Source organism: Salinisphaera aquimarina (assembly GCF_042643355.1).
GTDB classification, from domain to species: domain Bacteria; phylum Pseudomonadota; class Gammaproteobacteria; order Nevskiales; family Salinisphaeraceae; genus Salinisphaera; species Salinisphaera aquimarina.
In genome coordinates, this window is sequence record NZ_JBHRSS010000001.1 from 227,216 (window position 1) to 342,558 (window position 115,343).

General features: G+C 63.8%; 102 protein-coding genes, 2 tRNA genes and 2 pseudogenes (2 of these 106 running past the window's edge). 52 read left to right on the forward strand and 54 right to left on the reverse strand.

What is annotated here, in order from left to right:
- Positions 1-523, forward strand: the 3' portion of a protein-coding gene (gene pgeF / locus ACFOSU_RS01050; protein WP_380685575.1) for a peptidoglycan editing factor PgeF. It extends 221 nt beyond the left edge of the window; only the last 523 of its 744 coding nucleotides appear in the window; its start codon lies beyond the left edge, outside the window; it ends in the stop codon at positions 521-523.
- A 137-nt stretch (positions 524-660) separates the two neighbouring features.
- Positions 661-2,040 carry a PKD domain-containing protein gene (locus ACFOSU_RS01055; RefSeq protein ID WP_380685577.1) on the forward strand — a complete coding sequence of 460 codons (1,380 nt, stop codon included), beginning with the start codon at positions 661-663 and terminating at the stop codon, positions 2,038-2,040.
- A gap of 51 nt (positions 2,041-2,091) precedes the next feature.
- On the opposite strand, the gene uvrA is transcribed toward ACFOSU_RS01055, so the two are convergent.
- Positions 2,092-5,037: an excinuclease ABC subunit UvrA gene (uvrA, locus tag ACFOSU_RS01060; protein ID WP_380685579.1), complete on the reverse strand. Its 2,946-nt coding sequence runs from the start codon at positions 5,035-5,037 to the stop codon at positions 2,092-2,094.
- A gap of 209 nt (positions 5,038-5,246) precedes the next feature.
- Here uvrA and ACFOSU_RS01065 point away from each other — a divergent pair, with 209 nt between their 5' ends.
- The 3 genes from ACFOSU_RS01065 to ACFOSU_RS01075 all read left to right on the forward strand — a co-directional run bounded on the left by ACFOSU_RS01065 (position 5,247) and on the right by ACFOSU_RS01075 (position 8,244).
- Entirely contained in the window at positions 5,247-6,611 is a 1,365-nt protein-coding gene (locus tag ACFOSU_RS01065; RefSeq protein ID WP_380685581.1) for an MFS transporter, read from the forward strand.
- A 39-nt stretch (positions 6,612-6,650) separates the two neighbouring features.
- Positions 6,651-7,196: a single-stranded DNA-binding protein gene (gene ssb / locus ACFOSU_RS01070; protein ID WP_380685583.1), complete on the forward strand. Its 546-nt coding sequence runs from the start codon at positions 6,651-6,653 to the stop codon at positions 7,194-7,196.
- Positions 7,197-7,302: 106 nt separating this feature from the next.
- Positions 7,303-8,244 (forward strand): 2-dehydro-3-deoxygluconokinase, encoded by a 942-nt coding sequence (locus tag ACFOSU_RS01075; RefSeq protein WP_380685585.1) that lies wholly within the window; start codon positions 7,303-7,305, stop codon positions 8,242-8,244.
- Between the two features lie 71 nt (positions 8,245-8,315).
- Here the strand turns inward: ACFOSU_RS01075 and ACFOSU_RS01080 are convergent, their stop codons facing one another.
- Complete coding sequence (locus ACFOSU_RS01080; RefSeq protein ID WP_380685587.1) at positions 8,316-9,083, reverse strand: FCD domain-containing protein; 768 nt, start codon at positions 9,081-9,083, stop codon at positions 8,316-8,318.
- Positions 9,084-9,306: 223 nt separating this feature from the next.
- Here ACFOSU_RS01080 and manD point away from each other — a divergent pair, with 223 nt between their 5' ends.
- The 7 genes from manD to uxuA all read left to right on the forward strand — a co-directional run bounded on the left by manD (position 9,307) and on the right by uxuA (position 17,304).
- Positions 9,307-10,518 (forward strand): D-mannonate dehydratase ManD, encoded by a 1,212-nt coding sequence (gene manD, locus ACFOSU_RS01085; RefSeq protein WP_380685589.1) that lies wholly within the window; start codon positions 9,307-9,309, stop codon positions 10,516-10,518.
- A 37-nt stretch (positions 10,519-10,555) separates the two neighbouring features.
- Positions 10,556-11,587 (forward strand): Zn-dependent oxidoreductase, encoded by a 1,032-nt coding sequence (locus ACFOSU_RS01090; protein ID WP_380685591.1) that lies wholly within the window; start codon positions 10,556-10,558, stop codon positions 11,585-11,587.
- A gap of 33 nt (positions 11,588-11,620) precedes the next feature.
- Positions 11,621-12,619 (forward strand): TRAP transporter substrate-binding protein, encoded by a 999-nt coding sequence (locus tag ACFOSU_RS01095; RefSeq protein ID WP_380685593.1) that lies wholly within the window; start codon positions 11,621-11,623, stop codon positions 12,617-12,619.
- A gap of 66 nt (positions 12,620-12,685) precedes the next feature.
- Entirely contained in the window at positions 12,686-13,249 is a 564-nt protein-coding gene (locus ACFOSU_RS01100; protein WP_380685595.1) for a TRAP transporter small permease, read from the forward strand.
- A 4-nt stretch (positions 13,250-13,253) separates the two neighbouring features.
- Complete coding sequence (locus tag ACFOSU_RS01105; RefSeq protein WP_380685597.1) at positions 13,254-14,537, forward strand: TRAP transporter large permease; 1,284 nt, start codon at positions 13,254-13,256, stop codon at positions 14,535-14,537.
- A gap of 55 nt (positions 14,538-14,592) precedes the next feature.
- A complete protein-coding gene (locus ACFOSU_RS01110; RefSeq protein ID WP_380685599.1) occupies positions 14,593-16,098 on the forward strand; it encodes a mannitol dehydrogenase family protein in 1,506 nt (501 codons plus the stop codon).
- A 3-nt stretch (positions 16,099-16,101) separates the two neighbouring features.
- A complete protein-coding gene (uxuA, locus tag ACFOSU_RS01115) occupies positions 16,102-17,304 on the forward strand; it encodes a mannonate dehydratase (protein ID WP_380685601.1) in 1,203 nt (400 codons plus the stop codon).
- Between the two features lie 150 nt (positions 17,305-17,454).
- Here the strand turns inward: uxuA and catC are convergent, their stop codons facing one another.
- The 4 genes from catC to ACFOSU_RS01135 form a co-directional block, all read right to left on the reverse strand.
- The gene (catC, locus tag ACFOSU_RS01120) at positions 17,455-17,745 is read right to left on the reverse strand and encodes a muconolactone Delta-isomerase (protein ID WP_380685603.1); all 291 of its coding nucleotides are present in this window, start codon (positions 17,743-17,745) and stop codon (positions 17,455-17,457) included.
- Between the two features lie 24 nt (positions 17,746-17,769).
- Positions 17,770-18,066 (reverse strand): YciI family protein, encoded by a 297-nt coding sequence (locus ACFOSU_RS01125; RefSeq protein WP_380685605.1) that lies wholly within the window; start codon positions 18,064-18,066, stop codon positions 17,770-17,772.
- 34 nt (positions 18,067-18,100) lie between these two features.
- Positions 18,101-19,435 carry a short-chain fatty acid transporter gene (locus ACFOSU_RS01130; protein WP_380685608.1) on the reverse strand — a complete coding sequence of 445 codons (1,335 nt, stop codon included), beginning with the start codon at positions 19,433-19,435 and terminating at the stop codon, positions 18,101-18,103.
- A 67-nt stretch (positions 19,436-19,502) separates the two neighbouring features.
- Positions 19,503-19,775, reverse strand: a complete 273-nt coding sequence (locus tag ACFOSU_RS01135; protein WP_380685610.1) for a hypothetical protein — start codon at positions 19,773-19,775, stop codon at positions 19,503-19,505.
- On the opposite strand from ACFOSU_RS01135, the gene miaB reads away from it, so the two are divergent.
- The 18 genes and pseudogenes from miaB (at position 19,774) to ACFOSU_RS01225 (ending at position 42,688) form a co-directional block, all read left to right on the forward strand.
- Entirely contained in the window at positions 19,774-21,141 is a 1,368-nt protein-coding gene (gene miaB, locus ACFOSU_RS01140) for a tRNA (N6-isopentenyl adenosine(37)-C2)-methylthiotransferase MiaB (protein ID WP_380685612.1), read from the forward strand. The genes ACFOSU_RS01135 and miaB overlap by 2 nt on opposite strands.
- Before the next feature lie 251 nt (positions 21,142-21,392).
- Complete coding sequence (locus tag ACFOSU_RS01145; RefSeq protein WP_380686430.1) at positions 21,393-22,364, forward strand: PhoH family protein; 972 nt, start codon at positions 21,393-21,395, stop codon at positions 22,362-22,364.
- A gap of 11 nt (positions 22,365-22,375) precedes the next feature.
- Positions 22,376-22,852, forward strand: a complete 477-nt coding sequence (gene ybeY, locus ACFOSU_RS01150) for an rRNA maturation RNase YbeY (protein ID WP_380685614.1) — start codon at positions 22,376-22,378, stop codon at positions 22,850-22,852.
- Between the two features lie 74 nt (positions 22,853-22,926).
- The gene (locus ACFOSU_RS01155) at positions 22,927-23,787 is read left to right on the forward strand and encodes an HlyC/CorC family transporter (protein ID WP_380685616.1); all 861 of its coding nucleotides are present in this window, start codon (positions 22,927-22,929) and stop codon (positions 23,785-23,787) included.
- Between the two features lie 235 nt (positions 23,788-24,022).
- Positions 24,023-25,531 carry an apolipoprotein N-acyltransferase gene (gene lnt / locus ACFOSU_RS01160; RefSeq protein ID WP_380685618.1) on the forward strand — a complete coding sequence of 503 codons (1,509 nt, stop codon included), beginning with the start codon at positions 24,023-24,025 and terminating at the stop codon, positions 25,529-25,531.
- A gap of 62 nt (positions 25,532-25,593) precedes the next feature.
- Complete coding sequence (gene leuS, locus ACFOSU_RS01165; protein ID WP_380685620.1) at positions 25,594-28,032, forward strand: leucine--tRNA ligase; 2,439 nt, start codon at positions 25,594-25,596, stop codon at positions 28,030-28,032.
- A 31-nt stretch (positions 28,033-28,063) separates the two neighbouring features.
- Positions 28,064-28,633, forward strand: a complete 570-nt coding sequence (locus ACFOSU_RS01170; protein ID WP_380685622.1) for an LPS-assembly lipoprotein LptE — start codon at positions 28,064-28,066, stop codon at positions 28,631-28,633.
- Positions 28,634-28,644: 11 nt separating this feature from the next.
- Positions 28,645-29,232 (forward strand): nitroreductase family protein, encoded by a 588-nt coding sequence (locus ACFOSU_RS01175; RefSeq protein WP_380685624.1) that lies wholly within the window; start codon positions 28,645-28,647, stop codon positions 29,230-29,232.
- A gap of 102 nt (positions 29,233-29,334) precedes the next feature.
- The gene (rplM, locus tag ACFOSU_RS01180; RefSeq protein WP_380685626.1) at positions 29,335-29,763 is read left to right on the forward strand and encodes a 50S ribosomal protein L13; all 429 of its coding nucleotides are present in this window, start codon (positions 29,335-29,337) and stop codon (positions 29,761-29,763) included.
- Between the two features lie 6 nt (positions 29,764-29,769).
- Positions 29,770-30,162 carry a 30S ribosomal protein S9 gene (gene rpsI, locus ACFOSU_RS01185; protein ID WP_380685628.1) on the forward strand — a complete coding sequence of 131 codons (393 nt, stop codon included), beginning with the start codon at positions 29,770-29,772 and terminating at the stop codon, positions 30,160-30,162.
- A 53-nt stretch (positions 30,163-30,215) separates the two neighbouring features.
- Positions 30,216-30,289: transfer RNA gene (locus ACFOSU_RS01190), tRNA-Gln, on the forward strand.
- 716 nt (positions 30,290-31,005) lie between these two features.
- Positions 31,006-31,572, forward strand: coding sequence for an ANTAR domain-containing response regulator (locus ACFOSU_RS01195; RefSeq protein WP_380686432.1), 567 nt, complete (start codon positions 31,006-31,008; stop codon positions 31,570-31,572).
- A 366-nt stretch (positions 31,573-31,938) separates the two neighbouring features.
- The gene (locus tag ACFOSU_RS01200; protein ID WP_380685630.1) at positions 31,939-33,297 is read left to right on the forward strand and encodes a CmpA/NrtA family ABC transporter substrate-binding protein; all 1,359 of its coding nucleotides are present in this window, start codon (positions 31,939-31,941) and stop codon (positions 33,295-33,297) included.
- Positions 33,298-33,315: 18 nt separating this feature from the next.
- The gene (locus ACFOSU_RS01205) at positions 33,316-34,689 is read left to right on the forward strand and encodes an MFS transporter (protein WP_380685632.1); all 1,374 of its coding nucleotides are present in this window, start codon (positions 33,316-33,318) and stop codon (positions 34,687-34,689) included.
- Positions 34,690-34,725: 36 nt separating this feature from the next.
- Positions 34,726-35,988: pseudogene (locus ACFOSU_RS01210) on the forward strand (NAD(P)/FAD-dependent oxidoreductase); the annotation flags it as partial.
- A 2-nt stretch (positions 35,989-35,990) separates the two neighbouring features.
- On the forward strand, positions 35,991-38,666 hold the full coding sequence (locus tag ACFOSU_RS01215) for a molybdopterin-dependent oxidoreductase (RefSeq protein ID WP_380685634.1): 2,676 nt from the start codon (positions 35,991-35,993) through the stop codon (positions 38,664-38,666).
- Positions 38,667-39,004: 338 nt separating this feature from the next.
- Entirely contained in the window at positions 39,005-40,879 is a 1,875-nt protein-coding gene (locus ACFOSU_RS01220) for a NirA family protein (RefSeq protein WP_380685636.1), read from the forward strand.
- 243 nt (positions 40,880-41,122) lie between these two features.
- On the forward strand, positions 41,123-42,688 hold the full coding sequence (locus tag ACFOSU_RS01225; protein WP_380685638.1) for a sulfite reductase subunit alpha: 1,566 nt from the start codon (positions 41,123-41,125) through the stop codon (positions 42,686-42,688).
- Positions 42,689-42,695: 7 nt separating this feature from the next.
- Here ACFOSU_RS01225 and ACFOSU_RS01230 read toward each other — a convergent pair whose 3' ends face one another.
- Positions 42,696-43,547, reverse strand: coding sequence for a PHP domain-containing protein (locus ACFOSU_RS01230; RefSeq protein ID WP_380685640.1), 852 nt, complete (start codon positions 43,545-43,547; stop codon positions 42,696-42,698).
- Positions 43,544-44,497, reverse strand: a complete 954-nt coding sequence (locus ACFOSU_RS01235) for a LysR family transcriptional regulator (protein ID WP_380685642.1) — start codon at positions 44,495-44,497, stop codon at positions 43,544-43,546. Before ACFOSU_RS01235 ends, ACFOSU_RS01230 begins: the two co-directional genes overlap by 4 nt.
- A 211-nt stretch (positions 44,498-44,708) precedes the next feature.
- Between ACFOSU_RS01235 and ACFOSU_RS01240 the strand changes: the two genes are divergently transcribed.
- Complete coding sequence (locus ACFOSU_RS01240; RefSeq protein ID WP_380686434.1) at positions 44,709-46,004, forward strand: aspartate aminotransferase family protein; 1,296 nt, start codon at positions 44,709-44,711, stop codon at positions 46,002-46,004.
- Between the two features lie 21 nt (positions 46,005-46,025).
- Here ACFOSU_RS01240 and ACFOSU_RS01245 read toward each other — a convergent pair whose 3' ends face one another.
- Positions 46,026-47,471 (reverse strand): sodium:solute symporter family protein, encoded by a 1,446-nt coding sequence (locus tag ACFOSU_RS01245; protein WP_380685645.1) that lies wholly within the window; start codon positions 47,469-47,471, stop codon positions 46,026-46,028.
- Between the two features lie 144 nt (positions 47,472-47,615).
- On the opposite strand from ACFOSU_RS01245, the gene ACFOSU_RS01250 reads away from it, so the two are divergent.
- The 5 genes from ACFOSU_RS01250 (at position 47,616) to ACFOSU_RS01270 (ending at position 53,542) form a co-directional block, all read left to right on the forward strand.
- A complete protein-coding gene (locus ACFOSU_RS01250; RefSeq protein WP_380685647.1) occupies positions 47,616-48,518 on the forward strand; it encodes a LysR family transcriptional regulator in 903 nt (300 codons plus the stop codon).
- 329 nt (positions 48,519-48,847) lie between these two features.
- Entirely contained in the window at positions 48,848-50,494 is a 1,647-nt protein-coding gene (locus ACFOSU_RS01255) for a thiamine pyrophosphate-dependent enzyme (RefSeq protein ID WP_380685649.1), read from the forward strand.
- A gap of 118 nt (positions 50,495-50,612) precedes the next feature.
- Positions 50,613-51,794 (forward strand): amidohydrolase, encoded by a 1,182-nt coding sequence (locus ACFOSU_RS01260; protein WP_380685651.1) that lies wholly within the window; start codon positions 50,613-50,615, stop codon positions 51,792-51,794.
- 63 nt (positions 51,795-51,857) lie between these two features.
- Positions 51,858-52,082, forward strand: a complete 225-nt coding sequence (locus ACFOSU_RS01265) for a hypothetical protein (RefSeq protein WP_380685653.1) — start codon at positions 51,858-51,860, stop codon at positions 52,080-52,082.
- Entirely contained in the window at positions 52,079-53,542 is a 1,464-nt protein-coding gene (locus ACFOSU_RS01270) for a sodium:solute symporter family protein (protein ID WP_380685655.1), read from the forward strand. The genes ACFOSU_RS01265 and ACFOSU_RS01270 overlap by 4 nt, the downstream gene beginning before the upstream one ends.
- Before the next feature lie 16 nt (positions 53,543-53,558).
- Here ACFOSU_RS01270 and ACFOSU_RS01275 read toward each other — a convergent pair whose 3' ends face one another.
- The 4 genes from ACFOSU_RS01275 to ACFOSU_RS01290 all read right to left on the reverse strand — a co-directional run bounded on the left by ACFOSU_RS01275 (position 53,559) and on the right by ACFOSU_RS01290 (position 58,206).
- Entirely contained in the window at positions 53,559-54,434 is an 876-nt protein-coding gene (locus tag ACFOSU_RS01275) for a CobW family GTP-binding protein (protein WP_380685657.1), read from the reverse strand.
- 13 nt (positions 54,435-54,447) lie between these two features.
- Entirely contained in the window at positions 54,448-56,070 is a 1,623-nt protein-coding gene (locus ACFOSU_RS01280; protein ID WP_380685659.1) for an amidohydrolase, read from the reverse strand.
- Between the two features lie 106 nt (positions 56,071-56,176).
- Positions 56,177-57,232: an aldo/keto reductase gene (locus ACFOSU_RS01285; protein ID WP_380685662.1), complete on the reverse strand. Its 1,056-nt coding sequence runs from the start codon at positions 57,230-57,232 to the stop codon at positions 56,177-56,179.
- 80 nt (positions 57,233-57,312) lie between these two features.
- Complete coding sequence (locus ACFOSU_RS01290) at positions 57,313-58,206, reverse strand: LysR substrate-binding domain-containing protein (protein ID WP_380685664.1); 894 nt, start codon at positions 58,204-58,206, stop codon at positions 57,313-57,315.
- Positions 58,207-58,322: 116 nt separating this feature from the next.
- Here ACFOSU_RS01290 and ACFOSU_RS01295 point away from each other — a divergent pair, with 116 nt between their 5' ends.
- Positions 58,323-58,931 (forward strand): NAD(P)H-dependent oxidoreductase, encoded by a 609-nt coding sequence (locus tag ACFOSU_RS01295; protein ID WP_380685666.1) that lies wholly within the window; start codon positions 58,323-58,325, stop codon positions 58,929-58,931.
- Between the two features lie 303 nt (positions 58,932-59,234).
- Here the strand turns inward: ACFOSU_RS01295 and ACFOSU_RS01300 are convergent, their stop codons facing one another.
- The 7 genes from ACFOSU_RS01300 to ACFOSU_RS01330 form a co-directional block, all read right to left on the reverse strand.
- A complete protein-coding gene (locus tag ACFOSU_RS01300; protein ID WP_380685668.1) occupies positions 59,235-60,017 on the reverse strand; it encodes a transporter substrate-binding domain-containing protein in 783 nt (260 codons plus the stop codon).
- 164 nt (positions 60,018-60,181) lie between these two features.
- Positions 60,182-60,910, reverse strand: a complete 729-nt coding sequence (locus tag ACFOSU_RS01305; protein WP_380685670.1) for an ABC transporter permease — start codon at positions 60,908-60,910, stop codon at positions 60,182-60,184.
- Positions 60,910-61,623, reverse strand: coding sequence for an ABC transporter permease (locus ACFOSU_RS01310; protein WP_380686436.1), 714 nt, complete (start codon positions 61,621-61,623; stop codon positions 60,910-60,912). The genes ACFOSU_RS01305 and ACFOSU_RS01310 overlap by 1 nt, the downstream gene beginning before the upstream one ends.
- A gap of 21 nt (positions 61,624-61,644) precedes the next feature.
- Entirely contained in the window at positions 61,645-62,415 is a 771-nt protein-coding gene (locus ACFOSU_RS01315; protein ID WP_380685672.1) for an ABC transporter ATP-binding protein, read from the reverse strand.
- Positions 62,416-62,592: 177 nt separating this feature from the next.
- A complete protein-coding gene (locus tag ACFOSU_RS01320; protein ID WP_380685674.1) occupies positions 62,593-63,330 on the reverse strand; it encodes an IclR family transcriptional regulator in 738 nt (245 codons plus the stop codon).
- Complete coding sequence (locus ACFOSU_RS01325; protein WP_380685676.1) at positions 63,314-64,237, reverse strand: NAD(P)-dependent oxidoreductase; 924 nt, start codon at positions 64,235-64,237, stop codon at positions 63,314-63,316. The genes ACFOSU_RS01320 and ACFOSU_RS01325 overlap by 17 nt, the downstream gene beginning before the upstream one ends.
- A 44-nt stretch (positions 64,238-64,281) precedes the next feature.
- On the reverse strand, positions 64,282-65,751 hold the full coding sequence (locus ACFOSU_RS01330) for an aldehyde dehydrogenase (RefSeq protein WP_380685678.1): 1,470 nt from the start codon (positions 65,749-65,751) through the stop codon (positions 64,282-64,284).
- A 210-nt stretch (positions 65,752-65,961) separates the two neighbouring features.
- On the opposite strand from ACFOSU_RS01330, the gene ACFOSU_RS01335 reads away from it, so the two are divergent.
- The 3 genes from ACFOSU_RS01335 (at position 65,962) to ACFOSU_RS01345 (ending at position 69,425) form a co-directional block, all read left to right on the forward strand.
- Complete coding sequence (locus ACFOSU_RS01335; RefSeq protein ID WP_380685680.1) at positions 65,962-66,768, forward strand: N-acyl homoserine lactonase family protein; 807 nt, start codon at positions 65,962-65,964, stop codon at positions 66,766-66,768.
- Positions 66,769-66,842: 74 nt separating this feature from the next.
- On the forward strand, positions 66,843-68,159 hold the full coding sequence (locus tag ACFOSU_RS01340) for an MFS transporter (protein ID WP_380685683.1): 1,317 nt from the start codon (positions 66,843-66,845) through the stop codon (positions 68,157-68,159).
- Positions 68,160-68,180: 21 nt separating this feature from the next.
- On the forward strand, positions 68,181-69,425 hold the full coding sequence (locus ACFOSU_RS01345) for an alpha/beta fold hydrolase (protein ID WP_380685685.1): 1,245 nt from the start codon (positions 68,181-68,183) through the stop codon (positions 69,423-69,425).
- A gap of 257 nt (positions 69,426-69,682) precedes the next feature.
- Here ACFOSU_RS01345 and ACFOSU_RS01350 read toward each other — a convergent pair whose 3' ends face one another.
- The 12 genes and pseudogenes from ACFOSU_RS01350 to rpsU form a co-directional block, all read right to left on the reverse strand.
- Entirely contained in the window at positions 69,683-70,354 is a 672-nt protein-coding gene (locus ACFOSU_RS01350) for a GntR family transcriptional regulator (protein WP_380685687.1), read from the reverse strand.
- Between the two features lie 171 nt (positions 70,355-70,525).
- Positions 70,526-71,644 carry a tricarballylate utilization 4Fe-4S protein TcuB gene (gene tcuB, locus ACFOSU_RS01355; protein ID WP_380685689.1) on the reverse strand — a complete coding sequence of 373 codons (1,119 nt, stop codon included), beginning with the start codon at positions 71,642-71,644 and terminating at the stop codon, positions 70,526-70,528.
- Positions 71,631-73,046 carry an FAD-dependent tricarballylate dehydrogenase TcuA gene (gene tcuA, locus ACFOSU_RS01360; RefSeq protein WP_380685691.1) on the reverse strand — a complete coding sequence of 472 codons (1,416 nt, stop codon included), beginning with the start codon at positions 73,044-73,046 and terminating at the stop codon, positions 71,631-71,633. The genes tcuB and tcuA overlap by 14 nt, the downstream gene beginning before the upstream one ends.
- Before the next feature lie 456 nt (positions 73,047-73,502).
- Positions 73,503-73,579 (reverse strand) — tRNA-Ile (locus ACFOSU_RS01365).
- Between the two features lie 81 nt (positions 73,580-73,660).
- Positions 73,661-74,110: pseudogene (locus tag ACFOSU_RS01370) on the reverse strand (group I truncated hemoglobin); the annotation flags it as partial.
- Between the two features lie 3 nt (positions 74,111-74,113).
- Complete coding sequence (locus tag ACFOSU_RS01375; protein WP_380685693.1) at positions 74,114-74,995, reverse strand: DUF3034 family protein; 882 nt, start codon at positions 74,993-74,995, stop codon at positions 74,114-74,116.
- Entirely contained in the window at positions 74,992-77,250 is a 2,259-nt protein-coding gene (locus ACFOSU_RS01380) for a putative bifunctional diguanylate cyclase/phosphodiesterase (RefSeq protein ID WP_380685695.1), read from the reverse strand. The genes ACFOSU_RS01375 and ACFOSU_RS01380 overlap by 4 nt, the downstream gene beginning before the upstream one ends.
- Positions 77,251-77,324: 74 nt before the next feature.
- Complete coding sequence (locus ACFOSU_RS01385; RefSeq protein ID WP_380685697.1) at positions 77,325-78,017, reverse strand: methylamine utilization protein; 693 nt, start codon at positions 78,015-78,017, stop codon at positions 77,325-77,327.
- A gap of 307 nt (positions 78,018-78,324) precedes the next feature.
- Positions 78,325-80,127 carry an RNA polymerase sigma factor RpoD gene (gene rpoD / locus ACFOSU_RS01390; RefSeq protein WP_380685699.1) on the reverse strand — a complete coding sequence of 601 codons (1,803 nt, stop codon included), beginning with the start codon at positions 80,125-80,127 and terminating at the stop codon, positions 78,325-78,327.
- 112 nt (positions 80,128-80,239) lie between these two features.
- A complete protein-coding gene (dnaG, locus tag ACFOSU_RS01395; RefSeq protein WP_380685701.1) occupies positions 80,240-82,015 on the reverse strand; it encodes a DNA primase in 1,776 nt (591 codons plus the stop codon).
- An 84-nt stretch (positions 82,016-82,099) separates the two neighbouring features.
- Positions 82,100-82,546 (reverse strand): GatB/YqeY domain-containing protein, encoded by a 447-nt coding sequence (locus tag ACFOSU_RS01400; protein WP_380685703.1) that lies wholly within the window; start codon positions 82,544-82,546, stop codon positions 82,100-82,102.
- Positions 82,547-82,633: 87 nt separating this feature from the next.
- Positions 82,634-82,849 carry a 30S ribosomal protein S21 gene (rpsU, locus tag ACFOSU_RS01405; protein ID WP_380685705.1) on the reverse strand — a complete coding sequence of 72 codons (216 nt, stop codon included), beginning with the start codon at positions 82,847-82,849 and terminating at the stop codon, positions 82,634-82,636.
- A 110-nt stretch (positions 82,850-82,959) separates the two neighbouring features.
- Here rpsU and tsaD point away from each other — a divergent pair, with 110 nt between their 5' ends.
- Positions 82,960-83,994 carry a tRNA (adenosine(37)-N6)-threonylcarbamoyltransferase complex transferase subunit TsaD gene (gene tsaD, locus ACFOSU_RS01410; RefSeq protein ID WP_380685707.1) on the forward strand — a complete coding sequence of 345 codons (1,035 nt, stop codon included), beginning with the start codon at positions 82,960-82,962 and terminating at the stop codon, positions 83,992-83,994.
- Positions 83,995-84,007: 13 nt separating this feature from the next.
- On the opposite strand, the gene ACFOSU_RS01415 is transcribed toward tsaD, so the two are convergent.
- Together ACFOSU_RS01415 and ACFOSU_RS01420 are read right to left on the reverse strand one after the other, a co-directional pair.
- Complete coding sequence (locus ACFOSU_RS01415) at positions 84,008-85,639, reverse strand: carboxylesterase/lipase family protein (RefSeq protein WP_380685709.1); 1,632 nt, start codon at positions 85,637-85,639, stop codon at positions 84,008-84,010.
- Between the two features lie 193 nt (positions 85,640-85,832).
- Positions 85,833-86,747: an AEC family transporter gene (locus ACFOSU_RS01420; RefSeq protein ID WP_380685711.1), complete on the reverse strand. Its 915-nt coding sequence runs from the start codon at positions 86,745-86,747 to the stop codon at positions 85,833-85,835.
- Between the two features lie 175 nt (positions 86,748-86,922).
- Here ACFOSU_RS01420 and folB point away from each other — a divergent pair, with 175 nt between their 5' ends.
- Both folB and folK read left to right on the forward strand, forming a co-directional pair.
- Positions 86,923-87,279 (forward strand): dihydroneopterin aldolase, encoded by a 357-nt coding sequence (gene folB, locus ACFOSU_RS01425; protein WP_380685713.1) that lies wholly within the window; start codon positions 86,923-86,925, stop codon positions 87,277-87,279.
- Positions 87,276-87,794 (forward strand): 2-amino-4-hydroxy-6-hydroxymethyldihydropteridine diphosphokinase, encoded by a 519-nt coding sequence (folK, locus tag ACFOSU_RS01430; RefSeq protein ID WP_380685715.1) that lies wholly within the window; start codon positions 87,276-87,278, stop codon positions 87,792-87,794. Before folB ends, folK begins: the two co-directional genes overlap by 4 nt.
- Before the next feature lie 9 nt (positions 87,795-87,803).
- Here folK and ACFOSU_RS01435 read toward each other — a convergent pair whose 3' ends face one another.
- The gene (locus ACFOSU_RS01435) at positions 87,804-88,547 is read right to left on the reverse strand and encodes an SDR family oxidoreductase (RefSeq protein ID WP_380685717.1); all 744 of its coding nucleotides are present in this window, start codon (positions 88,545-88,547) and stop codon (positions 87,804-87,806) included.
- 84 nt (positions 88,548-88,631) lie between these two features.
- On the opposite strand from ACFOSU_RS01435, the gene ACFOSU_RS01440 reads away from it, so the two are divergent.
- Entirely contained in the window at positions 88,632-89,438 is an 807-nt protein-coding gene (locus ACFOSU_RS01440; protein ID WP_380685719.1) for an undecaprenyl-diphosphate phosphatase, read from the forward strand.
- Positions 89,439-89,456: 18 nt separating this feature from the next.
- Here ACFOSU_RS01440 and ACFOSU_RS01445 read toward each other — a convergent pair whose 3' ends face one another.
- The 9 genes from ACFOSU_RS01445 to ACFOSU_RS01485 all read right to left on the reverse strand — a co-directional run bounded on the left by ACFOSU_RS01445 (position 89,457) and on the right by ACFOSU_RS01485 (position 100,681).
- The gene (locus ACFOSU_RS01445) at positions 89,457-90,710 is read right to left on the reverse strand and encodes a multifunctional CCA addition/repair protein (RefSeq protein WP_380685721.1); all 1,254 of its coding nucleotides are present in this window, start codon (positions 90,708-90,710) and stop codon (positions 89,457-89,459) included.
- A gap of 2 nt (positions 90,711-90,712) precedes the next feature.
- The gene (locus ACFOSU_RS01450) at positions 90,713-92,632 is read right to left on the reverse strand and encodes a transglycosylase SLT domain-containing protein (RefSeq protein WP_380685723.1); all 1,920 of its coding nucleotides are present in this window, start codon (positions 92,630-92,632) and stop codon (positions 90,713-90,715) included.
- 58 nt (positions 92,633-92,690) lie between these two features.
- On the reverse strand, positions 92,691-93,656 hold the full coding sequence (locus ACFOSU_RS01455; RefSeq protein WP_380686438.1) for a hydrogen peroxide-inducible genes activator: 966 nt from the start codon (positions 93,654-93,656) through the stop codon (positions 92,691-92,693).
- Between the two features lie 15 nt (positions 93,657-93,671).
- Positions 93,672-94,595, reverse strand: coding sequence for an oxygen-dependent coproporphyrinogen oxidase (hemF, locus tag ACFOSU_RS01460; RefSeq protein WP_380685725.1), 924 nt, complete (start codon positions 94,593-94,595; stop codon positions 93,672-93,674).
- A 4-nt stretch (positions 94,596-94,599) separates the two neighbouring features.
- Positions 94,600-95,184 carry an L-threonylcarbamoyladenylate synthase gene (locus tag ACFOSU_RS01465; protein WP_380685727.1) on the reverse strand — a complete coding sequence of 195 codons (585 nt, stop codon included), beginning with the start codon at positions 95,182-95,184 and terminating at the stop codon, positions 94,600-94,602.
- 45 nt (positions 95,185-95,229) lie between these two features.
- Positions 95,230-97,746, reverse strand: a complete 2,517-nt coding sequence (locus ACFOSU_RS01470) for a DNA topoisomerase I (protein ID WP_380685729.1) — start codon at positions 97,744-97,746, stop codon at positions 95,230-95,232.
- Positions 97,747-97,902: 156 nt separating this feature from the next.
- Complete coding sequence (locus ACFOSU_RS01475) at positions 97,903-98,373, reverse strand: DUF494 family protein (protein WP_380685731.1); 471 nt, start codon at positions 98,371-98,373, stop codon at positions 97,903-97,905.
- 59 nt (positions 98,374-98,432) lie between these two features.
- Positions 98,433-99,548 (reverse strand): DNA-processing protein DprA, encoded by a 1,116-nt coding sequence (gene dprA, locus ACFOSU_RS01480; RefSeq protein WP_380685733.1) that lies wholly within the window; start codon positions 99,546-99,548, stop codon positions 98,433-98,435.
- Between the two features lie 44 nt (positions 99,549-99,592).
- Complete coding sequence (locus ACFOSU_RS01485) at positions 99,593-100,681, reverse strand: LysM peptidoglycan-binding domain-containing protein (RefSeq protein WP_380685736.1); 1,089 nt, start codon at positions 100,679-100,681, stop codon at positions 99,593-99,595.
- Between the two features lie 182 nt (positions 100,682-100,863).
- On the opposite strand from ACFOSU_RS01485, the gene def reads away from it, so the two are divergent.
- From def to ACFOSU_RS01505, 4 genes are all read left to right on the forward strand, one after another.
- A complete protein-coding gene (gene def, locus ACFOSU_RS01490; protein ID WP_380685738.1) occupies positions 100,864-101,382 on the forward strand; it encodes a peptide deformylase in 519 nt (172 codons plus the stop codon).
- On the forward strand, positions 101,379-102,302 hold the full coding sequence (fmt, locus tag ACFOSU_RS01495) for a methionyl-tRNA formyltransferase (protein ID WP_380685741.1): 924 nt from the start codon (positions 101,379-101,381) through the stop codon (positions 102,300-102,302). Before def ends, fmt begins: the two co-directional genes overlap by 4 nt.
- Before the next feature lie 87 nt (positions 102,303-102,389).
- Positions 102,390-103,712 (forward strand): 16S rRNA (cytosine(967)-C(5))-methyltransferase RsmB, encoded by a 1,323-nt coding sequence (gene rsmB / locus ACFOSU_RS01500; protein WP_380685744.1) that lies wholly within the window; start codon positions 102,390-102,392, stop codon positions 103,710-103,712.
- Positions 103,713-103,814: 102 nt separating this feature from the next.
- Positions 103,815-104,381: a type 1 glutamine amidotransferase domain-containing protein gene (locus ACFOSU_RS01505; RefSeq protein ID WP_380685746.1), complete on the forward strand. Its 567-nt coding sequence runs from the start codon at positions 103,815-103,817 to the stop codon at positions 104,379-104,381.
- 689 nt (positions 104,382-105,070) lie between these two features.
- On the opposite strand, the gene ACFOSU_RS01510 is transcribed toward ACFOSU_RS01505, so the two are convergent.
- The 10 genes from ACFOSU_RS01510 to trkA form a co-directional block, all read right to left on the reverse strand.
- A complete protein-coding gene (locus ACFOSU_RS01510; protein WP_380685748.1) occupies positions 105,071-105,781 on the reverse strand; it encodes an SIMPL domain-containing protein in 711 nt (236 codons plus the stop codon).
- Positions 105,782-105,816: 35 nt separating this feature from the next.
- The gene (gene hisF / locus ACFOSU_RS01515) at positions 105,817-106,602 is read right to left on the reverse strand and encodes an imidazole glycerol phosphate synthase subunit HisF (protein ID WP_380685750.1); all 786 of its coding nucleotides are present in this window, start codon (positions 106,600-106,602) and stop codon (positions 105,817-105,819) included.
- Positions 106,603-107,346, reverse strand: coding sequence for a 1-(5-phosphoribosyl)-5-[(5-phosphoribosylamino)methylideneamino]imidazole-4-carboxamide isomerase (gene hisA, locus ACFOSU_RS01520; protein WP_380685752.1), 744 nt, complete (start codon positions 107,344-107,346; stop codon positions 106,603-106,605).
- Between the two features lie 70 nt (positions 107,347-107,416).
- Positions 107,417-108,061, reverse strand: coding sequence for an imidazole glycerol phosphate synthase subunit HisH (hisH, locus tag ACFOSU_RS01525; protein ID WP_380685754.1), 645 nt, complete (start codon positions 108,059-108,061; stop codon positions 107,417-107,419).
- A gap of 189 nt (positions 108,062-108,250) precedes the next feature.
- Entirely contained in the window at positions 108,251-108,844 is a 594-nt protein-coding gene (gene hisB / locus ACFOSU_RS01530) for an imidazoleglycerol-phosphate dehydratase HisB (RefSeq protein ID WP_380685756.1), read from the reverse strand.
- Between the two features lie 106 nt (positions 108,845-108,950).
- Complete coding sequence (dtd, locus tag ACFOSU_RS01535) at positions 108,951-109,388, reverse strand: D-aminoacyl-tRNA deacylase (protein ID WP_380685758.1); 438 nt, start codon at positions 109,386-109,388, stop codon at positions 108,951-108,953.
- A 12-nt stretch (positions 109,389-109,400) separates the two neighbouring features.
- The gene (locus ACFOSU_RS01540; RefSeq protein WP_380685760.1) at positions 109,401-110,357 is read right to left on the reverse strand and encodes a homoserine kinase; all 957 of its coding nucleotides are present in this window, start codon (positions 110,355-110,357) and stop codon (positions 109,401-109,403) included.
- Positions 110,357-110,701, reverse strand: a complete 345-nt coding sequence (locus tag ACFOSU_RS01545) for a tetratricopeptide repeat protein (protein WP_380685763.1) — start codon at positions 110,699-110,701, stop codon at positions 110,357-110,359. The genes ACFOSU_RS01540 and ACFOSU_RS01545 overlap by 1 nt, the downstream gene beginning before the upstream one ends.
- A gap of 28 nt (positions 110,702-110,729) precedes the next feature.
- Entirely contained in the window at positions 110,730-112,199 is a 1,470-nt protein-coding gene (locus tag ACFOSU_RS01550; RefSeq protein WP_380685765.1) for a TrkH family potassium uptake protein, read from the reverse strand.
- A 36-nt stretch (positions 112,200-112,235) separates the two neighbouring features.
- The gene (gene trkA / locus ACFOSU_RS01555; RefSeq protein ID WP_380685768.1) at positions 112,236-113,615 is read right to left on the reverse strand and encodes a Trk system potassium transporter TrkA; all 1,380 of its coding nucleotides are present in this window, start codon (positions 113,613-113,615) and stop codon (positions 112,236-112,238) included.
- A 224-nt stretch (positions 113,616-113,839) separates the two neighbouring features.
- Between trkA and hisI the strand changes: the two genes are divergently transcribed.
- The 4 genes in view from hisI to tatB are tightly spaced (at most 52 nt apart) and all read left to right on the forward strand, a layout consistent with a single transcriptional unit that may run on beyond the window.
- Positions 113,840-114,271 carry a phosphoribosyl-AMP cyclohydrolase gene (gene hisI / locus ACFOSU_RS01560; protein WP_380685770.1) on the forward strand — a complete coding sequence of 144 codons (432 nt, stop codon included), beginning with the start codon at positions 113,840-113,842 and terminating at the stop codon, positions 114,269-114,271.
- The gene (locus ACFOSU_RS01565) at positions 114,264-114,587 is read left to right on the forward strand and encodes a phosphoribosyl-ATP diphosphatase (RefSeq protein ID WP_380685772.1); all 324 of its coding nucleotides are present in this window, start codon (positions 114,264-114,266) and stop codon (positions 114,585-114,587) included. The genes hisI and ACFOSU_RS01565 overlap by 8 nt, the downstream gene beginning before the upstream one ends.
- A 52-nt stretch (positions 114,588-114,639) precedes the next feature.
- Positions 114,640-114,945 carry a Sec-independent protein translocase subunit TatA gene (gene tatA / locus ACFOSU_RS01570; RefSeq protein ID WP_380686440.1) on the forward strand — a complete coding sequence of 102 codons (306 nt, stop codon included), beginning with the start codon at positions 114,640-114,642 and terminating at the stop codon, positions 114,943-114,945.
- 52 nt (positions 114,946-114,997) lie between these two features.
- Positions 114,998-115,343, forward strand: partial view of a Sec-independent protein translocase protein TatB gene (tatB, locus tag ACFOSU_RS01575; protein ID WP_380685774.1) — the 5' portion only. 59 nt of this gene lie beyond the right edge of the window; 346 of the gene's 405 nt are visible here — the first part of the coding sequence; the start codon lies at positions 114,998-115,000; the stop codon falls past the right edge of the window.

Genomic DNA, 115,343 nt, shown 5'->3' on the forward strand with positions numbered 1-115,343 from the left:
TGGCATCACCGTCGCTGATGCCGATCGACCCATCGCGGGCCCGGCGGACGCCAGCGTGGCTCGTCACCCGAACACAGTGTGCGCGGTGCTCACCGCCGACTGTCTGCCCGTCGTGTTCTGCGATCGGGCGGGAACCTGCTGGGGCGCCGCCCACGCGGGCTGGCGGGGGCTGGCCGCGGGAGTTCTGGAAGCCACGATCGCGCAGATGCCGGCGCCGCCGGATGCATTGATGGCCTGGCTGGGCCCGTCCATCGGCGCGCATAACTTCGAAGTAGGCGAGGACGTGAAATCGGCATTCAGCGCTGCGCATGCTGCCGATGCATCCTGGTTTGTCGATGGACGCAGCGTCGGAAAGTATCTGGTGGATATCTATGCGTTGGCGCGCGCGCGGCTGGCACGAGCGGGTGTCACAGCCGTCTACGGCGGTGGGCTGTGCACAATAGACGACGCGACACGATTCTATTCGTACCGACGCGCGCCGCAGACCGGTCGGATGGCTACGCTGACCTGGTCCCTGCGCTGATTCCGCGGTTTGATCTGCAGGGCGTCTGCCGCGCAGCTGGCGCAGCAATGGATGGCGGACGCCGCGTTGTAAGCGGCTGAGAAATATCGTCTACTAACGACTTGTTCGGGGACTGCATTGCCGCTGGGGGCCATATCTTGACGCGTTCGAATCGATTCTTCCGTACGGTTTTTCCCGTGCTGTTGCTGTTCATGCTGGCCGGCTGTGGCGGCGGCAGTGGTGGCAGTGACTCCAATTCCGGCTCGAACGCCGGTGGCGACTCGAATAACGGCGGGTCGAGCCAAATGCTGCGCGCCAACGCGGGTAACGACCGCGACGTGGTAACCGGAACGACGGTCACACTCGATGGCTCCCAGAGCAGTACCACTGGCGACGGCCAGCTCAGCTACGACTGGCGCCTCGTTTCCAAGCCTTCGGGCAGCGATGCTGTGCTGACGCGTGCGCAGGCGGCCACGCCCAGCTTCACGGCGGACGCCGATGGCGCCTACGTGGCACAGCTCGTGCTCGGCTCGGGCGCGCAGGAAAGCCCGGCGGATCAGGTCACGATCACGGCCACGCGAGGCAACACCAGGCCCTCTGCCGACGCCGGTGCCGACCAGAACGTCAAGACCGGCGCGCTGGTTACACTCGACGGCGGCGCCAGCGCCGATGCCGACGGCAATACGCTGACTTATCGCTGGTCGGTCACATCGCGGCCGGCGGCAAGCAAGGCGCCGCTGAGCAATTCGACTACACGCACTCCGTCATTTACCGCCGGCGTGGCGGGACGCTATGTCGTCTCGTTGGTCGTCAGCGACGGCACGGTGTCGAGCCGCGCCGACAGCGTGGTCGTTATCGCGTCTCAGGGGAACAGCGTCCCGGTGGCTGAGGCAGGCGCCAATCAAGAGATCGCTACCGGCGCGACGGTGCAACTCGATGGCAGGGCCAGTAGCGACGCCGATGGCGATACCCTCAGCTACAGCTGGCGTATCGTCTCCCAGCCGCAGGGCAGCGCCGCTGGGCTGGCGAACCCGAATAGCGCGCGGCCATCTCTGACGACCGACGCGCTGGGGGACTATGTCATCGAGTTGGTGGCCAGTGATGGGCAGGCCAGTAGCGTGGCCGACCGGTTGGTGGTCAGTGCCGGGCCGGTGCTTGCGTTGTTTCTTTACGACAATGAGCAGCAGGCAATCATCCGTGCGCCCAATCAGGTCACCACCGCGGCCGATGTGGAGGAAGGGACCGGAGATCGGACGATCGTCAACGTTCCGCTTAGCCGCTTCGTCTTCCGGGCTGTGGGACGCGACTACACGATCCAGGACGTGTCGACGGAGATCATTGCGACGCCCAGCGGACGCACGCTGGACCCGAATTTCCAGAATTTCGACAACGGCGTGATACCGATGGGCACGACGGTTGAGTTCACGACCAACGCTTCATCGGTGACGGGTAGCGGCATATACGATTTCGTTTTCACGTTCACGATAGTCGAAACCGGCGAAAAATACCGGTTCGCCTATCGTCTGACGGTCAACTGATCGCGATACGCTCTCGATCGGCCCCAGGCTAAGTACCTCAGTCCGGCGCGTTCACGCGCCGGACTTGGAGGGGCGTTTGCGGGTTGGGCTTTTCGTCTTGCTCGATTTGTCTTTCTTCGGCGGCAGGCCGGTGGGTTTCTCGTCACCGCTGGTGTTGTGGCCCGTACCCGGCGCGCTCGAACCGAGCATCGCCTTGAGGAAGTGCCCGGTATGCGAGGCCTCGACCGTGGCTATGTCCTCGGGCGTGCCGGTGGCGATGATCTCGCCGCCGCCGTCGCCGCCTTCCGGACCCAGATCGATCAGCCAGTCGGCAGTCTTGATGACGTCCAGGTTGTGCTCGATGACGACCACGGCATTGCCGGCGTCGCGCAGGCGCAGGAGCACGGTCAGAAGCTGCTTGATGTCGTGGAAATGCAGCCCGGTGGTGGGCTCGTCCAGCAGATAGAGTGTGCGCCCGGTGTCGCGTTTGGACAGCTCGCGGGCGAGCTTGATGCGCTGGGCCTCGCCGCCGGACAGCGTGGTCGCGTTCTGGCCGAGCTTGACATAGGACAGGCCCACGTCCATCAGCGTTTCCAGTTTGCGTCTGAGGCTTGGCACGGGGGCAAAGAACTCGAGCGCGGCTTCCACGCGCATGTCGAGTACATCGGCGATGGTCTTGCCCTTGTAGTGCACCTGCAGGGTCTCGCGGTTGTAGCGCGCCCCCTTGCAGGTGTCGCAGGTGACATAGATATCCGGCAGGAAATGCATCTCCACCTTGATCACGCCGTCGCCCTGACAGGCCTCGCAGCGTCCGCCTTTTACGTTGAAGGAGAAACGACCCGGCTGATAGCCGCGCGCGCGGGCTTCCGGGGTATTCGAGAACAGCTCGCGAATGGTGCCGAACAGGCCCGTGTAGGTCGCCGGATTCGAGCGCGGCGTGCGCCCGATCGGTGCCTGGTTGATATCGATGACCTTGTCCAGATGCTCGAGGCCTTCGATCGATGTCACCGGCGCGGCACGCGCCACCGCCCGGTTGACCTGGCGGGCCGCGGCCGGGAACAGGGTTTCGTTGATGAGCGTCGACTTGCCCGAGCCGGATACGCCGGTGATACAGGTCAGCTGGCCCATCGAGATGCTGGCACTGGCGTTCTTGAGATTGTTGCCGCGCGCGCCCTTGATCTTGATCTGGCGTTTCTTGTCGAAGGCGATGCGCTTGTCGGGCAGTGCGATCGACAGTCGGCCGGACAGATACTGGCCGGTGAGAGAATCTTCACTGGCGGCTATGTCCTCGGCGCTGCCCTGAGCGATGACATGGCCACCGTGGTCGCCGGCGCCCACACCCATGTCGACCACATACTCGGCCTCGCGGATGGCATCCTCGTCGTGCTCGACCACGATCACGGTATTGCCGAGATCGCGTAGCCGTTCGAGCGTGTTGAGCAGGCGTCGGTTGTCACGCTGATGCAGTCCGATGGACGGCTCGTCGAGCACATACAGCACGCCCACGAGGCCCGCGCCGATCTGACTGGCCAGGCGAATGCGCTGGGCTTCGCCGCCGGAGAGTGTTTCCGCGCTGCGCGACAGGGTCAGATAGTCCAGGCCGACGTCGAGCAGAAAGCTCAGACGCTGGCGGATTTCCTTGAGGATCGGCGCCGCGATCTGGGCGCGATGCCCGGAAATATCCAGGCCGTCGATGATCTCCTGCGCGCCGGCGATGCTCGCTGCGTTGATGGTCGGCAGCGTCGTGTTGGCCACCTGCACATGCCGGGCGGCGGTGTTCAGACGTGCGCCGCCGCAGGTGGGGCAGGGCTTGTTGGACAGATACTTGGCCAGTTCCTCGCGTACCGCCAGCGAATCGGTCTCGGCGTAGCGGCGCTGCATGTTGTTGAGTACGCCTTCGAAGGCATGCTTGCGGACCCGGGTACGCCCGCGCGCGTTCACGTAGCGGAATTCGATGCGTTCGCCGTCGGAACCATCGAGAACGATATTGCGGGCACGGTCCGGCAAGTCGCGCCAGGGCGTATCCACATCGAAATCGTAGCGATCGGCCAGCGACTGAATCAGGCCGAAGAAATACGGATTGCGCCGGTCCCAGCCGCGCACCGCGCCGCCGGCCAGGCTCAGGCTGTCGTCGGTGATCACCCGGTCCACGTCGAACACCGACTGCGAGCCCAGGCCGTCGCAGCCCGAGCAGGCGCCGTGCGGCGAGTTGAAGGAGAACAGCCGCGGTTCCATGTCGTTGATCGAATAACCGCAGACCGGGCAGGCGAACTGGGCCGAGAAGACTTCCGGCTCGCCTTCGCCGCGCCAGGGCATGATCCAGGCAATGCCTTCGGACAGGCGCAGGGCGGTCTCGAAGGATTCGGCCAGCCGCTGCTGGATGCCGTCGCGGATCTTGAAGCGGTCGACGACCACTTCGATATCGTGTTTTTTCTTGGGATCGAGCGTGGGCACCTCGTCGATTTCCACGATCTCGCCGTCCACGCGTGTGCGCACGAAGCCCTGGCCGCGCATCTGCTCGAACACGTCGCGGTGCTCGCCCTTGCGGCTGCGGATCACCGGCGCCAGCAGCATCCACGCGGATTCGGCTTCCTTTTCGAGCGTCTGGTCGACCATCTGCGAGACGGTCTGCGCGGTCAGCGGCTCGCCGTGGTCGGGGCAGTAGGGCGTGCCGGCGCGTGCATACAGCAGGCGCAGATAATCGTGGATCTCGGTCACCGTGCCCACGGTCGAGCGCGGATTGTGTGAGGTGGATTTCTGCTCGATCGAGATCGCCGGCGACAGCCCTTCGATGGAATCCAGATCCGGCTTTTCCATCATCGACAGGAACTGGCGCGCATAGGCCGACAGCGACTCGACGTAGCGGCGCTGGCCTTCGGCATAGATGGTGTCGAAGGCCAGGCTCGACTTGCCCGAGCCGGACAAGCCGGTGATCACGATCAGCTTGTTGCGCGGCAGATCGAGATCGACGTTCTTGAGATTGTGCGTGCGTGCACCGCGGATGCGGATACTGTCCATGCGAAAGCCGTGGCCATACGAGGGAATAACCGACAAGTATACGTGGCTCGGCAAGCGGGTCACGAAGCGGGCATGGCGGCGAGGCGCGGACTTGGCTGTGCTAGAATCCGCGGCCTGTCGGCAGCGCCGATAACCGGTGCGACGGCGGCCTGATCGCGCGTTCGCGCGCAGCCCGCCACGGCCTTTTGCACACCCCAGGCAGGCGGCTTATGACCAAATTCGAGACTCGCGCAGCGTTTTCTCTCGCAGGCATCTTTTCCCTGCGAATGCTCGGCCTGTTCATGATTTATCCGGTCTTCACCTTCTACGCCAATCGGTTGGATGGCTCCACGCCGGTCACGGTGGGGCTGGCGCTGGGTGCCTACGGTCTCACCCAGGCCATGCTGCAGATTCCCTTCGGTATGTTGTCCGATCGTTTCGGGCGCAAGCCGATGATTACCATCGGCCTTGTCATTTTTGCCTTCGGCAGCGTGGTGGCGGCGATGTCGGGCACGATCTACGGCGTGATACTCGGGCGTGTCCTGCAGGGCGCCGGCGCGGTCGGCTCTGTGATTCTGGCGCTGGGCGCGGATCTGACCCGTGAAGAGGTCCGGACCAAGACGATGGCGGTCATCGGCATGACCATCGGGCTGTCTTTCGCCGTGGCGCTGGTGGTCGGGCCGTTGCTCAATGCGGTGGTCGGGGTGTCCGGCATCTTCTGGCTGACCGCAGTGCTCGCATTGCTGGGTATCGGCGTGCTGTATGGGGTCACGCCGCAGCCGACCGCGCTCAGAAGTCATCGCGATACCGGCGCAGTGCCAGCGCTGTTCGCGCGCGTGCTCGGCGACGGCCAGCTGCTGCGCCTGGATTTCGGCATTTTTTCGCTGCACGCAATTCTCACCGCCAGCTTCATCGCGCTGCCAAACGTGCTGCACGACGTCCTCGGTATCGATCAGGCCCATCAATGGATGGTCTACCTGCCGGTATTGCTGGCCTCGGTGGCGTTGATGGTGCCGATGATCATCATCGCCGAGGCCAAGCGCAAGATGAAGCCGGTTTTCATCGGCGCCATCGTGGTGCTCGGCATGAGCCAGGTCGCACTGCTCATGTGGCACGCCAGCCTGGTGGAACTGGTGATCGTGCTCACGCTGTTCTTCGCCGCCTTCAATACCATGGAGGCGAGCCTGCCGTCACTGATCTCCAAGGTGGCGCCCGCCGAGGCCAAGGGCACGGCGATGGGCGTCTATTCCAGTTCGCAGTTCTTCGGCATCTTCATCGGTGGCACGGTGGGTGGCTGGGCCTACGGCATCGACGGGCCGTCCGGCGTATTCATTTTTTCGGCGATCGCCGCGCTGCTATGGTTTGCGGTGGCGGTGACCATGAAGGCACCGCGTTTCACCCAGAGCCGGATGCTCAAGGTCGATGTGGCCGACAAGGCCGAGGCCGACCGACTGACCGCCGAACTGCTGGGTCAGCCCGGTGTGGTGGAGGCCGTGGTCGTGCCCGAGGACGGCGTGGCGTATCTTAAGATAGACAGCGAGCGCGCAGACGACGTGGATCTCGACAAATTTTCCGGGCGCCCGGTCGAAGCCTGAGGGCGAACCGGACGACTCACATATGGATGGAGTGTGGCAATGGCAAGTAGGGGCGTGAACAAGGCGATTCTGATCGGCAATCTGGGCGCCGATCCGGAAACCCGTTATACGGCCGGCGGCACGGCGGTGACCAACGTCAACGTGGCGACCTCCGACACCTGGCGCGACAAGACCTCCGGCGAGATGCAGGAGCGCACCGAATGGCACCGCGTGGTGTTCTTCGCGCGGTTGGCGGAAGTGGCCGGCGAGTATCTGCGCAAGGGCAGCAAGATCTATGTCGAAGGCCGTATTCAGACGCGTAAATGGCAGAACAAGGACGGCGTCGACCAGTACACCACCGAAATCGTCGGCAACGAGATGCAGATGCTCGACTCCAAGGGCGGCAGCGGCGGTGGCAGCGCGCCCTTTGGCGGCGGTGGTGGCGGTCAGCAGCAGCGCCCGCAGCAGCCGAGCGCAGGCCAGCAGGGCGGCGGTGGCGGTCAGCAGAGTCGTGGCCAGGGCCAGCCGCAATATCAGCAGCCCCAGCGCGAACCGGCCGGCGATCCGGGCTTCGACGACGATCTGGATGACGATATTCCGTTCTAGAACAACAGAATAACCATCCTGCCGAGATAGGGCAGGAAGACGTCGGAGGCCCTCGTTATGAGGGCCTTTCCGTATCGCCCGAAGGTGATTGTTCAAGGAGTTCCCCGTGCCCCAATCCATAGCCCTGATCGGCGAATGCATGATCGAGCTGCATGGCCAGCCGGGCGCCACTCTGCAACAGAACTTTGGCGGTGACACCTTCAATACCGCGGCCTATCTGGCGCGGTTGATTGCTGACCGGGGCTGGCGGGTCGAATATGTATCCGCTCTCGGTCGCGATACCTTCAGCGATGCCATGCTCGCCCGTTGGGCACAGGAACAGGTGCATCATCGGCTCACCGCCCGGCTGGACGCGCATCTGCCGGGGCTGTATATCATCGAAACCGATACGGCCGGCGAGCGCCGCTTTCATTACTGGCGCAGCGAGTCGGCGGCGCGGCTGATGTTCGACGATATCGCGGACGGCTCTTCACGCCTCGAGCAGCTGTGCGCCATGGATGTCATCTACCTCAGCGGTATTTCGCTCGCGATTCTGACCGTCACCGGCCGCGCGCGCCTGTTCGAAACCCTGGCCAAGGCCCGTCAAGGCGGCACCCGGGTAGTATTCGACAACAACTACCGGCCCCGGCTATGGCCGGATCGGGAGACCGCGGAGCGTAGCTATCGGCAATTGCTGAACTACGTGGATACCGCAATCGTGACCGAGGACGACGATAGGGCACTGTATGGACATCAGTCGCTGTCGGTATTGATCGACTGGTATGCCGATAAGGGCGTCTCCGAGCTGGTCATCAAGCGGGGCGCGGGATCCTGTGTGATCGTGTCCTCGGCAGGGCGCGAAGAAGTGGTCGCCGAGCAGGTCGCGCAGGTTGTCGATACCACGGCGGCCGGCGATGCCTTCAGTGCCGGCTATCTGGCCTGCCGTCTGCAGGGCGGTAGCCGCCAGACAGCGGCTTCGTGGGGGCACCGGCTGGCCGCGACCGTGATCCAGCATCGCGGTGCGGTGATCGAGCGGGCCTTGATGCCCGAGATGCCGGCACTGGGCTAGCGCGATCCGTCCCTGCGGGCTTCGGACGACGCCGTCCCCGAAGCCGGGCAAAGCGACATCCCGGTTGGTCCTCAGCGCGCCCGCGCCTGCTGGTACAGATAGCCGTCGAAGCGCGGGTCGTCGGTATCCGATAGCGCGAACAGGGTCGTCTTGACGTTTTCCAGATGTATCCACATGGCCTGCTGCGCGGCCTGGCTGTCGCGTTTTCGCAGCTGTCGGAGGATCGCGTCATGATCGGCAAGCCAGTCATTGCGATAGGAGAAATCCAGAATGCGTGCATGCAGGTGTTGCCACATCGGGCTGCGCCGGCGCTGATCCCACAGGCGCGTCGCCATCTCGTAGAGCAGGGTGTTCTGGGTGGCTTCGGCAATCCCCAGGTGGAAAGCCCGATCCGCGGCATCGGCCTCGACATGCTGTGACCGACCGCGCGCGACGTCGGTCAGGCCACGACGCTCGTCATCCAGCAGCTGCTGCAAGCGGCGTATCTCCGGTTTGGTGATCAGTTCGGCGGCGCAGGCGGCGATCGCGCTTTCCACCACCTGGCGAGCGTTGAGCAATTCAAACGGACCGATATCCTCGCTGTCCGGGGCATCGCCAGCGGGGGCGGGATTCGTTAGCGCGGCCGAGTTGGGGTCGCAGACGTAGGTGCCCGAGCCCTTGCGCACATTCACGCGGCCGGCCAACTCCAGCATGATGAAGGCTTCGCGCACCACCGTGCGGCTCACCCCGAAACGTTCGGCGTATTCGCGCTCGGTGGGCAGGCGATCGCCGGTGGTCAGATCGCCCTGAGCGATTTCGGCGCTGATACGTTCGCCGATGCGTTGATATTGGCGGCTCATGCCGGACTCCGAAATTTGGTATGCCAATTAGGCGGATAGGCCAGCGCTGGTTCTGGTTCAGGGCTGGCGCCACGCTCGCTGTCGGTCGCGTCTCCGCCCAGCGCAGCCTATAGCGTAAAGCAATAAGATGTCTTTTTCTGTTTGGTAGACCAAAGTCTATTTGGTATGCCAGTTATTGGCGCGTATCTTACCTGCCGTTCGACGCAGTCCCAGGTATACGCATATGCTCATCACCCGCGCGCGGGTCATCGTCTGTTGCCCAGGCCGCAACCTGGTCACGCTCAAGATCGAAACCGCCGACGGCTGTCACGGTATTGGCGATGCGACCCTGAATGGGCGTGAGCAGGCAGTGGTGGCCTATCTCGAAGCGCATGTGATTCCGGCGTTGGTCGGCCGCGACGCCCAGGCGATAGAGGATATCTGGCAGTTCCTGTACCGCGGTGCCTACTGGCGGCGGGGCCCGGTGACCATGGCTGCGATTGCGGCGGTCGACGTGGCGCTGTGGGACATCAAGGCCAAGACCGCCGGCATGCCGCTCTATCAACTGCTCGGCGGCAGGAGCCGTGACCGGGTGATGGTCTATGGCCATGCTACCGGGCGCGATATCGAGAGTTGCCTGGACGAAGTGGCGCGGCATGTGGAACTCGGCTATCGCGCGGTACGGGTGCAGTGCGGCATTCCCGGCATCGCCACCACCTACGGCGTAGCCAAGCGCGACGGCGAGCGCTATGAGCCGGCCGATGCGGAGCTGCCGGCCGAACATGTCTGGGATACGGCAAAATACCTCAACCATGTGCCGAAACTGTTCGCGGCGGTGCGCGAACGCTTCGGCGACGATTTGCATGTGCTGCACGACGCGCACCATCGTCTGACGCCGATCGAGGCGGCGCGGCTGGGCAAGGCGGTCGAGCCCTATCATCTGTTCTGGCTGGAGGACTGCGTACCGGCCGAGAACCCGTCGGCGTTCGCGCTGATCCGCCAGCACACGACCACGCCGCTAGCCGTCGGCGAAGTGTTCAACTCGATCCACGACTGCCGCGAACTGATCGAATCGCAATCGATCGACTATATCCGCGCTTCGCTGACCCACGCCGGTGGTATCACCCACATGCGCCGGATCGCCGATCTCGCCGCGCTGCATCACGTGCGCACCGGCTGTCACGGGGCTACCGATCTGTCGCCGGTGTGCATGGGCGCGGCCCTGCATTTCGATACCTGGGTGCCGAATTTCGGCATCCAGGAACACATGCCCCATGACGAGGCGACCGAAGCGGTCTTCCCGCACGCCTACCGGTTCGATGACGGCCATTTCATGGCGGGGGAGAACCCGGGGCATGGTGTGGATATCGACGAGGCGCTGGCCGAGCAATACCCCTATCGGCCGGCGAGTCTGCCGGTCAACCGGCTGGAGGACGGCACGCTATGGCACTGGTAGCGGTGAACACGATGCTATCCACGAGCAGGAGCGCGGCATGAAAGGCTTCCAGGTTAGCGCGCCACATGCCTACGCGGTGGTCGACACCGCCGAGGCCATCCCGGATGTGGACGAGGTGCGGGTCACGGTTGCCCATGCCGGCATCTGTGGTTCGGACATGCATATCATCCACGGCGACAATGCTTTCGTGCGCTACCCGCGGATAACCGGGCACGAATTTGCCGGCACCGTGACGGCGGTAGGCGCGAACGTCGACAGCGCACGGGTCGGCCAGCGCGTATGTGTAGATCCCGTGATCAGTTGTGGTAGCTGTTATCCCTGCCGTATCGGGCGGCCGAATGTCTGTACCCATCTCGAAGTGATCGGCGTCCACCGCGACGGCGGTTTTCAGACCCAGGTGGCAGTGCCGGCAGCCAATGCCCATGTGCTGCCCGAGTCGTTGTCGCCGGAAGCCGGTGCCCTGGTCGAGCCTTATTCGATCGCCGCCAACGTGCTGGCGCGCATGGCGCCGCAGCCCGGCGATCGTCTGCTGATCTTCGGCGCCGGCGTAATCGGGTTGACCGTGTTGCAGATGGCCCGCGCCCTGGGTATCGAGGAGGTCGCGGTGACCGACATCATCGATGCCCGCCTGGAGGCGGCACGCGCGCTCGGCGCGGCCCGGGTCGTCAACGGCGGGCAACAGGATATCGAGGCATTCGCCTCGCAATGGACCGACGGTGAAGGCGTGCCGCTGGTGGCTGATGCGGCCTGCGTGCCGGCGCTGCTGGCGTCGATGGTGCGGCTGGCTTCGCCGGCCGCGCGTATCGGCCTGCTCGGTTTTTCTGCGACCGCCAGCGATCTGGTCCAACTCGAGGTTATTCGCAAGGAACTGACCCTGGTGGGCTCGCGACTGAACAACCGGCGTTTCCCGCAGGTGCTGGAGTTGATTGCGTCGGGTCGGCTGGATCCCGCCGCACTGGTGAGCCATCGCCTGCCCCTTACCGACATGGTCGAGGCCATCGATCTGATCGAGCGCACCCCGGAGCAGACTCGCAAGGTGCTGATCGATGTCGCCTCGTCAGTGAGCTGAGTAATACACAAAACCAAGATCGGGAGATCAGACATGTTCAGAACAATCACCATATCGAGAAATTTCGTCGCCGCGGCGCTGGTGGCGGCCAGTCTCATGGGCGCCGGTGCAGCGCAGGCGGCCGACTACACGCTGAAATTCGGTCACCTTGCGAACACCGACAACATCTGGAACAAGGCCGCGCTCAAGTTCAAGACGCTGGTAGAGAAGAATTCGGACGGCCGCATCGCGGTCAAGGTCTATCCGAACGAGCAACTGGGCAGCGAGATGGAGGTGATCAATTCCATCCAGCTGGGCACCGCAGACATGACCATCACCGGCGAGAGCCTGGAGAACTGGGCACCGCTGGCCGCACTGATGGCCGTGCCGTATCTGTTCGATTCCAGCGAGCAGATGAAACAGACCATCGAGGGCCCGATCGGCGAGAAGATCAAGCAGCAGGTCATCGAAAAGACCGGATTGCTGCCGATCGCCTGGTTCGAGCGCGGCCCGCGCGAGCTGACCTCCAATCGGCCGATCCGCAAGCCCGAGGATCTCAACGGGCTGCGCCTGCGCGTGCCCAACGTGCCGCTGTTCGTGAAGAGCTGGCAGGCGCTGGGCGCGAAACCGACACCGATGGCCTTCAGCGAAGTGTTCACCTCGTTGCAGCAGGGCACTGTCGACGCCCAGGAGAATCCGCTGTCGCTGATCCAGAGCGCCAGTTTCAACGAAGTGCAGAAGTATGTGGATGTCACCGATCACGTGCGCAGCTGGATCTATGTGGTGATCGGCAAGCAGAAGTTCGACAGCATGCCCCAGGATCTGCAGAAGGTGGTGATGGACGCCGCTCAGCAGATGCAGACCTACGAGCAAAAGCTGTTTGTCCAGGACCAGAAGCGGCTGGAAAAAGAACTCAAGGACAAGGGCATGGAGTTCGTCAAGGTCGACAAGCAGGCGTTTGCCGAGAAGGCGCGGGCCGCGGTAAGCAGCGCGCTGACCGGCGAGCAGAAAACACTCTACAACCAGATTCTGCAGCAGCAGGACGGCAAGTAGGGCCCAGGCTCAAGGAGACGTCGGCCGCTGGCGCGCGGCCGGCGCCACCCCGACGGAACAGCACCTATGGCTACACCCGAGCAGGAAGTACTGGAAACCCTCGATCCCGCACCGCAGGTGCCGCCGCTGGGTGGCCTGCCGGGGCGGCTGATTGCCGTGCTGGATACGATCTTTTCCACGCTGGCCGTGCTCAGCCTGCTGGGCATCGCGGTCGTCGTGCTGCTGCAGATCATCTGCCGCCTGCTGCTGCCTTTCTCCCCGCCGTGGACCGAGGAGCTGTCGCGTTATCTGTTCATCTACATGGTGTCGCTGTCGTCCGGCGTGATTCTTCGGCGACGGCGTCATATCAGCCTGGAGCTGTTCCAGCACCGGTTGGCGCTGCGCGGACAGGCGCTCCATCAGATGCTGGTCTGTATCGCACTGGGGGGCTTTTCACTGATCGTCATCGAGCCGGCCTGGCGCTTTGCCAGCATCGGTACCTTTCAGACCTCGCCGGCGCTCGGCATGCCAATGATCTACGTGTTCTCGTCGATGGCTGTGCTGCTGGGGCTGGTGGCCTTCTACAGCCTGCTTGGCTTTATCGAAGCTGCGCTGGCGTTATGGCGCCCGCCGACACCGGGAGCATGGTGAACTGATGGATATCTTCGCGCTTTTCGGGGTCTTTGCGGTTCTGCTGGTCATCGGCATCCCGATTGCCTTTTCGCTCGGGCTGGCCTCGCTGACCTATCTGCTGCTGGCGGGTATCCCGCTGACCATCGTGCCGCAGAAACTCTACGGCGGTATCGATTCCTTCGTGCTGTTGTGTATTCCCGGCTTCGTGCTCGCCGGCAACCTGATGAATGCCGGCAACATCACCGAGCAGATCGTGCGTTTCTCGAATGCACTGCTCGGTCATATCCGAGGCGGGCTGGGCTTTGCCAACGTCGGCGGTTCGATGATCTTTGGTGGTATATCGGGTACGGCGGTCGCCGATGCCGCCAGTATCGGTTCGGTGATGATCCCCGGCATGGAAAAGGCCGGTTACGACAAGCCGTTTGCGGCCGCGGTCACCGCCGCCTCGTCGACCGTCGCCCCGATCATTCCGCCCAGCGTGCCGATGATCATCGTCGGATCGCTGTCGAGCATTTCCGTGGGCCGGATGTTTCTGGCCGGTGCGGTGCCGGGCATCCTGCTGGGCCTGGCCATGATGATCACGGTCTATATCCTCGCCGTGCGCCGCGGCTATCCGAAGGAAGAGCGGGCCTCGATCAAGACCGTTCTTCGCACCGGGCGCAGCGCGTTCTGGGCGCTGATGATGATGTTCATCATCCTCTACGGCATCATCGGCGGCCTGTTCACGCCCACCGAAGCGGCGATCGTCGCGAGCGTCTATGCGCTGGTGGTCGGCATGTTCGTCTACAAGGGCCTGACCCTGCGCAAGCTGCCCGCCCTGCTGGTCGATACCGTACTGACCTCGGGTTCGCTGCTGTTGCTGGTGGGCCTGGCCAATCTGTTCGGCTGGATTCTCACCAGCGAACAGATTCCGCAGATGATCGCCGGCGGCATCCTCAATATCAGCGATACGCCCTGGGTGGTGATCCTGATCCTCAATCTGATCCTGCTGGTGGTCGGCACCTTCATGGAGACCATCGCGGCGCTGATCATCCTGTTCCCGGCGCTGCTGGCGGTGGCGACCGGTGTCGGCATGGATCCGGTGCATTTCGGCATCATGGCGGTGCTCAATCTGATGATCGGTCTGAGTACGCCGCCGGTCGGAGTCTGTTTGTTCGTGGTGGCCGGCATCGGCAACCTGCAGGTCAGCCAGGTGGCGCGCGCGATCGTGCCGTTTCTGATCTGCAATATCCTGGTGCTGGGGCTGGTGTCCTATGTACCGGCTATTTCGCTATGGCTGCCCAACTGGCTGATGGGGGCTGCGTGATCGACGCTGAGGGCGCGGCTTCGGCGGCAATGCGGCCGCAACTGACCCCTGCGCCATGACCCGCGTCGAACGCATCGACGCGAGGCGCACGCCCGCGACCAGCGGTATCGTCCATCTGGGGCTGGGCGCCTTTCATCGCGCCCACCAGGCAGTCTATGTGCAGCAGTGCATCGATGCCGGCGCAGTGGATTGGGGTATCACCAGCGTCAATCTTCGCGGCAATCATGCGCTGGTCGAGCAGCTACGCCGCCAGGGGCATCGTTATCACGTCGCCGAATATCGCGATCGCGGGCAGGCGGCGCTGCGCGAGATCAGCGCCATCCGCGAAACCCTGTTCACCGGTCGTGGCGCCGGCACGGGCGATATCACCGACGATCTGGAGGTATTGCTGGCCCGGCTGGCCGCGCCCGAGACACGGATTGTCACCCTGACCGTGACCGAGAAGGGCTATTGCCTGAACCCGGCCGCGGGCACGCTGAATGCCGACGACCCGGCTGTTCAGGCCGATCTGGCCAGCCCGCAGGCCCCGCGCAGCGTCCCGGGGCTGCTGGTCGAGGCCCTGTGGCGACGACGCGTGGCCGGCATCGCGCCGTTCGCCGTGCTGTCTTGCGACAACATGCCCGACAACGGCCGTCGGACCCGCGCGGCGGTGATCGAGTTGGCGCGCGAACTGCAAGCACGAGGCGCCGAACCGATGGCCGGCTGGATCGCCGACGCGGTCGCCTTCCCTTCGAGCATGGTCGATCGCATCGTGCCGGCAATGGATGCGAAAGCCCGTGAAAAGCTGGCGGCGCTGAACCGTGACGACCCGGCTGCCGTGATCTGCGAGGCGTTCTCGCAGTGGGTGGTCGAGGATGATTTCCCGCTCGGCCGGCCGGACTGGGCACCCCACGGCGTGACGATGGTGGCGGATGTCACCCCGTTCGAGACCATGAAGCTGCGCATGCTCAACGGCAGCCATTCGCTGCTGGCCTATGTTGGTGTGCTTGCAGGTTTTACTACCGTCGCCGAGGCGATCCGTGAACCGGCCATGGCGACTCTGATCGGCCATTACATGCGCCGAGAGGCCGCGCCCACGCTGGCCACGCCCGAAGGCGTTGATCTGGCGCAATACGAAGCCCGGCTGCTTGCGCGCTTTGGCAACGACAGCCTGGATCACCGTCTGCAGCAGATTGCCATGGACGGCTCGCAGAAACTGCCGCAGCGCTGGCTGAGCGTTGCTGGCTGCCAGCTGTTCGAGACCCCGGCGGATACGCCGGCGGTCGATGTCGTCGCCTTCGGTGTCGCGGCCTGGATCCGCTATACCGCGGGTCGGGATTGCCATGGCAACCGGTTCACCGTCGACGACCCCTCGGCCGCCCGTCTGGCCGATTTGCATACCCGACATCCACAAGCGCAAGCGCGGGTCGACGCCGTGCTTGCACTCGACGATATCTTTTCCCCGGCACTGGCGGCCCACGCGGGCTTTCGTGATCGCGTGGTCGCAGCGCTCACAGCGATCGAAGACCACGGCATGACCGCTGCGCTCAACCGCTTTGCCGCAACCTTAGACAGGACCTGATCCATGGAACACACCTGGCGCTGGTTCGGACCTGATGATCCGATCACGCTCGAAGATATCCGTCAAACCGGTGCGACCGGTGTCGTGACCGCGCTCCACGATTTCCCTGCCGGCCAGGCCTGGCCGCTCGAGGCGATCCGCCAGCGTCGCGCCATGATCGAAGCCGCCGGGCTGCGCTGGGCGGTGGTGGAGAGCATTCCGGTCCATGAGGCGATCAAGCAGGGTCGAGACGAGGGCGCCGCGCGATCACGCTGTCTCGCGGCCTGGTGCGAGACGCTGGAAAACCTGGCCGCCTGCGGTATTCGCACGGTCTGCTACAACTTCATGCCGGTTCTCGACTGGACCCGCACCGAGTTGGCCGCGCCGGTCGCCTCGGGCGGCCGCGCGCTGCGTTTCGACCATACTGCCTTTGCGGCCTTCGAGCTTTTCGTGCTGCAACGTCCGGGCGCCGCAGCCGATTACAGTGCCGAAGACATCGCGGCCGCGCGCGCCCATGCGCAGAGACTGGACGAGGCCGGTCGTCAGCGGCTGGTGGACACCGTGATCGCCGGCTTGCCCGGCACCATGGAGCATTACACCCCGGAAGGATTTCTCGAGGCCCTGTCGGCCTACCGCAGCATCGACGAGACCCGCTTGCGGGAGCACCTGATTCATTTTCTGCAGACCGTGGTGCCGGTCGCCGAGCGTCTGGGCATGCGCTTGGCGATCCATCCCGACGATCCGCCACGTGCGCTGCTCGGGTTGCCCCGAATCGTGTCCACGCTCGCGGATATGCAGGCTGCGATCCAGGCCGTGCCCAGCCCTGCCAACGGCGTTGCGTTCTGTACCGGTTCGCTGGGCGTGCGCGCGGACAACGAACTGGTGACGATGGCGCGCACGCTTGCCCCGCATATCCACTTCGCCCATCTGCGCGCCACCCGACGGGATCAGGAAGACCCGCGCAGTTTCGAGGAGGCGCCGCATCTGGAGGGCGATGTCGACATGGTCGGTGTGATCGGCGAGCTGTTGCACGAAGAAAGACGGCGTCGCTCGGCGAACGCTGGCGAGCTGATTCCGATGCGTCCGGATCATGGTCACCAGCTGCTCGATGACCTCAAGCGCGACAGCCAGCCCGGCTACCCGTTGATCGGACGGCTGCGCGGGTTGGCCGAGTTGCGCGGTGTCGAGTGTGCACTGGCTCAGGTGGTGCAGAACTGCCCCGGCTAGTGCCTCGCGGCACAAAAAATATCGGGCCGGCTATCCTGCACGGGGCTTCAATATGCGGCGCGTCGCACACGATGGGCAGGCTGCCGTGCCGACTCTGTGTTGCCCGCGGGGCAGCGGATATGCCGCCCCGCAGAGCAGTGCGGGGCAGGCTCAGCGGTCGTCGTCGTGAATCGATGACGGATGCCGGCACAGCGGCTTCACCGTGATATCCATGTACGGGAACAGCGGCAGGGCGCTGACGATGTCCTGCAACGCGGCGTTGTCTTGCACGTCGAAAATGCTCACATTGGAATAGCTGCCGGCCACGCGCCACAGGTGGCGCCATATGCCGTCGCGCTGCAGCTGCTGCGAATAGGCTTTTTCACGGGCCTTGATCTCGGCCGCCTGTTCGCTGTGCAGATCGTGCGGCAGTTTCACCGTCATTTCGACTTGAAAGAGCATGGAATATATTCCTTGTGGGCTGAATCAGAGCAGGTTCTTGCCGTCGACATAGGCCTTGCGCCAGCGACAGATATCGACGCGCTCGAACAACTCGGCCTGATGAAACGGATCCGCTTCGATGAAATTTTGGGCTTCGTCGCGGCTTTCCACGTCGAGCAGATAGAGGCCGCCGGTGGCGCTTTCACCGTCGTCCACGAGCTTGGCGCCGCAAGCGATCAACAGGTGTGCATGGGCATCGAGATAGGCCAGATGCACGTCGCGTGACTGCAGGCGCAGGTCGTGGTGTCCGGGTTTGTCGAAGGTTTCGATCATGTAAGGCATGTCAGATCCTTTGCGGGATGGCTGGGGCCGGCGCTCAGGCGCCGATATAACCCCATATGAGAATGGCCGAGGCGAAGACGATGCCGAGATAGCCAAGAATCAGCACCATATAGCCCATGATATCGCGCAGCTTGAGCCCGGATATGGCCAGCACCGGGATGATCCAGAACGGCTGCACCATGTTGGTCCATTGATCGCCGATCTGAACCGCGAGCGCGGTGGCGGCATCGGAGGCGCCGAGCGTGGCCGCGGCCTTGACCATGACCGGTCCCTGAACTGCCCATTGGCCACCGCCCGAGGGGGCGAGCAGATTGATCAGGCCGCCGCTGATGAACGACCAGATCGGCAGCGTCTGGGCGCTGGATATGTTCACGAACATATTGGCGAACGTCACCACCAGTCCTGACCCGACCAGAATACTCATGATGCCGGCATAGAACGGGTACTGGACGATGATGCCGGAGACGATGCGTACACCGTCGTTGAGTGCGGCCAGATATTTAGCTGGCGAGGCGAACAGCAGAATACCCAGAAACAGGAACAGGAAGTTGACCGTGTTGAGGTTCAGCGAGCCGCCGTCGAAGAAGTGCAGTCCGATATAGAGCATCCCCAGCAGGCCGATGCCGATGCCGACGCTGCGGCTGTGATTGAGGCGATCGGCAATCGTGGGTTGGTCGGCGGCGGTCAGGGCCGGAACGGTTGGCTTGGCAACGCTGGCCGGATCGATCTCGACGATATCGTTCGCATTTTTCGGGTGTAGCAGAGCGTTGAAAATGGGCAGGGTGATGATGACGATCGCGCTTGTGATCAGCAGCACCGGGGAAAAGATGGTGTCGCTCAGCGGGATCAGCCCGATCTGTGACTCGAGAAAATGCCCTTCGGTGGCGATCAGCAGCGGCACGCTGCCCGACAAGCCGATGCCGTAGAGCGCAAATCCGGAGTAGGCGGCAGCGATCACCAGCGGGTAATGCAGCCCCTTGACGTTCATCGCCAGCTTCTGGGCCACGATGCTGCCTATAACCAGACCAAAGCCCCAGTTCAGCCAGCTGCCGATGGCGCCGACAAGCGTGGCTACGACGATGGCCATGAAGGGTGTGGCCACGCGCGCTGCGATTCGGTCGAGCGCGCCATCCACCAGCGGTGTCTTGGCGAGGATATAGCCGGCCAGCAGGATCACGGTCATCTGCATGCTGAAGGCGAGCAGATCCCAGAAGCCATCGCCCCAGTAGCGCACCGCATCGATCGGGCTGCTGCCCTCGACGACGAAGGCGAGCACGACGGTGAGCGCGGTAAGAATGATCGCGATTACCAGTGGATCCGGCATGTAACGGCTGATCAGCCGGGTGAAAAAATTCGCCAAGGCTTGCATGTATATCCCCCAAATGAATGATTAAGAATCGCCCGGCAACGCTGTGCGCATTGCGAACAAACGTTCATTATAATGCAGGCGAGATGCCCGACAACCTCGTGCCTTGCGCGAACATCTCGTCGAGGCTATCGCTCATCGCGCGACCTGCGGGCAAGTGCGGGCAGGCAACAACGTCTGGACGCTTGGTCGGCTTCAAGCCCGAGATGGGAAAGTCGGTGCGGTTTATATGTGGCAGATGAAGCATGGAGCGCAGGGCTGCGTTTGCGTGCCGCGCACTTGCCTTATCGGTTACACTAAAAGGCTTGTTTGTATCCGCCCGAACACGGGCCTGATCGGCCATGAGCAGCGCCTCCAATCAACCTCGGGTTTTCGTTCAGACCTGGGGCTGCCAGATGAATGAATACGACTCGGCCAAGATGGTCGACGTGCTGGTAAAAAACCGTGGCGCCACGCGGGTCGACAACGCGGAAGGCGCGGACATTATCCTGCTCAATACCTGCTCCGTGCGCGAGAAGGCGCAGGAGAAGGTGTTCTCGCAACTCGGCCGCTGGCGCGAGCTGAAGGAAGCGCGGCCCGAGATCGTGATCGGTGTTGGCGGTTGTGTGGCATCACAGGAAGGCCACGCGATTCGCGAGCGCGCACCCTACGTAGACATGGTATTCGGCCCGCAGACGCTGCATCGGCTGCCGGAGATGCTCGACGCGGTGGTCGACAACGGCGCCGGCGTGGTCGATATCGCTTTTCCCGAGATCGACAAGTTCGATCATCTGCCGGCGCCGCGCGCCGAAGGCCCGACTGCGTTCGTGTCGATCATGGAAGGCTGCTCCAAGTACTGCAGCTTCTGCGTGGTGCCCTATACGCGTGGTGAAGAGATCAGCCGCCCGTTCGACGATGTGATCCTTGAGATCGCGGAGCTTGCCGAGCAGGGCGTCAAGGAAATAACGCTGCTGGGCCAGAACGTCAACGGCTACTACGGCCCGATGGCCGATGGCTCGATCTGCGATCTGGCGATGCTGGTCGAGTTCGTGGCCGAGATCGAGGGCATCGAGCGTATCCGCTATACCACCTCGCATCCGCTGGAGTTCTCGGACGCGCTCATCGATGCCTATGCACGCGTGCCCAAGCTCGCCAATCATCTGCACCTGCCGGTGCAGTCGGGCTCGGACAGCGTGCTGGCGCGGATGAAACGTGGCTATACCGCCGATCATTTTCGTGAGCGCATCGCGAAACTGCGCGAGGTTCGCCCGGACATCAGCCTGTCCACGGATATTATCGTCGGCCATCCGGGCGAGGGCGAGGCCGAATTCGACGACACCATGCGGCTGGTGGACGACATGGGTTTCGACCAGGCGTTCTCGTTCGTCTACAGCAAGCGCCCCGGTACGCCGGCGGCGGACATGGACGACGACACCCCGCGCGAACTCAAGAAGCAGCGGCTCGCCCATCTGCAGTCGCGTATCGGCGAATACAACCAGCGTTATATGCAGGCAATGGTCGGCACCACGCAGCGGGTACTGGTCGAGCGTGAGTCCAAGCGCGGGAATGGCCAGCTGGCCGGGCGCACGGACTCCAATCGCTGGGTCAATTTCGACGGCCACCCGCGCATGGTCGGGTACTTCATCGATGTCGAGATCACTGAAGCGCTGGACAACTCCCTGCGTGGCCGCGTGGTGACCACCGAACCCGATCTGGCCGCGACCGGCTAGTGTCCTGTAACGTTAAGTTTGCAGAATAAAGTTCGAGTCCATTCAAAAGAACGACGCTTTTATGTCAGGCAAGGCGCTGCAACGATCCACGGCCATGGCCGTGGCGAAGCGCGGCAACGCCGCATGGGACAGAAAAGCGCCGAAATCGTGAAGCGTATTCGTGTTGCAGGACACCGGGCCGTCACGCCGAGGAACAGACAGCTATCTTGAACGAATCCATCCGCAAGACCCTCGAGCTGGCGCCGCTCGACATGGAACGGCTCGCACATCTGTGCGGCGCTCAGGACGGCCACCTGCGCCTGATAGAAACCACGCTCGACGTGGATGTGCACAATCGCGGTCATCGCTTCCAGGTTGAAGGCACCGAACAGGCCGCGAGCGCCGCGATCGACGTGCTCAACGAGCTCTATGCCGCCACCGCCGGCGGTCAGCTGTCGCCCGAGCGCGTGCATGTGGCGGCCCGCACCGCCGAGCGCGAACGCGAGGAAGCCGCGGCGAACAACGGCGAAAAGCCGCTCGATGACGTGGTCATCAAGACCCGGCTCGGGCTGGTGCGCGGACGCGGCCCCAGCCAGCGCCGTTATCTGGCGAATCTGCGCGACCACGATCTGAATTTCGGTATCGGCCCGGCCGGCACCGGCAAGACCTACCTCGCCGTGGCCGCCGCGGTCGATGCGCTGGAGACCGAGCGCGTGCGCCGGTTGCTGCTGGTGCGCCCGGCGGTCGAGGCGGGTGAGCGGCTGGGTTTCCTGCCCGGTGATCTGGCCCAGAAAATCGACCCCTACCTGCGTCCGCTCTACGACGCCCTCTATGAAATGCTCGGTTTTGACCGCGTGGGGCGCTTGATCGAGCGCAATGTGATCGAAATAGCGCCATTGGCCTATATGCGCGGGCGTACGCTCAACGAGGCCTTCATTATCCTCGACGAGGCCCAGAACACCACCGTCGAACAGATGAAGATGTTCCTCACCCGTATCGGCTTCGGTTCGACCGCGGTGGTCACGGGCGACATGACCCAGATCGATCTGCCGGTGTCCAAGCGCTCCGGCCTGCGCCATGCGGTCGGGCTGCTGCACGATATCGAGGGCATTAGCGTGACCCGGTTCTCGGCGCGCGACGTGGTCCGGCATCCGCTGGTGCAGCGTATCGTGCGCGCCTACGACCGCGAAAGTCACGCCGCCGAGGCCGCCGCGGGCCCGGACAGGCGCGACGATCGGCGTTGAGCGGCGCGAGCATGAGCCTGGAGCTGGCGCTGGAGAGCGCACAGCGGGTGCCGACGGCCGTTGACGAGGCCGCGCTCGAGCGCGCCGCCGCGGCGGCCGTGGCCGCGACCGGCACGGTCGAGGCCGATACCGACGTCGAACTGGCCGTCCGGTTGGTCGACGAAGAGGAATCGGCGCAACTCAACGGCCGCTATCGCGACAAGCCTCATGCCACCAACGTGTTGTCCTTTCCCGCCGGTGTCGAACTGCCCGGCCTGATGGTGTTGGGGGATCTGGTGATCTGCATGCCGGTGGTCGAGCGCGAGGCCGAGGCGCAGGGCAAGACGCGCGAGGCCCATCTGACGCATATGGTCGTGCACGGTGTGCTGCACTTGCTCGGCTACGATCATATCGGCGACGATGAAGCCGACACCATGGAAGGGCTGGAACGTCGCATCATGGACGGATTGGGATATGCCGATCCCTACGCAGAGCGCGCGCTGCCCTGATCCGCCGGCCCAGAGGCCGCTATTCCAGACAATGAATCGAACGATAGAGGGGCGGTTGCGGCCGTACTGAATAGATGAGCGACGAGGACGACAGCGAACAGAACCGAAGTAGCGGCAACTGGTTACGTCAGATCGGCATGAGCCTGGCCGGGCCGCCGCGTGATCGTGACGAACTGGTTGCCGTGCTCACCGAGGCCCAGGAAAACGACCTGCTCGACGTTGATGCGCTGTGGATGATGCAGGGCGTGCTCAAGGTATCCGAGCTGCAGGTGCGCGACATCATGATTCCGCGTTCTCAGATGGTGGTGGTGGAATCCGACGACAACGCCGCGGAAATTCTCCCGATTGCGATCGAATCCGGCCATTCGCGGTTTCCCGTGATCGGCGAGTCGCGCGACGAGGTGGTGGGGATCCTGCTCGCCAAGGATATGCTGCAACTGGCGGGCTCCGACGAGGAACGGGCCGGCTTCGAGATCGGCCAGGTGCTGCGCCCGGCCGTGTACGTGCCCGAGTCCAAGCGAGTCAACGTGCTGCTCAAGGAATTCAAGGCCTCGCGTAATCACATGGCGGTGGTCGTGGATGAATACGGCGGCGTCGCCGGCCTGGTGACCATCGAGGACGCGCTCGAGCAGATCGTGGGCGAGATCGACGACGAGTACGACCAGGCCGAGGGCGCGTTCATCCTGCGTCAGGAGAAGAACCGGTTTCAGATCCGCAGCCTCACGCCGGTCGACGAGTTCAACAAGTATTTCGGCTCGCAGTTCTCCGACGAGGATTTCGACACCATCGGCGGGCTGGTCGTGCATGAATTCGGGCATATGCCCAAGCGCGGCGAAACCACGGTCATCGACCGCTTCCAGTTCAACGTGCAGCGTGCGGATTCGCGGCGGATTCATCTGTTCCAGATGACGGTGCTGCCGGAGGCCGCGGAATAGCCGGATCGAATGTAACGCGCTACCGGTTACAATCGCGCGCCATCCGCTTCACGAATCGATCGTCGGTAGTGTCCTGTCCCGCAACTCATCTTGCTGTCCGCGTGATTGTCGACGCGCCCGGCGGCGTTGTCCTACGTCGACCCGGGCGGTGCTGCGACCGTGGCTCGCGCCTGGCCGGACACATCGACATCTGGCGCAGCATGCGGCACGACACTCACCGGGCAGGACACCAGGCATGAAGGCATTGCGCATCATCGGGCTCGATTTGCTGCTGCCCGCCGTTCTCGGTGGCCTGGCGACGCTCGGCTTTGCGCCGTTCGGCTACTACGGCCTGACGATGATCGCGGTCATTGGTCTGGTTGCACTGTGGTGGAACGTATCGGCTCGGCGCGGCGCGCTGCGCGGTTTCGTTTTCGGGCTGGCTCATTTCGGCACCGGTATCTACTGGACGTTCGTCTCCACCTATTACTACGGCGGCGCGCCGCTGCCGATGGCGATCGGGCTGGTGTGCCTGCTCACGGTATATATGGCCTGTTATCCCATGCTGGTCGGTGCGTTCGCCGGCGCCACGCGGACCCTGCCGCGCACGCTCTGGGCCCTGCTGTTCGTACCCGGTGCCTGGCTGTTGGGCGAATTGTTGCGCAGCTGGGTGCTTACCGGTTTTCCCTGGCTGTCGCTGGGCTATGCGCTGATCGATGCGCCGGTCACGGCCCTCGCGCCTATCGGCGGCGTCTATTTCATGGGCGCGCTGATGATGGTCGGCGCGGGCGCTATCGTCTTGCTGTTTGTCGGCGCGCTGTTCGCGCGCGCGGTGGCGGTGCTGATCATCGCGCTGGCGCCGCTCGGGCTCTGGGCATTGCCGGCCGCCGCGCACTGGACCCGGCCGTCGGGTGAGGCGATCAGCGTCGACGTGGTGCAGGGCAACTTCCCGCAGCAGGTGAAATGGGACCCGAACAATTTCACCACCACGCTCACCCGCTATCGCAATCTCACCGAACGCAGCGAAGCCGATCTGGTGGTCTGGCCCGAAGTGGCGATTCCGGCGCCCGCCGACCAGGTCCAGCGCTATCTCGATTTCATCGATAATCTGGCCGGCAAGCGCGGCCAGACGGTGCTCGCCGGGGTGCTCGTGCATCCGGGGGAAGACAAGCCCTACTACAACGCGGTGCTTGCGCTCGGCACGGGTCACGGGCGTTACTACAAGCGCCATCTCGTGCCGTTCGGCGAGTATTTTCCGGTGCCCGATTTCGTCATGCACTGGCTCGACGGCATCAACATGCGTTACAGCAGCTTTGGTTTCGGCGCCGACGATCAGCCGCTGATCAGCGTGGACGGCGTCAAGCTCGGGTTGTCGATCTGCTTCGAAGACGCTTTCGGCTACGAGATCGCCAAGGCGTTGCCGCAGGCCGGGATTCTGGTCAACGTGACCAACGATGCCTGGTTTGCCGGGACCACGGCCGCCGATCAGCATCTGGAAATCGCGCGCATGCGGGCACTCGAATCGGGCCGGCCGATGCTGCGCGCCGCCAACACCGGCATTTCCGCGATCATCGACTACGACGGCCGTATTCGCCGCCGGACCGAGCAATTCAGCGTTGCCAATATCGACTCGCACGTGCAGCCGCGCTCGGGGCTCACGCCCTATATGCGTATCGGCGACTGGCCGCTCTGGCTCGCCGGTTTCCTGCTGACGGGGCTTGGGCTGGCGGCGGCTTGGTTGCTGCGCCGCCGGGCCGGGCGCTGAACGCCGACAGGCTGCTAAACTAACGGGCTGTTTTTCGACCGCGCCACGCTGCAACAACACCCATGGACGAAAGCTACCGTTTCGACGCAATCGAAGCCGAGGTGCAGACACGCTGGGCCGAATCCGGCGCCTTCGAGGTCAAGCGCGACGAGCGCGAGAAATTCTACTGCCTGTGCATGTTTCCGTACCCGAGCGGCAAGCTGCACATGGGCCATGTGCGCAACTACACCATCGGCGACGTGATCTCGCGCTATCAGCGCATGTGCGGGAAGAACGTGCTCCAACCGATGGGCTGGGACGCCTTCGGCCTGCCGGCCGAGAACGCGGCCATCAAGAACGGCGTGCCGCCGGCGAAATGGACCCGCGAGAACATCGAATACATGCGCGGCCAGCTGCACCGGCTGGGCTTCGCCTACGACTGGTCGCGCGAACTGGCCACCTGTGATCCCAGCTATTACCGCTGGGAGCAGTGGCTGTTCACCAGGCTGTTCGAGAAGGGGCTGGTCTATCGCCGCGAATCGGTGGTCAACTGGGATCCGGTCGACCAGACCGTGCTCGCCAACGAGCAGGTCGTCGACGGGCGCGGCTGGCGCTCCGGCGCGATCGTCGAGCAGCGCGCGATTCCGCAGTGGTTCGCCCGCATCACCGACTATGCCGACGAACTGCTCGACGGACTGGACGAGCTCGACGGCTGGCCGGACGCGGTCAAGACCATGCAGTCCAACTGGATCGGGCGTTCGAGCGGGCTTGAGATCGATTTTGAAGTCGCCGATCAGGATGCGCCGCTGACGGTCTACACGACCCGTCCGGATACCCTGCACGGCGCGACCTACATGGCGCTGGCCGCCGATCACCCGCTGGTCGCCGCCGCCGCGGATACCGACGCCGAACTGGCCGCCTTCTGCGAGGAATGCCGCAAGGCCGGCACCGCCGAAGCCAGCCTCGAAACCCGCGACAAGCGCGGCTATCGCCTGCCGGTCGAGGCGATCCATCCGCTGTCCGGCGAGAAGCTACCGATCTTTGTCGCCAACTTCGTGCTCATGGGCTACGGCACGGGCGCCGTCATGAGCGTGCCGGCGCACGACCAGCGCGACTGGGAATTCGCTACCGCCTACGATCTGCCGATCGTGCCGGTGGTCGCTGACGCCGACGGCAACGCGCCGGATATCAGCGCGGGCGCGAGCGCCGAGAAGGGCGTGCTGATCAACTCGGCCGAGGATGATGGCAAGGACTTCGATACCGCGTTCGCCGATATAGCCGATCGTCTGGAAGGCCAGGGCATCGCCCGGCGCAAGACCCAGTACCGCCTGCGCGACTGGGGCATGTCGCGCCAGCGCTACTGGGGCGCGCCGATCCCGATCATCCATTGCGGCGACTGCGGCCCGGTCGCGGTGCCGGAAGCCGATCTGCCGGTGGTGCTGCCCGAAGACGTGACCCCGGAAGGTGCCGGCTCGCCGCTGCCGGACATGCCGGAATTCGTGAACGTCGACTGCCCGACCTGCGGCAAGGCCGCGAAACGCGAGACCGATACCTTCGACACTTTCATGGAGTCGTCCTGGTATTTCGCCCGTTTTGCCTGTCCGGATGCCGATGCCATGCTCGACGACCGCGCCGGCTACTGGCTGCCGGTCGATCAGTACATCGGTGGCGTCGAGCACGCGATCCTGCATCTGCTGTATGCGCGTTTCTTCCAGAAGGTGATGCGCGACGAAGGGCTGTCCGACGCCGGCGAGCCGTTCAAGCGTCTGCTTACCCAGGGCATGGTGCTCAAGGACGGCGCCAAGATGTCCAAGTCCAAGGGCAACACGGTCGATCCTCAGGCGCTGATCGAGAGCTACGGTGCGGATACCGTGCGCCTGTTCACCATGTTTGCAGCGCCGCCCGAGCAGTCGCTGGAATGGTCGGATGCGGGCGTGGAAGGCGCCAATCGCTTTCTCAAGCGTCTGTGGCGTCTGGTCGCGGAGCATGTCGAAACCGGCACCGTGGCGCCGGCCACAAGCGCGCAAGGCGAGGCCGGCGAACTGCGCCGCAAGCTGCACGAGACCATCGCCAAGGTCGGCGACGATGTCGGCCGGCGCTATACCTTCAACACGGCGATCGCCGCGGTGATGGAGCTGTGCAACGCGCTGGCCAAGGCCGATGGCACCGATCCCGCGCAGCAGGCCGTGCGCCAGGAAGCACTCGAAGCGATCGTGAAGATGCTCGCGCCGATCACGCCGCATATCTGCGACGCGCTCTGGCGTGAGCTCGGTCACGACGATCTGCTGCTGGATATCGCCTGGCCCGAGGCCGACGATGCCGCGCTGGTGCGCGATACCCTCACCATCGTCGTCCAGGTCAACGGCAAGGTGCGGTCGCGTATCGAAGTGGCCGCCGATGCCGACCGCGAGGCCGTCGCGGCCGCCGCGCACGCCGATGCCAACGTGGTCCGTTTTGTGGATGGCCAGCCGGTGAAGAAAACCATCGTCGTCCCGGGTAGACTCGTCAACCTCGTGGTATAGATCGCGCTTGGATATTCAGGAACCTGCCGATATGAGCCAGACCGAGATCGTGAAAACCCGCGCCCCGGCGCGTTTCGGCCTATGGGCCATGCTCACGCTGGTCGCGGGCCTGGGTCTGGCGGGTTGCGGTTTTCATCTGCAGGGCGCCTCGCCGTTGCCCAAGGGCATCGACGCGATGTACGTCAGCTACAACGACGACTACCGCGTCGGCGATCCGCCGCTGGTCGAGACACTGCAGCAACGCCTGCGCGAGCGCGGCCTGCTTGGCGAGGTCGATGCGCCGGCGCAGCTGGATATCCAGCGTATCGACAATCGCCAGCGGATCGTGTCGGTCAGCCCGGTCGACGGCCGCGTGGCGGAGTACGAACTGACCACCCAAGTGTTGTTCGACTACAGCGTCAATGGCGCCACGCAGCTTGCCAACGAACAGCTGTCGGTCACCCGCGACTACAGTTTCGACGATACCGAACGGCTGGCCGCCGAAGCCGAACAGCGCGATCTGCTCACCAGCATGCACGAAGAACTGGCCAACCTCGTGCTGCTGCGGATCGCCGATGCCAACGGCAAGCTCGCCAACCACAAGAAACCCGACGCGTCCTGACGCCTGTTGCGATGACCGACCGCGCCCGCCTGGAACCCAGCCCGATCAGCACGCAGGATGCCGCAGCCTTCATTCGCGGGCGCCGCACGGTCGATCAGTTTACCGGCGAGATCCCGGCCGAATCGATTATCCGCGAGGCCGTGGAAGTGGCGCGCTGGGCGCCCAATCATCATCTGACCCAGCCCTGGCGTTTCTATCTGCTCGGGCCGGATACCAAGCAGGCGCTCGTCGATCTGAACACGCGTCTGGTCGCGGCGCGAAAGGGCGACGAGGTCGCGTCGGCAAAGCGCGAGCGCTGGCAGGCGGTGCCCGGCTGGCTGGCGGTCACATGCGCCAACGATGCCGACCCGGTGGTCGCGCGCGAGGACTATGCCGCCTGCGCCTGCGCAATTCAGAACCTCGCGCTCTATCTGCACAGTGCGGGCATCGGCAGCAAATGGATCAGCGGCGAGGCCACGCAGCACGCCGATTTCATGTCGATTCTTGGCGCGGATCCGCAACAGGAATACTGCGTCGGCGTGATCTGGTATGGTTACGCCAAGCGGCGGCCACGTAGCCAGCGCACGGGTCTGGATCATATCCTCAGTTCGTGCCCCTGATCGTGCCGATTCAGGCCGTTGCAAATCCCGTGCTTCCCCGATAGAATTACGCGCTTTCGCAGCCGCCCCGGCTGTATTACGCGTTGGTTCAGGTACAGTGTAATGAAGACGTTTTCTGCAAAGAAAGACGAAATAGTGGCCGACTGGTTTATTGTCGACGCCGCCGACAAGACGCTTGGCCGCCTCGCGTCGGAAATTGCTTTCCGTCTGCGCGGCAAACACAAGCCGGAATATACGCCTAATCAGGACGTTGGCGACCACATCGTGGTTATCAACGCGTCCCGGATCAAGGTCACCGGCAAGAAGCTGCAGCAGAAGATCTATTACCGTTACACCGGCTACGTGGGCAACCTCAAGTCGGCCACGCTCGAGAAGCAGCTCGATGCGCATCCCGAGCGCGTGATCGAGCACGCCGTCAAGGGCATGCTGCCGAAGAACCCGCTGGGCCGTCAGATGTATCGCAAACTTCGCGTCTATGCCGGCGCCGAACACCCGCACACCGCGCAGCAGCCGCAGACGCTGGAGATTTAGAAAGACATGGCAACCGAAACCACCTACGGCACCGGCCGTCGCAAGACCGCCACCGCACGCGTTTTCATCAAGCCGGGTAGTGGCCAGATCACGGTCAACAAGAAGTCGCTCGACGACTACTTCGGCCGCCCGACCTCGCGCATGATCGTGCGTCAGGCGCTCGAAGCCACCGATTCCACCGATCGTTTCGACATCAACGTCACCGTCAAGGGTGGCGGTCCGAACGGTCAGGCCGGCGCGATCCGCCATGGCCTGTCCCGTGCGCTGGTGTCCTACGACGAAATGATGCGTGTACCGCTGCGCGCCGCCGGGTTCATGACCCGTGATGCGCGTAAGGTCGAGCGCAAGAAGATCGGCCTGCACAAGGCCCGCAAATCGCCGCAGTACTCCAAGCGCTAGCGACGATTGCCGACTGCTCGCCTCCTGCCCGGCGAGCAGTCGTCCCAGTTTGTTGGGGGATCGTCTAGTGGTAGGACTGCGGACTCTGACTCCGCCAACGGGGGTTCGAATCCCTCTCCCCCAGCCAGCACCCAAAGCCCGCCAATTGGCGGGCTTTTTTTATGGGTGCTGGCTGGGGGAGAGGATTTGATTCGACCCCCTCGGTTCGACGAGCGAGCACTGCTCGCGAGAACGCCGGAGCGGAGCGACGGCGGCCCCGAAGGGGTGAGCGGTGCCAGCCGCGAATAATCCTTGCTGTAAAAGACCGCCAGACTATGAAGACGCGCACCAAAGCCCGGCAATTGGCGGGCTTTTTTGTGGGTGCTGGCTGGGGGAGAGGATTTGATTCGACCCCCTCGGTTCGACGAGCGAGCACTGCTCGCGAGAACGCCGGAGCGAAGCGACGGCGGCCCCGAAGGGGTGAGCGGCGCCAGCCGCGAATAATCCTTGCTGTAAAAGACCGCCAGACCATGAAGACGCGCACCAAAGCCCGCCAATTGGAGGGCTTTTTTGTGGGTGCTGGCTGGGGGAGAGGATTTGATTCGACCCCCTCGGTTCGACGAGCGAGCATCGCTCGCGAGAACCGGGGCGCGCAGCGACACGGACTCCGCAGGGTTGAGCGGCACAGCCGCGAATAATCCTTCGCGCCAACAGGCCACCATGTCCAGATAGCAGCTGCCCAAAACCGGACCTTCGGCGTTTTTTTTGGGGCACTGCCGTAGGTCCAAAGATCGAACAGCGGCGATCACCGTGGCACGCTTGTTGCTGTATTGACGGCATCAGCCAATCGGAGGTGTCGTGGCCATGCGTGTTCTGCTGGTGGATCGTCAATCCGCTCGATTGTCGACGCTGCGCGCCGTGATCGCGGATGCCGGCTTCGACGTCGTGGATGTGTTGCACGAGGATGCGGATCTTTACGCGGCGGTCGAACGTCATGCACCGGACGCTGTGATCGTGGGCGCGGACTCACCGTCGCGCGATGTGCTTGAAGATGTGGCCACGCTCGGTCGCCGGTACCCCAAGCCACTGCTCATGCTGTCATCGCAAGACGATCGTCGTCTCATGGCACAGGCCGCGGATGCCGGCGTCAGCGCTTATGTGATGGAAGGGTTGTCGCCGGCGCTGGTGCGCTCGCTGGTCGACGTTGCGGTGCGCCAGTTTCGGCAGATGGAGTCGCTCAAGCGTGAACTGGCCCAGACCCGCGAGACGCTGGCGGACCGTCAGGTGATCGACCGCGCCAAGTGTCTGTTGATGGAGCGCAGCGCCCTGAGCGAGCAGCAGGCCTACACGCGGTTGCGCAAGAGCGCGATGGATCACGGGCTGCCATTGCCCGAGGTCGCGCGGCAGGTCATGGTGCACGCCGCCGACTGATCGGCCTCGACGCCGATCCGCACGGAAAAAGTGCGAGCCGCACTGCGCTGACGCAGAAAACGCTGCCGCTATCCGGCGTACGACGGCGCGCTGATGACACCGCAGGCGTGCCTGTCCTTTGGCTGGCATAGCTTTCAGGACATGGGGGAGTGCTGGCACGGTTTCTGCAATACTCCTACCAGACAACAGTGCATTCCTCGGGTCAACGACGATCAGTGGATCCCCGGCAAGGCGGGTTATGTACTGACGTCATACAAGGGGTTTGAGGGCAACGAAGCCCGGCATCACCACGTGGACATGCGTGCGTGGAGCCGGGCTTTTTTCATGTCTGTCGTCCGTGCAAGCGGGACAGGCGAGGTATCGATAATGACCGCATGGCATGAAGCACATTTCGGCCGCAAGGGCCGTTATATCGGCAAGCCGCACGAGCGCGATACGCTCAAGCTGGGCTTCATCGCGTTGACCGACTGCGCGCCGCTGGTGATCGCCAGCGAAGCGGGCTTCTTCGAGGCCGAAGGCCTGGGCGTTGAGCTGTCGCGCGAGTCCTCATGGGCGGCCATTCGCGACAAGGTCGCGCTCGGCCTGCTGGACGGGGCCCAGATGCTGGCCGGCATGCCGATTGCCTCGACGCTGGGGGTGGGCGCCTTGCCGCATGCAATGGTCACGGCGCTGTCGCTCGGGCTCAATGGCAACGCGATCACGGTATCGACACCTCTCTACGAGCGCATGCGCGCTATCGACCCGGCCGCGACGATGGCCCGGCCCTGCAGCGCGAGCGCGCTCAAGCAGGTTATCGACCAGGACCGCGCGGCCGGCCTGGCGCCGTTGACGTTCGGCATGGTGCATCCGGCCTCGATGCACAACTATCAGCTGCGCTACTGGCTGGCCGCGGCGGGTATCGACCCCGACCGCGACGTCAATCTGATCGTCGTGCCGCCGGCGCGCATGGTCGCCAATATCGAGGCGGGGCGGCTGGCCGGTTATTGCGTCGGCGAGCCGTGGAATCAGCTGGCCGTGCGCGCTGGCCTGGGTCATGCCCTGATCACCGGCTACGAAATCTGGAACAACGCCCCCGAGAAGGTGCTGGGCGTGACCCGTGAGTGGGCGCTGGCGAATCCACGCACCCACCGCGCCCTCATCCGCGCGATCGTGCGTGCGGGTGCCTGGCTGGACAACCACGCCAACTGCGAAGAGGCCGCCGACACCCTGGCCGACACCAGCTATGTCGATGCGCCGGCGGAAGTGATCCGGCGCACGCTCACCGGGCGATTCTGCTATCACCCGGGTGCGGCGCCGCGCCCGGCCCCTGATTTCAATGTCTTCAATCGCTATGCGGCCAATTTCCCCTGGCGTTCGCATGCCATGTGGTTCATCAGCCAGATGATCCGCTGGAGCCAGATCAGCGCGCCCGTGGATATTGCGATGACCGCGGGCCGTGTCTATCGGCCGGATATCTACCGCGACGCCGTGGCGCCGCTGGGCATCGTCTGTCCGGACGACGATTACAAGAGCGAGGGCACGCATCCGGCGGGCTGGTCGCTGACTGCCGGCCAGGCCCCGGACCGCGTGCTTTCGATGGGCGCCGACGCGTTCTTCGACGGCGGCGTGTTCGAGCCGCGCGACGTACTCGGCTATCTCGCCGCGCATGAATCACCCGGGCGCACTGTGCGCCTGCGTGAACTCGCCGAACTCAACCCTTCTTTTGCCACTTCCGTCGCCGGTTAACGACCAGGAGCCTCAATCATGGAACTCGCTCACAAGGCCACCCGCATTCGCCTGTTCGACTTCAAGTCGGTGCAGATGCGTGCGTTTCATATGAGCTGGCTGGCATTTCATCTGTGCTTTTTCGGCTGGTTCGGCATTGCGCCGCTCATGGCCGTGGTACGGGAGGATCTGAATCTCGACAAGTCGATGGTGGGCTGGAGCATCATCGCCTCGGTCGCGATTACCGTGCTGGTACGCCTGATCATCGGCCCGCTGTGCGACAAGTTCGGCCCGCGCCGGACCTATTCCACGCTGCTGATCCTGGGCTCGATCCCGGTGATGTGCATCGGCTTCGCCGACAGCTTCGAGAGCTTTCTGATCGCGCGCCTGTGCATCGGCGCCATCGGCGCGTCGTTCGTGATTACCCAGTACCACACGTCGGTTATGTTCGCGCCCAATATCGTGGGCACGGCCAACGCCACCACTGCGGGCTGGGGCAATCTCGGTGGCGGCACCACCCAGATCGTGATGCCGCTGATCTTCGCTGCGATCGTCTCCCTGGGCGTGAGCGAAACGCTGGGTTGGCGCCTGGCGATGGTGGTGCCGGGCGTCATGCTCTTCATTCTCGGGCTGGCCTATCTGAAGTACACCCAGGACGCGCCCGACGGCAACTACTCGGATCTGCGCGCCGCCGGTGCGATTCCCTACGCGAAGAACGAGAACAGCGGCTGGTCGAGTTTTCGCAACGCAGCGAAGGACTATCGCGTCTGGGCCCTGTTCGTGGTCTATGCGGGCTGTTTCGGGGTAGAGCTGACCATCAACAACGTTGCCGCGATCTATTTCTTCGATAACTTCCATGTCGATCTCAAGACCGCCGGCCTGATCGCGGGCCTGTTCGGACTGATGAATATCTTCGCCCGCACCATGGGCGGCTTCTTTTCGGATCTGTCGGCCCGCTATATGGGCCTGACCGGGCGCGTGCGCTTCCTGTTTCTGGCCATGTTCATCGAAGGCATCGCGCTGGTGACGTTTTCGCAGATGGAAGTGCTCGCCACCGCCATCGCCAGCATGGTCGTGTTCAGCCTGTTCGTGCAGATGTCCGAAGGCGCGACCTTCGGCCTCGTGCCGTTCATGAACAAGAAAGCGCTGGGTGGCGTCAACGGCATCGTCGGGGCCGGCGGCAACGCGGGTGCGGTGCTCGCGGGTTTCCTGTTCAAGAGCGAATCGCTGTCCTATGGCCAGGGTCTGCTGATTCTCGGTTGCGCCGTGATGGTGTGCTCGCTGTTCGCGTTCTTCGTGCGCTTTTCGCCCGAAGTGCTGGCCGAGGAGAAGGCGGCTTTCGACACGGCTTCGGCCGGCGACGACCCGATCAAGGCGCGCGGCACCGGGGACCCCGGTGCGCAGCCCGCATGAGCGCGGCACGAGTCGACGGCAACAGGGTGATAGCGCATGAGTGACAACTGCAGCCAACCCCGGCTTGATCTCGTGGTCATCGGCAACGGCATGGCCGGCTTGCGCACGCTCGAGGATGTGCTCGCGGCCGCGCCCGAGCGCTACAACTTGACCGTGTTCGGGGCCGAGCCGCATGCCAGCTACAACCGCATCATGCTGTCGCCGGTGCTGGCGGGCGACAAGGCGTTCGCCGAGATCGAGACACGTGATCGCGACTGGTACGCCGAGCATGAGATCACCCTGCACACCGGCGAGGCGGTCACCAGGATCGACCGCCGCCGGCGCATGGTGATCTCCGAGTCCGGGCGCGAGGTCGGCTACGACCGGCTGCTGCTGGCCACCGGCTCGACGCCGTTCATCCTGCCGGTCCCCGGCCATACGCTCGATGGTGTGATCAGTTTCCGTGATATCGGCGACGTCGATCGCATGGTCAAGGCCAGCGAGAATGGCGGCCATGCGGTGGTCATCGGCGGCGGTCTGCTCGGGCTGGAAGCGGCATACGGCCTGCACAAGCGCGGCATGCACGTCACCGTCGTGCATCTCATGGACAGCCTCATGGAGCGTCAGCTCGACCCGACCGCCGCCGAACTGCTGCAGTATTCGCTGGCCCAGCGCGGGCTGAATTTCCGTATGGGCGCGAAGACCGCCGCCATACTTGGCGACGCGGCGGGCCGGGTGGTCGGGCTGCGTTTTGCCGACGCCGAGGATTCCGTCATCGACGCCGAACTGGTGGTGATGGCCGTGGGTATCCGGCCGAATATCGAACTGGCGAAGAAATCGGGTCTGCACTGCGACAAGGGCATCGTGGTCAACGACACCATGCAGACCTATGACCCGCGTATCTACGCGGTCGGCGAGTGCGTCGAGCATCGCCAGGCGGTATACGGGCTGGTCGCGCCGCTCTGGGACCAGGCCAGGGTCTGCGCCAATCATCTGGCCTACCGCGGCCATACCCAGTATCAGGGGTCGGTGACCGCGACCCAGCTCAAGGTCACCGGCATCGACATGTATTCGGCGGGTGATTTCGCCGACGGAGAAGACACCGAAGCGCTCGTCTACGCCGATGTGCGGCGCGGCGTCTACAAGCGCCTCGTGCTGCGCGACAACCAGATCGTCGGCGTGGTGCTCTATGGCGATACAGGCGACGGCGGTTGGTATTTCCGTCTGATGAAGGACAAGGCCGACGTTTCGGCCAATCGCGATCTGCTGCTGTTCGGCCAGGCGTACATGCCCGACGCCGACAGCGAGAAAGAGGCCGCGTGATGCCCACGACCACGCGTACCACCTGTCCCTATTGCGGCGTTGGCTGTGGCGTGACCGCGACCGTTGGCGACGACGCTGCGGTCGCGGTCAGCGGCGACGTGGCGCATCCGTCCAATCTCGGCAGCCTGTGCTCCAAGGGCACCGCGCTTGCGGATACGGTCGGGCTGGCCGATCGCCTGCTGCATCCCGTGGTCAACGGTCGCCGTGCGAGCTGGGGCGACGCGCTGGATACCGTCGCCAGCCGTTTCACCGACATCATCGCCGAGCACGGGCCGGATGCGGTCGCGTTCTATGTGTCCGGTCAGCTGCTGACCGAGGACTATTACGTCGCCAACAAGCTGATGAAAGGCTATATCGGCTCGGCGAATATCGATACCAATTCGCGGCTGTGCATGTCGTCGGCGGTAGCGGGGCACGTGCGCGCCTTCGGCGAGGACGTGGTGCCGGGCTGCTATGACGATCTGGAAGCGGCCGATCTCGTGGTGCTGGTCGGGTCCAATACCGCCTGGTGTCATCCGGTGGTCTATCAGCGCATTGTCGCCGCGCAGGAAAACGATCCCTCCAAGCGGCTGGTGGTGATCGATCCGCGGCGCACGGCCACGGCTGAAGGCGCCGATCTGCATCTGGCGCTGGCGCCGGGCACGGATGTGGCGCTGTTCAACGGGTTGCTCGCCTGGCTCGCTGCGCAGGGTTTCGACAGCCCACGGCCGGGTAGCGCCGATGCCGTCGAAGCCGCCCACGCGGGCGGTGATATCGCTGCCGTGGCCGCGGCCTGCGGTGTCGATGCCGACGTGCTCACGATGTTTTTTCAATGGTTCGGCGACACCGACCGCACCGTGACCGTGTTCTCGCAGGGCGTGAACCAGTCCTCGGCGGGCACCGACAAAGTCAATGCCATTATAAATTGTCATCTGCTGACCGATCGCATCGGCAAACCCGGCGCGTGCCCGTTCTCGATCACCGGCCAGCCGAACGCCATGGGCGGCCGTGAAGTGGGCGGGCTGTCGAATACGCTGGCTGCACACATGGGCTTCGACGAAGCCGACACCGTGCAGCGTTTCTGGGATTCGCCGGCGATCGCCCGCAAGCCGGGGCTGAAAGCGGTCGAACTGTTCGAGGCGATCGAATCGGGGCGGGTCAAGGCGGTGTGGATCATGGCCACCAATCCGCTGGTGAGCCTGCCCGACGCCGATCGCGCCCGGCGCGCGCTGGAACAATGCGAATTCGTGGCCGTCTCCGATTGCATGCGCCACACCGATACGGTCAACGTCGCTCATGTGCTGCTGCCGGCCGCGGCGTGGGCAGAAAAAGATGGCACCGTGACCAACTCCGAACGGGTGATCTCGCGCCAGCGCAATTTTCTGCCTATTCCAGGGCAAGCCAAGCCCGACTGGTGGATCATCAGCGACGTGGCCCGGCGCATGGGCTTTGGCGCGGGCTTCGACTATCTCGGCCCGGCCGATATCTTTCGCGAGCACGCGGAACTCACGGCGTTCGAGAACGACGGTGGCCGGGTGCTGAATCTGGCCGGTCTGGCCGACCTCTCCGACGATGAATACGACGCGCTGACGCCGCTGCGCTGGCCGGTCGGCCACCAGCAGCCGCTGCGGGCCGTCGGCGCCATGCCGGTGATCGAGGACAACCGGCGCCTGTTTGGCGACGGTGTGTATCCCACCGATGACGGGCAGGCCCGTCTCGTTGCGGTCACGCCGCGCGGTCCGGCCAACGACATCAGTGCGCAATGGCCGCTCGTGCTCAATACCGGCCGCGTGCGTGATCACTGGCACACCATGACCCGTACCTCCAAATCGGCACGGCTGTCGGCGCATATTCCCGAGCCGTTCGTGGAAGTGCATCCACTGGATGCCGAACAACATGCGCTCGTGAACGGGGCGCTTGCGCGCGTGGCGACCGCCTGGGGCGCGCTTACCGCGCGCGTCACCGTGACGACGAATCAGCGTCGCGGCTCGCTGTTCGTACCCATGCACTGGAACGATCAGTTCGCCGCCGATGCCCGTGTCGGGGCGCTCGGCAACCCCGCGGTCTGCCCGATTTCCGGAGAGCCCGAATTCAAGCACACGCCGGCAGCCATCGCACCGTATGCGGCGGCCTGGTACGGCTTCATCCTCGCGGCGAGACCCTTGCCGATCGCGCGCGACGCGGCCGTCGACTACTGGGTGGCCGTGCTCGGCGAGCGGTTCTGGCGCTACGAGATCGCCGGGATAGAGACGCCGACGGACTGGGTCGCCATGGCCCGCCACTGGCTGGGCGTGGAGGGCCGCGCCGCCGACTGGCTGGATGTCAGCGATATCGCCGCGGGCCGTTACCGTGCCGCGCATATGGATGCCGGCCATATCGAGGCCTGCCTGTTCGTCGACCGTGAGCCGCTGGGCCTGCCGGATCGCAGCTGGCTGGCTTCCCTGTTCACGGGTGCGCCGGTGGAGCAGGCCGATCGCGCTGGCCTGCTCGCCGGGCGCCCGGCAGATACGAGCAAGGACACCGGCCCGCAGGTCTGCTCGTGCTTCGGCGTGGGCCGAAACACGATCCTGCGCGCGATCACCGAGAACGGCCTGGATTCAGTGGCGGCTGTGGGCGAAGCCCTCGAGGCCGGCACCAACTGCGGCTCCTGCAAACCCGAAATCGCCCAGCTGCTGGCCGAGTCGGGGCGGGATTAAGACCAGAAATACAGAAAGACATTTTTCATCCGCAGATGACGCAGATGAAAAGACAGATTTAAGAGCTAAGGCATTAACTGTTCGCCAACGGACGCGAATGAACACAGACGGAAAGGAAATGGCGTTTTTCGATGAACGGCATGGGCGGGCCTGCTGGCCTGATTCGTATGAGTCTCGACCCGTGACCTCTCGTGTGCGTTCGGCCGCCGGCTCGGTTCGTGTTCATTCGCAGACAAACCAGCGCCGCATTCCGCTTTTTTCATCTGCGTAAATCTGCGTCCATCTGCGGATAAACCTTTAAAGAAAACGACTCGTGACCGAACGAATCGGAGCCCGACATGACCGACAACAGTTTCAACGACGAACAGCAGCGCTATCTGCGCGGTGTCACCGCGGGTTTGCATCTGGCCCGTGGCGTACCGGGCATGACCGGGCTTACCGGCGGCAAGCGTCTACGGCCGGACGATTTCCATGCTCAGGCACGGATTCGCGCCGAGGCGGCCGGCGGCGAACTCTGTGGCCAGGAAAAAGCCAAGGCCGATCTAAACCCCAACGACATGTGGGACGAGATGGCCGGGCTGGCGGCGCGCGGCGAATACCCGAAGGGCGACATGGTCTTTCTGATGAAGTCCAATGGCTTGTTCTACGTGGCGCCCAATCAGGACAGCTATATGTGCCGGCTGCGTATGCCGGGCGGCATATTCTCGGCGCATCAGTTTCGCGGCGTCGCGGATCTGGCCGAGCAGTTCGGCGGCGGCTATACCCATGTGACCACCCGCGCAAATCTGCAGATCCGCGAGATCGGGGCCGCCCATTCGCTCGATGTACTTATGGGGCTGCAGGATATCGGCATCCTCAACCGTGGCGCGGGCGGCGATAACATTCGCAATATCACCGGCTCGCCGCTCGCCGGCATCGACCCGCAGGAACTGATCGACGTCACGCCCTATTGCCGGGCCATGCATCACCATATCCTCAATCACCGCGAACTCAACGGCCTGCCGCGCAAGTTCAATATCGCGTTCGACGGCGCCGGACGCATCAGCGCACTGGAGGGCACCAACGATGTCGGCTTCGCCGCCGTACTGCCCAAGGGCGACGGTCCGTTGCCGCGCCGGCCGTATTTTCGGCTCCTGCTGGGCGGCATCACCGGGCACCAGGATTTCGCCCGCGATACCGGGGTCATGCTCAAGCCCGAGGAATGCGTCGCTGTTGCCCACGCCGTCCTGCGCGTGTTTCTGAGCAGCGGCGATCGTACCGACCGCGACAAGGCGCGGCTCAAGTACGTCCTCGATCGCTGGGGCTTCGAGAAGTTCATGCGCGAGGTGCAAAAACAATTGCCGTTCACGCTGCGGCGCTATCCGCTGGCGCGCTGCGAGACGCGCGCGCCGGTGGAAAAGAGCGGGCATGTCGGTATCCACGATCAGGCGCAGCGCGGTAAGCGTTATGTCGGCGTGGTCGTTCCGGTGGGCCGGCTGACCGTGGCCCAGATGCACCTGCTGGCCGATCTCGCCGACCGCTACGGCGACGCCCGGCTGCGCACCACGGTCTGGCAGAACCTGCTGCTAGGCGATATCGCCAAGGCCGACGTGGACAGCGTCGTCAAGGCGATTGTGGGCGCCGGTCTGCACGTCGAGGCCAGCCCGGCGCGCGCCGGAATGGTCGCCTGCACCGGCAGTTTCGGCTGCAAGTTTGCCAACGCCGAGACCAAGGGCAACGCCATGACGCTGGTGGAACACCTGGAGAAGACGCTCGAGCTCGACGAGCCGATGAACATCCATGTCACCGGCTGCCCGAATTCCTGTGCCCAGCACTATATCGGCGATATCGGACTGCTCGGCTGCAAGGTCGACGATCCGGACGCGGCCGACCCCGAAGAGGCCGATCAGGTCGACGGCTTTCATGTCTTCGTCGGCGGCGGCTATGAAGACGAGCAGGGCATTGCCCGCGAACTGGCCGCGAGCGTGGCCGCATCCCGGCTACCGGTCTATATCGAGCAGCTGATGGGCGCCTATATGGACAGGCGACACAAGGGCGAGCGCTTCGTCGCCTTCGCCCGCCGTCATGAAATCTCCGAGCTGCGCGAATTGATCGCCGAGCGATCGGAAGCCGCAGCGCGGGCCCAGGCCGCAGCCGAAATACCCGCCGATGCCGAGCCGCCGATCGCCGACGATCCTGATACTGCCGCCGCCGATGAGACCAACGCGGCCTAACATTTATCCGCAGATGAACGCAGGTAGACACAGACAGGAACACAGATCGAAGCGATAAGGAAGAAGGCCTCTCCGCGAGCTGATTAACGACAACGATGAGGCGCCTGCTGAGGAATCGAAGCGCATGGTGATTGACCTGCTTCAGCGCTTCCTGCCTTTCGTTCTTCGTTTTCATCTGCGCGGATCTGTGTCCATCTGCGGATGCCCAAAGAACTTTTCTCGTGACAGCAACGAGGTAGAACCATGCCCACACAAGTCGATCTGATTCCCGAAGACGCGCCGTTCGAGGCCGAGCAGCGCGAGTGGCTCAATGGCCTGATCGCAGCGCTCGCCGGTTGGGAGGGCTCACTGGGTGGGGCGACCGGTCAGGAACAGAAATCCGAAGAGAGTTTCCCCTGGCACGACCCGGCCATGGAGATGGACGAGCGCATGGAACTCGCCGCGGGCAAGCCCTACGAGCGCCAGCTCATGGCGGCCATGGCGCAACTCGACTGTGGCCAGTGTGGCTATCTGTGCAAGACCTACGCCGAGGCCATCGCTTTTGACGGCGAGGATCTGAATCGCTGCGTGCCGGGCGCCAAGGAGACCGAACGCAAGTTGAAGGAACTGGTGGCCGAGCAGCAGGCCGCCAATGCCGACACGCAGGACGGGCCCGAGGAGAAACCCAAGCCCAAGCCGAAGGCCAAAGGCCCGCTCGGCACCCGCGATAATCCGCTGATGGCCCGTCTCAAGGCGAGCACTCCGCTCAACGCCGAAGGCTCGACCAAGGACACCCGCCATGTGGTCATCGACCTCGGCGACTCCGGCGTGTACTACGAAGCCGGCGACTCCATGGGCATCTTTCCGGAGAACGATCCGCGCACGGTGGACGCGATTCTTGCGGATATCGAGGCTTCGGGCGGCGAGAAGGTCGTCGCCCCCGACGGCGAGACGCGGCTGTTTCGCCAGGTATTGCTCAAGGAACTGGATATCACCAAGCCCAGCGACGACGTGATCGCGCTGCTGGCTGATTCCGCCGGTGATGCCGAGGAAGCGGAGGATCTGCGCATGCTCGCCGAGCGCGGCGTCGAGGAAGGCCAGAGTCTGCTGGAAATACTGCGCGTCTACCCGAGCGCGCGCCCGGACGTGCAGAAGCTGGTGGATCGGCTGGGGCCGCTGCAGCCGCGGCTGTATTCGATCGCCTCGTCGGGGCGCAAGTATCCCAACGAAATCCATACCACCGTCGCCGTGCTCAAGACCGCGCTCTACGGCCGCGGCTACAAGGGCGTGGCGTCGACGTTCCTGGCCAAGCGCCTGTCACGCAACGGCGAGGTGCCGATCTATATCCAGCCGTCTCAGGAGTTCCGGGTCAACGCCGATCCCGACCACCCGGCCATCATGATCGGTCCGGGCACCGGCATCGCGCCGTTCATGGCGTTTCTGCAGGAGCGCGAGGCGCGCGCTGACCCCGGGCGCAACTGGGTGTTCTTCGGCAATCCGGAGAGTGCCAGGGACCATATCTACCGGGATGCGCTGGAGGGCTGGCGCAAATCCGGCTTGATTACTCGATTGACGCTCGCATTCTCGCGCGACCAGGAGCAGAAGGTCTATGTGCAGACCCGCATGCTCGAACAGGCGCGTGAATTCTGGGCCTGGCTGGAAGCCGGGGCGACGATTTATATCTGTGGTGACGCCGAGCGCATGGCCAAGGATGTGGATGTTGCGCTGCATCAGATCGTGCGCGAGCAGGGCGGCCTGGACGAAAAACAGGCGGCACGCTACGTCGAGACGCTCGCCTCGGAACATCGCTATCTGCGGGATGTGTACTGATTACGGCTTAGGCGTCGTTGATGTGGCTGGTGGCGAGTCGCGGATCGTCCCAGACCGGCGTCAGCCCACGGGGCAACGGTCGTAATCGGCCCATTGCCAGCCAGAATTGTTCGGGCGCATGGAAGTCCGAACCGACCGAGCCCAACAGGTCGTGAGCGCTGGCGTCGGCGGCCGCGGTCATTTCCTTGGCGCGATCGGTGGTACCGGTACAGATCTCCAGTGCGTCGCCGCCGGCGTCGGCGAATGCCGCCACGGCACGTCGTCGCCAGGCGCCGGAAAAACCGTAGCCGAACGGGTGCGCCAGCACCGCGATACCGCCGGCCTGATGCAGCCAGCGAACCGCATCGTCCAACGCGGCCCATTCGATGCTTGCGTGGCCGGGTTTGCCGGGCCTGAGATAGCGTTTGAAGGCCTGATTCATGTCCTTGCATAGCCCGTCTTCGACGAGCAGGCGCGCAAAATGCGGACGTGCGATCTGGCCCGTCCCCGCCAGCGCTCGGGCGCGGCTCAGGGCATCGGTCAGCCCCAGTTTTTCCAGTTTCGTGGCAATCACGGCGGCGCGTTCGGCGCGTTGTGCCTGTAGCGCGGACAGACCGTCATTCAGCGCATCAGCCGCGGGGTCGAACGCCAGTCCGACGATATGCAGCGTGCGTTTGTTCCAGGTGACCGATATCTCCACGCCGGCCACGATGTGTACGCCGTGGACGGTACCGGCTGCCTGCGCCGCCGGCAGTCCGGCGATCGTATCGTGATCGGTCAGCGCCAGCTGGGTGACACCGTAGTCGGCGGCGCGCGCGACCAGTTCGGCGGGCGACAGGCGGCCGTCGGAGCAGGTGGAATGGCTGTGCAGGTCGATCAAGCGGAATCTCTGGTGGCAGACGAAAGCGGGCTGTCCGGATGGCCAAGCTCGGCCAGCAGGGTGTCGAGCACGCGATGCGGGCGGCGCCCATGGCGGGTGATGGCTGCATATTCGATGCGATAGGCGTATCGATCCGGACACAGCCTGCGCAGCTGACCGGTATCGGCCCATCGACGCGCGAAGTGTTCCGGCAGGAAACCGATATAGCATCCGGTGAGCAAAAGGAAGGCAATGCCCTCGCGATCGGTTGCGGTGGCCATGCCGTTGAGCTGTTCGAGGCAGCGTTGTCCGGCGGCGGGCAACGCATAGGCCGGTACCACGGCATCCGCCGCCGCTATGTCGTCTGCGCCGAGCGAATCATCCTCGCGTTCGTAGAACGAGTGGTTGCGCGCGCAATAGAGATAGGCGGCCTCGTTGTAGAGCGGATTGTAATCCAGAGCGCGCATTGCGTTCATGGCCGGAACCACGCCCACGTGCAGCCGGCCGTCCATGACGCCAGCCTCCACTTCACTGGGCGGAATCATGTGGATATTGATATGCACCTGCGGCCCGCGCTGCTTGAGTGCGGCCAGGGCGTGGGTTATGCGCATGTGCGGCAGGGTCACCAGATTGTCGGTGATGCCGATATTGAGTTCCCCGCGCAGGTGGCGATGCAGGCTGTTGACCTCGTTGCGAAAGGTTTCCAGCGATGCGAGCAACCGCAACGACGCCTGATAGATGTCCCGGCCTTCTTCGGTCAGGGCGAAGCCCGAGCGCCCGCGCTGGCACAGGCGCATGCCGAGCCGGGCCTCCAGATCCGCCATATGCAGGCTGATCGCGGAGCGGCCGATACCGAGCGCCGGCATCGCCGCGGTAAAACCACCGCTTTCGACCACGGCCCTGAACACGCGGATCAGACGGACCTCGAAATCGCTGATCTGGCCCAGCGGATCGATATGGCGCTCGAGCATGGCGCAGTGTCGTGGTGGAAAGCCGTCTGCATACGTTAGCTGTGACTGACGTTTACGTCGAGAAACAGGCATGTAACCAAACAGAGCGCGCGGCTACAGTCGGGTTTCGATAAAACAGAGCGCAAGGTGAACGATGGCCCAGGCGAATAAACAGACGCAAAACCTGTCCGGCAACCTCGATGCACGCGCCGCCGCGCTGACCGATGCGGATATGGACGCGTTCTGGATGCCGTTTACCGGCAATCGTCAGTTCAAGGCCGATCCGCGGCTGATCGTCGGCGCCGAGGGCTGTTGCTACCGGGATGCCGACGGCCGCGAGATATTCGACAGTCTCTCCGGGCTCTGGTGTGTGAGCTTCGGGCACGGACGCACGGAAATCGCCGACGCGATCGCGCGTACCGCACGCGAACTCGATTATGCGCCGCCTTTCCAGTATGCCCATCCGCTGGCGTTCGAACTGGCCAGCCGTGTGAAAGCGCTCACGCCGGCAGGGCTGGATCATGTGTTCTTCACCAATTCGGGCTCGGAATCAGCCGATACCGCATTGAAGATGGCGCGCGCCTACTGGGCCAAGCGCGGCGCACCGGAAAAGACACGTCTGATCGGCCGCGCCAAGGGCTACCACGGCGTCAACGTGGGCGGCACCGGCGTCGGCGGTATCGAAGCCAACCGAAAGGGCTTCGGTGACATGCTGACCAGCGAGCATCTGCCGCATACGCTGCTGGAGGACAACCGTTTCAGCCGGGGCATCCCCGAACACGGCGCCGAGTTGGCCGATGCGCTCGAAGACATGATCGAAGCGCATGGCGCCGATACGGTGGCCGCGGTGATGGTCGAACCGATGGGCGGATCCGCCGGGGTGATCGTGCCGCCGAAGGGCTATCTGAACCGACTGCGCGCGATCTGTGATCGCCACGACGTGCTGCTGATCTTCGACGAAGTGCTGACCGGCTTCGGTCGCACCGGCGCATCGTTCGGGGCGGAACTGTTCGGCGTGCGCCCCGATATCATGACCCTGGCGAAAAACCTCACCAATGCGGCGGTGCCAATGGGGGCCGTCGTGGTCAGCGATGCCATCTACCAGACTTTCATGAACGAAGGCGGGCCCGAGTACCAGATCGAGTTCTTCCACGGCTATACCTATTCAGCGCATCCGCTGGCCTGCGCGGCCGGCCTGGCCGCTCTCGATATCTACGAGCGCGAACACATGGTCGAGCGGGCCGCAAAGCTGGCGCCGTATTTCGAGGCGCAGGTACACGGTCTGCGCGGTCTGCGCCATGTGGTCGATATCCGCAATCTGGGTCTGGCCGCGGCGATCCAGATCGACCCTGTCGACGGCGAGCCGGGGCGCCGCCCCTGGCAGATCGCGATGGCCGCCTGGAAGCGCGGGCTGTATCTGCGTTTCGGCGGCGACACGGTGCAACTCGGGCCGCCCTTCATCACCGAACCCGCCCAGATCGACATGGTGTGCAATATCCTGGAGGACGTCATTCCGGCGGTCGAGTAAACAACCAGCCGGCCGCTCGGCTCATCCGAGCGAGGAGGGCGTCGTCGCGGGCTGTCGCTCGTCCCGTGTTACCAGCGAAAGACCGACAAGCACGACGATTGAAAGCGGCAGGCCGATGAACACCGGATGCAGGCCGAAGGGATGGTCCAACACCTGCCACACGATCGCGAACACGAGCCCCGACCACATCGCGCTCACCCCGGCCACGCGGCTCACGCCTTTCCAGAACAGCCCGGCCAGCACTGGCGCGAGAATGCCGGAGACGAGCATCGCCGTGCCCACCACCCAGAGGGTGACGAGATGGGGGATGTAAAGCGCCAGCAGACAGGCGATGACCGCGGTGATGGCGACCGAGAGCTTGCTGTAGATCAGCATTAGCCTGGTGTCGGGCTCGTGCAGCATCGGTTTGATGATGTCGTTGACGATGGAGGCACTGCCGGCCAGAAAGAAGGAGTCCGCGCAGGAAATGACGGTGGCGAGCAGGGCCAGGACCATGATGATCACCAGCGGAAACGGAAACACCGCTGCCACCGCCTGATAATAGATGAGAGCCGGGTCGGCGCTGTCGAGCTGCAGGCCGAAGCGGGCCATCACGCCGATCGCCACCACCGCCATGCCGATGACGGTCTGCAGGGCGATCGCGATCCAGAAACTGACCTGGATGGTGCGCATGGTCTTGGCGGCCCAGACGCGCTGCCACAGATCCTGGCGCACGAGCTGGTAGGCGCCCAGGGTCAGGAGCAGCACCGTCATCTGGGACACGGATACATTGAGCGGACTGAGCTGGTCCGACATCTGCAATGTGCTCGCCTGCGCCTCGATCGCGGACCAGCCGCCGGAGGCGATCAGGACCGCGACAAACAGCGCGAAGATGCCGATCGTCTGGATGGTGCCGTGGATGGCGTCCTGAAACACCACTGACTTCAGGCCGCCGAGATAGGTCTTCACGGTCAACAGCACCGTGCCCAGCAGAATGCCTTGGGTCATGCTCAGACCGATGGTCAGATTGAGAATCGTAGCAACCGCGACGAACTGCATGCCGGTGATCGCGCAATAGGCAGTCAGCATGGAAAGCGCGGTGGGAAACCGCGCGTGGCGGCCGTAGACCGCGCTGGTGAAGTCACCGACCGTGACCAGGTTCTGCCGCGATCCGATCTCGCGTATCGGTCTGAGCATGAACAGCGCCATGAACACGGAGGGCACGAGAATGACGATCAGAATCCAGACCTGGCCCATGCCCAGCGTGTAGCCCTTGGTCATGAAACCGAGCAGGATCGAACCGCCGATCGCGGTGCCGATCAGGGTGAGAACCATGGGAAAGGTGCGCACCGACCGGCCCGCGACGCTGTATTCCTCGTAGGTCTTCACGTTGCGGTTGATGGCATAGGAAATGCCCACCAGCACGAGAAAATAGACGCCGATGATGACGGCGAGAACCGTCTGCTGCTGGTCCGAGAACATATCCATGGTGCGGTTATCCTCCGCGCTGCCTGTTCGAAATGAAAGGCATGGGGACAGCGCTTATGCTTTGATCTGAACCTAGTCTGTTGCCAGCATGCCAACCAATACTTTTTATTGCTTTGCTTAATGCCTGAACGGCATGATGCCGGAATGAACTATCGGCGTATCGAATGTTTTCTCGCGGTCGTGGATGCCGGCACGGTCACCGCGGCCGCGGAAAATATTCATATCGCCCAGCCAGCCCTGAGCCGGCAGGTCAAGAAACTCGAGCGCGAACTGCGCTTTCCTTTGTTCGAGGCGCGGGGCAACCGGCTCGTGCTGACCGCGGCGGGGCGGGCGTTCGTGCCCGCCGCGCGTCGCCTCATGATCGAAACGCGGGGGCTGGAGGGCGCCGCCGAAGCGTTGCGTACCGGCCGCGTCTCCACCCTCGTGCTGGCCGCAACCGCCGCTTCCGTGCGTACTTTCATCGCACCCTTCATCGCCACCACCGGCGCCGATGATCCGATCATCCTGACCCGGGAAACCCGGCATTTCGATATCCCGCACTCGCTGGCCCACGGCGCCGACTTCGCGGTCTCCCCGGCGCCGCCGGCCGCCGATCTGGAATCCGCGTCGCTGGGAAATATCGCGCTGAAAGCGTTTGTCGCAGCCGATCATCCCTGGGCTCTGGAAAAACGGGAGACGTTGCCGATCAGCGCGTTGCGCGACGAGGACGTCATCGTGCCGTCCCGGCAAAGCGTCAGCCGCGTGATTCTGGACAATGCCATGAACCGGTCGCGTCTGAGTTTCGCGCGGATGTTCGAATGCGAGGACGGCCAGACGATCATGGCACTGGCGGTCGGCGGTCACGGCGTGGGCATCACGACGGAAATGCCGCGTTATGGCGCGCACCCGCTGCGTCTGGTGGAACAGACGCAGAACACAGACGATGCGCCGCGGGTACTGCAACTGCCCTTGCACGTGACCTGGTCGCCACGGCATTTCGCGGCGCTGACCATTCGCGCGCTCGCGCTGCGAATCCGCGCTTTTCTGGAAGCGCATGAAATAGCCTAGATGGGTTCTATCGTCACGAACGAGCGCTAAAGCATGCCGTTTCGGCATGCCGAGGCCAGTAACTTTGCATTGGACTGCATGAACCCGGACGCTGATATTGGTCGTACCGATGTCAATACCCGCAATCCGGAGACGCTAGTGCTGTTTGACCTGCGCTATCGCAACGGCGCTACCCCTACCCGGACGCCGGCGCGGCCGACCGTTAGCGCAGACCAGCACAAGACGCGCCGACCCACAGCAGATCGGTGTCGAGCAAGAGTGTCGGATCCTCGATTATTGCAGATTCGCGACCGGACCGACTTCGAATCGGCAGTTGCGAGGAGTAACGCATGAGCACAAAGCACGCTGGCCAGGTGATTGTCGATTCGCTGGCCCTGCATGACGTCAAGCGCGTATTCGCTGTCCCTGGCGAGAGTTATCTGGCCGTGCTCGACGGGCTCTACGATACCGGTATCGAAACCGTCGTCTGCCGCCAGGAAGGTGGCGCCTGCTATATGGCCGAAGCCCACGGCAAGCTCACCGGCGCGCCGGGTGTGGCGCTGGTCACGCGCGGGCCCGGCGCGGCCAACGCCAGCGTGGCCATACACGCGGCCTGGCAGGATGCCACGCCGCTGGTGCTGTTCATCGGCCTGATCCCGGTCGCCAGCCGCCAGCGGGAGTCGTTCCAGGAATTCGATCCGCAGGCCTGGTTCGGCACCCAGACCAAGCGCGTCTTCGTACTGGATCAGGCCGAGCGGGCATCGGAGATCGTCGCCGAGGCGTTCTTTGCCGCGCAATCGGGGCGGCCCGGGCCGGTCGTCGTCGGCCTGCCCGAGGACGTCATCACCCAGCAGATCGAGGCGACCCTGCATCCGGTGCTCCCCGTGGCCGAAGGCGCGGTCTCCGCTGTAGATTACGAGCAGTTCAAGTCGGCGCTCGCCGGCGCCGAGCGACCGCTGATATTTGCCGGTGGGCCGCGCTGGACCGAGCAGGCCGCGGCCACCATCACTCGCTTCGCTGAAACCAACGGTATCCCGGTGATTCATGACTGGCGGGCGACCGACCGCGTGTCGTTCGATTCGCCCGTCAATGCCGGCTGGCTGGGCTATGGCCGCAACGAAACGGCCGTGCGCATGTTTGCCGATGCCGACGTGTTGTTGGCCATCGGCGCCGTGCCGACCGACGTGCCGACCGACGGCTATACCCTGCGTCAGGCCATGGACGCTACCAATATTCTGGTCAATATCGATACCGCCCTGCGTGGCCGAAGCGGGGCGGTCGCGCAGCACATCGTGGCCACGCCGGCGGCCTTCGCCGCCGCGGTCGAAGACCTCGATCTGGGCCGTGCCGCGGACTGGAACGCCTGGCGTTCGGCAGGCCGCGAGGCCCAGGCCGAAGCATCGGCATTGCCGAATCCGGATAGCCTGGCGCCGACAGCCGCCGGCACCGCGCACATGAGCGTCGTCGTCAACGAAATCGTCGCGCGTCTGCCTCGCGATGCGATCCACTGTTTCGGCGCGGGCAACCACTGTTTCTGGGCCCAGCGCTATCTGCCGACCCATGTGTTTCCGAGTCAGTTGAGTGTGCGCAATGGCTCGATGGGCTACAGCGTGCCGGCCGCGGTCGCGGCGTCGCTGGAATGCCCCGAGCGCCTGATCGTGGCGATCGCCGGCGACGGCGAATTTCTGATGAACGGCCAGGAACTGGCCACCGCCATGCAGTACGGCGCCGCCATGCTCATCGTGGTCATGGATAACCAGCAATACGGCACGATCCGGGCCCACCAGGAAAAACATTACCCGGGCCGCGTGAGTGGCACGCAGTTGCACAACCCCGATTTCGCGGCCCTGATGGCCGCGTTCGGGGGGCACGGCGAAACGGTGAGTGCGAGCGATCAGGCCGCCGGCGCCGTCGAGCGTGCGCTGGTCGCCGTCGCCGAGCAACGCCGGCCGGCGCTCATTCACGTGATCACCGATCAGCAGGTCGGGTTCGCCTGAGACCATGGATGCCCGCGGCCAGGGTCCGCATCCATGATGACTGGGGCTCAACTGCGTGGAAGCGTTTGCTGTGCAATACTAATTTCGTCGTTTCAAACTGCCGTTTCCCTGCTTCGCCATGACCACTGAAACACTCGACAGACTGGTCGAATTCCGACATGACCTGCACCGGGAGCCCGAGCTGGGCTTCGAGGAGCGCGATACGTCGCGCAAGGTCTGTGCCTATCTCGATGCGTTGGGCGTGGAATACGTCAGCGGTATCGGCCAGACCGGTGTCGTCGCCTGGATCGTCGGCTCGGCCGGTAAGAGCGACGCCACGGTTGGCCTGCGTGCCGATATGGATGCGTTGCCGATCGAGGAGAAAAGCGGCGTGGCCCACACATCGACACGGGCCGGGCGCATGCACGCCTGCGGCCACGACGGTCACACGAGTATGCTGCTGGGCGCGGTCGAGCACCTGACGGCACACGACGACTTCGCCGGCACGGTCTATTTCGTGTTCCAGCCGGCCGAGGAAGGCGTCGGTGGCGCGACGGCGATGATCGAGGATGGCGTTTTCGAGCGCTTCGACGTGCGCGAAATCTACGCACTGCACAACTGGCCGGCACTGCCGATCGGGCAGTACGGTCTGATACCGGGGCCGATCATGGCCTGTGGCGATCGAGTCGATATCACCATCCACGGCCGCGGCGGCCACGGTGGCCTGAACCCGCACGGCTGTATCGATCCGATCCGGATCGCCGCCGAGCTCGTACACAAGGCGCATACCATCATTGCCCGCGAAGTCGATCCGTTGAGCCCGGCGGTGCTGAGCATCTGTGCCCTGCAAGCCGGCGACCTGAGCGGTTTTGCCGTGATTCCGGACACCGCGAAACTCTGCGGCACCATTCGCGCGCTCGATGACGCCACGCGCGAGATCGTGCGCTGTCGCCTGCGCCGGCTCTGCGAAAGCCTCGAGCACTATTACGGCGCCGAGATCGAGCTCATGATCGAAGACAAGTTCAGCGTGACCTTCAACGACCCCGCCGCAACCGAAACCGCGCGCGAGGTGATCGGCAGCTGCTTTGGCGAAGACACATTGGCGCCGAACTACAAGCCCTGCATGGGCGGCGAGGATTTCTCCTACATGCTCGCCGAGCGCCCGGGCGCCTATATCCACGTCGGCTCCGGCGACGACGATCACAGCCGTGGCCTGCACCATCCCGAGTACGACTTCAACGACCGCATCATGCCGGCCGGCATCCAGCTGTTTACCGAGCTGGCACGAAAATCGCTTGAAAAACAACAGACGCAGGCTTGAGTCCGCGCCGCGCGTGATTCGTCGCGCCAGCAGACAGCCTGCCTCGTCCAAAGGAGCGCGCTTATGGCCACCGGCCGCACAAGGAACGTCACCAAGCCGTACATCATCTTCGTGGTGGTGCTCTTCCTGCTCATGATCTTTCCTTTCTACGGGCTCGCCAACCGTGTATTCCCGCTGGTGCTCGGCCTGCCGTTCGGACTGTTCTGGGTCGTGCTTCTGGAGGTGATCGCATTCGTCGCGCTGTGCTGCTTCTACCGCTATGAGTACGGCAACGGGGGCCGGTCATGAGCAATTGGGTATTCGCGCTGGGCTCGATGCTGGTGTATCTGATGTTCGCCTTCGTGATCGGGCTGCTGGCGGGGCGCAAGCGATCGTTCTGGTCGGTGTCCGAATACGCGGTCGCGGACCGCGGTCTGGGCCTGATCGTGATCTGGTTCATGATGGGCGGTACCGTATTCAGCGCGTTCTCCTTCCTCGGCGGGCCGGGCATGGCTTTCTCCAAGGGCGCGGCGTCGTTCTTCGTGCCGGCCTATATCGCGCTCGGCAACCTGCCCTGGTATTTGCTCGGGCCGAAGGTGGGCCGCATCGGCGCGCGCAAGAACTTCTTCACCATGGGCGACTTCCTGGGCGACCGCTATCAGTCGAAGGCACTCACGGTGCTCGTGGGCGTGATCTCGGTGCTTGCCTTCATCCAGTACCTGACCCTGCAGATCAAGGGCATGGCGTTCATCTTCAACATCCTCACCGACGGCGTGATCCCGTACTGGTTCGGCGCGCTGCTGGCCTACGGCATCGTCTGCGCCTACGTGGCGACCTCCGGGGTCCGCGGTGCGGCCTGGAGCGACGTGCTGCAGGGCGCATTGATGCTGATCGTGGCCTGGACCGTGGGCTATTACCTGGTCTATACGCTGCAGGGCAGCCCGACCGACATGTTCACTGCCATCAACGCGGCCAAGCCGGGTTTTCTGACCATCGGCCAGGATGGTTCGCAGATGTCCGGTATGGCGTACTCGACCGTTATTCTCGTGTCGGCGCTGGGTTTTCTGATGTGGCCGCATCTGTTCACCAAGTCGTATACGACGACCGAGAAGCGCATCAAGATCACTACGATGGCGTTCCCGCTGTTCGGCATCTTCCTGGTGCCGGTGCTGTTCGTCGGCTTTGCCGCCATCGGCGTGGTCGCGCCCAACGCGCTGGAAAGCTCGAACCAGATCCTGCCGTATCTGGTCACCCACAATCTCGGCGCCAACGGCTGGCTGTACGGTCTGATCGGCGCCGGCGCGCTGGCCGCGGCGATGTCGTCGTCGGATGCAATCACTCACGGCGGCTCGGTATCGCTGGGCCGTGACGTGATCCTGCCGTTCAAGCCGGATATGGACGAGCGCACGCAGGTCTGGATCATGCGTGTCGGCGTGGTCGTGATCGGGGCGGCGGCCTACTGTCTGTCGATCTTCGGGGCCGCGGGCATTATCGCGCTGCTGGTCGGTGCCTACGGGTCGATCGCCCAGTTCGTGCCGGCGGTCTATGGCGCCCTGATGTGGCGGCGCGGGACCAAGCACGGCGCCATCGCGGGGATGGTCGTCGGTATTGGTGTGAACTACTACTTCCAGATCGTGGCGGAGTCGACGCCGCTGGACATGAACGCCGGCATCGTCGGCCTGTTGTGCAATATCGTGGTGTTCGTGGCGGTCAGTCTGATGACGCGGCCGGTGTCCGCCGAACTCGCCGACGAGTACGCGAACGCCTGAGCGTGACCCGTTGGCTTCAGAGCCGGCGTAGCGCGTCGATCAATGCGTCGAGGGCTTCGCCGGGGTAGCCGATGAGGACCAGCGCGCGGGTGTTTCGTGCGCGGGTCGGGGTGAACACGAGACGGCCGCCGGCCAACTGAACCACGTGGCACGTGCCGGCCGCGTCGTTGGCCTGTACCAAGCCTTTGGCGCGTACCAGCGCGGGTGCGGCGTCGGCCAGCAGCGCCTCGAGCGCGGCGATATCGACGGCCCCGTCAAAGGCCACGCTTTCGGTTACGAGCGGGCCGGCGCCAGGCGCTGCCCGGCCCCGAGGATGCGCGGGTTGCGGCGGATGGCCGGCTTTCTCGAGCGTCGTGGCCGCCGCGGGATTGATCACGGCGATCCGCTGCAGCACGTCGGCGCGCTCGCCGTCGCTAAGCCAGTCGATGCGGTTGATACGCAGGTGGGACACCTCGCGTATCTGGGCCGTGAAGATGTCGTCGATCGCGGTATCCGCGGCGTGGCGCGCGAAGGCGCTGGCATCCAGCAGCGTCTCGGCGTGATCGAGCCGGTAGCCGCGGGCGGCGTCGAGCAGCTGCATGAGCGGCCGCGGCCGGGCGATACCGCTGGCCTCGAAGACCAGATGTTCGGGATGTTGTGGCCATTGCCGAATATTGCGTAGCTGCGCGGACAGATCGCCCGCGATACCGCAACAGGCGCAGCCGTTGCTCAGCCGCAGGATGTCGTCATCCCGAGACTCGATCAGTTCGGCATCGATATTGATACGGCCGAAGTCGTTGACCAGGAACAGCGCGTTCGCGATTTCGCCGCTCGCGATCAGCGTATTGATACGGGTGGTCTTGCCGCTGCCCAGAAAGCCGCAGAGCAGGGTGGCGGGAATGGGCGAGGTCACGGTCCGTGGCCTCTCAGCCGCCGCCGGTCGGACGCCCGGACAGCAGCGTGTCGTGTACGCCGATTTCCTTGAGCGGTGTGTCGGTCGTCAGCGGGTCCTCGTCGAGCACGGTGATATCGGCGAACTTGCCCGGTTCGAGGCTGCCGATGCGGTCGTCCATACGCAGCGTGAAGGCCGCGCCCAGGGTGATCGCCTCCAACGCGCGGGTGCGGCTGATCTTCTCCGCCTCGCCCAGCGTCACGCCGCGGGCGGTTTCGCGCGTGGTGGCACACCATGCCGTGAACAGCGGCGAGATCGGGGTGACCGGCGCATCGCAGTGGATGCCGAAGGTGATGCCCATGCGGTCCGCGCTCGCGGCCGGTTCCAGGCGCTGGCAGCGATCGTAGCCCAGCGTCTTGACCAGATGGATATCGCCCCAGTAATAGATATGGTTCGAAAAGATGTTCAGGCAGGCGCCCAGGCGCGCGACACGTCGTAGCTGGTCCTGGCGGATCAGCTGCACATGCTGAAGCGTATGCCGGTGGTCGGGCCGCGGCCACATCGCCAGGGCTTCATCCAGCGCATCCAGAATCACGGTGACCGCTTCGTCGCCGTTGGTATGCACGTGCATATGCAGCCCGGCCTGGTGGTAATGCTGCACCATGTCGTGAAAGGTCTGCGGCGGCGCGTTCCAGACGCCGTTGTCCGGGCCGGTGAGATAGCCCGGCCACTGCAGGCGGGCGGTGAAATTCTGGATCGCGCCGTCGGTGACCAGTTTGACCAGACCGAACTGCAGCCGCTCGTGGTTGTATTCGAGCGCCTGCTGCACGCGTTCGCTGCCGGCCTGTGGATCCCAGGCGAGCGCGTTGAGCGCGGGCACCAGGCGGACCGGGAAGTCCTCGGCCGCGGTGGCCTCGCGCAGTGCGACGATCGCGGCATCGCTCATCGGATTGAGCAGATCGGTGATCGTGGTCACGCCCTCGCGCCGCGCGGCCTGGGCGTAGCGATTCAGGGCGCGGGTATCGGAGGCGCCCTCGAAGATATCGAACGCGAGCGCGTCGAACACCGGATGCATGGCGGCGAACTCCTCGACCACGCCGCTGGGCCGGCCCTGCTCGTCGCGCACGATGCCTTCCATATCCAGGTCATCAAGGCCCGCCTGACGGATGGTCGCGCTGTTGACGAACATCACGTGCAGGCTGGCATGAATGACCACGATCGGCCGTGTCTCGCTGACCGCGTCCAGCAGTCGCCGGTCGATGGTCGCGTCGTCGAAATAGACCGGGTCCAGCCCCCAGGCAATGAGCGGGCTTTCGTTATCGCCCTGATCGACATGTTCGGCAAGACGCTGCTGGACCGCATCGGGCGTCTTCAGGCCTTCCCATAGCTGGCCTTCCGGATCGCGCCGGTCGAAGTAGCCCAGATAGAGATGGTTCCAGACCGAACCTTCCAGGGCATGGCTATGGCCCTCGACAAAACCGGGCACCAGCACCTTGTCGGCATAGCGATCATCGATCGTCACCGCGCCGAAACGCTGTATTTCTTCCACGGGCCCGACGCCGAGCACGCGCCCGCCCCGGACCGCCACGCACTGGCCCGTGGGCTGGGACGGATTCATCGTATGAATGGTCTTGGCGGTATAGGCGGTGATCGTCATTGCAGTCCGGACGGCTGTTCAGGAAGGGCCGTCCAACATAGTCAGCCAGACCGGTATCCGCAAGACGACCGCCGTCCACGCCATGCGGTGAACGGCGGCCTCGTCCTCAATCGCCCATATGGTTGGCGTGCAGTACCCGGTCCGCCTCGCCGAAGCGATCCGAGGCATTGCCGTTCTGATGCCAGTAGGGATACAGCAGCGGCGGCCGGCTGACTTTTTCGATGGCCGCGATTTCGTCATCGGCCAGTTGCAGTTCGGCAGCAGCGAGGTTGTCGTCGAGCTGCTGTTGCTTGCGCGCACCGATCACCGCGGTGGTCACGCCCGGCCGGCCTGTGATCCAGGCTAGCGCGACCTGGGCGGCGGAGACGCTGTGCGCCTCGCCGACCTCGACCAGCGTCTCGATCAAATCGAACAACTGCTCCTCGTCGCGGATCGGCGGCTCTTCCCAGCCCTCGGCGAAGCGCGTGCCTTTGGGCTGCTGCTGGTTGCGGCGATACTTGCCGGAGAGCAGGCCGCCGGCAAGCGGGCTCCAGATCATGGTGCCGAGACCGGAATCGACGGCCATCGGCATCAGTTCGTATTCGGCTTCGCGCGCCTGCGCCGTGTAGTGGATCTGCTGGCTGATCGGCTTTATGAAGCCTTCGCGCTCGCATACCGCCATCACCTTCATCGCATGCCAGGCCGAGAAGTTGGAGATGCCGTAGTAGCGGATCTTGCCGTGGCGAACCAGGGTGTCGAAGGTTTCCAGTGTTTCCTCCAGCGGTGTGGTGCCGTCCCACATGTGCATCTGATAGAGATCGATATAATCGGTGTTCAGGCGCTTGAGACTGGCCTCGATCTGCTGGCGGATATGGATACGCGACAGGCCGCCGTCATTGGCGCCGTCGCCCATCGGAAAACGCACCTTGGTAGTGAGCAGTACATCCTCGCGCTTGCTCTTGAGCGCCTTGCCGAGAATGCGCTCCGACTCGCCGCCCGAATACATATTGGCGGTATCGAAGAAATTGACGCCGTGCTCGATGCTCTTGTCGATGAGCTTGCGTGCGCCGGCGACGTCGGTATCACCGAGCTTGGACATGAAGCCTTCGCCGCCGAAGGTCATGGTGCCCAATGTCAGCTTGGACACCTTGAGGCCGCTGTTGCCGAGGATGCGGTATTGCATGGAGCGCTCCTTGATTGGCTGTACCCATCAACCTTGGTACGACGGGCGCTGCGTTCAAATGCGACGGGGGGACCGCTTGTTCAGAGCAGCGCGCCGAGGCGACCGGCGAGGAAATCCAGCAACAGCGTGATCCGCAGCGCCAGCGGCGTGTTGCGGTAGTAGACCGCGTTGATCACCTGAAAACGATCCTGGGTCAGCTCGGGCAGCACCGGTACGAGCAGGCCCTTTTCACGGTCGCTACGGGTCATGAAATCGGCCAGACAGACGATCCCTTCGCCTGCGAGCGCCAGACTGCGCAGGGTGCTGCCGCTGGAGGCCGACAGCGTGGGCTGCACCTGCAGATCCTCGGCGTGTTCATCCAGCAGCGGCCAGCGGTTGAGCTGATCGAGCTGGTTGAAGCCGAGCAGGCTGTGCGATGCCAGTTCGGCCACGTTTTGCGGCGCGCCGTGGGATGCCAGATACGCCGGACTGGCGAGCACCTGCAGCCGGCTGCGACCGAGCGGACGCGCATGCAGGGTGGAGTCGGCCAGCGCACCGATGCGGATCGCCACATCGGTGCGCTGTTCGAGCAGGTCGATGACGCGATCGTGGGTATCCAGCTCAAGGCTGATCTGCGGGTAATGCGCACGAAAGGCGCCGATGAGCGGCACGATCACCTCCTGCATGAAGCTGGGCGCGGCATTTACACGTAGCCGCCCGGCCGGTTGCTGGCGATGGAGCGCCATTGCTTCCTCGGCTTCATCGACCGCGGCACGAATGGCCCGGGCATGGGTGAGGAATTCATGGCCCTCCTGAGTGAGCTCCAGCCGCCGTGTGGTCCGCCGCAGCAGCGTCGTCGCGAGCTTCTTTTCCAGCCGGCCGAGCGCTCGGCTGACACCGGAGGTGGTCTGGCCCAGCTGCTCGGCCGCGGCCGTGATCGAACCGGCGTCGACGACGGTCACGAATGCCTGCTGTTCCTCGAAGGTCGTGTTCATTGTTGATCGGTAGTCAATAATGCTTTGCAGTTTAGCCCGTTTGTGCATGGGAAAGGAGGGCGCACACTGCGCGTCAATCGCGACGATCGGTCGCAGCAGATCCAAGGGAATCACAGATGAATATATTGCTGATCAACGGCCAGAAGCCGTTCGCCCATTCGGCCGGACGACTCAACACCACGCTGCACGACACCGCGGTGGAAACGCTTGGCGCGCTCGGCCACACGCTGCAGCAGACCATCGTCGACGACGGCTATGACGCCGACGCCGAAGTACAGAAATATCTGGACGCGGACGTCATCGTCTACCAGATGCCCGGCTGGTGGATGGGCGCGCCCTGGAGCCTCAAGCGTTATCTGGATGAAGTGCTCACCGCCGGCCACGGCTCGCTCTATGCCAGCGATGGTCGCAGCCGTCACGATCCGAGTCTCATGTATGGTTCCGGCGGCCTGTTGCAGGGGCGCCGCTACATGCTGTCGCTGACCTGGAATGCGCCAAAGGAAGCCTTCGACGAACCCGGCAATTTCTTCGAGGGCCGCGGCGTGGACGGTGTCTATTTTCCGTTTCACAAGTCCCAGACCTTCCTCGGCCTCGAGGCCCTGCCGACCTTTCTTGCTACCGACGTGATCAAGGCGCCGGATGTAGACGCGACCGTCGCCCGCTATCGCCGTCATCTGGAAGATACCTTCGGCGTGGTCGAAAACAGCCGTACCGGCACCGGCTAGCGGTAAAGCCACATAGCCGTGTCGGACGCCGCTCGATCCATTGCCCTGTAGGACCGGATGAAACGCTCGATACCCGCTTGGCTCGGGTTTCTGGGGTGATGTTGGCTGGAGTGGACTCGATCGATGCCGGAAAGACTAAACATCCGCTGTCGTTTTCCTGGCCCCGTGAAGCAACCGTTTTTTAAAAAAATCCGGTCTCCATCGAGTGGAAACCGGATTCTCGGGGGGTAGGCGGTCAAGCAATACTTCAAGTGAACCGCATCAGGGCGGCGAGGCGGGCCTTTCTCCCGCAACGGCCGCGGCTTACCGAGCGCCGTCCTCCGAGTGGAAGTACTTGTCGTAGATCTTGTCGTAAGTGCCGTCTTCCTTCAGTTCGGCCAGGGCCTTGTTGAATTTGGCGGCGAGATCCTTGTCGCGTTGGCGAAAGGCGATGCCGAAGCCGTCGCCGAAGTATTTCTTGGGCTCGGTGAGCTTCTTGCCGATGGTCTTGTAGTTCTTGTCCTCCGGCTCGAGCAGGCCGGACAGACCGGTGGGGAAGTCGAAGAACGCCGCGTCGAGGCGGCCGGTGTCCATGTCGACGATCACGTCATCAGCGTTGGCATAGCGCTTGATCGTGGCTTCGTCGCCGAACATGTCGGTGACGTAGTCGTCCTGGACGGTGCCGCGCTGCACGCCGATATCCTTGCCCTTGAGCGAGGCCTTGGTCGGCGCGTCGATATCGCTGTCATCGGGTACGAACCAGGCCGAGGGCGGCACGATGTATGGGTCGGAGAAGAGCAGCTGCTTGCTGCGCTCCTTCGTGATCGTCATCGACGACATGATGGCGTCGAACTTGCGCGCCTTGAGGCCGGGAATGATGCCGTTCCAGGATTGCTCGGTCCAGCTGCATTCGAGCTTCGCCTGCTTGCACAGGGCATTGCCCAGATCGATGTCGAAGCCGGTCAGGCTGCCGTCCGGATTCTGGTATTCCATGGGCACATACGGCACGTTCGTGCCGATACGCACGTTATCGCCGCGCGCCGCCGCGGTGCCGGCCGTGGCGCAGAGCGCAGCACCGATGAGCGTGGTGGTGATCAGTTTCTTCATTGTGGCGGTTCCCTCGAAAAGACGGCAGTTCAACAGTTGGCTACCTGAGCGATGTGCGATGGCGCCGGCGTCCGGCGCGTTGCGGTACCCGGAAAACGAATGCATGAATCGCTCCAGCTATGCCTCATCCTAGCGAACTCGACGGCGCGCGGTCACATGCGCGCTCAGCTTGCGGTCTTCAGATGCCGAAGCAGGCGTTTTTCCAGCAGGCGGAACGTGCCCTGGATGGCGAAGCTCAACGCCATGTAGATCAGCGCAACGAATATGAACGCCGGGAACGGCGTGTAGAAGCGTGAATAGACGAAATAGGCGGCTCCGGTGAGGTCCATGATCGTTACCGCGCTCGCGATGGCGCTGGCATGCAGCATGAAGATCACTTCATTGCCGTAGGCCGGCAGCGCGCGCCGGAACGCGCTGGGCAGCACGATCCGCCGGTAGGTCTGCGCGGTCGACATGCCGTAGGCGCGCGCGGCCTCGAGCTCGCCGCGCGGGGTCGCGCGGATCGCGCCGTGAAAGATTTCCGTGGTGTAGGCGGCGGTATTCAGGGTGAAGGCGAACAGCGCCGGATACAGTGGGTCCTCGATGAAGAACCACAGCCAGGTGTCCTGAATGCCCGGCACGAACGCAAAGCCGTAATAGGCCAGATACAGCTGGATCAGCAGCGGCGTGCCGCGGAATACATAGGTGAAGAACCAGACCGGCCCGTTAACCCAGACTCGTTTCGAGCCGCGCATGATCGCCAGCGGCACCGCCACGATCAGCCCGATCACCAGTGAAACGAATACCAGCTGTACGGTGCTGACCAGCCCGTCCCAGTACTGGGCCAGCGTCGCCGGGGTGAAGATGTCGTTGCCCGTGAGCCAGGGCGCGACGTGCGTCAGCCACTGTTCCATCAGGCGTCCTGGCCCCGGGTCTCGAAGCCGGTGTCGTAGCGCTTGCGCAGCCAGAGCATGACCACTTCCGATACGCTGCTCATCGCCAGATAACCGATCGCCACAGGCACCATGAACAGAAACGGCTCATGCGTGGCCTTGGTCGCCCGGTCGGCCACCAGCACCATGTCGGTCAGGCCGATGATCGATACCAGCGCAGTGCTCTTGAGCAGAACCAGCCAGTTGTTACCCAGCCCCGGCAGGGCGTGGCGCATCATCAGCGGAAAACGTACCCGCCGGAACACCAGCCAGGGGCTCATACCGTAGGCGCGCGCGGCCTCCATCTGGCCCTCGTCCACGGCCAGGAACGCGCCGCGGATCGTCTCCGCCATATAGGCGCCGTAAATGAAGCCCAGGGTCGCCACGCCTGCGATGAAGGGATTGATATTGATGAAGATATCGATATCGAAGGCGTCGTAAAGCTGATCGGTGATCATGTTCACGCCGATCTGGCCGCCATAGAACACCAGCATCATCATCACCAGATCGGGCACGCCGCGCACCAGGGTGGTATAGGTCATCGACAGCCAGCCGGCCATACGCGAGCCCGACAGCCGCGCACTCGCCGCGATCAGGCCCAGCAGCAGCGCCACCACCAGCGACAGCACGGCGAGTTCGAAGGTCAGCAAGGCGCCTTCGAGCAGGCGCGGGCCGTAGCCCTGAAAGTCGATCAATCCCATGAAAAGACCAGACGCCTAGAAGCGCGGCGCCAGAAACTGCTGGAGCCGCTCGGTGTTCGGGTTGGCCAGAATCTCGTGGGGCTTGCCGGCTTCCTCGACGCGGCCGTCGTGCAGGAAGATCACCTGACTCGACACCTCGCGGGCGAAGTCCATCTCGTGGGTGACCACGACCATGGTGCGGCCTTCCTCGGCCAGGCCGCGCATTACCTTGAGCACGTCGCCGACCAGCTCCGGATCCAGCGCGGAGGTGGGTTCGTCGAAGAGCATGACCTCGGGCTCCATCGCCAGTGCGCGGGCGATGGCGCCGCGCTGTTTCTGGCCGCCCGACAGCTGCGCCGGGAAATGATCCGCGTGCGAGGACAGGCCGACGCGATCGAGCAACGCCATACCCTGTTCGCGTGCCTGTTTGCGCGGCTGTTTGAGGACGTGGGTCGGCGCCTCGATGACGTTGTCGATCAGGGTCATATGCGCCCAGAGGTTGAAGTTCTGGAAGACCATCGACAGACGCGCCCGGATACGCTCGACCTGTTTCCAGTCCGCCGGGACGCGTTTACCGCGCTTTTGCGTGAACGCGATCGGCTCACCGTGGACCGTGATGTCGCCGGCATCGGGCTGTTCCAGCAGATTCATGCAGCGCAGAAAGGTGCTCTTGCCCGAGCCGGACGCGCCGATCATCGTGATCACATCGCCCTGGTGGGCGGTGAGCGAGAGCCCCTTGAGCACCTCGTTGCTGCCGAAACGCTTGTGCAGATTGCGGATAACCAGCGGAATAGAGGCATCGACCATGAAAACGCCATATAGGGCGGCTCTAGTGTTCTGGAGACGCCATTGGACAAGACAGAATTTTACATTCTATGGACTGATAGATATAGGAGGCGGCCTGGCCGAGTGAATTAGTAGCCGCTGTTTGCCTGGCCGACTTCGGGATCGTGGTGACAGCCAGCCTGAGTGGCCGGACAGACATTAGTTGTCGCGCGGCCATACCCCTCCGAGAACCTGGGTGAGCATACGGCTTTCGGATAGTAGAAGAGGGGTCATTTGTTCCACAGACGCCGAATCGAAACGATCTTTGGGTCCGGATAAGGAAATAGCGCCAACGAATAAACCGCGCGCGGCGAATATTGGGCATGCAATCGCGGCACACGACGGGTCACGCTCGCCAAAAGAGCTGAAGATAAGCGGCTCATCGTCAGCTATCGGCTTTCCAGACAAGTGATGGTAGTGAGCGATGACCTTTGCTGGTGCGCCGGTCTCGAGGGGAAGCAGGTCGCCGGTTTTCACATTGTCGAGCGTGGCGTGGTCGGAGTTCACGCGGAAGAGGCATATGCGTTGCGTATCGTTGTAGCGCATATGAAACGAGGCGCTCTGCGTGCCCCGAGCCACTAATTCCCGAAGGGTGGCCAACACGTGTTCTTCCAACTGGTGACTCGTGTCGTAAGCCCGGCCTAAACGGAAAGCAAATGGTCCAAGTTCATAGCGCAGATCGGGTCGCTGGACCAGAAGTGCGGCACGATCCAGGGACACCATGAGCCGCAGTATTGTGCTTTTGTAAAAGCCGGTCAGTCGCGACAACTCGGATAGCGACAATGGGTCAGCCGACTGCTCGACTGTGGCAAGAATCGTCAGCGCGCGGTCAACCGCAGCCACGCCGCCGTAGGCAGCAGGCTTGGATTCATCGGTGCGTTCATTGGGTGTTGCCAAACGGTTGATCATCCTCAAAAAGTAAGCTTATGGCGGGCGCATATTTGTCGCCGTGGCCCGCTGCTATGGCTTGGTCCAGCGTCTCGATCAGATTTCGGGCACCGCACGCATCCACGCCAACCTGCTCCGCCAGTTGAACGGCGTAGCTTATATCTTTGCGCGCATAACTTACAGGGAACGCCTTTTCCGGAAAGTTCTGCGGCAATATCGCTTTTCGACCGTGATTGGCCAAGGCAAAACTGTCGGCCGACCCGCTGGCGAACGCGTCGAACAGCACTTCCGGATCGATGCCTGCCCGTCGGCCGATCGCATGGGCTTCAGACAGGGCTAAGACCGTCTCGTATAGCACCATGTTATTGAGAATCTTGACAATCTGGCCGGCGCCGATATCGCCGGCGTGTCGTATATCGCTGGCGAAATGCGCAATCAGTGGCTCTATTTCGGCGAAAATCTCGCTTGACGCGCCGACCGGAACAGCGAGTGTGCCCGCTTCTGCCGCACTGCGCGTCCGCATCACAGGTGAATCGGCAAAATGCACACCACGTTCACGCAGCGCCTGAGCGACTTCGCGTGTGATATCCACGGGTGATGTGCTCAGATCCACGACAGTTTGACCCGCGCGTAAATGGTTGATGATCCCCTCGTCTCCGAAAAGCACTTCTCGTACGACCTCCCCGGAGGGCAGTGAAAGAAAGATGGTGGATACTTGCTCTGCCATCCCGGATGACTCAATACGCTTTGCCCCCAGTTCTTCGAGGCGTTTCATCGGCGCACCGTCTTGGTCGTTGACGAACACCTGCCGGCCGCTTTTGACAACGAGGTGCTTGCATATGGGCTCGCCCATCACGCCGAGCCCGATGAAACCGATGTTGTCGCCTGCTGGCTGTGAGGGATTGTTGTTGTTCATGACGTCACTCTCGGGAAAAATTGTAAGTGGGGCGTACGAGCCTGTTACTCGGGACTGGAATCCAGTTGCCAGTACAACGCTTTGCTCTGCTGATAGAGTCGAACCCCGGACAGGCCTTTCTCGCGCCCGATGCCGCTGTCCTTGAATCCACCAAACGGTGTGGAAATTGAAAGCTGTTTATAGGTATTGATCCATACCGTTCCTGCTTGAAGGCGCCGGGCAATACGCCAGCCGCGCCGATAATCGGCTGTCCAGATTCCGGCCGCCAGGCCGTAGGCGGTATCGTTGGCTTGGCCGACGAGATCGTCCTCATTGTCAAAAGGCAGGATGCAGAGCACGGGCCCGAAGATTTCTTCGCGAACCGCGGTGGCATCATTCGAAAGACCGGCGATTAGAGTTGGGCGATAGAAGGCCCCGGCGCTCAATCTCTCTTCCTGGGGGCGGTAGCCCCCGGCAAGAATTTCTGCCCCATCAGAGCGAGCCGACTCGATCATTGCCTCAATGTGCTCTCTCTGACGAAATGTCGCGATCGGCCCCATCTGCGCGCCGTCTGCATCAGGCAGATCGACACGGATCTGATCCGCTCTGGAGACGAGTCGCTCCACTACTTCGTCGTAGATACGGCGCTGAACAAAGAGCCTGGATCCGGCTACACAGGATTGCCCACTGCCTTGAAATATGCCGTCGATGATGCCCGTGATGGCAGCATCCAGATCGGCGTCGTCAAACACGATGTGGGGCGACTTTCCACCGAGCTCCAAAGCAGTCGGGATAAGACGCTGCGCTGCGGCGCCGGCGATCGAACGACCGCTGGCTGTTCCGCCTGTAAATGACACCATCCGCACGCCCGGGTGGGCGACGAGCTCGCGCCCGACTGTCGCTCCAGGTCCCGTAACAACGTTCAGCAGCCCGCTTGGCACCCCGGCTGATTGGGCGATGCGTGCGACCGCCAGCCCGGCCGAAGGCGTCACTTCCGATGGCTTAAGTACCACGGCATTACCGGCGGCGAGGGCCGGAGCAATCTTCTGAGCCTCCATTGTCAGCGGCGAGTTCCAAGGGGTTATGGCCGCGACCACTCCGTAGGGCTCGTAGACGGTCATGGAGAGATAGTCACCGCGTGCGGGTGTCACCTCGGAGCCAAGTGTCTCGCACGCCGCTGCGAAGTACCGATAAACCGATGCGGCGCCCGCGACCTGCGATTGGCATTCACGCCAGACCTTGCCGTTTTCCAGCATCTGCAGACGCGCCAATTCGTCGCTGTTGGCGTCGATGCCGTCAGCGATCTTATGGAGCAGCCGTGCGCGCTTGTGGGCTTGCATTGTGCGCCAGCCTGGCTCATCGGCAGCAGCCCGAGCCGATGCCACTGCCATATCGACGTCAGCCTTGGTGGACGTCGATACGTGGTAATTGACTTCGCTGGTCGCTGGATTGATCGACGGCAATGCATCGGTCTCTCGTGTGATCCACGTCTCACCGATGAGCATCGGCTTCACAAGCTCCGGGTCTGGTCGCATCTATCGTTTCCTTCCAGTGGATTCGGTCTGTGTGCCTGTCGCACAACACGCTACTTTAGTCGTAATATGGTCTGTCAGTAAGACCGTTCGATCTGTCTGATGGTATGGTTGTGCAGCGGCGAGAGCTTGTCAAGCTAGATAAAAAAACGTCCGCTTCTAAATAATTATTTAAAACAGACAGATGCGCCAGATAGCCGGCAGGACGAACACATGGGCGAATTCAGCAGCGTGATGCCGAGCAAGGAAGTTTTCGAGGTCTATGCCATTCGATATGCGACGGTCGAGCGGCGCGCGTCTGAAAATTTCATTGGCGGCGATCCGCATGAAGCCGGCTCATCGATGGACTTCTTCGTATGGGTCGCACGGTCGGCCCAGCGGGTCGTTGTCATTGATACGGGCTTCAACAAGGTTGCTGCCGAGACCCGCAAGCGCACGTTTCTTCGTTGCCCAAGCGATGGTCTTGCCATGCTCGGCGTCGAAGCCCGCGAGGTAGAGACGGTGGTTCTGACGCACCTGCATTACGATCATGCGGGCAACATGAGCCTGTTTCCGAATGCCCGATTCGTAATTCAGGACAGCGAGGTGGCGTTCGCTACCGGACGCCAGATGCGGCATGGCTTTCTGCGCCATGCATATGATGTTGAAGACGTCGCCGATCTGGTGCGTTCGGTCTACGCCGAGCGTGTGGATTTTGTCGACGGCAGTGCCGAACTGTTTCCCGGCATGCATGTTCATCACGTTGGCGGGCACTGTGCGGGATTGCAGATCGTCCGGATATGGACCCGCGACGGTTGGCTGGTGCTCGCCTCCGACGCGACCCATTACTACGCGAATATCGAGACGCAGACGCCATTTCCGATCGTATTTGACGTCGGTCAGATGCTTGCGGGTTTTGAAAAAGTGCGCGCGTTGGCCGACGCGCCCGAATTGATTGTGCCCGGACACGATCCCGAGGTCATGCAACGTTATGCGCCCCCTGACAGCACGATGTCCGGGGCCGTTGTGCGCCTGGCTTGAGCGGACGTCGTTTCTGAAATCCGGTAATGCCCGTATCCGTGTGATCCGAACATAACACCACCGAGGAGTTGCTGATGACCACAAAAGCAAACGCACGCCATCACTCACCGGCCATGATGCGTCGCGTGATGACCGCAAGTTTTATCGGCACGACTGTCGAGTTCTACGATTTCTTTCTCTATGGCACGGCGTCTGCGCTGGTCTTCAATAACCTGTTCTTCCCCCAGTTCTCGGATCTTGCTGGCACCATCGCCGCATTTGGAGCCTTTGCCGCGGGCTTTATCGCGCGGCCGATCGGTGGATTGGTCTTTGGCCATTTCGGCGATCGGGTCGGACGAAAATCCATGCTGATCTACAGCCTGGTCGGCATGGGTGTGGCAACGACGGCCATCGGATTTCTGCCTACCTACGCCCAAGCCGGTCTGATTGCGCCGACGTTGTTGGTGCTATGCCGGCTCATTCAAGGTTTCGCCGTAGGCGGTGAATGGGGTGGTGCCGTTCTGATGGCCGTGGAACATGCGCCTGATAACCGCCGTGGACTGGCCGGGAGCTGGACGCAGGCTGGGGCACCGGCCGGGCTTGTTTTGGCGACGGGCGCCTTCGGTCTGTTCTCGCTTTTGCCGCCCGACGCCTTCATGAGCTGGGGCTGGCGCGTGCCGTTCATGTTGAGCGCGCTGCTCGTCGTTCTCGGCCTAGTGATTCGGCTCAAGATGGAAGAATCGCCCGAATTTGAGGCGGTCCGGAAATCGGGCAATCAATCCCGTATGCCGTTGGTTGACGTGGTCAAGCGACACCCTCTGAATATCGTGCTTGCTGCCGGTGCCTGCATGGCGCCCTTCGTCAATTTCTATTTCTTCGCGGTCTTCATTCTCACTTATGCCACCCATACTCTGGGAATGGATCGTGGGCCGGTCTTGATTATTGTGGCAATTGCCTCGGCGATCGAGGTGGCGACTATTCCGCTGGTCGCATCGTTATCAGATCGCCTGGGCAGGCGTCGGGTGTTTCTTTTTGGTGCGGTACTGTTCGGGCTATACGCCTATCCGTTCTTCTGGATCAGTTCAGCCGGGAGTGATTCAGTCCTGACACTGGGCGTTCTATCAGTCATCGGTCTGAGTCTCGTGCATCCGTTCATGTATGGACCGATGGCCGCTCTGTTCGCTGAAATGTTTTCGCCTGCGGTCCGTTACAGCGGTGCGTCGCTGGGCTACCAGATCGGCGCAATTCTGGGTGGCGGGTTTGCGCCGTTGATCATGACTTATCTTTTGGATACGGGGTTGGGCGCGGTTAATGTGCTTCCGCCGTACCTGGTAATTGTCAGCGTCCTGACATTTATAGCTGTTTTCTTTGCGACGCAGCCGGGTCGGCACTTGGCCGTCGATGCACGCTAGGCCAAGCGAATGATGCATAACATGCGCCATTTGGACACACTGCACAGGCAACGATGGCAGGAGGCGTGCGGCCGCGATCGTGACTTGGCAGGTCTGGCTATCGGCGCCGATGTAAGCTTCGCGATTTCCTGTGGAGACACGCACGCAGTCTTTACGTTCTGCAATGGCTACTGCCAGAGCGATTCGGGTCGACAGCCGGCATTTACGCTGGTTGCGGACGACAGTGACTGGGAGACGTTCTTTCTGAAAGAGCCGCCGCCCGCATATCAGAGTTTCTTTGGAATGCTCATGCGGGTGAGTTCCGCGAGCATTGCCGGAGATGAACTCGTGATGGCGCAGCACGCGCATTTGGTACGACGTGTGCTCGACATAGGACGCGAGACACTGGCAGGCACATGCGTCGAACCGGATCCAGTGCGTCGATCCAAGGCCGACCTGTCAGCGGGCTATGTAGAGATCGAAATCGACGGGGAGTCGTTGGATATATTCTATGAATCGGCCGGCCACGGGCGCGATGTCTTGTTGCTTCATACTGCGGGCGCGTACGCCCGCCAATACCATGGCCTGATGGCTGAAAGCGCGTTGACCGAGCGTTGCAGGTTGGTGGCGTTCGACTTGCCAGGGCATGGAAGGTCAGATGCATTGCCCGGTGTGGCGCCGGCGGATTACTCGCTCACCACCGAGCTCTACGCGCAGATCATCCTCAGCGTGATCTCGCAGCTTGATCTGGATCGACCGGTTCTGAGCGGCTCGTCAATGGCGGGGGAGATTTGTCTGGAAATGGCATTACGATCGGCTGATCGTCTGGCCGGCGTGATCGCCTGCGAGGCCAGTGATTATGTGCCTGGGCGAACCACACCTTGGGCCAGGCATCCGCGGGTGAATCAGTCTCTATTTGTCCCGGAGTGGATCAATGGTTTGATGGCGCCACACACTTCCGCCGCATGCCGTCAGCAGGTCTGGTGGGGATACTCGCAGGGCGGCTACGCGACGTTCGCTGGCGATATAGATTTCTACACCGGCGAGTGGGATGCGCGAGAGCGTGTGGCGTCTATAGATACTGCGGTGTGTCCTGTGGTCATGCTGACAGGTGAGTATGACTATTCATGTACGCCCGAGATGTCGAAAGCGACTGCGAAGAAGATTCCCGGTGCCGTCTACTGGACAATGCCTAAATTGGGTCATTTTCCAATGGCAGAGCATCCGTCGGTATTCGCCACCCATTTCATTCGCGCACTGGATCTCATCGAAGTCGATTCTGAGTGAACTCGCCGGGCAAAGACTGCAGCTTATCGGTGCGTCAGCCCGTAGGATTAAGCAATAATATCCCTAATTGCCGGAAGGCGAGGTAGTGATTGAAGCTATATCCGCAGTCGAGGACCTTTTGTCTCGGCCGAGTTAGCGCTGCGCAGCATTATAGACTCGACGCGTGCGTCCGACAGACTGACCGAAGCCGACCATATGTGAACGCGATCAGCGTGATCTCGGGAGATTCAGGTCATGCGCCAAGAGCTCATTTCATATCAGGGGTCGCTGGTCTGCGAACCGGACATCAGCCGTTCGCGCATCAGCTTGAGGCGTGCCCGTTGCGCGCTGCGAATATGCTGGCGTGCCGCAATCTCGGCTTTTTCGAGATCGCGTTCCGCGATCGCCGACACGATCGCCAGATGCTCGGTATGGGCGGTCTCATGCCGGCCCTCGACGCGCAGCGACGTGCCGCCGAGCAGGGTCATGGAATCGCGCAGGCCCAGCAGCGCGCGTTCGAGAAAGCGGTTGTGGGCAGCACGATACAGCGAGGCATGAAAGACCCGGTTGAGATCGGCGAGTTGTTTCGGATTGTCCCCGATTGCGGGCTCGGCGGAAATCAGTTCCTCGAGTTCCTCTATTTCCGCGGGCGACGCATGACGGGCGGCGAAGCCGGCCGCCGAACCCTCGAGTATCTCGCGCAGATCGTAGAGCTCCATGGTTTCCTGGTGATCGAGCTTGGAGATCACCGCGCCGTGGCGGGGGACGAAAGAAACCAGTCCGTCGCTTTCCAGGCGCCGGATGGCCTCGCGCGCCGGCGTGCGGCTGATGCCGAGGCGTTCGGCGATCTCGACTTCGCGCACACGCGTGCCCGGCTGGAGATTTCCGGCCTGGATCTCTTCCTTGAGGCGTAGATATGCGGTTTCGCCGCGGGACACATTGCCGGCCATGGAACCGATGCCTTATAAATTGGGGAACAGTGAATACACGCCGTCAGTTCCGGCGCGCCATCTTTGTACGGCCGAGCTTACCCGATCGCCCAGTCCGCAGCGACGGCCGATCGAATGGTCGAGACTACTCGCCGGACACGGCTCGACGCTTCAGCGATTTGGCCCGGATACTCAATCGCTCCGTGCGGCCCGTTGCTCGTGGGCATGGCGGATCAGCGCCGCAACACGATAGATCGCGTGCACGAACTTGCCATAGGGCAGGGTCACGAACAGGGCGAACACGACGCCCAGATGGATCGCCAGCAACAGGCCCATTGCCGCGGTCGAACGAAACGCCAGCAACAGCAGACCGGTCACGCTGGTCAGCAACAGCATCCAGATGAAGGTATGACCCATGTCGAACGGCTTGCCCTGCGTGATGTCGCGGTCCCGGCGTCTGCGTTCCACCAGCAGACCGATCGGGCCGATCAGCAGACCGAGTCCGCCGAAAATGCCCAGCACGACGGTCGGATGCCAGACCGGATAGGGCGCTTCCCAGCCGAAGTAGTGGAACAGCGTGCCCGAAGAGGTCGAGGCAAAACACAGCATGAAGCCGCCGGAGGTGAAGTGATGCAGCAGCCGGCGCTTGTCGCGCGGGCGTTCACCGTCGTTCATGCAGCCGCGGCCGCCGCCGTCCAGATAACGCAGTGTCACCGCATCGCGGGTGGCCTGCCAGATCGAGCCGGCCGCCAGCCGGTCGATCGGTTCCGACGCCTGCCAGAACCGGCGCACGCTCATCGACATGGCAACGATCGCGTAAACGAACGCCGCGCCGAACAGCAGGGCCATCGCGTTGTGCGGCAGCAGGCGATAGAACGCGCCCGGGCCGGTGTGGACGTCGAACAGGGCTGCCGGGCTGCTCAGCAGAATCAGGCCGATGATGAACGCGGCGACCGAGACTGCTGCGATCAGCCCGATCCACAGGCCGTTGCGCTCGAATACGCGCGCAAACATCCGCGGCCAGGCATAGCGTGCGTAGGTCTCCTCGCGAAGCTCGGCCATCGCCACCGGCACGTTGATCGCAAACTCGTGCGGCGGCACGTACTGGCAGCCATAAAAGCAGGCGCCACAGTTGTGGCACAGGTTCGCCAGATAATCGACGTCGCCGCCGGCGAAATCGCGCCGCAGTTCCATCGCCGGGAACACCGCGCACAGTCCTTCGCAATACCGGCAGGCATTGCAAACGGTCATCTGGCGGGCTGCTTCTTCCTGCGTGCCGCTGGCCAACGTGGCGAGATTAAGCGTGGACATGCTGTGCGGCTCCTGTGCCTGCGATACGACCGAATACGCTGCCGATGGTCATGCCGATACCGGCCAGATAGCCCTGGCCGAGCACGTTGCCGGCCATGATTTCGCCGGCCGCGAGCATGTTCTTGGATACGCGGCCGTCGGCCATGATCATGCGGGCGTTGCGATCGACCTTGACGCCCAGATACGTGAATGTGATGCCCGGCCGCAGGGTGTAGGCATAGAACGGCGGCGTATCGATCGGCCGCGCCCAGTGCGATTTGGGCGGCTCGAGGCCTTCGGTATTGCAATCGTCATGGAGGGTGTGGTCGAAGTCGCCGGGCTGGCAGGCGGCATTGAAACGATCAATGCTTGCCTGCATCCGCGCCGGATCGAGGCCGATCTTGCCCGCCAGTTCCTCGAGCGTGTCGGCACGCTCGGGCGGAAACACCGACGGCATGAACAGGCGGATCGATTTCTCGTCGATGATCACATGCCCGATCTGGTCCGGCTGCGCGGCGATCAGCCGGCCCCAGATGGCATAACGCTTGGGCCAGAAATCCTCGCCCTCGTCGTAGAAGCGCTCGGCCTCAGCATTCAGGACCACACCGAAGGGCACGCAGTCCAGGCGCGTGACGATGCCGCCGTCAAACTTTGGCGCGCGGCCGTCGATCGCCACCGCATGGCCTTGGGTCGCATCGCCGACCTGCTCGACACCGTGATCGAGCAGCAGCCGCAATATCTCACCGCGGTTGTACGGTGTGCCGCGAACCAGAAAATTCCGTGCCCCAGGCCCCCAGGCTTCGGCCAGCCATTCCAGATTGGCCTCGAAGCCGCCCGAGGCCGCAATGAAGGTGTGCGCGGCAATGCACTCGCGCCGATTGTCATGTTCGATCACGGCACTGCGAAAAAAGCCGTCCTCGATATTCAGGTCGACCAATGTCGTGTCGTAGCGAAACTCCACGCCGAGCTTCTCGGCGGCTTCGTAGAGCGTGTTGAGCATGGTCCGCCCGCCGCCCAGAAAGAAGGCATTGGTGCGCCCCAGCGACAGCGTGCCGCCCAGCGACGGCTGGAAACGCACGCCCTGGGCCCAGAGGAAGTCCCAGAGTTCCCTGGATTTATCCAGCGTCATCTGAGCGAGTTCGTGATCGGTCTCGCCCTTGGTGACGCGCAACAGATCATCCCAGAATTCATCCACCGGATAGGGCCCGGTCAGGATGCCATTGCCAGCATCGTGAGCCACCCGCATGTTGCGGGTATGGCGGGTGTTGCCGCCGCGATGGGTTTGCGGTGCCCGCTCAACGACCAGCACCTGCGCTCCGGCGCGTGCGGAGGTTATCGCCGCGCACAGCGCCGCATTGCCGCCTCCGGCAATGAGCACATCGTATATCTTCTGGTCTGACGAGGGTTTACTGCCATCAGCCATGTCTGCTGATCACGATTCAGTTGAGTTGTTTTGGCTATTTTATACTAATGTATCCAAAAGAATACAGAAGCGTATGGCGCACACGCTTCAGCAATCGGCACGCGGTGTTGGCGTCGGCGCCCAAGTTGTTGCTTGACGGTGCAATAGCGTCACCCACATACAGAGGCTCGACCCGTCGGTGGCGGTTCGGCTTTGTACGAGGACTGTTAGAAGAGATGTGCCGGCCTTTACCCGTTGCGGCCGCGCGGCCAGCAGTCGGCGACAGGGGGGGCTGCGTAATCGGGGGCGTCGGAAATCAGCGCACGAGTAATCATGTGACCAGGGGCGAAGCCTGATCGAGGTGAGATTGATATGGGCCGCGAATCCGCAGCCACGCTGCGGCCGAAGGTGGGGCGGAACGCCGACTGCGCCCGTCGGTTGTACGGCTTCAGAAAAGCACAACCGACAGAGGCAAGATGGTGGGCCCGGTTGGACTCGAACCAACGACCAAGGGATTATGAGTCCCCTGCTCTAACCAACTGAGCTACAGGCCCTTAAGGCGACGCACTATAACCGGAGAGGGGCAGGTCGCCAACTCCGGAGGTCTCCATCTCGACCGGTGGTGGCGGTTGGGTGCCGACAATGTTCCGGCGCATCGGGGCGAGCAGGGCGAGCAGGCGGTTCTGCGCTGCCACGGATACCTGTTCGCTTTCCATTGCCTTGATCAGGTCTTCGACGAGTGCGTTGAAATCGGTGCTAGTCAGGTGCAGATCCCGGTGCACGTCGTACATGCTCTCGCCGCCGTAGGTGCAGGGGCCGCCTGCCAGCACGCAGAATTGCTCCGTGAGGCGCTTGTGCAGCAGGATGATGTCGGTGTCTTCGAATATCGGTGAGATTCGATCATCTCTGGCGATGTTGAGCAGGAATGTCTCGTTGAGCCGGGAAATGCCGTCGCGTTCGCCGAGCTGGCGATAGAGCCAATCGGTGTTGTTCGGGGCCGTCTGGCAGGCGGCCAGCAGTATCAGGACCAGCGCGCAGGTCGATGCCAACAGGACGCGTGGGATGAGCGCAGCGAATGCATACATGGCTCAGAAACCGGTCTGCAGAGAGACGAAATAGCCGTTCTGGTCGTCCAGGCCCGCAATGCTGCCGAGATCGACATAGGCCATCGATAGCGCCAGATAGCGCGAAGGCGCATACACGAGATAGACGGACTTCCAGTCGTCTTCATCCACGGTCTGCAGATTGTTGGGCTTCTGCCGGTACTCGGCGCCAACCAGCCACTTTCGGTTCAGAAACACGCCGGCGCTGAATTCGCCCACGAGGTCGTAGCCGTTGTCGTGTTCGCTGCCGAAGCCCAGCAGGCCCAGCTGATTGGCCCGTGTGGCCCTCGCCGTGGCATTGAGCAATACGTTGCGGCTGAGAAAACCGTCGAGGACGACCTTGGTTGCAGCCAGGTAGAAATCGACGCCGCTGTCGTTGCGTGCGCCCAGTGCATGCGGGATGGCGAAATCGCTGTTGTGGGTATATTGCACGCCCGCGCTGTATTGGCCGAAACGGTCGTAGAGCGCTTCACCGGCCAGGCGCAGCTTGAGCCCCACGGTCTGTTGGCGGATATCGGTGTGCAGTGGCTGGACGTCGAGTTTGCTGTGCGACACCGTCACGGCAAGCCGGTTCGCCCAGTTGACGCCGATGCTGGCGGTGTTGAGTCCGAAATCGTCGACGCCGACGTGCGAGACGCTCGCATTCGCGGTGGTCTCGGTATCGCTGGCGTAGCCGTTGAGCACGGCCCATGTGGTGATGCCGCCGCCGGCGCTACCGTTGATATTGGTGATGCCGCCGGTGGCCCAGAGCCGGCTGCCCTCGGCATGCGCGCTGAGCAGTGGCATCAGCCCCAGGACCGCCGCTGTGGAGAGCAGGACGGTGATCTTCGCGCGGCGCCGCAGCGTCAGTAATCGAGCGTGTTTCACGGCGACTGTCCCCCCGCGCCGAGAATGGTCTGTGCGGACCATCGTGATTGTTTTAATTGATGATTGTATACCCATTCGGGCAACGCCTCGGCGCTCATCGGCCGGGCCAGAAAATATCCCTGCATCAGGTCGGCGCCGTGTTGTACGAGATATTGCCACGTGGTCTCGTTCTCGATGCCTTCGGCGACCACTTCCAGTCCCAGCTTATGGCCGAGGTCGATGATCGTGCGCACGATGAACTGATCAGCCGGGGTGGTGGCCAGATTGAGTACGAGCGATTTGTCGATCTTGAGTTCGTTCGCGCTCAGCTGCTTGAGCTGTGACAGCGACGAGTAGCCGGTGCCGAAATCGTCGACCGCCACCCGTGCGCCCCGTACTTGCAGCCGTCGAAGATTTTCCATGGCGGCTGCGGGATCACGCAGAAGCGAACTCTCCGTGACTTCCAGGGTAATGTCGCTCGGCGAGCCTGCCGCCGCGAGTAGTGGATTGATCATCTGTTCCAGCGATTCGTCGGCGAGTTCGTCAGCCGACAGATTCACGGCCACGCCGAGCGTCATGCCCTGCTTGCGCCAGTCGCCGATTTGCCGCGTCAGACTGCTCACGAGCCATTGCGTGAGCAGATTGATCTGGCCCGAACGCTCGGCCAGGCCGATGAATTCATCGGGACCGATCGCGCCCAGTTTCGGGTGTGTCCAGCGCGACAGCGCCTCCACCTGGCGCACGGCACCGGTTTCGAGAACCATTTTCGGCTGATAGGCGATATCGAGCGCGTTCTTCTCGAGAGCCGGGGCGAGATCCTGAATGATGGTGAGCTCGCGCATGCGCGTCTCGTCCATGCCCGCCTGATAGAAGGATGTGCGCGCATGATCCGCGCGCGAATGATTACGGGCGATCACAGAGCGACGCCAGATCGATTCAACATCGGCGGCCAGACGCGGTGCCACCACCACGCCGATCTCGAGCACGATCGACACCGGGGTGGTCAGTATGTGGATCGGCATCTGCACTTGCGTGCGTATCAGCTCGAGCCGCTGTCGCAATGCCTGCTCGCTGGAATCCGTCTGCATGAGCAGCAGAAAATCATTGCCTTCGACGCGCCCGATGGCGCTCGTCTCTGCGATGGCCGCCCGGAGTCGTTGGGCGACTCGCTTGAGTACTTCGTCGCCGAGCTGGTAGCCCAGCGCGCTGTTGATACGGGCAAACCCGTGGATGCCGATACGGGCGGCCGCGAACGGCCGGTCCCGTTCGAAGTATGCATGCAGGACGTCGCGGATCGATTCGCGGTTGGGCAGATCCGTGAGTGCGTCGTGGGTGGCCTGATGGCGAATACGGTTTTCACGTTGCCGCACCGCGGCCTGCATGTTGTTGAGTGCGTCGGCGAGTACGTCGAATTCGCCGATGGAACGGCTCTGTGGCGCCTGTCGGTATTCCCCCGCGGCCACCGATTGTGCAAATTCGCTCAGGTCGCGTACCGGCTGGCTCAGGTTGCGGGCCAGCCAGATCGCCACCAGCGCGCTGAGAACGAGCGTCACCACAAATATAAGCAATAGACTGCGCGCCAGTTTGTAGTAGGCGGCCAAAACGTCCGCGCGCGCCAGGCTGAGCACCACGCGCAGCTGGGTGGTGCCGGTGTCCAGCATCACATGTTCGCTGCTGAGAAAATTGTCTCGTGGCGCGCCAGTGGCGGCTGCGACGTTCTCGCCGGCGGCGGTGTCGGTGCGATAGATCGGTTCGTCGTGTTCGAAAACGACGAACTGGACGTCGAGCCCGGTCAGTTCACCCAGCCGACGCGCGAGCTGCTGATTGACCGCGAACCCCATGCCGACCCACGCGATCAGACGCGGCGCCTTCACCGGCGCGAGTACGAGCTGGTAGGGGCGGTTGCCGGTCATCACCAACCCGGCGGCGCGGCCGTTCTTTCGAGCCTTGGCAAGCAGATCCCGGAACGCCGAGGTGTCTTCATCGATGTTGCCGGGCAACGCCGACGTGACGTGGCCGTTGGGGGCCGCGAGCATCGCCACATCGGCCTTCACCCGGTCGCCGAAGTTGGCCAGAACCGTACGCAGGGTCGGTCCGTCATGGGTGGCGACCGCGGACTTGAAACCGAAATCCGAGCTAAGGACATCGACGGTCGCCAGTAGCTGGTTTGCCCTGAGAGACATCAGCTGGTCGAGGACGCGGTCACCCACCTCGAGGCTGGTGCGGGCCTGGGCAATCGTTTGCTGATAGGTGGTGCGCAGAATTGCCGCGGCCACGACCAATTCCGCCAATAGCACGAATCCGAGCATCGTGATGAGCAGTCGCGCACGAAACGTCGACCGCCGGGGCATTAATGTGACAACTCGTTGAAGCGATCCTGGAGGGAGGAACCGCTTGACGCCGGCGGTGTCGGCGGTGGGTCGACATCCAGCGTGATGCGCGCCTGGCGCGTGCCGGGCTCAAGCACCCGCGTCACACGGGCGTCCTCACTGATCATCCACGGATGCCATATCGACAGGGTGACCGTGCTATCGGGCAGGGCGGCGAGGCGCGCGTGGCCGTTCGCGTCGGTGATCGCCCAGCGTGGATCGTCGCTCACCACGATGAATGCCTGCATCTGATCATGGATATTACAGCCGACGGTGACGACGCCGGGTGTGTCGAAGGTGATCGGGCGCTGCGGGCGTCCGATATAGAGCTTGATGTCAAAGGTCTTTGTTTTCGAGAACGAGTAGACGTGGTGGCGGGTCTTGTCCTGATTCGGGAAAACGACCTGGCTGCCTTGCGGCACGACCAGCATATGCGGCACGAATGTCAGATTGCGCTGATCCATCACCGCCGGAATCAGGTTGGCCTGAGGCTTTGTTGCGCCCGGCCAGCGTGCCATGACCGCCGCGTACTCGAGCGGTTGTCCGTCGGGCCCCGTGATCGTGACATCGACATCCACAGCGCCCGCGGGTGTTGCCGTCAAAAGCAACGATGCCGAGCATAGCAGTACCGACGCGGTGCGCTTGCAGGCACGCGTGAGCGACCTTGTCTTCAAAGTGGAGTCTCCTCGTCACGCTGTTCTTTGTGGGTCATCAGCCGTGCCGCTGTATCTTAGCGGCCCCCCGGCGAAATGGCGAAATTCCGAACGCAAACGGATTGACGGGCATGGGGGTGAAGACAACCGCCGCGGCCGACATGGTGTTGGGGAAGAAAGCGTCTCCATCCGGGTCGATATGCCAAGCAACTCGTAATTTTTACGCGCGCTGTGGCCGCGCGGTTGCTGTCACGTGTGCCGATACTGCATGCAAAAAAAAGCCCCGGTCGTGACACCGGGGCTTGCAGGCTTGTGAAGCGCTGGCGAGCTATTCGTCGAGAAAGCTCTTGAGGAACGTTGCCCGCGACGGGTGCCGCAGCTTGCGCAGGGCCTTGGCCTCTATCTGACGGATACGCTCGCGGGTGACGTCGAACTGCTTGCCGACTTCTTCCAGCGTGTGATCCGTGTTCATGTCGATACCGAAACGCATGCGCAGCACCTTGGCTTCACGCGGGGTCAGGCTGGCGAGCGTGTTGTGCGTGGCCTCGCGCAGCGATTCGCCGCTGGCCGAATCGTCCGGCGCGATCGCGTTGATGTCCTCGATGAAGTCGCCCAGATGCGAATCCTCGTCGTCACCGATCGGGGTTTCCATCGAGATCGGCTCTTTCGCGATCTTGAGGACCTTGCGGACCTTCTCTTCCGGCATCTCCATGCGTTCAGCCAGCTCGTCCGGCGTCGGCTCGCGGCCCATCTCCTGGAGCATCTGGCGCGAGATGCGGTTGAGCTTGTTGATCGTCTCGATCATGTGCACCGGAATACGGATGGTGCGCGCCTGATCGGCGATCGAGCGGGTGATGGCCTGGCGAATCCACCACGTGGCGTAGGTCGAGAACTTGTAACCACGACGGTATTCGAATTTGTCGACCGCCTTCATCAGGCCGATGTTGCCTTCCTGGATCAGGTCCAGGAACTGCAGGCCGCGATTGGTGTATTTCTTGGCGATCGAGATCACCAGACGCAGGTTGGCCTCGACCATCTCCTTCTTGGCGCGGCGGGCCTTGGCCTCGCCAATCGACATCTTGCGGTTGATTTCCTTGATGTGATTGACGACCAGGCCGTGCTCCGCTTCGATCTGGCGGATACGGCCCTGGGCACGCACGAGTTCGTCACGACGCACGGCAATCGTGGAGGAATAGCGACGCTTGGCACGGATGAGCTTGTCGAGCCAGACCTCGCTGGTGAGATTTTCCGGCAGCTGGCGTACGAAATCACGACGCGGCATGCCGCCTTCGCCCACGCAGATCTGGAGCATTTCGCGTTCGATACTGCGAATATCGAGCATCGTGGTGCGCAATTGCAGGGTCAGGTCGTCGGCGGCCTTGGGCACGAGCTTGAAGCGCATGAAGTGGGTCGCCAGCTTGGTCAGCGCCTCTTCGGTCTTCTCGTGCTCGCGGCCGTGCTCGTCCAGCGCCTTGACCGCCGCGTTGTGCAGCGTCTTGAGCTTCTTGAACTGGGTCTTGGCTTCTTCCGGGTCCGGCCCATCGTTGCCCGGCGTGGCTTCCTCGTCGTTCTCTTCGGCGGCCTTTTCTTCCTCGCTGACGATGGGATCGCCGGTATCCGGGTCGACGAAGCCGACCAGCACGTCCGTAAGCCGCTTCTCCTGTGACTCGACCATGCCCCAGAGTTCGACCAGGCGGCCGGTGGTGGCCGGGAAGTAGGCCAGCGAGAACATCATCTCGGCCAGGCCTTCCTCGATACGCTTGGCGATGCGGATCTCGCCCTGACGATCGAGCAGCTCGACCGTGCCCATTTCGCGCATGTACATGCGCACCGGGTCGGTGGTGCGGCCGAACTGCGGGTCGAGCGCCGCCAGCGTCGCCGCCGCTTCCTCGGCGTCGTCGTCATCGTCCTCGTTGACGGTGTTCTCGTTCAGCAGCAGGCTGTCGTCTTCCGGCGCAGTCTCGTGCACCGTGATGCCCATATCGCTGATCATGTTGACGATGTCTTCGATCTGCTCGGGATCGACGATATCGTCCGGCAGGGTGTCGTTGACCTCGGCGTAGGTCAGATACCCTTTTTGCTTGCCGTGGGCAATCAATAGCCGTAGCTGTGATTTCTTGTCTTTGCTCATGTGTGATCTGCTGCTCGTGGGACGTGACGCGCGCTGCGATAACCGTCCATTATAACAAATCGACCGTGACGTCGCGACTCCGACAGGTCGGTGTCAAGGTGTCCATAGCCGCTCATGTCGTGTCGTGGCGGGTGCCCTGTAGCTCGCGACGCACGTGTTCGAGTTCCTGGGCGGCCTCGCTGCCCAGCGGGCCTTCGGCCAGACGCGCGACCAGCGCATCGTAGCGCTTGCGCAACGACGACCGGCTCGCGGTCTGTGTGCTCAGGCGCGCGATCGCCTCGTTGAACTCCTGTGCCCGTGCCGCTTCGCTGCCGGGCGGTGTCGTGCTTGCGATTTGCTGTAAACGGTCGAAAAACCTGTGGTCGCGATAGCGCTCGAGCCATCGCGATACCGCAATAGTTGGGTTGTTTGCGAAAAACTCAATCGCCTGCGTCAATATCTCGGCTCCACGCACATGACTTTCGCGCAACGCGGCGATATCGCCAACGCCCGATGCCAGCGTCGTATCGGCCAGTAACAGCGCAAGTGCACGGCTGACCTGGGTGACGCGTATATCCTGCGCCTTGTTTTTATTGTTCGTTTTATTATCGGCCGGCCGGTTGGTTTTTGCAGGGGTCTGGGCGTACATCTGGCGTAGGTCGTCGGCGGGCAGCCGGGCCATGCCCGCCAGCTCGCCGATCAGCTCGGTGCGAAACGCTTCGGGCGGCAACGCATTGACGTAGGGCCGGGCGTTTTCGATCAGGCCGGCGCGGCCGTCGGGTGAGGCGAGATCGGCGCCGCTGGTAAGCGCGTCGATGAGCACATGCGACGCGGGTCGTGCATCGTCGATCGCCTGCTGGAAGACAGCGGTTCCATTGTCGCCGCGCACCAGCGTGTCCGGGTCTTCGCCCTCGGGCATGAACAGGAAACGCACCCGCCGGCCGCCGCGCATCACCGGCAGACTCTGATCCAGTGCCTTGCGTGCCGCGCGCACGCCGGCTGCGTCGCCGTCGAAACAGAACATCACTTCCTGGGTATGCCGAAACAGCGTCGTCAGATGCGACTGCGTGGTCGCCGTGCCGAGCGTGGCCACCGCGTTCGGGAAGCCGTTCTGGGCGAGGGCGATGACATCCATATATCCCTCGACCACGATCAGGCGCGGCAGTTCACGCAGGGCCTGGCGCGCCTCGAACAGGCCGTACATGTGATCGGACTTGTGAAACAGCGGCGTTTCCGGCGAATTCAGATACTTGGCCTTGTCGTCGCCCAGCGTGCGTCCGCCGAAGGCGATGGTGCGTCCGCGCGTGTCGCGGATCGGAAACATCAAGCGGTTGCGAAAACGATCGAAGAAACCGCCGTTGTCGCGCTTGATGAGCATGCCGGCGGTGTCGGCCGCGTTCTTGTCGGTCAGCGTCCGGGTGAGCGCGTCCCAGCCGTCGGGGGCGTAGCCGATGCCGAAGCGTTTCGCCATTTCGCCGCTGACCCCGCGGCGCTTGAGATAGTCGATTACCCGCGGATTGCGGCGTAGTTCATTGCGAAAGAAGCGATCGGCGGCGGCCATCACGTCATATAGCGGGTCGCGGGGCGGGCCGGCCGGCTCGCTGGCCTGGGCGTCCTGTGGAATTTCCAGGCCGGCCTGATGGGCGAGCACTTCGACCGCGTCACGGAATTCGAGCCGGTCGTATTCCATGAGAAAGCTGATGGCGGTGCCATGCACGCCGCAGCCGAAGCAGTGATAGAACTGCTTGACCGGCGAGACCGTGAACGAGGGCGACTTCTCGTCGTGGAACGGACAGCAGGCCGCGTATTCGCGCCCGGATTTTTTCAGGGGGACACGTGCGTCCACCAGCGCCACGATATCCGTGCGCTCCAGCAGTTGGTCGATGAAATCCTGCGGGATACGGGCCATGACCCTATTCTATCCCGGCACGCGTGGCTGCGGCGTTCGTGCGCCGATCGCTGTCAGCCGGTGATGAATCCCGATCAGCGCGTATCAGCCCTGCAGGCGGGCCTTGAGGCGCTGACTGACAACGGCCATATCGGCCTGTCCCTGCAGCTTCGCCTTGAGCGTGCCCATGACCTGACCCATGTCGCGCATCGAGGTGGCGCCGGTTTCGGCGATGGCCGTGTCGATGGCGGTATCGATCTCGGCATCGGACAGCTGCGCGGGCAGATAATGTTCCAGCACCGCGATTTCGGCGGCTTCGGCGTCCGCCAGTTCCGGACGATTGGCATCGCGGTACTGGGTTTCGGCGTCGCGGCGCTGCTTGATCATCTTCTCGAGCACGGCCATCACCGCGGCGTCGTCAAGCTCGATACGCTCGTCGACTTCGCGCTGCTTGATGGCGGCCATGAGCATGCGGATCACGCCGAGGCGCTCCTTGTCGCGCGTGCGCATGGCGGATTTCATGTCGTCCTGTAGCTGTGCTTTCAGACTCAAGCGCTTTCCCTCGTCAATCGCTGCGAAACAAATAAAAACAGCGGCCCGTAGCCGCTGTTTTGCACATCATATTTTACGCGTCTTTATCTAGTACTGACGCGTGAAGCGCTGCTGCTCACGCTGAATTTTCTTGGCATGCCGTTTGACCGCGGCAGCGCGCTTGCGCTTGCGGGTCTGGCAGGGCTTTTCGAAAAACTCGCGACGGCGCACTTCGGTGACAACGCCCGCTTTTTCGCAGCTGCGCTTGAAACGACGCAGGGCGACTTCAAACGGTTCGTTTTCTTTGATGCGTACGCTAGGCATTGAGCAATCACTCTCCGGGAATTTATCGGTGTCGAAGAATCCAGCTGTGGGCCAATCGGATGCCCAGACGCTAGAATAGGACGCAGAAGTTTAATCGCTGATCTCGCCTTTTGCAAAGACAAACGACAATTCTCGGTATAGAAAGCTCCTGCGACGAGAGCGCGGCCGCTATCTATACCGGCGACCGCGGCCTTGTAGCCCATGCCCTGCATAGCCAGGTGGCACTGCACGCCGACTACGGCGGCGTCGTGCCGGAACTCGCCTCGCGCGATCATATCCGCAAGCTGACGCCGCTGATCGAGCGCGTGCTCGACGACGCGGGCCGGCCCGAACTGAGCGGAATCGCGTACACGCGCGGGCCGGGTCTGGTCGGCGCGCTGCTGGTGGGTGCATCGATCGCCGCGGGTCTGGGCATGAGTCGCAATCTGCCGGTACTCGGCGTGCATCACATGGAAGGGCATTTGTTGTCGCCACTGCTGGAGCCGGACGGACCGCAGTTTCCGTTCGTGGCGCTGCTGGTGTCCGGCGGCCATACCCTGCTGGTACAGGTCGATGGCGTCGGCCGTTATCGGGTGCTGGGCCAGAGCCTCGACGATGCGGTCGGGGAAGCGTTCGACAAGAGCGCCAAGATGCTGGGGCTGGGTTATCCCGGTGGGCCGGCGCTGGCCGCATTGGCGCAACAGGGGCGGGCCGATGCGCATGCCTTTCCACGCCCGATGCTCAAGCGACCGGGGCTGGATTTCTCTTTTTCCGGGCTCAAGACCGCGGTGATGCTGGCGATCAAGGCGGCGCCGGCCACCGCGGCGGCGCGGGCGGATATCGCCGCCAGCTTCGAGCAGGCAGTGGTCGACACGCTGGTCGCCAAATGCCGGCGCGCGCTCAAGCAGACCGGCGTATCGCGGCTGGTGGTGGCCGGCGGCGTGGGCGCGAACCGCAGCTTGCGCCGCGCCCTCGACGACAGTGCGACGGCGGATGGGTTCTCGCTGCATTTTCCGCGCGCCGAGTTCTGTACCGACAACGCGGCCATGATTGCGCTGGTGGGCTATCTGCGCCGCGATGACATGCGCGCCGGCATTGCCAGCGCCGATGCGACGCCGCGCTGGTCGCTGGACACACTGGCGCCGCCGCTGACGGCGGCGCCGTGATTGGGTCTGGCGTCTACTGTGCGCCGAAGCTCTGCCAGAAATCGCAGTGATGGCGTGCGCTGAAGTCGCTGCTCGACAGCCTCCGCGGTTCGGGGGCGACCAGTTCCTGGTAGTTGCCGTTGCTGGCGAAGGTTTCCCAGAACGGCCGGTCGCCGGCTGACGGATTCGGGTCGCCGGTCTTGGCGAAACTGGTCCAGTAATCGATCATCGCGTTGGACAGGGCGATCTGATCGTCGCCGGCGCCGCGTTCCCGCATGGCCGCCTCGGTGTTGAGCACGTAGCTGATCTCGTAGGCGTGGGCTGCTCCGTAGTCGGGGAAGCTTGGTGCCGGCGGCAACAGGCTCGGCGCGCCGCGATCGGCGAACGCATAGGCATAGGTATTCACGTTCACCGACAGGGCGCCGACCTGGGCCAGCCCGTTACAGGCGAAAGTCGAGTCGGTGAATATCGCGGCCAGGGCATGGCTGGTATCGCTGTAATCCGCGAGCGGATATTCCTGTGCCACCGCATCGACGGCGGCACTGGCCTTGGGCGCGCCGAGCGCGGCCGCGATCCGCGGCCGATAATCGTCCGGCCCGAAGGCTGCGTCTCGCGTGAGCTCGTCGATGGCGATGAACAACTCGCCTTCGTCGCGGTTGGTGCCCTCCAGCACCGGCACCCGGTTGAAATCACCGCTGCCGATGGCCTGGGCAATGGAGTTCGGTAGAAATTGCGGCCGTGTATTGGGAATGAAGTCGAACGCGGCCTGGGCGGCGACGATATCTTCCACTGACGCATCGCGCAGACAATCGGCGACGTCGCTATCGGCGCGGCAACCGAGCGCGTCCGCAATCTGCTGGCCCTGGCTCTCGGCCTGAGCCAGCGTGCGCTGGCCTGGGCTATAGGCACCGCTTTCCACGATTGCCTGGTCGAACAGGCCCGCGGCCGCAGGGGAGGCCAGCTGTGACAGCACGCTATGGCCGCCAGCGGATTCGCCGAATACCGTGACGTTGTCGGGGTCACCGCCAAAGTTGGCGATGTTGTCCTGTACCCATTGCAGCGCCGCCTGTTGGTCCATCAGCCCGTAATCACCGGAGCCGGCGTCCTCGCTGGCGGCGGTGAGTGCCGGGTGGGCCAGGAAACCGAACGCGCCGAGGCGATAGTTGATGGTCACCACCACAACGTCTTTGTCCACGAGGCGCAACGGATTGTAGTTGGCCCCGCCGGAGCCGGTAACGAAGGCGCCGCCGTGGATCCAGACCATCACCGGGTAACTGCCGTCGGCTTTGGGCGTATAGATATTGAGAAACAGGCAGTCCTCGTCCGTGGAGGGGATGCCGAAGGTGCCGCCGCCCTGTGGGCAGGGCGAACCGAAGGCGTTGGCCGCCAGCCTCTGGCTGCGCCGCGGCGCCGGCTGCGGCAGCGCGAATCGGCGTTCGCCGGTGGGCGCGGCCGCGTAGGGCACGCCCTTGAAGCTCAGCTGGCGGTCCTCCTCGACGCCGACCACCGCGCCCTGCGCGGTTTCACGCTGCAGCGCGTTCGTTTCGCCGCCGTCGTCCACCGACGAATCCGAATTGGAGTCGGAACAGCCGGCGATACCGACGGCCAGTACGACGCACGCACACCACCCGAGTGCACGCCGTTTACAGACGCTATGAATCCTCATCGTCATCTCCCTCGCACGGTTGTATGGCGCTTGGCTGGCAGTGGCCGCGTACGCCTGTTTTTTTGAAACTCCGTTTTAGCATGGCGATTTCACGCTCGCAATGCGCTATTGGATCACCGAGGTGCAAGGCTATGGCGCGTCCGAATAGGGCGTTCGACCGCGCGACGAGGGGCCAATCGATTCGTGATGATCGCTAGTTGAATAGGCCCAGCCACAGCGGCAGCGTGAGCATGGCGATCAGCGTCTGGCCGGTGATCAGCGCAGCCATCAGTTCGCTGTCGCCGCCGAGTTGGCGCGCGAGGATATAGGCCGCGGTCGCGGTGGGTACGGCGGTGAACAGCAGCGCGACGTCGCGGCTGACCGGGTCCAGACCGAACACGACCGCGAGCATGAGCGTAAGTGCCGGTAGCAGCACCAGCTTGATCAGCGTCGACGACCAGAAGGCACGGCCGCTGCGCACGAGTGCGGCCGGGCGCAGCGCCACGCCGACGGCGATAAGTCCCAGCGGCAGGGCGGCGCGCGCAATCAGGCCGAGCGTGGGCGCGCTCCAGCCCGGCAGACCGATGCCGGTTGCGTTGAGGGCGATACCGATGACACAGCCGACGATCAGCGGATTGCGTATCAGCTCGAGCAGGCTCTTCAACACACCGGCGCGGCCGAGCGTGCCGGCGGCGATGAAGCACAGCACACACAGCACGTTGACGGTGGGCACCATGAGCGCGATGGCGACGGCCGCGGCAGTGGTGCCGGCCGGCCCGTGCAGCGCGGCCGCACCGGCAATGGCCACATAGGTATTGAAACGCAGGCCGCCCTGGAAAACAGAGGTGAACGCGGCGTCGTCGAGGTTCAGGCGCGCACGCAGTACCCAGATCAGGGCCGCAAAGACCAGCAGCGCGCCGAGCACGACGCAGGCCAGGCGCACGACCGGCACGCTTGCCACATCGGCGGTGGCCAGGGTGTGGATGAGCAGGGCGGGGAACAGCAGGTAGTAGATCAGGCGTTCGGCACGCGGCCAGAAATCGCCGCCCGGATATTTTTTCCATCCCAGCAGCGCGCCGAGCAGAATCAGGACGAAAAGCGGGCCGAGCGCGTTCTGTACTGCCAGCATCTTGAGTCGAACAACCTGATCAGTGTATGCCGGGGATGGGCCTACCCCCGACCAGCGCCGCATTCTGCCATGCCCGGCCTGCTCGTGGCAGGTGCTAAGCTTTGCGCCGCAAGACGTTAACCATGCGCCGGTTGCAGCCGTTCTGTGCCGGCCATCCGTTGCCCGGGGAGTTCTCTTGGACACCATTTTCATCGACCAGCTCAGCGTCGACACCGTGATCGGCGTCTACGACTGGGAACGCACCATTCGCCAGCGCGTGGTCATCGATCTCGAGATGGGTTTCGATATACGCGCGGCGGCGGCCGACGACGACGTCGCCCTGACGCTCGATTACAAATCGGTGGCCAAGCGCGTGATCGCTTTCGTGGAGGCCGCCGAATTCGAGCTGGTCGAGACCCTGTCGGAGCGCATCGCGGCACTTATCCTGGACGAATTCGACGTCACCACGGTCTCACTGCGCCTGAACAAGCCCTGCGCGCTGCGCGGCGCGGCCGGCGTCGGCATACGCATTACGAGGTCGCGCGCCACATGAACGCTGCCCAATCACCGTCTGTATTCGTAGGATTGGGCAGCAATATCCAGCCCCACGCACATATTCCGCTGGCTCTGGATCTGCTCGAGAAGAGCTTTGGCACGCTGTGCGTCTCGCCGATCTATCAATGCCCCGCGGTGGGCTTCGACGGTGCCGATTTCGTCAACCTGGTGGTGGGCTTCGACAACGACGCCGAAGTGCATGCGCTGCAGAGCGAGCTGCGCGACATCGAGGCCGCCTGCGGCCGCGATCGTTCCGAGAAGTACGCATCGCGCACCATGGATATCGATCTGCTGCTCTACGGCGACAAGATCATCGATGACCAGGCGTTGTGTCTTCCGCGCGCCGATATCCTCGAATACGCCTTCGTGCTGCGACCGCTGGCCGAACTCGTGCCCGAGGCCCGACATCCGGTCAGCGGCGAGACCTATGCCGATCTTTGGCGTGCTTTCGATGCGCGCGATCAGCCGTTGACCGAGATCGCGCTCCATCGCGACGTGCGCCTGACGCTCTGACGAGCCGATTCAGCGCCCGAGACGACGACCGCCGTCGACGGCGATCACCGCACCGGTCTGGAAGTCGTTGTCCATGACCGCGCGTATCGCTTTGTAGATCGCCTCCGGTGTGCCCATGCGTTCGAGCAGAGTGGACTTGAGCACCTCGTCCCTGCTGGCGTCGCTGTGCCAGTCCTCGAAGCTGACCGGGCCGGGCTGGACGACGTTGACCTTTATCCGCGGCGCGAGTCGTTTTGCAAACGACAGCGCCAGATTCTGCAGACCGGCCTTGGTCGCGCAGTAGATATCGTATTCGGGCCCGGGGTTGTCGGCATAGATATCGGTGATGTGGATGATATCGCCCGGCGCCTCGGCGCTGGCCTGCATCTGCGGCGCGAGCCGGGTGTTGAGCAGATAGGGCGCGCGCATGTGCACGTCGAAGAACGCCTGGAACTGGCTGCCGGCCGCTTCGGGTTCGTCGCGGGTCGGGCCGAACGCCGAGGCGTTGTGCACGATCGCCCGCAGTGCGCCGGCGATGTCGTCGATACGCCGCGCGATCGCCAGACAGCTCTGTGTGTCATGGAATTCGCCCTGGATCAGAATCGCGCCGCGCTGCGCGAGGGCGCTGATCGCATCACTGGTGCTGCGGTAGTGGGCCACCACGCCGTAGCCGTCGTCGAGAAACCGGTGGGCCAGGTGGGCGCCGATGTTGCGATTGGCGCCGGTCACGAGGACATATTCGGTGGTCGATCGTGAGTTATTCGTTTCAGACAAGGAGTCGGCCTCGCGGTATAGTTTCGCGCCGGCCGTATCGGCCGCCGTCGCTGTGCTGTTCAATTTCCCGTATCGGATACGCGTATGGAGTGGTATCAGATGGTGGTGCTCGCCGTGGTGCAGGGCATCACCGAGTTCCTGCCTATTTCGAGTTCCGCGCACCTTATTCTGGTGCCGCATTTTCTGGGCTGGCCGGACCAGGGTCTGGGTTTCGATCTTGCCATGCATCTGGGCACGCTGGTGGCGGTGATCGTGTATTTCCGTCGCGACGTGGCGCTGCTCTGGCTGGCCTGGGTCCAGTCGATGTCCCGCGGTCGACGCGATGTCGACGTCACCATGGCCTGGGGCCTGCTGCTCGCCACGATTCCGGCGCTTGTGTTCGGTCTGGTGATCGGGATGCTCGGCGAGGACATGCTGCGGGTGCCGGGCATCATCGCGACCACGAGCATTGTCTTCGGTGTGCTGCTCGGTGTTGCCGATGCGCGGTCGCGCCGCGACCGGGTGGCCACGGATCTGGGCTGGCGTGAATATCTGGGCATCGGTCTGCTGCAGGCCATCGCCATCATTCCGGGCGCGTCGCGCTCGGGGATGACCATCATGGGCGGCCGCGCAGCGGGTCTGAGCCGGCAGGCGGCGGCGCGCGTGTCCTTCTTCATGGCGATTCCGATCACCGCCGCGGCCATCTCCTTCGAAGTGCTGAAACTGCTCGACGCCGGTGCGCCGACGGCCTGGGGCCAGCTGGGCATCGCGGCCGTGCTCGCCTGTGTCAGCGCGCTGGTGGCGATTCATTATTTCCTGCGCATGCTGCAATCGATCGGCATGATGCCGTTCGTGATCTACCGCGTGCTGCTGGGATTGTTCCTGTTCGCGGTGTTTGGCTGGTCGGGTTAGCGCTAACGTTAATAGGGTCTAGTAAGAGCGGCTCTGGCTGGCACGCCCATCGGCTGAGGCCAGTGCCGCGGCAATGGCGCGCACGCGCTCGCGTTTGAGCGCTTTGCCTATTTCCGGGCCGCGCAGACCGGCTTCGGCCAGCGGTTTCGCGGTCACCGTGTTGGCCGCATCAAAGGCCGCGCGCGCCAGTGCCGGCTGTGCGTAGGCGCGTTGCTCGAAGCCCAGACGTCCGCGCACGTCGGCTTCGCACACCGTCAGCAACGTATCCAGGCGCTCCGGCCGGCGAAAGGCATCGATGCCTTCCAGCAGCTTGAGCACGGTCGCGGGCCGCAGTTCCTTCATGCGGTGGATATGGGTATGCCAGCGCGCGGTCAGGCGCCCGGCGTCGCGCAGAGCCCTGGGCACGCCCAGGCGCTGGCTGCAGACATCGGCGGGTTCGACGCCGCGTTCTTCGTGGCCGCGATGGCCCGGCAGGATATCGGCCGGCGTGAGTGCCTTGCCGTAGTCGTGGCACAGCGCGGCGTAGCGGGCGGCCAGCGGCGCATCGGCGGCCGCGGCCTGGCCCAGTACCAGCAGGGTGTGCACGCCACTGTCGATTTCCGGGTGATGACGGATCGGTTGCGGCACCCCGAACAGGGCATCGAGTTCGGGAAACAAGCGTTCCAGCGCGCCGCATTCGCGCAACAGATAGAAGAACAGCTGCGGTTCGTCGTGCATGAGCGCGCGCTCGGTCTCGGCCCACACCCGTTCGGGCACCAGATGGTCGACCTCGCCGTCGGCCACCATGGAGCGCAGCAGCGCCATGGTTTCGTCGGCCACCCGGAAACCCAGTGGCCCGAAGCGCGCGTAGTAGCGCGCCAGACGCAGCAGACGCACCGGGTCTTCGACGAATGCGTCCGAGACATGCCGCAGGACGCGGTTATCGATATCCGCGCGGCCGCCGTAGGGATCGATGATCGTGCCGTCGGCGGCGCGGGCGATCGCGTTGACGGTCAGATCGCGCCGGATCAGATCGTCTTCCAGGCTGACGTCCTCGCCGGTGTGGAAGACGAACCCGTGATAGCCGCGTCCGGACTTGCGTTCGGTACGCGCCAGGGCGTATTCCTCGCGCGTCTGCGGATGCAGGAATACGGGGAAGTCGCGCCCGACCGGCAGATAGCCGGCCTCGACCATCGCTTCGGGCGTGCTGCCGACCACTACCCAGTCGCGGTCGGCGACGGTCAGACCCAGCAGTTCGTCGCGCAGCGCACCGCCGACCAGATACCGGTCCACGATCAGTTGAGGCTGCCGGGGTCGGCGTAGCCGCTCTGGATCGTGTCGATACGCGTGTCCAGCGGCACGATGTCTTCGTCCAGCCGCTGCTGGAATACGGTCATGTGCGACATGGCCCTCTGCACGTAGCCGCGGGTTTCGGTATAGGGGATGTTGGCGATCCAGATGGTCGGGTCCATCGGCTTGGCCGGCAGCCAGCGCGCGATTCGATTGGGGCCGGCGTTGTAGCTCGCCGTGGCCAGGGCGATGTTGTCGTTCCAGCGTGCGAGCATGTCGGCGAGATAACGCGTGCCGAGCTGGATATTGATCTCCGGAACCCCGAGCGCGCTCGACGGCGGCGTGGCGGTGCCCATCTGGCGGGCGACCAGCCGTGCCGTGCCGGGCATGAGCTGCATCAGACCGACCGCGCCGGCCGAGGAGCGTACTTGCGGCTGGAACAGCGATTCGGTGCGGATGATGGCCAGCACATAGGCCGGGTCGAGGCCGTTGTCGTCACCGAAGCGGCGAACCGCGTCGCTGTAGGGCGTGGGATAGCGAATATCCAGATCGTCCCAGTAGTCGGCCTTGGCCAGGGTGATGATCGCGCGTGAATACCACTGCCATTGATAGGCGATACGCGCGGCCTCGGCCAGGGCGGGCTTGTCCATATCGCGGGTCAGCGCGTTCCACTCCAGGCCGGCGGCGTGATCCATGCCGAGTGCGCGCAGTTCATCGGCGCGCGCGAGCGCCGGATTGGCCTGCACGCGGGCGGCGGCCGCGGCGTCGCGGGGCAGGGGCCGTTCGTTGAGGCTGTAATCGCGCCCGAGCGCGTCGGCGGCCAGATAGCCGTGGTAGGAGCGTTCACGCGACAGCGGCTCGAAGATCGCGTTGGCCTGGCTGTCGTTGCCGGTCTCGGCCAGCGCGCGTGCGTGCCAGTAGCGCCATTCCTCGTCGTTGGCGAGGCTCGGCGGCAGTTTGCGGATGGCCTCGATCACCAGCGGCCAGCGCTGTTGATAGATCGCCGCGCGAATCTCCCAGCCCAGCGCATGTTCGTCGTCGGCCATGCGGGCCGGGTCGATGCGCGCGAACCAGGCCAGCGCCTGCGATTCGTGGTTCTGAGCATAGAGCAGGGCGACATAGCGTTTCATCTCGAACTGCTGGGTCGCGTCCAGGTTCAGGCGCTGGGCGAGCACCGGCAGGAGATCGGCGGCCGCGTCGAGATCGCGCAGCGCCAGCCGCTTGAAGGCATGTACGGCGACGTCGCCGTCCAGATTACGGCTGTAGCTGAGATTGGTCGGGGTCTCCGACACCGCCAGCCACTGCTCGGTCAGCGCCTTGAGGTTGTCCGGCAGTTGACGCCCGAGATAGCGCGTCAGCCCGTATTGGCCGTTGACCACGGCCAGACGCGCGCGCCTCAGGATTTCATCCGGGCCCATCAGGCCCTGCTGGTCGAGCCAGGCAAACACCGGGTCGCAGGCATCGGGCTGGCTTCGGCCCACGCGCCACAGATCGAGCGCGGCCTGGCGTGGATTCATGCCCAGTTTTATCCGGGCATTGACGGCCCGGCAGCTGTTGGTTGTGCTGTCGTCGTCATCCGTATTGTCGAGCAGCGTCTGCCAGCGGCCGCGCCGCGCCAGGCTGGGCAGCCAGTTCCGGCGCAGGCTCTCGGCAGGGGGCAGATCGGGATGGGCGCGGATGAAGCCCTCGATTTCGTCGTCGAGCGCACTATTCGCACCGCGATCCAGCTGTCGGCGCAGATCGGCGGCGCTGATGTAGTTGTAGAGCGGATAGGTTTGCAGCTGGCGCAGGGCGGCCTGCTCGTTGCCGAGCGTGCCTTGCTGGGCGGCGGCCAAAGCATCACGGAAGAGGCTGCGTTGGGCCGGCGTGGCAGCCTGGGCGGTCGCTGTGAGCAGGCACAGCCCGGCGATCAGGAACAGACGCATGACAAATTGATGGCTGGAGCGAAACACGTGCCGCGAGTGTAACGCAGGCGGCCGTGGCTTAGACCGGACCGGTGACGAAGACGTCGTCATCCACGTTCCATGCCTGTTCGTCGGCGAGCAGCGTCACCCCGCTGGGGTCGCAGTTCATCACCGCATCGCGCAGCAGGTTGATCGCCTTGGGCCGTGGAAAGCTCTTGCGCCAGGCGATGGCGATGCGCCGGGTCGGCGAGGTGCCGGCGAAGGGTCGGGTTTCCAGCAGCCGCGACTCCTCGGAAAGCCCCGGAATCGAGGAGCGTGGCAGCACCGTGATGCCCAGACCGCTGGCGACCATGTGACGAATGGTTTCGAGGCTGGAGCCTGCCTGCGATTGGCCCTGGCCTTCACGGTCGCGACAGTCCGCGCACAGCTCCAGCACCTGATCGCGAAAACAATGGCCGGGTCCCAGCAGCAGCAGTTCCTCCTGGGCCAGGTCGTTGGCGTCGATCTCGGTGCGCGCGGTCCAGGCATGGTTCTGCGGCATCACCACGACAAAGGATTCGTCGTAGAGCGCCCAGGTCGACAGGCTCGCGACTTCGTAGGGCATGGCCACGATCACCGCGTCGAGCTCGTTGTTGCGCAGCTGCTGGGTGAGGGTGCCGGTAAAGTTCTCTTCGATGATCAGCGGCATGTCCGGGGTGGACTCGCGCAGCTTGGGGATGAGGTGGGGCAGCAGATACGGGCCGACCGTATAGATCACGCCCAGGCGCAGCGCGCCCTTGAGTTCGTCGCGCCCCTGTTCGGCTACCGCCTCGAGTGCACTGACCTCGCCGAGCACGCGATAGGCCTGCTCGATGATGCGCCGGCCGATCGGCGTGACCCGAGCCTCGCCGCGGTTGCGCTCGAACACGGTCACGCCGAGCTCGCTTTCCAGCTTCTTGACCGCGACCGACAGCGTGGGCTGGCTCACGAACGCGCGCTTGGCAGCACGGCCGAAGTGGCGTTCCTTGTCGAGCGCTACCAGGTAGCGCAATTCCGTGAGCGTGATATGCATGTATTGACGTCAGCCGTGAGTCAGCCAGTCCTGCGGCTTGAGATAGGTGTCGTAGAGCGCGGCCTCCGGACTGCCCGGGGCCGGCGTGTAACCATACTGCCACGATGCCAGCGGCGGCATCGACATCAGGATCGACTCGGTGCGGCCTTTCGATTGCAGGCCGAACAGCGTGCCGCGATCGTAGACCAGGTTGAACTCGACGTAGCGGCCGCGCCGATAGAGCTGGAAATCACGCTCGCGCTGGCCGTATTCGCGATCGCGTCGACGCTCGAGGATCGGCTGATAGGCATCGATGAAGCCCTGACCGACGTCGCGAACGAAGGCAAACGAGTCGTCGAAGCCGAGTTCGTCGAAGTCATCGAAGAACAGGCCGCCCACGCCGCGGGTCTCGTCGCGGTGGGGCAGATAGAAGTATTCGTCGCACCATTGCTTGAAGCGCGGGTACAGATCCGGGCCGTGGGCATCGCAGGCGCGCTGTGCGGCCTCGTGCCATGCCACGGCGTCCTCGCGAAACGGGTAGTAGGGGGTCAGATCGAAGCCGCCGCCGAACCACCAGACCGGCGCTTCGCCTTCTTTCTCGGCGATGAAGAACCGCACATTGGCGTGCGCGGTCGGGGCGTAGGGATTGCGCGGATGGGCGACCACCGATACGCCGCTGGCGATGAACGAACGCCCGGCCAGTTCCGGTCGGCGCGCCGACGCCGAGGCCGGCAGGTTGTCGCCGGTCACGCGCGAGAAATTGACTCCGGCGCGCTCGAACGTGGCGCCGTCCGCGAGCACGCGGGTATCGCCGCCGCCACCGGCGGGGCGTTGCCAGGCATCGATCTCGAATGCGGTATCGGGTTCGAGTGCGCCCAGTCGTGCGCAGATATGATCCTGCAGTTCGCGAAAATAACGGATGACCGCATCCGCATCGACGTGATCGCTGGGCATGCGATCAGCCGCGCAGGATGCGACCGCTGGCTGCGTCGCGGATCTGGCTCGGTACACCGGGATGGTCATGGCGCCCGTGGAGCACGAAATCGAGCCCATCACCGAAGCGGGCGCGGGCCTGCCAAGCCGAGCGTACCGGCGGCCGGCCGGAGACGTTGGCGCTGGTGGAAACCAGCGGGCCGCCGAAGGCATTGCACAGATCCGCGCTGCCGGAATGGGCGGTCTGGCGCAGGGCAATGGTCGAGTGTTCGCCGGTCAGCCACCAGGGTGTTTCGGCGCGCGCCGGCAACAGCCAGGTCGTGGGCCCCGGCCAGGAGGCGGCGGCGCGCTGCCAGTCATCAAGCGCGTCGGGATCGACGAACGGGGCGAGATGTTCGGCACTCGCGCCGATCACGATCAGCCCGCGCGCCGCGTCGCGTTGTTTGAGTGCGAGCACGCGCAGCACGGCGTCGCTCTGCAGCGGGTCGCAGGTCAGGCCCCAGACGCCTTCGGTGGGGTGGGCGAGAACGCCGCCGTCACGCAGGATGCGCGCGGCACGGCGCAGCCGGTGGGCCGACTCGCGTGACGACAGATTTCTGGACACAGACATCGACAGACCCGATTACCGTTTAAAACGAAAAGCGCAGCGTACGCGTCAGGCGCCGGTGCCGCCCGATGTCTTGCCGGCCGGTGATTTAGCCGCCGGTTTCTTGGCCGTCGTCTTCTTGGCGGCCGTGGCTTTCTTGGCCGCCGGCTTGGCCGTGGTCTTGCTCTTGGTCGCGGTCTTTGCCTTGGCCGGCGTGCTCTTGGCGGTCGTCTTCTTGGCCGAGGCCGCCTTGCTGGTCTTCTCGGCCGGCTTCTTGGCCGCGCCCTTGCGGCCGCGCTTCTTCTTCTCCGGCGCCTTGGCGATGATCTCTTGGCATTGTTCCAGGGTCAGATCCGCCGGCTCCTGATCCTTGGGCACGCTGGCGTTCTTCTTGCCGTCGGTAATATAGACGCCGAACGGGCCGTGCTGGACCTTGATGCCCTCGGCCTCGAAGTGCTTGATCAGCTTCTTGGCGTCTTCTTCCTTCTTGGCGGCGACCACTTCCTTGGCGCGATCCGGAGTGATCGTGTACGGGTCGTCTTCCTTGAGCGAAGCGAACTTCTTGCCGTAGCGCACATAGGGACCGAAGCGACCGATATTGGCGACCATCGGCTCGCCTTCGGCGGTTTCGCCCAGATCGCGCGGCAGGTTGAACAGATACAGCGCCTCGTCGAGGGTGATCTTGTCCATGTCCTGGCCCTTGCGCAGGCCGGCAAACTTGGGTTTTTCCTCGTCGTCCTTGGTGCCGATCTGCACGAACGGCCCGAATCGGCCGATGCGCACGATCACCGGCTTGCCGGAGTCCGGGTCGGTGCCCAGTTCGCGCGCCTGGGCAACTTCCTCGCGGGACAGATCCTGCTTGGATTCGACCTGCTCGGAGAAGCGATCCCAGAACTCGCGCAGCAGCGGTTGCCACTGTTCTTCACCGCGCGAGACCGCATCGAGACGGTCCTCGAGCTTGGCGGTGAACTCGTAGTCCACATAGCGGGTGAAGTGATCGGTCAGGAACTTGTTGACGATCTTGCCCAGCGGCGTCGGCATGAAGGCCTTGCCGTCCATCTCCACGTATTCGCGATCCTGCAGCGTGGAGATGATGGAGGCATAGGTCGACGGCCGGCCGATGTCGTATTCCTCGAGTGTCTTGACCAGCGCGGCTTCGGTGAAGCGCGGCGGCGGTTCGGTGAAATGCTGGGTCGGCACGATCTCGGCGAGCTTGAGCGTCTCGCCTTCCTCGAGATGCGGCAGGCGCTTGTCGGAATCGTCGTCGCCGGGCTCGTCCTTGCCTTCCTTGTAGACGGCCAGGAAACCGGGCTCGCGCAGGGTGCGACCGGAGGCGCGGAATAGATGGCTGTCGTCGTCGCGGGTTGCCAGATCGGCGGCCACCGTATCGAACAGGGCGTGCACCATCTGGCTGGCAACCGTGCGCTGCCAGATCAGCTCGTAAAGACGCGCCTGATCGCTGGTGAGATTCGCCTTGATCTCGTCCGGGATGCGCGTACTGGTGGTCGGCCGGATTGCCTCATGGGCTTCCTGCGCGTTCTTGGATTTGGTCTTGAAGCTGCGCGGGCTGTCCGGCAGATTCTTGTTGCCGTAGCGCGAGCCGATCATGGCGCGCATCTCGACGATGGCGTCGGCCGACAGATTGACCGAGTCGGTTCGCATGTAGGTGATCAGACCCGCGGCTTCCTCGCCGTTGATCGATACGCCTTCGTACAGGCTCTGCGCGGTGCGCATGGTGCGCTTGGCGGTAAAGCCCAGCTTGCGTGCGGCTTCCTGCTGCAGGGTCGAGGTCGTGAACGGCGGCGCCGGGTTGCGCTTGCGTTCCTTGCGATCGACCTTGACCACGCGCAGTTCGCCGTTGGCGGCTTTCGTCAGTGTCTCGAACGCGGCGTCGGCGCTGCCCTGATTGTTGACCGTGAACTGGCCGACCTTCTCGCCGCCGAGCTGATACAGGCGCGCGGTGAACGCGGCCGCTTCCTTTTCGACCTGTGCCTCGATCTTCCAGTATTCCTCGGGCACGAACGCTTCGATTTCGGCGTCGCGCTCGCAGATCAGGCGCAGGGCCGGCGATTGCACACGGCCGGCGGACAGGCCGCGCTGGACCTTGCGCCATAGCAGCGGCGACAGGTTGAAGCCGACCAGATAATCCAGTGCCCGGCGTGCCTGCTGGGCGTTGACCAGGTCGTTGGAGAGCTCGCGCGGGTTGGCCACCGCGTGGCCGACCGCTTTCTTGGTGATCTCGTGAAAGACCACGCGGGCGACATGCTTGTCGCCGATCAGGCCGCGCTCGCGCAGCAACTCGAGCAGATGCCAGGCAATGGCTTCGCCTTCCCGATCCGGGTCAGTCGCGAGCAGCAGCGCGTCCGACTTCTTCAGGCTGCGCACGATCTTCTCGACGTGCTTGGCGTTGCGGTCGATCACGTCGTAGCGCATCGCGAAGTCGTGCGCGGTGTCTACCGCGCCCTCCTTCGGGATCAGATCGCGCACGTGACCGTACGAGGCAAGAACCTCGTAGTCCTTGCCCAGATATTTTTCGATCGTCCGGGCTTTTGCCGGCGATTCTACAATGACGAGGTTGCGGCTCATCGACTCACGCTAATAGGAATGGAATGTCTTCGCCAAGGCTGGCGCGCTGCACACTAGCACAGCCTTTGAAGCATGCGCGAGCGCGCTGCGTCAACAGTTGCAGCTACAAATGACGCAGTGCATCACCGCCGGCCGTGCACCCGGCGCGGTCGGGTGTCAGTGACTGGCACCCGGTGTTTCGGCGTGGATCATGGCTTCCATGCGGGCATAGGCCTGATCCTGACCGGCCGAGGAGAGCACCATCATCACCACCCATTTGAGCTGCTCGATCTCGGCACCTTCGTAGGCATCTTCCGCAAGCGCCATGAGGCGGTCGATGACGATTTCGCGGGCCGTGGCCGAGAGCACACCCGACTGCTGCAGGCGTTCGAGAAAGCCACGGCACTCGGCGTCGAGTATGTGCATCTCGCGCTCGGAGTAGACCCGGATGGCATCTTCGCTGGGGCTGGACGCCAGCGCCTGGCCGGCGGGATCGGTGGCACGTATCCAGGCGAAGGCGTCGTCGATCTCGTCCGGGAAAAAGCCGGCATCGTCGAGATCGTCGCGCACGTTGGAGACATGCTCGGCATCGGCGAGCGTGAAGTTCTCGAACAGATACAGCAGGACGTCGAGCAGATTTTCGTTCATGAGCACAGGTCCGTCAGGTCGTCGGAACAGGCCTTGCGGGCGCGATATGCGGGCCGGCGTCAGGCGACTCTGGTATACGAGCCACCCGGGGTTGCTATCACCCGGCCTTCCAGCTCCAGAATAAGCAGCGTTGATGATACCGCATCCGCCGGCCACCCCGTTCGCGCGACCAGATCGTCGACCCGTGCGGGAGCATGGCCGATGGCTTCCAGCAGAGCCCGGTGCGCGTCGTCCTCGGCTGCGTTATCCGGTTGATTGTGCTGGTGATCGGCGGCTGCGGCCGGGCCGTCGACGGGGCGCCGGAAACCGTCCATCACGCCGGCGATGTCCTCGAGGATATGGGCGGTGGTCTCCACCAGTTTTGCGCCATCGCGGATCAATTGATGACAGCCGCGCGCCAGCGGATTATGGATCGAGCCGGGCAGGGCAAAGACATCGCGCCCGGCGGCGCTCGCCATGCGCGCGGTGATCAGCGAGCCCGAGGCACGCGCCGCCTCCACCACCAGAGTCGCCGAGCACAGGCCGGCGATGATGCGATTGCGGCTCGGGAAATTGCCCCGTGCCGGTTGCGTGCCCAGCGCGAACTCGGACAGCAACAGGCCCTGGTCGGCGATGCGCTCGGCCAGTTGCTTGTGCATGGCCGGATACACACGATCCAGGCCGGTGCCGCATACCGCGATCGTCATGCCGTTGGCGGCGAGTGCGCCCTCGTGGGCTGCGGCGTCGATGCCGCGGGCCAGGCCCGACACCACCACCAGGCCCGCGCTGGCCAGTGCGGCCCCGAATTCACGCGCCGACTCGAGGCCCGCCGGCGTGGGATTGCGGCTGCCGACGATGGCGATCGCGGGATAGTCCAGCAGATCGGTATCGCCCACCGCGTACAGCCAGGGCGGGGCGGGCGTGAGTTCCGAGAGCGGGCCCGGGTAGGCGGGATCGCCCGAGGTGATCAGGTGATGAGCGGGCTGCTCGAGCCAGCGCAGGGCTTCGTCGACGCGCGGATTGTCGGGTTCGGCCAGGGCCGCGCGCGCCGGCGCCGGTATCCCGAGTGCACGCCAGCCGGCGTCACCGGCCGCCAGCGCGGCCGGCGGCGTCCCATAGCGCTCGATCAGGCGCGTGCCGAGGGTCGTGCCGACGCCCGGCGCGCAGGCCAGCCGCAGCCAGTCCCGCTCGCTCATGCTCGACAGGTCCGTTGGTCTGGCGCCGGCATCGTCCGCCCGGGCTACGCCTGGGGCGAGCGCACGATGTCTTTCACGTGCACCGGACGCTGCGAGCGCATGATCAGGGCGAAGCTCACGCGTGCATCGGTCTTGAAGACCATCAATTCACCCGCCTGCAGAGGCGGCAACTGCACCTGCCCGCCCTTGACCGGGTCCAGCACCACGCGCCCGGCCTCGAATATATCGAGTACGTGGCCGCGTTCGATGCCGTCGTCGCGGCCCACGCTGAGGGTGACGATCTGGTACTGGCCGATTGACGAGACGCCATCGAACACCGAGATGATGCGTCCTTCGATGGGCGTGGCCGGCGCATGCGGGTAGAAGTCATGCACCAGATCCTGTTGTTCCAGTGGCAGGAGGCGATCGCCGACCAGGGCCTCGCGGAAGCTTTTGGTGATCAGGCCGGTGGAGACCTCGTCGAAGGTGTCGATATGCACGTCGCCGACCGGGACCGCTTCGCGCCCGAGAACCTCGCCGCTGACCGGGTCGGTATACGGGCCGGTATCGCGCACCAGGCTGTAATCGCTCGCGGCATCGCCGCGGGTGTCGGCGTCGCGGATATAAGCCGTGGTGCCCTTGCCGCCAACCAGATGTTCGTCGATGAACGACACCACATAGGGTGCGTCTTCCAGCGTCTTGGCGCTGACCAGGCGCGGGCCGTCGATAAACGCGCGGATCGCATCCAGGGGGATGGTCGCGATGGTGTCGATTTCCTGTTCGCGAATGCGTGGCGACAGCCGTACGCTGCGTCCGCGCTGCAGGCGCGGCTGACCAGCGCCGTTACGCGTGAGCACCAGCACTTCTCCGGGATAGATCAGATGCGGATTGGCGATATCCGGGTTGTCGTCCCACAGCTGCGGCCAGTACCAGGGATCGCGCAGATAGTAGCCGGCGATATCCCATAGCGTATCGCCCGGCTTGACCACGTAGCGCAGCGGCGCGTCGCTGCGCATGCGCGTATTCAGATCGCGGGCCTCGAGCTGCGGCGTGGGCCGTGTCGCCAGTGGCTGGGCGGCCGGCGCCGGCACCACCGGCTGCACCGTGGTCTCGGATGGCGTGCGCTGATGTGCGCAGCCGCCCAGTACCATCATCGAAGCGAGGGCCAGCGCAATCGCGCGGGGCCTCGGAAACCTTGTCAAACCGTTATACTCTCGCATCCAGGACGCGCCCCCATTGAATAGCCGACGTTCACTGCACAGCGTGCATGATTCGGCAGCCCCGCGCGCCCCTCACATGGCATGGCCACTTTTGCGACGCTGAAAAACGATAGAATATGGCGATTCTAGAGATTTTGCATTTCCCCGATCCGCGACTGCGTGAAATCACCCGTCCGGTAACCACCTTCGACGATACGCTGTCGGCGTTCATCGACGATATGTTCGAGACCATGTACGACGCCCCCGGCGTGGGTCTGGCCGCGACCCAGGTGGGCGACATGCGCCGGCTCGCGGTCATGGACTGCTCCGACGACAAGAGCGAGCGCGTCGTCATGTGCAACCCGGAAATCCTCTGGCAGGAAGATCCGGAAACCGTCGACGAAGGCTGCCTGTCGGTGCCCGAGCACTACGATCGGGTCACGCGCTATACGCGCCTGCGCTTTGCGGCCCAGGATCGCAACGGCGAGCGCTACGAGATGGATGCGCACGGCCTGATGGCCCAGTGTGTACAGCACGAGCTGGCCCACCTCGACGGCGGCCTGTATATCGACCAGCTGTCCCGTCTCAAGCGCGCGCGCATCCGCCGCAAGCTCGCCAAGGCGGCGCGCCAGAGCGCCAGCGAAACCGACGGATGAACATCGTATTCGCCGGTACCCCGGATTTCGCGCTGCCCTGTCTGGAAACCATTGCCGCCAGCGGGCACGGCCTGGCCGGCGTGCTCACCCAGCCGGACCGGCCTGCCGGGCGCGGTCGCAAACTCGCTGCCTCACCGATCAAGCAACGCGCGCTCGAACTGGGCGTGCCGGTACAACAGCCCGAATCGCTCAAGAACGACGCCGCATTTGATGCGCTGGCCGCGCTCGCCCCGGACCTGATCGTGGTGGTCGCCTACGGTCTGCTGCTGCCCAGGCGCGTACTGACGCTGCCGCCCCACGGCTGCATCAACGTCCACGCCTCGCTTTTGCCGCGCTGGCGCGGGGCGGCGCCGATTGCGCGCGCGATTCTTGCCGGCGACAGCGAGACCGGCGTGACGCTCATGCAGATGGCGGCCGGTCTGGATACCGGCCCGATGCTCGCGCGGCGCGCGGTGGCACTCGACAGCCGGACCACGGCCGGCGAACTGCACGACGAACTGGCCGCGCTTGGCGCGCGCGAACTGGCGACGTTGTTGCCGCGCATCGGCGCCGGCCTGGTGGCCGAACCCCAGGACGACGCCCAGGCGACCTATGCGCACCGCCTCGACAAGGCGGAAGCCGCGATCGACTGGCGCAACCCGGCCGAGAACATCGCCCGTGCCGTGCGCGCCTTCGCGCCCTGGCCGGTGGCCCATGCGCGGCTCGGCGATCAGATCGTACGCTTCTGGCGCGCCGAACCGGCCGCGGCCAAGACCCAGGCCGAGCCCGGCACCGTGATCGCTGCCAGCGCCGCCGGTATCGATATCGCCACCGGCGCCGGGGCGCTGCGAGTCAGGGAACTGCAGTTGCCGGGCAAGAAACGCATGGACGCCGCCGCGGCCGTCAACGGCCGCGACTGGCCGGGTCAGCGCTTTGAATAGAGGCGCGCGGCCGTATCGCCGCTGTTTGCCGAGGCGCTATTGTGGCGTCGGGTCCGATTTCACCGTACGCGTCTGTCCAGGAACATCATGACCAAGCCCACCGACAAAGCCACCACACCCGCCGGCGCGGGCGCCTCTCAGCGGGCCTGGGCCGCGCGCGCGGTGTCCGCGGTGCTCGACGACAAACGCAGTCTGGACGCAGCGCTCGCCGCGGTGCCGGCGTCGCTGCCCGGCGCCGACCGCGCGCTGGTGTCGGCACTCGCCTACGGCACGCTGCGTGAATATCGGCGCCTGGACGCGATCCTGGCGCCGCGCGTGTCGCGGGCGCCACAACCGCTGCTGAATGCGCTGCTGCTGGTCGGCCTGTATCAGCTCGAGTACATGCGCGTGCCGGCCCATGCGGCCGTGCATGCCACGGTGTCGGCCACCGGGGAACTCAAGCTGGACAAGGCGCGCGGCATGGTCAACGCCATTCTGCGCGGCCACCAGCGCGCCGGCGTGCCGAAGCTGTCCGAGGCGCCGGGCCTCGTCTATTCGCACCCCGACTGGCTGGTGGAAGCGATCCGGCGTGACTGGCCCGATCGCTGGGAAGATGTGCTCGCGGCCAACAACGCCCAGGCGCCGATGCATCTGCGCGTCAATCGCCGGGCCACGTCTCGCGACAGCTACCTGCTGCGACTCGGCGAGCACGAACTGGTCGGTACGCCGATGCCGTTCGACGCCACCGGCGTGACGCTGGCCGAGCCCGTCAGCGCCGCCGAATTGCCCGGCTTCGCCAGCGGCGAGGTCTCGATCCAGGACGGCGGCGCCCAACGCGCGGCCGGGCTGCTCGCGCCCGAGGACGGGCAGCGTGTGCTCGACGCCTGTGCGGCACCGGGCAACAAGAGCGCGCATCTGCTCGAGAGCGCCGATATCGACCTGCTGGCGCTGGACGTCGACGCGGCGCGTCTGGCCACGCTGGGTGAAACCCTGGAACGGCTGAATCTGAAAGCCACCGCCGTCGCCGCCGATGCCTGTGATCTGGACGCCTGGTGGGATGGTCGGCCCTTCGATCGTATTCTGCTGGATGCGCCCTGCAGCGGCACCGGCGTGATTCGCCGCCATCCGGATATCAAGTGGCTTCGCCGCGAAAGCGATATCGCCGCCGCGGTCCGCCGCCAGATTGCCCTGCTCAACGTGCTGTGGCGTGCGCTCGCGCCGGGCGGCCGGCTGGTCTATGCCACCTGCTCGCTGCTGCGCGCCGAAGGCGTCGATGTGGTGGCCGATTTCCTCGATCGTCGTCCGGATGCGCGTGAGCATGTGATGGACGTCGAGTGGGGCGAGGCCGAAGCGCATGGCCGACGTATCGCGCCGGGCGATCATGAATTCGACGGCTTCTATTACGCCGTGCTCGAACGTACCGCCGATTGACCGGGCGGCCGGGCCGGCGTCTCCGTACTAGCACGCATTTGAAAGCAGGGACGAGGGCCGCATCGTCCGTCGCATCAATAATTCATGCGCAACGGAGTAGTCATGTCCGACGAACTCAACGGCAAGAAAATCGCATTCCTCGCCACCGACGGTGTCGAGCAGATCGAACTCACCCAGCCCTGGAAAGAAATCAAGGCGGCCGGCGCCGAGGTCGAACTGGTTTCGCTGGCGTCCGGCGAGATCCAGGCCATGAACGGCGATATCAACAAGGGTGATACCTTCAAGGTCGACAAGACCGTAGACAGCGTGAAGGCCGAGGACTACAACGGCCTGGTGATCCCGGGTGGTGTAGCTAACCCGGATTCGATGCGAGTCAACGACAAGGCTGTGCAATTCGTGCGCGATTTCTTCGCCCAGCACAAGCCGGTGGCAGCGATCTGTCACGCGCCGTGGATGCTGGTCGAGGCCGACGTCGTCAACGGGCGCACCGTGACCTCATTTCCGTCGGTGAAGACCGACCTGGTCAACGCCGGTGCCAACTGGGTCGACCGTGAAGTCGTCTGCGACGAAGCGCTGGTCACCAGCCGCACGCCGGATGATCTGGATGCGTTCTGCGCCAAGGCGATCGAGGAATTCGCCGAAGGCAAGCACGCCGAACAGACGACCTGATCGAGTCGCTCGGTAGGGATCGAAAAAGCCCGGCCGTCGTGCCGGGCTTTTTTGTGCGTAATTGAAGGCGGTCTTGACTATGTAGCATGCACAGTTCGTTTGTTTTACTTCTTGCTGATCAGACGCGGGAGTGGAAACCGTTTCACGCAAAGGCGCCAAGACGCGAAGAAGACAAAAAAAACCGTGCTTCATTTCCACGCCTTGCCGGCTTTGCGTGAGGAATGCTTTCTTCTCGGGGTGCCGTCCGTTGCGCGGGGGCCGAAGCCTACTGAGTTTCGTACCTGATCAAGAAGGCGATGGTCCGCAGATCGACGCAGACGAACGCAGATATGAAGAAATGTCAGGGAAATATTGCAACTGATCGCAACGCCGCTGACATCCAAATCAGGCACTCAACCGACGTCACGCCAAGGAACTGATGCGGGTGTGAATACCTGCTATCTCACGCAAAAGCGCGAAGCCGCCAAGTGCATGCAAACGGCTGTGTATAGACAGCCGTTCCTGTTTAGTTTGCGCCTTGCCGGCTTTGCGTGAAACGATTGACGTCGCTAGCAGGGTTCAGCAAAAGCCGCCATCCAAGCAGCAGTCGGGTCTTAATCGCTACAGATCCCGTCTTTATCTGCGTCAATCTGCGTGCATCTGCGGACAGGCTTGCCGGGACTCATCTCGTGAGGCGAGTCCGAGTCCCGTCAGTCGTCCAGGGCGTAATCGATCGTGGTGACCACACGCACGCGCTTGATGTCGGGCGTATAGCTGTCCAGGTCCTGGATCGAGAAATAGCCCTGTGAGGCACTGCGGATCTGGCCGACCTCGCTGCCGGAATCTTCGGCGAACTGTTTCGCGGCGGCGCGGGCGTCGGCGGTGGCCTTGGCGATCATGTCCGGCTTGATCGATTCCAGGCCGGTGAACAGGAACTCGGTGCGGTAATTGTAGTTGGGCGAGAGCAGCACGCCGCGCGAAATCAACGCGCCGACCCGCGGCATGCTCTGCTTCACTGCCGCGATCTTGTCGGTACGTACCAGCATGGTGGCCTCGGCGGAATAGCGCGCATCCGGACGCTGGTTGCCGTAGCTGTTGGCGTACTGATCGGTCACCTGCGGTGAGGTGAGGGTGATCTCGTCGGCGGCGAAACCCGCGTCGCGCAGAAAGGCCCGAATGACGGCGGCCTGATCGTCGATCTTTTTCTGTACGCCGGTCAGATCATTGCCCGTGACCGTGAAATGCAGCGGCCAGAGCGCCAGATCGGCCTTGACTTCGCGTTCGGCCAGCCCCTTGACGGTGACGCTGCGATCGGCCGATTTCCAGCTGACCGCCGCGCTGTTGAGATAGCTGCCCCCGAGAACGAGACCAACCGCCAAGAACAGACCCAGAACCGCTGCCGCCAGCACGTTGTTATTCATGGTTCATGCCCGTTGTCAGCCGGCCGGCCGCTGCCTCAGCGGTAGATCGGGTCGCGTACGACCACGCCGCGCTCGGCGAGAAAGCCCTTGGCCTGCTGGATGGTGTAGGTGCCGAAATGAAAGATCGAAGCGGCCAGCACGGCATCGGCGCGGCCGAGTTCGAGGCCGTCGTGGAGATCTTCCAGGCTGCCGACGCCGCCGGAGGCGATCACCGGCACATCCACGGCTTCGGAGATCGCGCGCGTGAGCTTGAGATCGAAGCCGGATTTGGTGCCGTCCTTGTCCATGCTGGTGAGCAGCACTTCGCCGGCGCCAAGCGTGACCAGTTTCTGGGCCCACTCGATGGCATCGATGCCGGTGGACTTGCGTCCGCCGTGGGTGAATATCTCCCAGCGCGGCGGTTCGCCCTTGCGCGACACGCTCTTCGCGTCGAGCGCGACCACGATGCACTGCGAGCCGTAGCGGTAGGCGGCCTCGCGCACGAACTCGGGATTGGAGATGGCCGCGGTGTTGATCGAGACCTTGTCGGCGCCGGCCTGCAGCAGGCGGCGCACGTCGGGCAGGGTGCGCACACCGCCGCCCACGGTCAGCGGAATGAAGACTTCACCGGCGACCCGTTCGACCACGTCCATGAGCGTGCCGCGATCCTCGTGGCTGGCGCTGATATCCAGAAACACCAGTTCGTCGGCGCCCTGCTGGTCGTAGCGGCGCGCGATCTCGACCGGATCACCGGCGTCCTTGATCTCGAGGAATTTGACGCCCTTGACCACCCGGCCCTTGTCGATATCGAGACAGGGGATGATGCGCTTGGCCAGCGACACTTAGGTGCCCGCCCGGTCGTTGACCAGCTTGCGTGCGGCGGCGAAGTCGAGCGTGCCTTCATAGAGTGCGCGGCCGATCACGGCGCCGGCCACGCCGTCTTCCTCGGCGGCGAGCAGGGCTTCGATATCACTGATATCGGTGACACCGCCCGAGGCGATTACCGGAATGGTAAGCGCGGACGCCAACGCGCGGCTGGCGTCCACGTTGACGCCCTGCATCATGCCGTCGCGACTGATATCGGTGTGGATGATGGCGATGACGCCGTCTTCCTCGAACTGCTGGGCCAGGTCTTCGACGTTGTGATGGGACAGCTTGGACCAGCCGTCGGTCGCCACCTTGCCGTCGCGTGCATCCAGCCCGACGATGATGTGTCCGGGAAACTCGACGCCGACGTCGGCCACGAAATGCGGCTCGGACACCGCGCGGGTGCCGAGAATGACGTATTCCACGCCGCGCTCCAGATAGGTCTCGATCGCGCTCTCGTCGCGGATGCCGCCGCCGATCTGTACCGGAATACTGCCGGCCGCGGCCACGATCTCGCCGACGATGCGGGCGTTGACCGGATAGCCGGCCTTGGCGCCGTCCAGATCGACCACATGGATACGGTCCGCGCCTTCTTCGATCCAGCGCAGGGCGACGGCGACCGGGTCGTCGTCGAACACGGTCACGTTGTTGTCCATGTCGCCCTGGCGCAGGCGCACGCACTGGCCGTTCTTGATGTCTATGGCAGGTATGAGTAGCACGCGGGGAATCCTCGTCTACGACGTGGGTTGATGATGCAAGGAGGTGATGATCGCGGCTTTCGCAGCGCGTTCAGGCATGGCCATCCCATTCCAGGAAGTTGGCCAGCAACTGGAGACCGGCCGACTGGCTCTTCTCCGGATGAAACTGCACGGCAAACACATTCTCGCGCAGAATGACCGAGGCGAAGCGCACCCCGTATTCGGTGGTGCCGGCGATATGGCGTTCCTGCTCGGGCGATACATGATAGCTGTGCACGAAATAGAACCAGCTGGCCGGGGCGATATCCTTCCATAACGGATGATGCCGTTCCTGGCGCACCTGATTCCAGCCCATATGCGGAATCTTGCGGCGAACGCCGTCGGGCTGCTCGCCGGGCGGGGCAAAACGCACGGTGTCACCGGGGAATGCGCCCAGGCACGCCACGCCGCCGGATTCCTCGGAATGGGCCATGAGCGCCTCGATACCCAGACATACGCCCATGAGCGGTTTCTTGCCCAGCTGCGACTTGATCATGTCGTCGAGTTCGAGCCGATGCAGTTCTTCCATGCAATGGCCGATGGCGCCGACGCCGGGCAGCACGAGGCGGTCCATCTTGGCGAGCGCATCCGGGTCGAAGCTGACCTCGATCTGCTCGTCGGAGGCGACATAGCGCAGGGCCTTGGCAATCGAATGCAGATTGCCCATCCCGTAATCGATGATGCCAACGGTTGCCATAAATTACTCGAAGGAAGTCGGAGGGCTAGTGTCCTGTCCCGTAAGTTTCTTGCCATGTTCTGCGCGAGGTGTTGGCGTGTCCAGCAAGGCGCAACGGCGAGGCGTAGCACGGCTTACGGCGAGGTGTTGCAACGCCGCTGGACGCGTCAACAACCGTGCAGAAGGCAAGGTTATTTGCGGGGCAGGACACTACAGGCTGCCCTTGGTGGACGGCATGGCGTCGCCGGAGCGTTCGTCGCGGGAGACCGCCATGCGCAGCGCCCGGCCGAACGCCTTGAACAGCGTTTCGGCGACGTGATGGGCGTTGTGGCCCTTGAGTGCGTCCATATGCAGTGTAAGGGCCGCGGCACTGGCCACGCCCTGAAAGAACTCGCGCACGAGCTCCACATCGAAGCTGCCGATCTTCTCGCAGCTGAAGCTGGCGTCGAAGAACAGGCCCGGTCGGCCGGACAAGTCGATGACCACGCGCGACAAGGCTTCGTCCAGTGGCACATAGGCGTGCCCATAGCGAACGATGCCGCGCTTGTCGCCCGCGGCTTCGCGCAGCGCCTGGCCGATACAGATGCCGACGTCTTCCACGGTGTGGTGGTCGTCGATATGCAGGTCGCCGGTCGCGGCCACATCCAGATCGACCAGCCCGTGGCGGGCGATCTGATGCAGCATGTGGTCGAAGAAACCGACCCCGGTATTGGCGTTGAACGCACCGCTGCCGTCCAGGTCGAGCGTGACCTGGATATCGGTTTCTGCGGTCTGGCGTGCAATCGTGGCGCGTCGTGCCTTCATGTCGCTATAGCAAAGCTTTGGATCACCCCTGAGACGGCGGATAATACGCCCATTGCCAGGGCAACGCGACCCCGCCCAGGCGGCGGTGCGAATGGCTGTCGGCGACCTAGCTGGTCAGCCAGAAGGTGACCGGGCCATCGTTGACCAGCGCCACCTGCATGTCGGCGCCGAACAGCCCGTTTTCGACCGCCGCGTGCTGCTCGTGCAGCGCGTCGACGAAGCCGTTGAACAGCGGCAGGGCACGCGCCGGGGGGCAGGCCCCCGAAAACCCCGGCCGGTTGCCGCGGCGAGTGTCCGCGGCGAGCGTGAACTGGGGTACGGCGAGTATCGCGGCGCCGGTATCGCGCGCGCTCAGGTTCATGCGCTGCTCGGCGTCGGCGAATACGCGATAGTCGAGCACACGCTGGGCCAGGCGTCGTGCCTGCTTGTGTTCGTCGTCGGGAACGGCGGCCACCAGCACGAGCAGGCCGGCGCCGATTTCGGCATGAACCTGATCGTCGATGGTGACCGAGGCCCGGGTCACACGCTGTATGAGCGCAATCATCGACAGCCGGGGTCAATCGGTCGCGATCAGCGCCGGCGTCTGTTCGCGGTGGCGCCGCAGCAGTTGCTCGAACGGGCTCGGGTCGTGGACGTGGGTGACGTCGCCGTCCATGGGGAAGTGATAATCCACCAGCCGCGAGGCCCAGAAACGCAGTGCGGCTGCGCGCAGCATGGCCGGCCACGCGGCGTGCTCGGCGGCGGCGATCGAGCGCCGGCGCGCATAGGCATCGACGAACGCCTGCCATTGTTTCGGCAAGTGCCTGCCGTCGTCAGCGAACGCCCAGTCGTTGCAGATCACCGCGAGATCGAACAGCAGATAATCGTGACAGGCGTAGTAGAAATCGATGATGCCGCTCACCCGGCCGTCGTCGAACAGAACATTGTCGCGAAACATGTCGGCATGAATGACGGCCTTGGGCAGGCCGGCATAGCGTGCGTGCACGCACTCGTGCTGAAAGGCGATTTCGTCATCGAGCAGGGCCAGCGTCGGGGCGTCGAGTTTCGACGCCAGCTCGTCGCGTGCGTTGGCTATCCATTCCAGATTGCGCGGATTGGGCTGGATCTGGTCGAACGAGCGCACCGCACGATGCATTTCCGCAACCACGCCGCCGAGCGAGCCGCAGTGGCGTGCGGTGGGCGAGATGAGGCTGGCGCCGGACAGTCGATAGACCAGCGCCGCCGGGCGCCCCTGCACCCGGCTGAGAAAACCGCCGTCATTGCGTGCCACCGGATGCGCGCCGGGCACGCCGTGGCCGGCCAGATGATCCATCAGCTGCATGAAGAAAGGCAGCGACCCGTTGTCCACCTGCTCGAAAAGCGTGAGCACCCAGCGTCCCGACGTGGTGTCGACAAAGTAATTGGTGTTGGTGATGCCGGCCGCGATGCCCTTGTGGTCTTCCAGTTCGCCGATCGAATAATCGGCCAGCAGGGCGCGCAGGTCGTCCTCGTTGACACGGGTATAGACCGACATCAGCGAGGGGCTTGCTCGTCAGGGGTGTCGAGCCGTTTTCGTGCCCGCTTGGCGAACACCTGCATCTCGCGTGCTGCCTGATTGTCGCCCCGTGCCTCGGCCACGGTGATGCCGTGTTCGAGTACCTCGAGCGCGGCCGCCGGCGCGCCGCTGTCCAGCAGCGCCTTGCCGTAGAGTTTCCAGGCGGCCGAATAATCGGGATCGAAAGCCACGGCTTGGCCCAGATGTTCGGCAGCGGCCGCATGCTCGCCGTCCTTGTGCAGCAGTTCGCCGAGTGAGAAACGCAGCAGCGCGTTGTCCTGACCGGCCGCCAGCATGTCCTGGAGTCGCTCTTTCATTCCCATGGAGCGCAGTGTAACCGAGGCCGCGACATCACCGTCGCCAGAAGGCGGGAGAAAGAATCACGAGCAGCGTGAACACTTCCAGTCGGCCCAGGAGCATGGCCATGCACAGCACCCATTTGGCGATGGCGGGGATGCCGGCCATGTTCGATGACACTTCGCCCAGGCCTGGGCCGAGGTTGTTGATCGAGGCGGCAACGGCCGAAAACGCGGTGAGTTCGTTCAGGCCGGTGGCCAACAGGATCAGGAACATGACCACGAACACGGTGATATAGACCGCGAAGAAACCCCATACGGCCTGGATCACGCGATCAGGGATGACCTTGCCGCTGATCTTGATCGGAATCTCTGCGTTCGGATGGATCAGCCGGCTGATTTCGCGCATGCCCTGTTTGGACAACAGAATGAAGCGCACGACCTTCATGCCGCCGGTGGTGGAGCCGGCGCAGCCGCCCACGAAACTGCCCAGCAGCAGAAACATGGGCAGAAAACTCGGCCACAGCGAGTAGTCGGTGGTGGTGAAACCGGTCGTGGTGCCGATCGAGACCACCTGGAACATCGACTTGATGAACGCCGAAGGCAGCGATACATAAGTGCCCGCGACCATGAGCACGAGAGTGGCCAGCGCGGTCGCGCCCAGCACCATGATCAGAAACGTCCGGGTCTCGGCGTCCCGCCAGTAGGTCAACGGGTTGGCGCTGCGCCAGACCATGAAATGCATGGAGAAGCTGACCGAGCCGACGATCATGGCGATGATCGCGGCCAGTTCGATCACCGCGCTGTCATGGTGGCCCAGCGACAGGTCGTGGTTGGAAAAGCCGCCCGTGGCGATCGCCGAGAACGCATGGCTGATGGCATCGAAGCCGCTCATGCCGGCGATCCAGAATACCAGCGCGCAGAAGGCGGTGAGCGACAGATACAGATACCACAGCGCCTTGGCGGTCTCGCGGATACGCGGAGTGAGCTTGGAATCCTTGATCGGCCCCGGCGTTTCCGCGCGATAGAGCTGCATGCCGCCGACGCCGAGCATGGGCAGCACCGCGACCGCGAGCACGATGATGCCCATGCCGCCCATCCAGTGCAGCAACTGGCGCCAGAACAGCACCGCATGCGGGAGGGTGTCGAGGCCGGTGAGGATGGTCGCGCCGGTGGTGGTCAGCCCCGACACCGACTCGAACACCGCATCGGTGATGCCGATATCGGGCCGCGTTGCCAGATACAGCGGCACGGCGCCGAACAGGCTCAGCACCATCCAGAACAGCACCACCACCAGAAAGCCGTCGCGGATCTTGAGTTCGCGCCGTACGTGTCGCACCGGCAGCCAGAGCAGCACACCGGTGAACAGGGTGATCAGAAAGCCGACCCCGAACGCATCGGCCTCGCCGTCGCCGTAGGCCAGCCCGAGGATCATGGGCACCAGCATGCTGGTCGAAAAGATCATCAGCAGCAGGCCGAGTACGCGCTGCACGACCGCGAAGTAATAATTGAGCTGGAGCTTCATTGGCGCAGGGCTTTCAACGGAAGTCGCACGGGCCGGTCAGACGTAGGACACGCCGACCTGGAAGAGTTTCTCCACGTCGCCGGTGTACTTCTTGTCGATGATGAACAGCATCACGTGATCGCCCGATTCGATGACCGTATCGTGATGCGCGATGATCACCTCCTCACCGCGCGCGATCGCGCCGATGGTGCTGCCCGGCGGCAGCTTGATCTCGTCGATGCGCCGGCCGACCACGCGTGAATTGTCGCGCTCGCCGTGGGCGATGGCCTCGATCGCCTCGGCCGCGCCGCGGCGCAGGGTGTGTACGCGGACCACGTCGCCGCGGCGCACATGGGCGAGCAGGGCGGAGATGGTCGACTGCTTGGGCGAGATGGCGATATCGATCTGGGTGCCGGAGGATTCGATCAGATCCACATAGGCCAGCCGGTTGATCAGCGACATCGCCTTGCGCGCCCCCAGGCGCTTGGCGAGCATCGCCGAGAGGATGTTGGCTTCGTCGTCGTTGGTGATCGCGCAGAACACATCCACGTTTTCGATGTTCTCTTCGAGCAGCAGCGACTCGTTGGCGGCATCGCCCTTGAGCACGATCGAGCGATTCACCTTCTCGGAAAGCCAGCCGGCGCGGGCAGGGTTGTTCTCGATGATCTTGACCTGGCAGTGGTTCTCCAGCGCCAGGGCCAGCCGCAAGCCGATATTGCCGCCGCCGGCAAGCATGACGCGCTTGACCGGACGGTCGATCTTGCGCAGCTCGCCCATGACCTTCTTGATGTTGTGATGGGCGGCGACGAAGAACACTTCGTCGTCTGCCTCGATCACCGTATCGCCCTCGGGAATCATGGGCTTGCCGCGCCGATAGATCGCGACCACGCGGGTGTCGGCCTCCGGCAGATGCTCACGCAGCGTGCGCAATTCCTTGCCCACGAGCGGGCCGCCGTAATAGGCCTTGACGCCGACGACCTGTACCCGGCCCTCCGCGAAATCCACGACCTGAAGCGCGCCCGGATACTGCACCAGCCGCTTGATGTAGTCGGTGACCAGCTGTTCCGGGCTGATGCTCATGTCGATCGGGATCGCGTCCTGATGGAACAGCCGATTCTCGAGCAGATACTCCGAGGCACGGATACGCGCGATCTTGGTCGGCGTATGGAACAGCGTGTAGGCGATCTGGCAGGCCACCATGTTGACTTCGTCGGTGGCGGTAACTGCGATGATCATGTCGGCGTCGTTGGCGCCGGCGCTGCGCAGGATGTCCGGATGCGCGGCGTAGCCGTGCACCGCCCGGATATCCAGCCGGTCCTGCAGGGGCCGCAGCAGCGATTCGTCGGTGTCCACGACGGTGACGTCGTTGGCCTCGTGGGCGAGGTTCTCGGCGAGCGTGGCGCCCACCTCGCCGGCCCCCAGAATAATGATTTTCATGCGCGCTAGTGTAGTGCATTGCAAGCGAAAAACCTGTCAGAGCATGCCAGAAGCGCCGGCCCTGTGTTGTCGGTCCAGCGCCGGCAATCATTCATGCTCGCGCCATGAGCTTGGATTCGAGGCGCCCGTCGCGCTGCTGCCCGCCTGCAACTCGTGCCCGGCGCCTGGGTTCAATGCCGGGTTGCGCGTACCATGGGAATCCGCATACCCGCAGACAGACAACCGTGAGCGAAGACCTCCCCGACAATGGCGCCGACGCGCCGCAGGCCGACTGGCTTGATCACGTGGCATGGAACGCCCAGGGGCTGGCCCCGGCCATCACCCAGTCGGTCGACAGCGAGCGTGTGCTCACCCTGGCCTGGATGAACCGCGAATCACTGGCTGCGACCCTGGAGAGCGGCTATGCAACCTATTGGTCACGTTCGCGTGCCAAGCTCTGGCGCAAGGGAGAAACTTCGGGCAATCTGCAGCGCGTCGTCGAGGTCCGGCTGGACTGCGACAACGATGCACTGCTGCTGCGCGTCGAGCAGATCGGCGGCGTGGCGTGCCATACCGGAAGAGAATCCTGTTTTTTCCAGGTCTACGACAACGGCCGCTGGGTCACCGGCGATCCGGTGATCATGGATCCCGAGCAAATGTACGGTCTGCATGAGTAACAGTGATATTTTCGCGGCGCTCGACGATGCATTGGCACAGCGTCGGGACGCCGATCCCTCGAAAAGCTATACCGCCGCGCTGTATGCCGGCGGCACCGCGGCGATCACGGCCAAGATTTCCGAGGAGGCCGGCGAGGTGGTCGAGGCGGCTGGCGAAGCCGATGACGAGCACCTGGTTCACGAGGTCGCTGACCTGTGGTTTCACTGTATGGTGCTATTGCAGTCCCGTGGGCTCGACGTTCACGCCGTTCAGCGGGAACTGGGCCGGCGTTTCGGCGTATCCGGTATTGAAGAGAAAGCGGCGCGCGTAAAATAGAACGTGATGCGGTGAGTTTCGCGGTTGTTAACAGGTCCTAGACGACGAGGTAATCATGATTGGTGGTATCAGCATCTGGCAGCTTTTGATTCTTCTGGTGATCGTGGTGCTGGTGTTCGGCACCAAGCGCCTGCGTAATCTCGGCGGTGATCTGGGCTCGGCGCTCAAGGATTTCCGGGGCGCCATGAAAGACAGCGAAAGCGACGAAGACACGAACCCCACGACCCAGGATGCGCGCAAGCGTCCCGAGGATCCGCAGATCGTCGACGAACTCGGCAAGACCAAGCCCAACACCGGGCCGGCGGAAGAGGCGCGCCAGCGTAATGCCAAGCGTCAGGAGAGCGAGCATCAGGACTAGGTTTCGTGGTCGTTCGATAATCGATCGCCGGCTTCACTACTTCGAGCGTTAAATGTTCGACATCGGTTTCTGGGAACTTGCCCTGATGGCCGTCATTGGCCTGATCGTGCTGGGGCCCGAGCGTCTGCCCGTGGTGGCGCGTACGCTGGGCACCTGGGTCGGCCGGGCCAAGGGCTATGTGCGCGGTCTGACCACCGAACTCGAGCGCGAGATCAATGTGGACGATCTGCGCTCGCAGGTGCGCGAGGCCCGCGAGCAGATCGAGTCGAATACCCGCAGCACCGCCGACAGTGTCAAGAACGCGGTCGAACGGCCGGCGCCGCAGCCTTCGGAAACGCCGTCGGTGATGACCGAGCAGCCGGCCGCAGACGCGGACTCTGCAGGCTCCGGGAACGACG

Excerpts from the sequence above, each read along its gene's own strand:
- uvrA (WP_380685579.1), bottom strand. The coding sequence starts at position 5,037 with ATGGACAGTATCCGCATCCGCGGTGCACGCACGCACAATCTCAAGAAC.
- ACFOSU_RS01065 (WP_380685581.1), top strand. The coding sequence starts at position 5,247 with ATGACCAAATTCGAGACTCGCGCAGCGTTTTCTCTCGCAGGCATCTTT.
- ssb (WP_380685583.1), top strand. The coding sequence starts at position 6,651 with ATGGCAAGTAGGGGCGTGAACAAGGCGATTCTGATCGGCAATCTGGGC.
- ACFOSU_RS01080 (WP_380685587.1), bottom strand. The coding sequence starts at position 9,083 with ATGAGCCGCCAATATCAACGCATCGGCGAACGTATCAGCGCCGAAATC.
- manD (WP_380685589.1), top strand. The coding sequence starts at position 9,307 with ATGCTCATCACCCGCGCGCGGGTCATCGTCTGTTGCCCAGGCCGCAAC.
- ACFOSU_RS01090 (WP_380685591.1), top strand. The coding sequence starts at position 10,556 with ATGAAAGGCTTCCAGGTTAGCGCGCCACATGCCTACGCGGTGGTCGAC.
- ACFOSU_RS01095 (WP_380685593.1), top strand. The coding sequence starts at position 11,621 with ATGTTCAGAACAATCACCATATCGAGAAATTTCGTCGCCGCGGCGCTG.
- ACFOSU_RS01100 (WP_380685595.1), top strand. The coding sequence starts at position 12,686 with ATGGCTACACCCGAGCAGGAAGTACTGGAAACCCTCGATCCCGCACCG.
- ACFOSU_RS01105 (WP_380685597.1), top strand. The coding sequence starts at position 13,254 with ATGGATATCTTCGCGCTTTTCGGGGTCTTTGCGGTTCTGCTGGTCATC.
- ACFOSU_RS01110 (WP_380685599.1), top strand. The coding sequence starts at position 14,593 with ATGACCCGCGTCGAACGCATCGACGCGAGGCGCACGCCCGCGACCAGC.
- uxuA (WP_380685601.1), top strand. The coding sequence starts at position 16,102 with ATGGAACACACCTGGCGCTGGTTCGGACCTGATGATCCGATCACGCTC.
- catC (WP_380685603.1), bottom strand. The coding sequence starts at position 17,745 with ATGCTCTTTCAAGTCGAAATGACGGTGAAACTGCCGCACGATCTGCAC.
- ACFOSU_RS01125 (WP_380685605.1), bottom strand. The coding sequence starts at position 18,066 with ATGCCTTACATGATCGAAACCTTCGACAAACCCGGACACCACGACCTG.
- ACFOSU_RS01130 (WP_380685608.1), bottom strand. The coding sequence starts at position 19,435 with ATGCAAGCCTTGGCGAATTTTTTCACCCGGCTGATCAGCCGTTACATG.
- miaB (WP_380685612.1), top strand. The coding sequence starts at position 19,774 with ATGAGCAGCGCCTCCAATCAACCTCGGGTTTTCGTTCAGACCTGGGGC.
- ACFOSU_RS01135 (WP_380685610.1), bottom strand. The coding sequence starts at position 19,775 with ATGGCCGATCAGGCCCGTGTTCGGGCGGATACAAACAAGCCTTTTAGT.
- ACFOSU_RS01145 (WP_380686430.1), top strand. The coding sequence starts at position 21,393 with ATGGAACGGCTCGCACATCTGTGCGGCGCTCAGGACGGCCACCTGCGC.
- ybeY (WP_380685614.1), top strand. The coding sequence starts at position 22,376 with ATGAGCCTGGAGCTGGCGCTGGAGAGCGCACAGCGGGTGCCGACGGCC.
- ACFOSU_RS01155 (WP_380685616.1), top strand. The coding sequence starts at position 22,927 with ATGAGCGACGAGGACGACAGCGAACAGAACCGAAGTAGCGGCAACTGG.
- lnt (WP_380685618.1), top strand. The coding sequence starts at position 24,023 with ATGAAGGCATTGCGCATCATCGGGCTCGATTTGCTGCTGCCCGCCGTT.
- leuS (WP_380685620.1), top strand. The coding sequence starts at position 25,594 with ATGGACGAAAGCTACCGTTTCGACGCAATCGAAGCCGAGGTGCAGACA.
- ACFOSU_RS01170 (WP_380685622.1), top strand. The coding sequence starts at position 28,064 with ATGAGCCAGACCGAGATCGTGAAAACCCGCGCCCCGGCGCGTTTCGGC.
- ACFOSU_RS01175 (WP_380685624.1), top strand. The coding sequence starts at position 28,645 with ATGACCGACCGCGCCCGCCTGGAACCCAGCCCGATCAGCACGCAGGAT.
- rplM (WP_380685626.1), top strand. The coding sequence starts at position 29,335 with ATGAAGACGTTTTCTGCAAAGAAAGACGAAATAGTGGCCGACTGGTTT.
- rpsI (WP_380685628.1), top strand. The coding sequence starts at position 29,770 with ATGGCAACCGAAACCACCTACGGCACCGGCCGTCGCAAGACCGCCACC.
- ACFOSU_RS01195 (WP_380686432.1), top strand. The coding sequence starts at position 31,006 with ATGCGTGTTCTGCTGGTGGATCGTCAATCCGCTCGATTGTCGACGCTG.
- ACFOSU_RS01200 (WP_380685630.1), top strand. The coding sequence starts at position 31,939 with ATGACCGCATGGCATGAAGCACATTTCGGCCGCAAGGGCCGTTATATC.
- ACFOSU_RS01205 (WP_380685632.1), top strand. The coding sequence starts at position 33,316 with ATGGAACTCGCTCACAAGGCCACCCGCATTCGCCTGTTCGACTTCAAG.
- ACFOSU_RS01215 (WP_380685634.1), top strand. The coding sequence starts at position 35,991 with ATGCCCACGACCACGCGTACCACCTGTCCCTATTGCGGCGTTGGCTGT.
- ACFOSU_RS01220 (WP_380685636.1), top strand. The coding sequence starts at position 39,005 with ATGACCGACAACAGTTTCAACGACGAACAGCAGCGCTATCTGCGCGGT.
- ACFOSU_RS01225 (WP_380685638.1), top strand. The coding sequence starts at position 41,123 with ATGCCCACACAAGTCGATCTGATTCCCGAAGACGCGCCGTTCGAGGCC.
- ACFOSU_RS01235 (WP_380685642.1), bottom strand. The coding sequence starts at position 44,497 with ATGCTCGAGCGCCATATCGATCCGCTGGGCCAGATCAGCGATTTCGAG.
- ACFOSU_RS01240 (WP_380686434.1), top strand. The coding sequence starts at position 44,709 with ATGGACGCGTTCTGGATGCCGTTTACCGGCAATCGTCAGTTCAAGGCC.
- ACFOSU_RS01245 (WP_380685645.1), bottom strand. The coding sequence starts at position 47,471 with ATGGATATGTTCTCGGACCAGCAGCAGACGGTTCTCGCCGTCATCATC.
- ACFOSU_RS01250 (WP_380685647.1), top strand. The coding sequence starts at position 47,616 with ATGAACTATCGGCGTATCGAATGTTTTCTCGCGGTCGTGGATGCCGGC.
- ACFOSU_RS01255 (WP_380685649.1), top strand. The coding sequence starts at position 48,848 with ATGAGCACAAAGCACGCTGGCCAGGTGATTGTCGATTCGCTGGCCCTG.
- ACFOSU_RS01260 (WP_380685651.1), top strand. The coding sequence starts at position 50,613 with ATGACCACTGAAACACTCGACAGACTGGTCGAATTCCGACATGACCTG.
- ACFOSU_RS01265 (WP_380685653.1), top strand. The coding sequence starts at position 51,858 with ATGGCCACCGGCCGCACAAGGAACGTCACCAAGCCGTACATCATCTTC.
- ACFOSU_RS01270 (WP_380685655.1), top strand. The coding sequence starts at position 52,079 with ATGAGCAATTGGGTATTCGCGCTGGGCTCGATGCTGGTGTATCTGATG.
- ACFOSU_RS01280 (WP_380685659.1), bottom strand. The coding sequence starts at position 56,070 with ATGACGATCACCGCCTATACCGCCAAGACCATTCATACGATGAATCCG.
- ACFOSU_RS01285 (WP_380685662.1), bottom strand. The coding sequence starts at position 57,232 with ATGCAATACCGCATCCTCGGCAACAGCGGCCTCAAGGTGTCCAAGCTG.
- ACFOSU_RS01290 (WP_380685664.1), bottom strand. The coding sequence starts at position 58,206 with ATGAACACGACCTTCGAGGAACAGCAGGCATTCGTGACCGTCGTCGAC.
- ACFOSU_RS01295 (WP_380685666.1), top strand. The coding sequence starts at position 58,323 with ATGAATATATTGCTGATCAACGGCCAGAAGCCGTTCGCCCATTCGGCC.
- ACFOSU_RS01300 (WP_380685668.1), bottom strand. The coding sequence starts at position 60,017 with ATGAAGAAACTGATCACCACCACGCTCATCGGTGCTGCGCTCTGCGCC.
- ACFOSU_RS01305 (WP_380685670.1), bottom strand. The coding sequence starts at position 60,910 with ATGGAACAGTGGCTGACGCACGTCGCGCCCTGGCTCACGGGCAACGAC.
- ACFOSU_RS01315 (WP_380685672.1), bottom strand. The coding sequence starts at position 62,415 with ATGGTCGATGCCTCTATTCCGCTGGTTATCCGCAATCTGCACAAGCGT.
- ACFOSU_RS01325 (WP_380685676.1), bottom strand. The coding sequence starts at position 64,237 with ATGAACAACAACAATCCCTCACAGCCAGCAGGCGACAACATCGGTTTC.
- ACFOSU_RS01330 (WP_380685678.1), bottom strand. The coding sequence starts at position 65,751 with ATGCGACCAGACCCGGAGCTTGTGAAGCCGATGCTCATCGGTGAGACG.
- ACFOSU_RS01335 (WP_380685680.1), top strand. The coding sequence starts at position 65,962 with ATGGGCGAATTCAGCAGCGTGATGCCGAGCAAGGAAGTTTTCGAGGTC.
- ACFOSU_RS01340 (WP_380685683.1), top strand. The coding sequence starts at position 66,843 with ATGACCACAAAAGCAAACGCACGCCATCACTCACCGGCCATGATGCGT.
- ACFOSU_RS01345 (WP_380685685.1), top strand. The coding sequence starts at position 68,181 with ATGCGCCATTTGGACACACTGCACAGGCAACGATGGCAGGAGGCGTGC.
- ACFOSU_RS01350 (WP_380685687.1), bottom strand. The coding sequence starts at position 70,354 with ATGGCCGGCAATGTGTCCCGCGGCGAAACCGCATATCTACGCCTCAAG.
- tcuB (WP_380685689.1), bottom strand. The coding sequence starts at position 71,644 with ATGTCCACGCTTAATCTCGCCACGTTGGCCAGCGGCACGCAGGAAGAA.
- tcuA (WP_380685691.1), bottom strand. The coding sequence starts at position 73,046 with ATGGCTGATGGCAGTAAACCCTCGTCAGACCAGAAGATATACGATGTG.
- rpoD (WP_380685699.1), bottom strand. The coding sequence starts at position 80,127 with ATGAGCAAAGACAAGAAATCACAGCTACGGCTATTGATTGCCCACGGC.
- dnaG (WP_380685701.1), bottom strand. The coding sequence starts at position 82,015 with ATGGCCCGTATCCCGCAGGATTTCATCGACCAACTGCTGGAGCGCACG.
- rpsU (WP_380685705.1), bottom strand. The coding sequence starts at position 82,849 with ATGCCTAGCGTACGCATCAAAGAAAACGAACCGTTTGAAGTCGCCCTG.
- ACFOSU_RS01415 (WP_380685709.1), bottom strand. The coding sequence starts at position 85,639 with ATGAGGATTCATAGCGTCTGTAAACGGCGTGCACTCGGGTGGTGTGCG.
- ACFOSU_RS01420 (WP_380685711.1), bottom strand. The coding sequence starts at position 86,747 with ATGCTGGCAGTACAGAACGCGCTCGGCCCGCTTTTCGTCCTGATTCTG.
- folK (WP_380685715.1), top strand. The coding sequence starts at position 87,276 with ATGAACGCTGCCCAATCACCGTCTGTATTCGTAGGATTGGGCAGCAAT.
- ACFOSU_RS01440 (WP_380685719.1), top strand. The coding sequence starts at position 88,632 with ATGGAGTGGTATCAGATGGTGGTGCTCGCCGTGGTGCAGGGCATCACC.
- ACFOSU_RS01450 (WP_380685723.1), bottom strand. The coding sequence starts at position 92,632 with ATGCGTCTGTTCCTGATCGCCGGGCTGTGCCTGCTCACAGCGACCGCC.
- hemF (WP_380685725.1), bottom strand. The coding sequence starts at position 94,595 with ATGCCCAGCGATCACGTCGATGCGGATGCGGTCATCCGTTATTTTCGC.
- ACFOSU_RS01465 (WP_380685727.1), bottom strand. The coding sequence starts at position 95,184 with ATGTCTGTGTCCAGAAATCTGTCGTCACGCGAGTCGGCCCACCGGCTG.
- ACFOSU_RS01470 (WP_380685729.1), bottom strand. The coding sequence starts at position 97,746 with ATGAGCCGCAACCTCGTCATTGTAGAATCGCCGGCAAAAGCCCGGACG.
- ACFOSU_RS01475 (WP_380685731.1), bottom strand. The coding sequence starts at position 98,373 with ATGAACGAAAATCTGCTCGACGTCCTGCTGTATCTGTTCGAGAACTTC.
- dprA (WP_380685733.1), bottom strand. The coding sequence starts at position 99,548 with ATGAGCGAGCGGGACTGGCTGCGGCTGGCCTGCGCGCCGGGCGTCGGC.
- ACFOSU_RS01485 (WP_380685736.1), bottom strand. The coding sequence starts at position 100,681 with ATGATGGTACTGGGCGGCTGCGCACATCAGCGCACGCCATCCGAGACC.
- def (WP_380685738.1), top strand. The coding sequence starts at position 100,864 with ATGGCGATTCTAGAGATTTTGCATTTCCCCGATCCGCGACTGCGTGAA.
- fmt (WP_380685741.1), top strand. The coding sequence starts at position 101,379 with ATGAACATCGTATTCGCCGGTACCCCGGATTTCGCGCTGCCCTGTCTG.
- rsmB (WP_380685744.1), top strand. The coding sequence starts at position 102,390 with ATGACCAAGCCCACCGACAAAGCCACCACACCCGCCGGCGCGGGCGCC.
- ACFOSU_RS01505 (WP_380685746.1), top strand. The coding sequence starts at position 103,815 with ATGTCCGACGAACTCAACGGCAAGAAAATCGCATTCCTCGCCACCGAC.
- ACFOSU_RS01510 (WP_380685748.1), bottom strand. The coding sequence starts at position 105,781 with ATGAATAACAACGTGCTGGCGGCAGCGGTTCTGGGTCTGTTCTTGGCG.
- hisH (WP_380685754.1), bottom strand. The coding sequence starts at position 108,061 with ATGGCAACCGTTGGCATCATCGATTACGGGATGGGCAATCTGCATTCG.
- hisB (WP_380685756.1), bottom strand. The coding sequence starts at position 108,844 with ATGAAGGCACGACGCGCCACGATTGCACGCCAGACCGCAGAAACCGAT.
- dtd (WP_380685758.1), bottom strand. The coding sequence starts at position 109,388 with ATGATTGCGCTCATACAGCGTGTGACCCGGGCCTCGGTCACCATCGAC.
- ACFOSU_RS01540 (WP_380685760.1), bottom strand. The coding sequence starts at position 110,357 with ATGTCGGTCTATACCCGTGTCAACGAGGACGACCTGCGCGCCCTGCTG.
- ACFOSU_RS01545 (WP_380685763.1), bottom strand. The coding sequence starts at position 110,701 with ATGGGAATGAAAGAGCGACTCCAGGACATGCTGGCGGCCGGTCAGGAC.
- ACFOSU_RS01550 (WP_380685765.1), bottom strand. The coding sequence starts at position 112,199 with ATGAAGCTCCAGCTCAATTATTACTTCGCGGTCGTGCAGCGCGTACTC.
- trkA (WP_380685768.1), bottom strand. The coding sequence starts at position 113,615 with ATGAAAATCATTATTCTGGGGGCCGGCGAGGTGGGCGCCACGCTCGCC.
- ACFOSU_RS01565 (WP_380685772.1), top strand. The coding sequence starts at position 114,264 with ATGAGTAACAGTGATATTTTCGCGGCGCTCGACGATGCATTGGCACAG.